Annotated in this window: 92 protein-coding genes, 2 tRNA genes and 3 pseudogenes (1 of these 97 running past the window's edge); 60 read left to right on the top strand and 37 right to left on the bottom strand. The window is 64.3% G+C overall.

All coding sequences use genetic code 11. The features are described from left to right. On the bottom strand, window positions 1–560 hold the 5' portion of the coding sequence (locus HGB41_RS18105) for a Tex family protein (RefSeq protein ID WP_171087029.1). Its footprint begins 1804 nt before the window's first position; the window shows 560 of its 2364 coding nt (coding positions 1–560); it begins with the start codon at window positions 558–560; its stop codon lies off the left edge, out of view. A 261-nt stretch (window positions 561–821) separates the two neighbouring features. Between HGB41_RS18105 and HGB41_RS18100 the strand changes: the two genes are divergently transcribed. Further along, a complete protein-coding gene (locus HGB41_RS18100) occupies window positions 822–3935 on the top strand; it encodes a DEAD/DEAH box helicase (RefSeq protein ID WP_171087027.1) in 3114 nt (1037 codons plus the stop codon). Window positions 3936–4136: 201 nt separating this feature from the next. Here HGB41_RS18100 and HGB41_RS18095 read toward each other — a convergent pair whose 3' ends face one another. Continuing rightward, window positions 4137–4385: a DUF3297 family protein gene (locus HGB41_RS18095; protein WP_171087024.1), complete on the bottom strand. Its 249-nt coding sequence runs from the start codon at window positions 4383–4385 to the stop codon at window positions 4137–4139. Between the two features lie 152 nt (window positions 4386–4537). Here HGB41_RS18095 and HGB41_RS18090 point away from each other — a divergent pair, with 152 nt between their 5' ends. The 29 genes from HGB41_RS18090 to tatC all read left to right on the top strand — a co-directional run bounded on the left by HGB41_RS18090 (window position 4538) and on the right by tatC (window position 31765). Continuing rightward, window positions 4538–5707: a PAS domain-containing sensor histidine kinase gene (locus HGB41_RS18090; RefSeq protein ID WP_229423107.1), complete on the top strand. Its 1170-nt coding sequence runs from the start codon at window positions 4538–4540 to the stop codon at window positions 5705–5707. 11 nt (window positions 5708–5718) lie between these two features. After that, window positions 5719–6399, top strand: a complete 681-nt coding sequence (locus tag HGB41_RS18085) for a response regulator transcription factor (protein WP_171087022.1) — start codon at window positions 5719–5721, stop codon at window positions 6397–6399. A gap of 283 nt (window positions 6400–6682) precedes the next feature. Continuing rightward, window positions 6683–7393, top strand: a complete 711-nt coding sequence (locus HGB41_RS18080; RefSeq protein WP_171087020.1) for a transposase — start codon at window positions 6683–6685, stop codon at window positions 7391–7393. Between the two features lie 322 nt (window positions 7394–7715). After that, window positions 7716–12431, top strand: a complete 4716-nt coding sequence (locus HGB41_RS18075; protein ID WP_171087018.1) for a glutamate synthase-related protein — start codon at window positions 7716–7718, stop codon at window positions 12429–12431. Window positions 12432–12572: 141 nt separating this feature from the next. Further along, window positions 12573–14036: a glutamate synthase subunit beta gene (locus HGB41_RS18070; RefSeq protein ID WP_171087015.1), complete on the top strand. Its 1464-nt coding sequence runs from the start codon at window positions 12573–12575 to the stop codon at window positions 14034–14036. 662 nt (window positions 14037–14698) lie between these two features. Further along, window positions 14699–15502 (top strand): ABC transporter ATP-binding protein, encoded by an 804-nt coding sequence (locus HGB41_RS18065; protein WP_171087014.1) that lies wholly within the window; start codon window positions 14699–14701, stop codon window positions 15500–15502. Further along, on the top strand, window positions 15499–16281 hold the full coding sequence (gene mlaE, locus HGB41_RS18060) for a lipid asymmetry maintenance ABC transporter permease subunit MlaE (protein WP_171087013.1): 783 nt from the start codon (window positions 15499–15501) through the stop codon (window positions 16279–16281). Before HGB41_RS18065 ends, mlaE begins: the two co-directional genes overlap by 4 nt. Window positions 16282–16313: 32 nt before the next feature. Next, window positions 16314–16787, top strand: a complete 474-nt coding sequence (mlaD, locus tag HGB41_RS18055) for an outer membrane lipid asymmetry maintenance protein MlaD (RefSeq protein WP_171087012.1) — start codon at window positions 16314–16316, stop codon at window positions 16785–16787. Next, window positions 16784–17632 carry an MlaA family lipoprotein gene (locus HGB41_RS18050; protein WP_229423105.1) on the top strand — a complete coding sequence of 283 codons (849 nt, stop codon included), beginning with the start codon at window positions 16784–16786 and terminating at the stop codon, window positions 17630–17632. The genes mlaD and HGB41_RS18050 overlap by 4 nt, the downstream gene beginning before the upstream one ends. 71 nt (window positions 17633–17703) lie before the next feature. Beyond that, window positions 17704–18336, top strand: a complete 633-nt coding sequence (locus HGB41_RS18045; RefSeq protein ID WP_171087011.1) for an MlaC/ttg2D family ABC transporter substrate-binding protein — start codon at window positions 17704–17706, stop codon at window positions 18334–18336. Window positions 18337–18353: 17 nt separating this feature from the next. After that, the gene (locus HGB41_RS18040; RefSeq protein ID WP_308788939.1) at window positions 18354–18611 is read left to right on the top strand and encodes an STAS domain-containing protein; all 258 of its coding nucleotides are present in this window, start codon (window positions 18354–18356) and stop codon (window positions 18609–18611) included. A 248-nt stretch (window positions 18612–18859) separates the two neighbouring features. After that, window positions 18860–19783: an ABC transporter ATP-binding protein gene (locus tag HGB41_RS18035; RefSeq protein ID WP_171087009.1), complete on the top strand. Its 924-nt coding sequence runs from the start codon at window positions 18860–18862 to the stop codon at window positions 19781–19783. Beyond that, window positions 19780–20547, top strand: coding sequence for an ABC transporter permease (locus tag HGB41_RS18030; protein ID WP_171087008.1), 768 nt, complete (start codon window positions 19780–19782; stop codon window positions 20545–20547). Before HGB41_RS18035 ends, HGB41_RS18030 begins: the two co-directional genes overlap by 4 nt. Before the next feature lie 39 nt (window positions 20548–20586). Continuing rightward, window positions 20587–20823, top strand: coding sequence for a BolA family protein (locus HGB41_RS18025; protein ID WP_171087007.1), 237 nt, complete (start codon window positions 20587–20589; stop codon window positions 20821–20823). A 2-nt stretch (window positions 20824–20825) separates the two neighbouring features. Continuing rightward, window positions 20826–22079 (top strand): UDP-N-acetylglucosamine 1-carboxyvinyltransferase, encoded by a 1254-nt coding sequence (gene murA, locus HGB41_RS18020; protein ID WP_171087006.1) that lies wholly within the window; start codon window positions 20826–20828, stop codon window positions 22077–22079. 9 nt (window positions 22080–22088) lie between these two features. Next, window positions 22089–22754, top strand: coding sequence for an ATP phosphoribosyltransferase (hisG, locus tag HGB41_RS18015; RefSeq protein ID WP_371868547.1), 666 nt, complete (start codon window positions 22089–22091; stop codon window positions 22752–22754). Between the two features lie 4 nt (window positions 22755–22758). Next, the gene (gene hisD / locus HGB41_RS18010) at window positions 22759–24078 is read left to right on the top strand and encodes a histidinol dehydrogenase (RefSeq protein WP_171087002.1); all 1320 of its coding nucleotides are present in this window, start codon (window positions 22759–22761) and stop codon (window positions 24076–24078) included. After that, on the top strand, window positions 24075–24905 hold the full coding sequence (locus HGB41_RS18005; protein ID WP_171087000.1) for a DNA-methyltransferase: 831 nt from the start codon (window positions 24075–24077) through the stop codon (window positions 24903–24905). Before hisD ends, HGB41_RS18005 begins: the two co-directional genes overlap by 4 nt. Continuing rightward, on the top strand, window positions 24902–26005 hold the full coding sequence (gene hisC / locus HGB41_RS18000) for a histidinol-phosphate transaminase (RefSeq protein ID WP_171086999.1): 1104 nt from the start codon (window positions 24902–24904) through the stop codon (window positions 26003–26005). The genes HGB41_RS18005 and hisC overlap by 4 nt, the downstream gene beginning before the upstream one ends. A 43-nt stretch (window positions 26006–26048) precedes the next feature. Further along, window positions 26049–26639: an imidazoleglycerol-phosphate dehydratase HisB gene (gene hisB, locus HGB41_RS17995; RefSeq protein WP_171086996.1), complete on the top strand. Its 591-nt coding sequence runs from the start codon at window positions 26049–26051 to the stop codon at window positions 26637–26639. 19 nt (window positions 26640–26658) lie between these two features. Then, on the top strand, window positions 26659–27300 hold the full coding sequence (gene hisH / locus HGB41_RS17990; RefSeq protein WP_171086995.1) for an imidazole glycerol phosphate synthase subunit HisH: 642 nt from the start codon (window positions 26659–26661) through the stop codon (window positions 27298–27300). Window positions 27301–27340: 40 nt separating this feature from the next. Next, window positions 27341–28117, top strand: coding sequence for a 1-(5-phosphoribosyl)-5-[(5-phosphoribosylamino)methylideneamino]imidazole-4-carboxamide isomerase (gene hisA, locus HGB41_RS17985; protein WP_171086993.1), 777 nt, complete (start codon window positions 27341–27343; stop codon window positions 28115–28117). 5 nt (window positions 28118–28122) lie between these two features. Beyond that, entirely contained in the window at window positions 28123–28884 is a 762-nt protein-coding gene (gene hisF, locus HGB41_RS17980; protein ID WP_171086991.1) for an imidazole glycerol phosphate synthase subunit HisF, read from the top strand. Continuing rightward, window positions 28881–29285, top strand: a complete 405-nt coding sequence (gene hisI, locus HGB41_RS17975; RefSeq protein WP_171086989.1) for a phosphoribosyl-AMP cyclohydrolase — start codon at window positions 28881–28883, stop codon at window positions 29283–29285. Before hisF ends, hisI begins: the two co-directional genes overlap by 4 nt. Then, window positions 29282–29623: a phosphoribosyl-ATP diphosphatase gene (locus tag HGB41_RS17970; protein WP_171086987.1), complete on the top strand. Its 342-nt coding sequence runs from the start codon at window positions 29282–29284 to the stop codon at window positions 29621–29623. The genes hisI and HGB41_RS17970 overlap by 4 nt, the downstream gene beginning before the upstream one ends. A 128-nt stretch (window positions 29624–29751) precedes the next feature. Beyond that, window positions 29752–30126, top strand: coding sequence for a histidine triad nucleotide-binding protein (locus tag HGB41_RS17965; protein ID WP_171086985.1), 375 nt, complete (start codon window positions 29752–29754; stop codon window positions 30124–30126). Between the two features lie 115 nt (window positions 30127–30241). Beyond that, window positions 30242–30493, top strand: coding sequence for a Sec-independent protein translocase subunit TatA (tatA, locus tag HGB41_RS17960; protein ID WP_171086982.1), 252 nt, complete (start codon window positions 30242–30244; stop codon window positions 30491–30493). A gap of 9 nt (window positions 30494–30502) precedes the next feature. Then, window positions 30503–31012: a Sec-independent protein translocase protein TatB gene (tatB, locus tag HGB41_RS17955; RefSeq protein WP_171086980.1), complete on the top strand. Its 510-nt coding sequence runs from the start codon at window positions 30503–30505 to the stop codon at window positions 31010–31012. Then, window positions 31013–31765: a twin-arginine translocase subunit TatC gene (tatC, locus tag HGB41_RS17950; protein ID WP_171086979.1), complete on the top strand. Its 753-nt coding sequence runs from the start codon at window positions 31013–31015 to the stop codon at window positions 31763–31765. It begins immediately after the preceding gene. 4 nt (window positions 31766–31769) lie between these two features. Here the strand turns inward: tatC and HGB41_RS17945 are convergent, their stop codons facing one another. The 6 genes from HGB41_RS17945 to HGB41_RS17920 all read right to left on the bottom strand — a co-directional run bounded on the left by HGB41_RS17945 (window position 31770) and on the right by HGB41_RS17920 (window position 42918). Continuing rightward, the gene (locus tag HGB41_RS17945; protein WP_443098469.1) at window positions 31770–31919 is read right to left on the bottom strand and encodes a DUF2256 domain-containing protein; all 150 of its coding nucleotides are present in this window, start codon (window positions 31917–31919) and stop codon (window positions 31770–31772) included. 65 nt (window positions 31920–31984) lie between these two features. Beyond that, window positions 31985–33721, bottom strand: a complete 1737-nt coding sequence (locus HGB41_RS17940) for an extracellular catalytic domain type 1 short-chain-length polyhydroxyalkanoate depolymerase (RefSeq protein ID WP_171086975.1) — start codon at window positions 33719–33721, stop codon at window positions 31985–31987. A gap of 340 nt (window positions 33722–34061) precedes the next feature. After that, entirely contained in the window at window positions 34062–35975 is a 1914-nt protein-coding gene (locus HGB41_RS17935; RefSeq protein ID WP_171086973.1) for a DUF885 domain-containing protein, read from the bottom strand. A gap of 149 nt (window positions 35976–36124) precedes the next feature. Beyond that, window positions 36125–36607, bottom strand: coding sequence for a hypothetical protein (locus HGB41_RS17930; RefSeq protein WP_171086971.1), 483 nt, complete (start codon window positions 36605–36607; stop codon window positions 36125–36127). A 303-nt stretch (window positions 36608–36910) separates the two neighbouring features. After that, window positions 36911–41014, bottom strand: a complete 4104-nt coding sequence (locus HGB41_RS17925; protein WP_171086969.1) for a DEAD/DEAH box helicase — start codon at window positions 41012–41014, stop codon at window positions 36911–36913. Beyond that, entirely contained in the window at window positions 41011–42918 is a 1908-nt protein-coding gene (locus HGB41_RS17920; RefSeq protein ID WP_171086967.1) for a S9 family peptidase, read from the bottom strand. Before HGB41_RS17920 ends, HGB41_RS17925 begins: the two co-directional genes overlap by 4 nt. A 90-nt stretch (window positions 42919–43008) precedes the next feature. Between HGB41_RS17920 and hemE the strand changes: the two genes are divergently transcribed. The 6 genes from hemE (at window position 43009) to HGB41_RS17890 (ending at window position 48859) form a co-directional block, all read left to right on the top strand. Next, window positions 43009–44091: a uroporphyrinogen decarboxylase gene (gene hemE / locus HGB41_RS17915; RefSeq protein WP_171086966.1), complete on the top strand. Its 1083-nt coding sequence runs from the start codon at window positions 43009–43011 to the stop codon at window positions 44089–44091. A 564-nt stretch (window positions 44092–44655) separates the two neighbouring features. Next, window positions 44656–46662: a primosomal protein N' gene (locus tag HGB41_RS17910; protein WP_171086965.1), complete on the top strand. Its 2007-nt coding sequence runs from the start codon at window positions 44656–44658 to the stop codon at window positions 46660–46662. Between the two features lie 90 nt (window positions 46663–46752). Continuing rightward, window positions 46753–47574, top strand: coding sequence for a hypothetical protein (locus HGB41_RS17905; protein ID WP_171086963.1), 822 nt, complete (start codon window positions 46753–46755; stop codon window positions 47572–47574). A 272-nt stretch (window positions 47575–47846) separates the two neighbouring features. Continuing rightward, a complete protein-coding gene (locus HGB41_RS17900; RefSeq protein ID WP_171086961.1) occupies window positions 47847–48092 on the top strand; it encodes a helix-turn-helix transcriptional regulator in 246 nt (81 codons plus the stop codon). After that, window positions 48089–48616, top strand: coding sequence for a hypothetical protein (locus HGB41_RS17895; protein ID WP_171086959.1), 528 nt, complete (start codon window positions 48089–48091; stop codon window positions 48614–48616). The genes HGB41_RS17900 and HGB41_RS17895 overlap by 4 nt, the downstream gene beginning before the upstream one ends. Window positions 48617–48655: 39 nt before the next feature. Continuing rightward, window positions 48656–48859: a hypothetical protein gene (locus HGB41_RS17890; protein ID WP_171086956.1), complete on the top strand. Its 204-nt coding sequence runs from the start codon at window positions 48656–48658 to the stop codon at window positions 48857–48859. A 14-nt stretch (window positions 48860–48873) separates the two neighbouring features. On the opposite strand, the gene HGB41_RS17885 is transcribed toward HGB41_RS17890, so the two are convergent. Further along, a complete protein-coding gene (locus HGB41_RS17885) occupies window positions 48874–49773 on the bottom strand; it encodes a pyridoxamine 5'-phosphate oxidase family protein (protein WP_171086955.1) in 900 nt (299 codons plus the stop codon). Between the two features lie 4 nt (window positions 49774–49777). Further along, a complete protein-coding gene (locus tag HGB41_RS17880; RefSeq protein WP_171086952.1) occupies window positions 49778–50386 on the bottom strand; it encodes a glutathione S-transferase family protein in 609 nt (202 codons plus the stop codon). 99 nt (window positions 50387–50485) lie between these two features. On the opposite strand from HGB41_RS17880, the gene HGB41_RS17875 reads away from it, so the two are divergent. Then, window positions 50486–51379, top strand: coding sequence for a LysR family transcriptional regulator (locus HGB41_RS17875; protein ID WP_171086949.1), 894 nt, complete (start codon window positions 50486–50488; stop codon window positions 51377–51379). A gap of 26 nt (window positions 51380–51405) precedes the next feature. On the opposite strand, the gene senA is transcribed toward HGB41_RS17875, so the two are convergent. The 5 genes from senA to HGB41_RS17850 all read right to left on the bottom strand — a co-directional run bounded on the left by senA (window position 51406) and on the right by HGB41_RS17850 (window position 59229). After that, window positions 51406–52614: a selenoneine synthase SenA gene (gene senA, locus HGB41_RS17870; protein WP_229423104.1), complete on the bottom strand. Its 1209-nt coding sequence runs from the start codon at window positions 52612–52614 to the stop codon at window positions 51406–51408. Beyond that, a complete protein-coding gene (locus HGB41_RS17865; protein ID WP_171086947.1) occupies window positions 52611–55319 on the bottom strand; it encodes a bifunctional acetate--CoA ligase family protein/GNAT family N-acetyltransferase in 2709 nt (902 codons plus the stop codon). The genes senA and HGB41_RS17865 overlap by 4 nt, the downstream gene beginning before the upstream one ends. A gap of 98 nt (window positions 55320–55417) precedes the next feature. Continuing rightward, the gene (locus tag HGB41_RS17860; protein WP_171086945.1) at window positions 55418–56923 is read right to left on the bottom strand and encodes a DASS family sodium-coupled anion symporter; all 1506 of its coding nucleotides are present in this window, start codon (window positions 56921–56923) and stop codon (window positions 55418–55420) included. Window positions 56924–57008: 85 nt separating this feature from the next. Further along, window positions 57009–58142, bottom strand: coding sequence for a sensor histidine kinase (locus HGB41_RS17855; protein ID WP_229423103.1), 1134 nt, complete (start codon window positions 58140–58142; stop codon window positions 57009–57011). Window positions 58143–58173: 31 nt separating this feature from the next. Beyond that, complete coding sequence (locus tag HGB41_RS17850; protein ID WP_171086937.1) at window positions 58174–59229, bottom strand: zinc-dependent alcohol dehydrogenase family protein; 1056 nt, start codon at window positions 59227–59229, stop codon at window positions 58174–58176. Between the two features lie 368 nt (window positions 59230–59597). On the opposite strand from HGB41_RS17850, the gene HGB41_RS17845 reads away from it, so the two are divergent. Beyond that, window positions 59598–61037, top strand: a complete 1440-nt coding sequence (locus HGB41_RS17845; RefSeq protein WP_171086935.1) for a dihydrolipoyl dehydrogenase — start codon at window positions 59598–59600, stop codon at window positions 61035–61037. A gap of 143 nt (window positions 61038–61180) precedes the next feature. On the opposite strand, the gene HGB41_RS17840 is transcribed toward HGB41_RS17845, so the two are convergent. From HGB41_RS17840 to modA, 3 genes are all read right to left on the bottom strand, one after another. Further along, a complete protein-coding gene (locus HGB41_RS17840; protein ID WP_171086933.1) occupies window positions 61181–61666 on the bottom strand; it encodes an SRPBCC family protein in 486 nt (161 codons plus the stop codon). 112 nt (window positions 61667–61778) lie between these two features. Then, a complete protein-coding gene (gene modB, locus HGB41_RS17835) occupies window positions 61779–62486 on the bottom strand; it encodes a molybdate ABC transporter permease subunit (protein ID WP_171086931.1) in 708 nt (235 codons plus the stop codon). Next, window positions 62479–63255 carry a molybdate ABC transporter substrate-binding protein gene (modA, locus tag HGB41_RS17830; RefSeq protein ID WP_171086923.1) on the bottom strand — a complete coding sequence of 259 codons (777 nt, stop codon included), beginning with the start codon at window positions 63253–63255 and terminating at the stop codon, window positions 62479–62481. Before modA ends, modB begins: the two co-directional genes overlap by 8 nt. A gap of 66 nt (window positions 63256–63321) precedes the next feature. Here modA and HGB41_RS17825 point away from each other — a divergent pair, with 66 nt between their 5' ends. The 3 genes from HGB41_RS17825 (at window position 63322) to HGB41_RS17815 (ending at window position 68049) form a co-directional block, all read left to right on the top strand. After that, a complete protein-coding gene (locus HGB41_RS17825; RefSeq protein WP_171086921.1) occupies window positions 63322–65382 on the top strand; it encodes a UvrD-helicase domain-containing protein in 2061 nt (686 codons plus the stop codon). Between the two features lie 161 nt (window positions 65383–65543). Further along, the gene (locus tag HGB41_RS17820; protein WP_171086919.1) at window positions 65544–67685 is read left to right on the top strand and encodes a DUF4214 domain-containing protein; all 2142 of its coding nucleotides are present in this window, start codon (window positions 65544–65546) and stop codon (window positions 67683–67685) included. Between the two features lie 160 nt (window positions 67686–67845). After that, on the top strand, window positions 67846–68049 hold the full coding sequence (locus HGB41_RS17815; protein ID WP_171086917.1) for a SlyX family protein: 204 nt from the start codon (window positions 67846–67848) through the stop codon (window positions 68047–68049). 121 nt (window positions 68050–68170) lie between these two features. On the opposite strand, the gene HGB41_RS17810 is transcribed toward HGB41_RS17815, so the two are convergent. Then, window positions 68171–69478 carry an FAD-dependent oxidoreductase gene (locus tag HGB41_RS17810; RefSeq protein WP_171086915.1) on the bottom strand — a complete coding sequence of 436 codons (1308 nt, stop codon included), beginning with the start codon at window positions 69476–69478 and terminating at the stop codon, window positions 68171–68173. Between the two features lie 219 nt (window positions 69479–69697). Here HGB41_RS17810 and HGB41_RS17805 point away from each other — a divergent pair, with 219 nt between their 5' ends. The 5 genes from HGB41_RS17805 (at window position 69698) to HGB41_RS17785 (ending at window position 77157) form a co-directional block, all read left to right on the top strand. Further along, on the top strand, window positions 69698–71836 hold the full coding sequence (locus tag HGB41_RS17805) for a M3 family metallopeptidase (RefSeq protein ID WP_171086913.1): 2139 nt from the start codon (window positions 69698–69700) through the stop codon (window positions 71834–71836). A gap of 83 nt (window positions 71837–71919) precedes the next feature. After that, entirely contained in the window at window positions 71920–74046 is a 2127-nt protein-coding gene (locus HGB41_RS17800; RefSeq protein WP_171086911.1) for a M3 family metallopeptidase, read from the top strand. Between the two features lie 205 nt (window positions 74047–74251). Beyond that, window positions 74252–74464, top strand: coding sequence for a VF530 family protein (locus HGB41_RS17795; protein WP_171086909.1), 213 nt, complete (start codon window positions 74252–74254; stop codon window positions 74462–74464). 10 nt (window positions 74465–74474) lie between these two features. Then, window positions 74475–74783 (top strand): DUF4404 family protein, encoded by a 309-nt coding sequence (locus HGB41_RS17790; RefSeq protein ID WP_171086907.1) that lies wholly within the window; start codon window positions 74475–74477, stop codon window positions 74781–74783. Window positions 74784–74874: 91 nt separating this feature from the next. Continuing rightward, window positions 74875–77157 (top strand): YgiQ family radical SAM protein, encoded by a 2283-nt coding sequence (locus HGB41_RS17785; RefSeq protein WP_171086905.1) that lies wholly within the window; start codon window positions 74875–74877, stop codon window positions 77155–77157. A gap of 155 nt (window positions 77158–77312) precedes the next feature. On the opposite strand, the gene HGB41_RS17780 is transcribed toward HGB41_RS17785, so the two are convergent. Further along, window positions 77313–78512, bottom strand: coding sequence for an AI-2E family transporter (locus HGB41_RS17780; protein WP_171086903.1), 1200 nt, complete (start codon window positions 78510–78512; stop codon window positions 77313–77315). Further along, window positions 78473–78958 (bottom strand): cyclic nucleotide-binding domain-containing protein, encoded by a 486-nt coding sequence (locus HGB41_RS17775; protein ID WP_371868546.1) that lies wholly within the window; start codon window positions 78956–78958, stop codon window positions 78473–78475. Before HGB41_RS17775 ends, HGB41_RS17780 begins: the two co-directional genes overlap by 40 nt. Window positions 78959–79204: 246 nt before the next feature. Between HGB41_RS17775 and HGB41_RS23765 the strand changes: the two genes are divergently transcribed. Then, window positions 79205–80362, top strand: coding sequence for a GGDEF domain-containing protein (locus HGB41_RS23765; RefSeq protein WP_171086901.1), 1158 nt, complete (start codon window positions 79205–79207; stop codon window positions 80360–80362). Between the two features lie 495 nt (window positions 80363–80857). Here HGB41_RS23765 and HGB41_RS17765 read toward each other — a convergent pair. Both HGB41_RS17765 and HGB41_RS17760 read right to left on the bottom strand, forming a co-directional pair. Next, window positions 80858–80934: transfer RNA gene (locus HGB41_RS17765), tRNA-Asp, on the bottom strand. Between the two features lie 44 nt (window positions 80935–80978). Then, window positions 80979–81054: transfer RNA gene (locus tag HGB41_RS17760), tRNA-Val, on the bottom strand. Window positions 81055–81241: 187 nt separating this feature from the next. On the opposite strand from HGB41_RS17760, the gene HGB41_RS17755 reads away from it, so the two are divergent. The 5 genes from HGB41_RS17755 (at window position 81242) to HGB41_RS17735 (ending at window position 89476) form a co-directional block, all read left to right on the top strand. After that, on the top strand, window positions 81242–82510 hold the full coding sequence (locus HGB41_RS17755) for a glycerate kinase type-2 family protein (protein ID WP_171086899.1): 1269 nt from the start codon (window positions 81242–81244) through the stop codon (window positions 82508–82510). Window positions 82511–82718: 208 nt separating this feature from the next. After that, window positions 82719–84938: a TonB-dependent receptor gene (locus HGB41_RS17750; protein WP_171086897.1), complete on the top strand. Its 2220-nt coding sequence runs from the start codon at window positions 82719–82721 to the stop codon at window positions 84936–84938. Window positions 84939–85315: 377 nt separating this feature from the next. Then, a complete protein-coding gene (locus HGB41_RS17745) occupies window positions 85316–87100 on the top strand; it encodes a S8 family peptidase (protein ID WP_171086895.1) in 1785 nt (594 codons plus the stop codon). Between the two features lie 291 nt (window positions 87101–87391). Next, entirely contained in the window at window positions 87392–88504 is a 1113-nt protein-coding gene (gene dinB / locus HGB41_RS17740) for a DNA polymerase IV (protein ID WP_171086894.1), read from the top strand. Between the two features lie 75 nt (window positions 88505–88579). Next, window positions 88580–89476: a recombination-associated protein RdgC gene (locus HGB41_RS17735; protein WP_171086886.1), complete on the top strand. Its 897-nt coding sequence runs from the start codon at window positions 88580–88582 to the stop codon at window positions 89474–89476. A 158-nt stretch (window positions 89477–89634) separates the two neighbouring features. On the opposite strand, the gene HGB41_RS17730 is transcribed toward HGB41_RS17735, so the two are convergent. Continuing rightward, complete coding sequence (locus HGB41_RS17730) at window positions 89635–90120, bottom strand: asparaginase domain-containing protein (RefSeq protein WP_171086884.1); 486 nt, start codon at window positions 90118–90120, stop codon at window positions 89635–89637. 136 nt (window positions 90121–90256) lie between these two features. Between HGB41_RS17730 and HGB41_RS17725 the strand changes: the two genes are divergently transcribed. Then, a complete protein-coding gene (locus HGB41_RS17725; RefSeq protein ID WP_171086882.1) occupies window positions 90257–91012 on the top strand; it encodes an L-asparaginase in 756 nt (251 codons plus the stop codon). A 228-nt stretch (window positions 91013–91240) separates the two neighbouring features. Here the strand turns inward: HGB41_RS17725 and HGB41_RS17720 are convergent, their stop codons facing one another. Then, a complete protein-coding gene (locus tag HGB41_RS17720) occupies window positions 91241–92233 on the bottom strand; it encodes a D-2-hydroxyacid dehydrogenase family protein (RefSeq protein ID WP_171086880.1) in 993 nt (330 codons plus the stop codon). Between the two features lie 336 nt (window positions 92234–92569). On the opposite strand from HGB41_RS17720, the gene HGB41_RS17715 reads away from it, so the two are divergent. Further along, window positions 92570–94423: a phosphoenolpyruvate carboxykinase (GTP) gene (locus tag HGB41_RS17715; RefSeq protein ID WP_171086879.1), complete on the top strand. Its 1854-nt coding sequence runs from the start codon at window positions 92570–92572 to the stop codon at window positions 94421–94423. Window positions 94424–94734: 311 nt separating this feature from the next. Here HGB41_RS17715 and uvrA read toward each other — a convergent pair whose 3' ends face one another. Then, window positions 94735–97602 carry an excinuclease ABC subunit UvrA gene (gene uvrA, locus HGB41_RS17710; protein WP_171086877.1) on the bottom strand — a complete coding sequence of 956 codons (2868 nt, stop codon included), beginning with the start codon at window positions 97600–97602 and terminating at the stop codon, window positions 94735–94737. Between the two features lie 349 nt (window positions 97603–97951). On the opposite strand from uvrA, the gene HGB41_RS17705 reads away from it, so the two are divergent. From HGB41_RS17705 to HGB41_RS17685, 5 genes and pseudogenes are all read left to right on the top strand, one after another. Continuing rightward, a complete protein-coding gene (locus tag HGB41_RS17705) occupies window positions 97952–98677 on the top strand; it encodes an LbetaH domain-containing protein (protein WP_171086875.1) in 726 nt (241 codons plus the stop codon). A 193-nt stretch (window positions 98678–98870) separates the two neighbouring features. Next, window positions 98871–99377 carry a single-stranded DNA-binding protein gene (gene ssb / locus HGB41_RS17700; protein ID WP_171086873.1) on the top strand — a complete coding sequence of 169 codons (507 nt, stop codon included), beginning with the start codon at window positions 98871–98873 and terminating at the stop codon, window positions 99375–99377. 528 nt (window positions 99378–99905) lie between these two features. Continuing rightward, window positions 99906–100360, top strand: a pseudogene (locus tag HGB41_RS17695) (reverse transcriptase domain-containing protein); the annotation flags it as partial. A 103-nt stretch (window positions 100361–100463) separates the two neighbouring features. Beyond that, a pseudogene (locus tag HGB41_RS23605) lies at window positions 100464–100922 on the top strand (IS5/IS1182 family transposase); the annotation flags it as partial. Window positions 100923–101438: 516 nt separating this feature from the next. Then, window positions 101439–103481 (top strand): TonB-dependent receptor, encoded by a 2043-nt coding sequence (locus HGB41_RS17685; protein ID WP_229423102.1) that lies wholly within the window; start codon window positions 101439–101441, stop codon window positions 103479–103481. Between the two features lie 48 nt (window positions 103482–103529). Here the strand turns inward: HGB41_RS17685 and HGB41_RS17680 are convergent, their stop codons facing one another. Beyond that, window positions 103530–104606: an ABC transporter ATP-binding protein gene (locus HGB41_RS17680; RefSeq protein ID WP_371868545.1), complete on the bottom strand. Its 1077-nt coding sequence runs from the start codon at window positions 104604–104606 to the stop codon at window positions 103530–103532. A 28-nt stretch (window positions 104607–104634) separates the two neighbouring features. On the opposite strand from HGB41_RS17680, the gene HGB41_RS17675 reads away from it, so the two are divergent. After that, window positions 104635–106275: an ABC transporter permease gene (locus HGB41_RS17675; protein WP_171086867.1), complete on the top strand. Its 1641-nt coding sequence runs from the start codon at window positions 104635–104637 to the stop codon at window positions 106273–106275. An 85-nt stretch (window positions 106276–106360) separates the two neighbouring features. Here HGB41_RS17675 and HGB41_RS17670 read toward each other — a convergent pair whose 3' ends face one another. From HGB41_RS17670 to HGB41_RS23255, 10 genes and pseudogenes are all read right to left on the bottom strand, one after another. Beyond that, window positions 106361–107377, bottom strand: coding sequence for an extracellular solute-binding protein (locus HGB41_RS17670; RefSeq protein ID WP_171086865.1), 1017 nt, complete (start codon window positions 107375–107377; stop codon window positions 106361–106363). A gap of 146 nt (window positions 107378–107523) precedes the next feature. After that, window positions 107524–107919 (bottom strand): annotated as a pseudogene (locus HGB41_RS23600) (transposase); the annotation flags it as partial. Window positions 107920–107970: 51 nt separating this feature from the next. Next, window positions 107971–108375: a monovalent cation/H(+) antiporter subunit G gene (gene mnhG, locus HGB41_RS17655; RefSeq protein WP_171086861.1), complete on the bottom strand. Its 405-nt coding sequence runs from the start codon at window positions 108373–108375 to the stop codon at window positions 107971–107973. Beyond that, window positions 108372–108650, bottom strand: a complete 279-nt coding sequence (locus HGB41_RS17650) for a K+/H+ antiporter subunit F (RefSeq protein ID WP_171086859.1) — start codon at window positions 108648–108650, stop codon at window positions 108372–108374. The genes mnhG and HGB41_RS17650 overlap by 4 nt, the downstream gene beginning before the upstream one ends. Next, a complete protein-coding gene (locus tag HGB41_RS17645; RefSeq protein ID WP_171086856.1) occupies window positions 108634–109152 on the bottom strand; it encodes a Na+/H+ antiporter subunit E in 519 nt (172 codons plus the stop codon). Before HGB41_RS17645 ends, HGB41_RS17650 begins: the two co-directional genes overlap by 17 nt. After that, window positions 109149–110774: a monovalent cation/H+ antiporter subunit D gene (locus HGB41_RS17640; protein WP_171086854.1), complete on the bottom strand. Its 1626-nt coding sequence runs from the start codon at window positions 110772–110774 to the stop codon at window positions 109149–109151. The genes HGB41_RS17645 and HGB41_RS17640 overlap by 4 nt, the downstream gene beginning before the upstream one ends. Continuing rightward, window positions 110771–111115, bottom strand: coding sequence for a Na+/H+ antiporter subunit C (locus HGB41_RS17635; protein WP_171086852.1), 345 nt, complete (start codon window positions 111113–111115; stop codon window positions 110771–110773). Before HGB41_RS17635 ends, HGB41_RS17640 begins: the two co-directional genes overlap by 4 nt. Further along, window positions 111116–114028 (bottom strand): monovalent cation/H+ antiporter subunit A, encoded by a 2913-nt coding sequence (locus tag HGB41_RS17630; protein ID WP_171086849.1) that lies wholly within the window; start codon window positions 114026–114028, stop codon window positions 111116–111118. 45 nt (window positions 114029–114073) lie between these two features. Continuing rightward, entirely contained in the window at window positions 114074–114961 is an 888-nt protein-coding gene (locus tag HGB41_RS17625) for a universal stress protein (protein WP_171086847.1), read from the bottom strand. Window positions 114962–115113: 152 nt separating this feature from the next. Beyond that, the coding region (locus HGB41_RS23255; protein ID WP_212761014.1) for a hypothetical protein at window positions 115114–115343 on the bottom strand (230 nt) is incomplete at its 5' end.

Here is a 115343-nt window from a genome sequence, read left to right as displayed (position 1 = left end):
GACTGCAGCAGCGCCGCGTCTTCGGCGAAGCGCTCCATCAGGATCTGGCGCGCGCCGTCGAGCGCCGCTTTCGCATCCGGCACGCCCGGGTTGGCGCCGCCGTCCGCATTGGTGAACGCTTCGCGCAGATAGCCGCCAGCCACGTCGTCCGGGTTCAGCATCGGGTCGCCGAGCAGGGCGTCGGCCAGCGGCGCCAGGCCCGCTTCGATCGCGATCTGGGCCTTGGTGCGGCGCTTCTGCTTATACGGCAGGTAGAGGTCTTCGAGACGGGTCTTGTCTTCGGCCAGCGCAATCGCTTGCAGCAGCTCCGGCGTCATCTTGTTCTGTTCGGTGATCGAGGCGACGATCGATGCGCGCCGGTCTTCGAGTTCGCGCAGGTAGCGCAGGCGTTCTTCCAGCAGGCGCAGCTGGATGTCGTCGAGTCCCCCGGTGGCTTCCTTGCGGTAGCGTGCGATGAAGGGGACGGTGGCGCCTTCGTCGAGCAGGGCGACGGCGGCGGCCACCTGGACCGGTTTGGCGGACAGTTCGAGGGCGAGGCGTTGTTCGATGGAGGGCAGCATGGTGCAAGGGCGCGTAAGTCGCGTGAATCAAAGGTCAAGCGAACAATCATACGCAAACCCGGCGGATACGCCAGTCTTGACAGCCGCATCCGATCATGCGAGAACAGTCGGCTGCGCACATCGCATCCGCATGCGAAAAATCTGCGCAGAATGGCGCGAATGAGTTTTTGTCCGCTACGTGCGATTCCGAACAAAACGGAAGTGCTCGTATGAAGGATAATGGTATTTATTGTCGTTTTTAATACGAACACACGAGACCCAATGCACACAGTCGATGATCACCGCGAGAACGCCGCCGACGCAGCACCAGTCGCCCGCGCTCCCGCACGCGCTCCTGCCCTGCCCGCGCCGGTGGTGAGCTGGCTGCAACGGGTCGAAGCGGCTGCGCATCCGCAGCCGAAACTCACCGACGAGATCGTCGATCCGAAAGCGGTGCAGTACAAATTCGTCTACGTGATGGCGCCCACCAGCGGCGGACGCCACGTCGCGATCTGCCTGTGCAAGGCGCGCCTGCGCCCGAACGGCGACGTCGCCGCGGCCAGCCCGGTGAGCGAAGTGTTCTCGCTGCTGTCGGCGCCGCCGAGCTATCTCGAAGGCGAAGACGTCGACCTGGTGCGCTTCTTTATCGCCATGCGCAGCGGGTCCGCACAGGGCACCAGCGCCACCGAACCGAAAGGTAAAGTGGGCGCGATCCTGCTGCAGATGCTGCTCGAGCAGGGCAAGCTGCTGTGGGCAAACTCGTGGTCCGACATGGCCGGTGGCCTGGTCTATCCGCTGCAGGCCGGCCCGCAGCGCCTGGCCAGCCTGGCCTGGCGCGACGAAGGCCGCGTCGCCAAGCTCGGATGGTCGGTCGAGCCGGCCAATGGCGCCACCCACAGCGCGGCCGACCAGATCGACTACATGCTGCCGACCGACCCGCCGTGGTATATCGACAACCTGTCGATCGGGCCGCTCGAACTCAATCGCGGCGGCATCGACATCTCGCTGGCCGAACTGCAGGCGCTGGTGGCGCAGGCCCCGACGCTCACCGGCACCGACAAGAAGCGCGTCTCGCAACTGCTGCTGGCGCATGGCCTGCAGGGCCTGATGCCGCTGCCGCAGCCGCTTACCCAGCGCCTGCGCAATGACGTGAAACCAATACCGCACCTGCTGCTCGATTCGGTGCAGATGGCCGATGGCGGCGCCGCGCGCTGGCAAGACTTCGCCGTGCTGGCCTACGACTACGACGGCCAACGCGTGTCCTTCGACCCGGCCCAGCGCGTGGTGCGCCAGATCGGCGACGTCACCGAGATCATCGAACGCGACCCGAAAGCCGAAGCCGCGGCGCTCAACAAATTGAACGAGACCGGCTTCCGCAAGCCGGTCATCGCGCCCTTCAACGCCATGGCCGGTGCCCTGGCGCTGGACAGCCAGGCGCACTGGCTGCGCTTTGCCGAAGCCGACCTCGATGCGCTGAGCGACGCCGGCTGGCATGTGCAGAAATCCGCCAAGTACCGCTACGACGTGGTGCCGGTCGAAGAGTGGTACGCCCACATCGACGAACCGCTCGAGGCGGGCAATGCCTGGTTCGAACTGGAGCTGGGCATCATCGTGGCGCGCCAGCGCGTGCCGCTGCTGCCGGTGCTGGTGCAGCTGATTCGCAGTGCCCCCGCCGACTTTGACCCGGCCGTGCTGGCCGCGCACTCGGAGGCCGACCAGATGCTGGCGACCTTGCCGGACGGCGTGCGCGTGGCGCTGCCGTGGGGCCGCCTGAAGCCCATCCTCGCCACGCTGGGCGAGCTGTATTTCAGTGACAAGATCAAGGGCCGTATCCGCCTGTCGACGCTCGATGCGGCGCGCCTCGAAGAACTGGCGCGCGGCCTCGAGCTGCACTGGAGCGGCGGCGAACGCCTGCGCGAGACCGGCCGCAAACTGAGCCAGTTCGGCGCGGTGAAAAAAGTCGAGCCGCCAAAAGGCCTGCAGGCCACGCTGCGCGACTACCAGCTCGACGGCCTGTCGTGGATGCAGTTCCTGCGCGAGTACGACCTTGGCGGCATCCTGGCCGATGACATGGGCCTTGGTAAAACCGTGCAGACGCTGGCCCACATCCTCATCGAAAAAGAAGCCGGCCGCCTCACCAGCCCGGCCCTGGTGATTGCGCCGACCAGCCTGATGGCCAACTGGTTCGACGAAGCCGCGCGCTTTGCCCCGAGCCTGAAGGTGCTGCTCCTGCAGGGCAAGGAGCGCATGGACCTGTTCGACCAGATCGACGGCGCCGACATCGTGCTGACCACCTACGCGCTGCTGCCGCGCGACGAGGAAAAGCTGCGCGAGCATCACTATCATCTGGTGATCCTGGACGAATCGCACTACATCAAGAACACCCGCTCCAAGGCGGCGCAGACGGCCGGCTCGCTCGATGCGCAGCACCGCCTGTGCCTCTCGGGCACGCCGCTCGAGAACCACCTGGGCGAGCTGTGGTCGCAGTTCCACTTCCTGCTGCCTGGCCTGCTGGGCGACGAGAAGACCTTCAACAGCCAGTTCCGCCACCCGATCGAGCGCCAGGACGACCCGGTGCGCCGCATGCTGCTGAACCGCCGCATCAAGCCTTTCCTGCTGCGCCGCACGAAAGACAACGTGGCCAAGGAACTGCCGCGGAAGACCGAGATGGTGCGCCGCATCGAGCTCTCGGGCCCTCAGCGCGACCTGTACGAAACCGTGCGCCTGGCGATGGACAAGAAGGTGCGCGAAGAGATCGACCGCAAGGGCGTGGCGCGCAGCCAGATCGTGATCCTCGAGGCGCTGCTCAAGCTGCGCCAGGTCTGCTGCGACCCGCGGCTGGTAAAGGCCATGCCGGCCAAGAAGAACACCGCCGCGATCTCGGCCAAGCTGACCGACCTGATGCAAATGGTCGAAGACCTGCTCGGCGAAGGCCGCAAGATTCTGGTGTTCTCGCAGTTCACCAGCATGCTGGCGCTGATCGAAGAAGAGCTGCAGCAGCGCGACATCCGCTACGCGCTGCTCACCGGCGAAACCCGCGATCGTTCGGCGCAGGTGGCGGCTTTCCAGCAGGGTGCGGTGCCGATCTTCCTGATCAGCCTGAAGGCCGGCGGCGTGGGCCTGAACCTGACCGCTGCCGACACCGTAATCCACTACGACCCGTGGTGGAACCCGGCAGCCGAGAACCAGGCCACCGACCGCGCCTGGCGCATCGGGCAGGACAAGCCGGTGTTCGTCTACAAGCTGATTGCCAAGGGCACGCTGGAAGAAAAGATCCAGCTGCTGCAGCAGAAGAAGTCGGAACTGGCCAATTCGATCCTGGCCGAAGGCGAATCGCAGAAGATGGCGCTGACGCAGGAAGACCTGCAGGCGATTTTCGCGCCGCTGGAAGAGTAAGGATACGTTCGCGTATTGTGGTTCGTAGCGTGGGCAGATTCTGCCCACGCGTGCCAATCACGCTTATTCAGCCTGCTTGGTTATTCACCTGCTACGTATCACCGCGTGGGCGTCGAAGCCGCCCACCCTACAGGTCAACGCCACGACAAAAAAGGGCTGCCGGTATCAACCGGCAGCCCTTTATGCGTTTGGCACTGCAGCTTACTTATAAAACGCTTCGACCTTGCCTTTCAGCTTGATCAGCATCGGCTTGCCCTTGCGGTCGAGCGTCTTGCCGGCGGCGACCTTGATCCAGCCTTCGCTAAGGCAGTACTCTTCCACGTCGGTGCGATCCTTGTCGTTGAAACGGATGCCGATGTCGTGCTGGAAGACGTCGCGGTTATGGAAAGGGCTGCTCGGGTCGATCGAGAGCCGGTCTGGGAGCGGGGGGAGGGTAGCGGTATCGTTCATAGAGGCGAATTATCTAACAACCGCGCGCGGCGTGGCGCATTTTTCGTTCATGCAGCTCGCATGTCCTCTTGGGCCTTCCTATACAAGTATGCAGAAGGAAGGATATACTGTCAGACAACCTTCATTGTTCCCCCGCTAACAGAAAGTGCCCGATGATCCGTAGCACCGATGTTGCCACCACTGCTGCCACTACTGCACCGGATCGCCCGGGACAATCCGCCGTCGGCATGCCTGTCCCCAGCGAGCAGTTCCGCACCATCGCCGAACTCGCGGGCGACATCGGCTTCAGCATCGACCTGCCTTCGCACACCGTCCGTTATGTCAGCCCCTCGTTCTCCGAGCTGCTCGGCTATCCGGCCGGCGCACTGCAGGCGGCCCTCGCCGGCAGCGGCGCGCACGCAGACCTCGGCGCCCTCGGCGCCTATCTCGCCTCCGGTGCGCACACGCCCGGGGCACGCAGCGTCCACGACGTCGAGGTATGCAATGCCGACGGCCATCCGGTCGGCCTGCAAGTGATCGCGACCGTGATGCGCAATGAAGACGGCAGCAGCGCGCTGGTGGGGCAGTTGCGCGACCTGACGCAGCAACGCGCCCATGTCGCCGACCAGCGCCGTTTCGCGAGCATGCTGAATCACGAATTCCGCACCCCGCTGGCCACCATCGACGGCGCGGTCCAGCGCCTCGAAGCGACCTCGCACGGCGCCGACGATCCGACCCGCCAGCGCTACCGCAAGATCGCAGTCGCGGCCGACCGCCTGATCGCCATGCTCGACGAATACCTGTCGCCGGACCGCATGGCCACCATCGGCAAGGTGCGGCAACCGAACACGATCGCGCCACGCGACCTGCTCGAAGTGGGTGCGAAGCAGGTGCGCGAGGCCGGACGTGAAGCGGCGCTCGATGCGAACGAGCTGCCGCCGGCATTGCGCGGCGAGCCCGAAGGGCTGCGGCTGGCATTGAAGGTCCTGGTCGACAACGCGCTGCTGTTCTCGCCGCCCGGCACCAGGGTGGCGCTGGGCGCGCGCCGCAGCGGTGGCGGGGTCGAATTCACGGTGCGCGACGAGGGCCCCGGCGTACCGGCGGACGAAGCGCCCCGGATCTTCGACAAGGGCTACCGCGGTCGCAACGCACAAGGCCTGCCGGGCAGCGGGCTTGGACTTTACATGGCACGCTCGATCGTCGACGTCCACGGCGGCATGCTGCGCCTGGGCGCCCACGACGGCGGCGCTGAATTCCGGCTATGGCTTCCGGCATTGGATAATGGCGGGCAACAACGACTTGCCTCATCCAGTGCCAGCAGTGATAATCGGACGGACGAATAACTGGCCCATCCATGACGCAGATACTGATTGTTGAAGACAATGGCGAATACGCAGACGACATGGCCGAGTTCCTGAGGGAGCTCGATCACGACGTCACGATCGCCAAGACCGCGAGCGAAATGTGGGCTGCCCTGACCCGTACCCCGGCAGCAGTGGTGGTGCTGGACCTGGGCTTGCCGGACGAGGATGGTTTCAATGTCATTCCCCGCATGCGCCAGCTGTATCCGGAAATCGGGCTGCTGGTGCTGACCGGCCGCGTCGCGTTCGACCACCGCATCCTCGGCCTGCGCCTGGGCGCCGACCACTACCTGACCAAGCCGATCAAGTTCCCCGAACTGGCCGCCCACATCGAAGCGCTGGACCGCCGCGTGCGCCCGGCCGACCCGGCGCCGGCGCCAAGCAAGTGGATGCTGCGCGTGAGCGCACGCCAGCTGGAGCTGGCCGGCAAGGTGATTGACCTGACCGAAAAGGAGTGCAACTTCCTGCACCTCCTGACCATCAACACCCGCCCGGTACCGCGCCACGTGATTGTCGCCGGCATGGGCGGCGAAGACCCGGACGCCAGCCGCCGCGTCGACATGCTGGTCTACCGCCTGCGCAAGAAAGCCCGCTCCGGCCTCGGCCAGGACCTCCCCCTGCGCAGCGCCTACGGCGAAGGCTACAGCCTCTCCGCCGGTTTCACCCTCGCCTGACCCACTCCAATCAGGGTCAGAGTTAAATTGTTGAGCAATTGCCCAAAAACTTACCCTTTTTAATGAGGGTCAGAGTGCAATTATTGGCCAATTGCTCGACAGATAATTGGGGTCAGAGTCGAATTGTTGAGCAATTGCCCTCGACGGGACGCCAAACGCGCATTCCTGGTCCATCGAGCCTAATGAGGGACAGAGTCAGGCCGTTTTCTCTCCGCCTTGCGATTAATTGGGGACAGAGTCAATTTTTCGGCTAGAATTGGCTGCTCGACCGTTGAGCATTCCCATGGCACGCCTTCCCCGACTCATCATTCCGAACCAGCCGCACCATGTCATCCAGCGCGGCAATGACCGGCAACTCATCTTCCGCGAAGAGGCGGATTACGGGCGTTTCCTCGCCTGGCTGAAGGAAGCCGCGCGTTTCTATCAGGTGGCGATCCATGCCTACGTGCTCATGCCGAATCACATCCACTTGCTGGCCACGCCATCCGACGGTGTCGGCCTGGCGTTGATGATGCAGAAGGTCGGCCGCTTCTACGTCCCCTGGTTCAACAACAAGTACGAACGCACCGGTGGCCTGTTCGAAGGGCGTTTCCGTACTTCGCTGATCGATACCGAACATTATTTCCTGGCCTGCAGCCGCTATATCGAGCTCAATCCCGTGCGTGCCAACCTGGTGCCGGGCCCGCTAGACTATCCGTGGTCGAGCTATGCCCACCACACCGGCGTGCGCACCGATGGCCTCGTCACCGACCACCTGCTGTACTGGGGCATGGGCAATACACCCTTCCAGCGCGAAGCGGCCTACACCGAGCTGGTGATGCAGGGTATCCCGCAGGACGAAGTCGATTTCGTCACAACTTCGGTGCTGAAGAACCAGCCGCTCGGTTCGGATGCCTTCAAGGGCGAACTCGAGCGCAAAACCAGGCGCCAGATCCTGCCGGCCAAGCGCGGGCGACCGTTCCGGGACCCGTTGCCGCCTTATCCGCAGGCGTAAACGCGGATGCATCGATCGACGGCACGGTTTTCCGTGCCGTTTTTTTATTTATTAGCCAGTTTCAAGGGTAGTTCCTGCCCCGGATGCACAAGCACCTTCCCTCCCAAACAGTAGGCCATCGCTAAGTCAGCCATAAAAATCAATGGGTTAGCGCATGCCGGGAAGACCAGGCACGCCTCGAATTGACTCTGTCCCCAATTAAAGCCCCTTGCGAAAAGTTGTCAAACAATTCGACTCTGACCCTAATTAATGTGGTTGCCGATTCTGCTGCATTGCACTATTCTCGATTTCAACCCCCTGAAAATGTTGTGGAGATTGCCTCATGATTGCCCAAGGTTTGTACGATCCCGCCAATGAGCACGATGCCTGCGGTGTCGGCTTCATTGCCCATATCAAGGGCAACAAGAGCCACTCGATCATCGAGCAAGGCCTGCTGATCCTGAAAAACCTCGACCACCGGGGTGCAGTCGGCGCCGATGCGCTGATGGGCGATGGCGCCGGTATCCTGATCCAGATTCCCGACCAGTACTTCCGCGACGAGATGGCCAGGCAGGGCGTCGAGCTGCCGCCGGTCGGCGAATACGGTGTCGGCATGGTCTTCCTGCCGAAAGAGCACGCCTCGCGCATCGCCTGCGAGCAGGAGATCGAACGTGCCGTGCGCATCGAAGGCCAGGTAGTCCTGGGCTGGCGCAACGTGCCGGTCGACGAGACCATGCCGATGTCGCCTTTCGTGAAAGCGAAAGAGCCGGTGATCCGCCAGATCTTCATCGGTCGCGGCCCGGACATCATGGTCACCGACGCGCTCGAACGTAAGCTCTACGTCATCCGCAAGTCGTCCGGCCACGCGATCCAGGCCCTGAAACTCCTGCACGGCAAGGAGTTCTTCGTGCCCTCGATGTCGGCCCGCACCATCGTGTATAAAGGCCTGCTGCTGGCCGACCAGGTGGGCGTCTACTACAAAGACCTGCAGGACCCACGCTGCATTTCGGCCTTAAGCCTCGTCCACCAGCGCTTCTCGACCAACACCTTCCCGGAATGGCCACTGGCCCACCCTTACCGCCTGATCGCCCACAACGGCGAGATCAACACGGTCAAGGGCAACTTCAACTGGACCCGCGCGCGCGAAGGCATGCTGAAATCGGCCGTACTGGGCGAAGACCTGGGCAAGCTCTTCCCCCTGATTTACGAAGGCCAGTCCGACACCGCCTGCTTCGACAATGCGCTCGAACTGCTGGTCATGGCCGGTTACCCGATCGCCCAGGCGATGATGATGATGATCCCGGAAGCCTGGGAAAACCACACGGCGATGGACGACAACCGCCGCGCCTTCTACGAATACCACGCGGCGATGATGGAACCATGGGACGGCCCGGCCGCAATGGCCTTCACCGACGGCCGCCACATCGGCGGCACCCTGGACCGCAACGGCCTGCGTCCGGCGCGCTATGTCATCACCGAGGACGACCTGGTGGTGATGGCCTCCGAGTCAGGCGTGCTGCCGATTCCCGAATCGCGCATCGTCAAGAAATGGCGCCTCCAGCCGGGCAAGATGTTCCTGATCGACCTCGAAGCCGGCCGCATCATCGACGACAAGGAACTCAAGGACACCTATTCCAACGCCAAGCCCTATAAAGCCTGGATCAAGTCGGTGCGCATCAAGCTCAATGAAATCAAGCTCTCGGAAAGCCAGCAGCTTCAACACCGCGCGAAGGATGCGCAAGGCGAGAAGACCACGATCCCGCTGCTGGATCGCCAGCAAGCTTTCGGCTACACCCAGGAAGACCTGAAATTCCTGATGGCGCCGATGGCCGTGCTGGGCGAGGAAGCCACCGGCTCGATGGGCAACGACTCGCCCCTCGCGGTGATGTCGAACAAGCTCAAACCTTTGTATAACTACTTTAAGCAATTGTTTGCGCAGGTGACCAACCCGCCGATCGACCCGATCCGCGAGAGCATGGTGATGTCGCTGGTCTCCTTCATCGGTCCCAAGCCGAACCTGCTGGATACGAACAACGTGAATCCGCCGATGCGCCTGGAAGTGTCGCAGCCGGTGCTCGGCTTCGACGACATGGCGCGGCTGCGCTCGATCAGCCAGCACACCGGCGGCAAGTTCAAGTCGTATGAGCTGGACATCTGCTATCCGGTCGCCTGGGGCAAGGAAGGCATCGAAGCCTGCCTCGCCTCGCTGTGCGCCGAAGCAGTGGATGCGGTGAAATCCGGCCACAACATCCTGATCGTTTCGGACCGCAACCTCTCCGAAGAACAGGTCGCGATCCCCGCGCTGCTCGCCACCTCGACCATCCACCAGCACCTGGTCGGGCGCGGCCTGCGCGCCTCCACCGGCCTGGTAGTGGAAACCGGTTCGGCGCGCGAAACCCACCATTTCGCCCTGCTGGCCGGCTATGGCGCCGAAGCCGTCCACCCTTACCTGGCGCTCGAGACGCTGGCGGAACTCGCACACAACCTGCCGCACGAGATGGACGTCGACAAGGCGATCACCAACTACACCAAGGCGATCGGCAAGGGCCTGCTGAAGGTGATGTCGAAGATGGGCATCTCCACCTATATGTCCTACTGCGGCGCGCAGATCTTCGAAGCGGTGGGCCTGAACAAGTCGCTGGTCGACAAATACTTCCGCGGCACCTCGTCGACGGTGGAGGGCATCGGCCTGTTCGAAGTGGCCGAGGAAGCGCTGCGCCTGCATACGCTGGCCTTCAGCGCCGACCCGGTGCTGGCCAACGCGCTCGATGCCGGCGGCGAATACGCCTTCCGCGTGCGCGGCGAAGACCACCTGTGGACGCCGGACGCCATCGCCAAGCTGCAGCATTCGACCCGCGCCAACAGCTTCAGCACCTACAAGGAATACGCGCAGCTGATCAACGACCAGACCCGCCGCCACCTGACCCTGCGCGGCCTGTTCGAATTCAGGATCGATCCATCGAAAGCGATTCCGCTGGAAGAAGTCGAACCGGCCAAGGAAATCGTCAAGCGCTTTGCCACCGGCGCGATGTCGCTCGGCTCGATCAGCACCGAAGCCCATGCCACGCTGGCGATTGCCATGAACCGCATCGGCGGCAAGAGCAATACCGGCGAGGGCGGCGAAGACCCGCGCCGCTACGCCAATGAATTCAAGGGCATCAAGATCAGCAAGGGCGAAACCCTGGCCTCGATTTTGGGGAGCGACCGCGTAGCGGCCGACATTCCGCTCGAAGATGGCGATTCGCTGCGCTCCAAGATCAAGCAGGTGGCCTCTGGCCGCTTCGGCGTCACCGCCGAATACCTGAACTCGGCCGACCAGATCCAGATCAAGATGGCGCAAGGGGCGAAACCGGGCGAGGGCGGGCAGCTGCCGGGCCATAAGGTGTCCGAATACATCGCGTCCCTGCGCTTCTCGGTGCCGGGCGTGGGCCTGATCTCGCCGCCGCCGCACCACGACATCTATTCGATCGAAGACCTGGCGCAGCTGATCCACGACCTGAAGAACGCCAATCCGGCGGCGTCGATTTCCGTAAAACTGGTGTCGGAAGTGGGCATCGGCACCGTCGCCGCCGGCGTCTCCAAGGCCAAGGCCGACCACGTGGTGGTGGCCGGCCACGACGGCGGCACCGGCGCCTCGCCGCTGTCCTCGGTCAAGCATGCCGGCACCCCATGGGAGCTGGGCCTGGCCGAGACCCAGCAGACGCTGGTGCTCAACGGCCTGCGCAGCCGCATCCGCGTGCAGGCCGATGGCCAGATGCGCACTGGCCGCGACGTCGTTGTGGCCGCGATGCTGGGCGCCGACGAAATCGGTTTCGCCACCGCGCCGCTGGTGGTCGAAGGCTGCATCATGATGCGTAAATGCCACCTGAACACCTGCCCGGTGGGCGTGGCCACGCAAGACCCGCTGCTGCGCGCGAAATTCCAGGGTAAACCAGAGCACGTGGTGAACTACTTCTTCTTCGTCGCCGAGGAAGCGCGCCAGATCATGGCGCAGCTGGGCATCCGCACCTATGACGAATTGATCGGCCGCGCCGACCTGCTCGACAAATCGAAGGCGGTTGGCCACTGGAAGGCGCAGGGCCTGGACTTCTCGAATATCTTCTACCAGCCGAAAGCCGATTCGCCACGTGCGCTGTTCCACACCGACACGCAGGACCACGGCCTGGAAAAGGCGCTGGACCACAAGCTGATCGCCCAGGCCAAGGCCGCGCTGGAAAAAGGCGAGCGGGTCTCGTTCATCTCGCCGGTGAAGAACGTCAACCGCACGGTGGGGGCGATGCTGTCGGGCGAAGTGGCCAAGCGCTACGGCCATGCCGGCCTGCCGGACGACACCATCCACATCCAGCTGCAGGGCACCGCGGGCCAGTCGGCCGCCGCCTTCCTGGCCGCCGGCATCACGATGGACCTGGTCGGCGAGGGCAACGATTACGTCGGCAAGGGCCTGTCGGGTGGCCGCATCATCGTGCGCCCGAACACCGAGTTCCGCGGCTGGGCGGTGGACAACATCATCGTCGGGAACACCGTGCTGTATGGCGCGATTTCCGGCGAAGCCTTCTTCAACGGCGTGGCGGGCGAACGCTTTGCGGTGCGTAACTCGGGCGCGGTGGCCGTCGTCGAAGGCTGCGGCGACCACGGTTGCGAATACATGACCGGCGGGACGGTGGTGGTGCTGGGCGAGACCGGCCGCAACTTCGCGGCGGGCATGTCGGGCGGCGTGGCTTTTGTCTACGACCCGAAGGGCGAGTTCGAGGGCCGCTGTAATACCGCGATGGTGAACCTGGAGCCGGTGCTGCCGACCCGCCAGCAGGGCGACCGCGCCGGCTGGCACAGCCAGACCCGCGAGGGCGAGCGCGAGTCCGATGAAACCATCCTGCGCCGCCTGATCGAACGCCACTTCAAGCACACGGGTTCGACCCGCGCGCGCAACCTGCTGGACGACTGGGGCAACAGCCGTACCAAGTTCGTCAAGGTCTTCCCGACCGAGTACAAGCGTGCGCTCGAGGAGATGCACAACTCGAGCATGGAAGAGGCGAACGACAAGATCGAGATGGCGGCGTAAGCGTCAGCAAGCAAACCGATAACGCAACTCATATCACTGCACTTTGAACCGTCATTCCCGCCAGTGGCGGGTATGACGAAGGTAGTGGTGGGAATGACGGAAGTGGCACAGCTGCCTCCCGAGGATAAAAGGAAAAACAACGTGGGTAAAATTACCGGCTTCATGGAATTCGAACGGCAGGAAGAGGGCCACCTCGAACCTGTGGACCGCGTCAGGAACTACAAGGAATTCGTGCTGACCCTGACCGATGGCCAGGCCAAGGTGCAGGGCGCGCGCTGCATGGATTGCGGCATCCCCTTCTGTAATACGGGGTGCCCGGTCAACAACCAGATCCCGGACTGGAACGACCTGGTCTACCACGGTAATTACCGTGCGGCCGTCGAGAACCTCCATTCGACCAACAACTTCCCTGAATTCACCGGCCGCATCTGCCCGGCGCCTTGCGAATCGGCCTGCACGCTCGGCATCAACGACGAGCCGGTCGGCATCAAGTCGATCGAGCGCAAGATTGCTGACGCCGGCTGGGAGCACGGCTGGATCGTGCCGCAGCCATCCGCTATCCGAACCGGCAAGAAGGTCGCCGTGGTCGGATCCGGCCCGGCCGGCCTGGCCGCGGCCCAGCAGCTGGCCCGCGTCGGCCACGACGTGACCGTGTTCGAGAAGAGCGACCGTTTAGGTGGCCTGCTGCGCTACGGGATCCCCGACTTCAAGATGGCGAAGGACCTGATCGACCGCCGGGTAGAGCAGATGAAGGCGGAGGGCGTGACCTTCCGCACCGGTGTCCTGATCGGCAAGGACTTCCCGGCCGCGGTCAGCAACATGGCGCGCGACACCATCTTCCCGGAAGACCTGGAAAAGGAATTCGACGCCGTGGTGCTGGCCGGCGGCGCCGAGCAGCCGCGCGACCTGCCGGTGCCGGGCCGCGAACTGAAAGGCGTGCATTACGCGATGGACTTCCTGCCACAGCAGAACCGCGTGAATGCCGGCGACAAGCTCAAGGACCAGCTCAAGGCGACCGGAAAGCACGTGGTCGTGATCGGTGGCGGCGACACCGGTTCGGACTGTGTCGGCACCTCGAATCGCCATGGCGCCGCGTCGGTGACCCAGTTCGAGCTGCTGCCACAGCCGCCCGAACAGGAAAACAAGCCGCTGGTCTGGCCCTACTGGCCAACCCGCCTGCGTACTTCGTCGTCCCACGAGGAAGGCTGCCAGCGCGACTGGGCGGTGGCGACCAAGCGCCTGGAGGGCAAGGGCGGCAAGGTGGAACGCCTGATCGCCTGCCGCGTCGAATGGAAGGACGGAAAAATGAGCGAAGTGCCCGATTCCGAATTCGAGCTCAAGGCTGACCTGGTGCTGCTGGCAATGGGTTTCGTGTCTCCGGTGCAGAACGTGCTGGACGCTTTCGGGGTGCAAAAGGATGCGCGCGGTAATGCGCGCGCTCCCACCGAGGGTGAACGCTCCTATTACACCTCGGCCCCGAAGGTGTTCGCAGCGGGCGACATGCGCCGTGGCCAGTCGCTGGTGGTGTGGGCGATCCGCGAAGGTCGCCAATGTGCACGCGCCGTCGATGAATTCCTGATGGGCAGTTCGGTACTGCCGCGCTAAGTTCCAGCAGCAAACGAAAAGGCGGCCTCGGCCTAATACCGATCACCTAAGAGCCGCCACTGACTCGTAGGTGGGCAATTCGTAATTCAGGGCATTGCCCTGAATTACCTTGCCCACGCGTTCAAATGACGGTGCTGCAGCCTGCGCGCCAGTTCATATTGCGACTATCGCCGCGCGGGCGTTCGTAATTCCGGCCATTGGCCGGAATTACCCCGCCCGCCCTACGGTTCTCACCAATTGACAGGCATAAGGCCTCTGCGCCTTTTCTTTTTCCCAGTCGCAAAGCTGTGGAAAATATCCAACACGTCCCGCTGTTGGCCAGCCCTCGACCTCTCTATGTGCGTGTGCGCACCACCACTTCCTGATGATTGTCCTTACGCTATGTCTTATTGCAGCGCATCATTCGCGCTGCATTTCGGCGGTGCAACGACTGCTTATTCGAGTGATTGCCCAAGGGAATTTGTTGATTAAATTCAACAAGTCGCAATGTTGCTCGACATGCATATCTCTATAAAAACAATGGCTTACAAACCAGAATATCTGACTCGCTGGTTATTTTTGTTGTAACAGTACGTCGAGGTAGCGGCCCAAAATGGGGCGCCTCAAGCGAGGCCTAAGCTTTCTGCACTACAATAACGGATTACCCAAATACAAAACACGCTGTGTCGAACCTAGTCGAAATCCGTGATCTGCACTTTGCCTACGGGGAGCGTTCCGTCCTGTCGAACCTCCGCATGGACTTCCCACGCGGTAAGCTGGTGGCCGTCATGGGCGGTTCCGGCTGCGGCAAGACCACGGTCCTGCGCCTGATCGGCGGCCAGATCCGTCCCCAGCGCGGCGAAGTGCGCGTGGGCGGCGAGGTCGTGCACAAGCTCGACACCGACGGCCTGTACCGCCTGCGCCGCCGCATGGGCATGCTGTTCCAGTTTGGCGCGCTGTTTACCGACCTGTCGGTGTTCGACAACGTCGCCTTCCCGCTGCGCGAGCATACCAATTTGCCGGAAGAACTGATCCGCGACCTGGTGCTCATGAAACTCAATGCCGTAGGCCTGCGCAATGCGCATCGCCTCAAGCCGGCCGAGATTTCGGGCGGCATGGCGCGCCGCGTCGCCGTGGCCCGCGCCATCGCGCTCGACCCGGAGCTGATCATGTACGACGAGCCCTTCGCCGGCCTCGACCCGATCTCGATGGGCGTCACCGCCAACCTGATCCGCAACCTGAACGACGCTCTCGGCTCGACATCGATCCTGGTATCGCATGATGTGAAAGAGTGTTTCGCGATCGCCGACTACGTTTACTTCATGTCCGCCGGCAAGATTGTCGCCGAAGGCACGCCGGCCGACCTGCGCGTGTCCGAAGATCCTTATGTCCAGCAATTCGTGAATGCCGCGCCAGACGGCCCGGTGCCCTTCCATTATCCTGGCAAGTCGCTCGCCGACGACCTGGGCCTGGGAGTGCGCAAATGATCAGCAACATCCTGGAAACCATCGGCCGCACCGTGCGCGAATCCATCGCCAGTGTCGGCTTTGCCACCCGCGCTTTCTTCAACTTGCTGGGTGTCTCGCCCGGCGCCTTCCGGCGCCCCTCCCTGATTTCCGAGCAGGTGCACTTCATCGGCAATTATTCGCTGGTGATCATCATCGTGTCCGGCCTGTTCGTCGGCATGGTGTTGGGCCTGCAGGGCTATTACACACTCCAGGCCTATGGCGCCGAGCAGGCGCTGGGCCAGGTGGTGGCGCTGGCGCTGGTGCGCGAGCTTGGGCCCGTCGTGACCGCATTGCTGTTCGCCGGCCGCGCCGGCACCTCGCTCACCGCGCAGATCGGCCTGATGAAGGCCGGTGAGCAATTGTCCGCCATGGAAATGATGGCGATTAACCCGGTCCAGCGCGTGCTGGCCCCGCGTTTCTGGGGTGGCGTCATTGCGATGCCGATCCTGGCCACCGTGTTCTCGGCAGTGGGCGTGTTTGGCGGCTACCTGGTCGGCGTCCAGCTGATCGGCGTGGACGAAGGCGCATTCTGGTCGCAGATGCAGGCCGGCGTCGATGTGCGCGCTGACGTACTGAACGGTGTGATCAAAAGCTTTATCTTCGGCGTGGCGGTCACCTTTACCGCGCTGTTCCAGGGTTACCAAACCAAGCCGACTCCGGAGGACGTGTCGCGCGCTACCACGCGCACCGTCGTCATCGCGTCGCTGATGGTCTGGGGCCTGGATTTCATCCTGACCGCCTTGATGTTCAATAAATAATCAAAGTAATCAAGTTCCATTAGGGTATTCGTATGCACCGCAAAACTATCGACGTCTGGGTTGGCCTGTTTGTCCTGCTGGGCTTGATCTCCCTCCTGTTCCTGGCCCTCAAGGTCGGAAACATGAGCACGCTTTCGTTCAAGAAGACCTATGCCGTGACCGGCAAGTTCGACAATATTGGCGGCCTCAAGCCGCAGGCGCCCGTGAAAAGCGCCGGCGTGGTGGTCGGCCGCGTGGGTGACATCACCTTCGACGACAAGACCTACCAGGCGCTTGTGCGCCTCGAAATGGAGCCAGGATATAAATTCCCTAAAGACAGTTCGTTGAAGATCCTGACCGCCGGCTTGCTGGGCGAGCAGTACATCGGCATCGAACCGGGTGGCGACACCAATAACCTGGTCAACGGCGACCGCATCAACCGTACCCAATCGGCAACGGTGCTGGAAGACTTGATCAATCAATTTATCTATAGCAAGGCCGCTGAAGGAAAGGAAGGTACTGAATGAAACACGTTCCAATCTTCACCCCTGGCCACATGCGCCTGGCCGCGGTGTGTGCCGCTGTCCTGATGCTGACCGGGTGCGCAACGCCGCAGAATCCGCAAGATCCGCTCGAGAAGTACAACCGCGCCGTCTTCACCTTCAACGATGCGGTTGACCGCACCGTCCTGAAGCCGACCGCCACCGCCTACAAGAAAACGGTGCCGAGCTTCGCGCAAACTGGTGTGAACAACTTCTTCGGCAACCTGTCCGACGCCTGGAGCGCAGTGAACAACCTGCTGCAGGGCAAGGGCCAAGCCGGCATGGGCGACGTCACCCGCGTCGCCGTGAACTCGACCTTTGGCATCCTGGGCCTGCTCGACATCGCCTCGGAAGCCGGTATCCCGAAGCATAACGAAGATTTCGGCCAGACCCTGGGCACCTGGGGCGTTCCAAGCGGCCCCTACTTGATGTTGCCGCTGTTGGGCCCATCTACGGTGCGTGACACCGCGGCACTGCCGGCCGACATGGCTGGCGACATCTGGGGCTACAAGGAACCGGTCAACTGGCGCAACATCGGCAAGGCCGTCAACATCGTCGACAAGCGCGCCACATTGCTGGACGCCTCGAACCTGCTGGAAGAAGCTGCCCTCGACCGTTACGAATTCATCCGCGACGGCTACATGCAGCGCCGCCAGAGCCAGGTGTATGACGGCAACGTGCCTCGCCAGCAAGACGAGGCCGACGCCACCGAGGCACCTGCAGCCGGTGCGCCGGCAGCCGGTGCTGTTCCGGCGAATGCCGCGACGACCGATGCGCCAGCGCCGAAGTCACAAGTGCTTACACAACCGGTGTCATCCGACAAGCAGTAAGACGAGTTAACGGGGTATCGCCCGCCGCCAGCCTTGCGCGGCGCGGCGCCCAACAACAAGGAAACCGACACATGAAACCAGTCATTCAACTGATCGCCGCCGCAACCGCTACTTTCGCTTTTGCCACCAGTGCCATCGCTGCCGAAGCACCGGACGTCCTGGTCAAGCGCATCAGCGCCGACGTCATCGAAACTGTTAAAGCCGACAAGGACATCCAGGGCGGCAACCGCGCCAAGATCATGGAACTCGTGAACTCCAAGATCCTGCCGCACGTCGATGCCGACAAGATGACCGCACAGGCGGCCGGCCGCTTCTGGCGCCAGGCCACCCCGGAACAGCAGAAGCAGCTGTCGCAGGAATTCAAGACCCTGCTGGTCTACACCTATTCGGGCGCGCTTACCCAGATCAAGAACGAGACCGTCGAATTCAAGCCGATGCGCGCTGAAGCCGGCGCCACCGACGTCGAAGTGCGTTCGCAGGTCAACGTCGCCCGCGGCGAACCGATCACGCTGAACTACCGCCTGGCCAACGGCCCACAGGGCTGGAAGATCTATGACATCAACGTGCTGGGCGCGTGGCTGGTCGAGACCTACAAGAGCACCTTTACCAGCGAGATCAACAAGGGCGGTATCGATGGCCTGATCAAGAAGCTGGCCGAGCGTAACCAGCAGCTGGCTGCCAAGCCGCTGAAAGCCCCGAAGTAATGGCCGAAGCAAACGCTATGCTCTCGCTCGATGCCCTGACCTTCGAGAGCGCCCGCGGCGCGCTGGAGCAGGGTTGCGCCGCGATCTCGGCCGGCGAGACCCAGTTCGACCTGGGCGGCGTCAGCGCCGCCGATTCGTCCGGCGTGGCGGTGCTGCTGGCCTGGCAGCGCCTGGCCAACAAGGCCGGGCAGCGCCTGACCTTCACCAACGTGCCGGAAAACGTGCAGAAGCTGGCCGCGCTGTATGGCGTGGACCAGCTGCTGCCGCAGTCGTAAACCGTAGGGTGGGCAGGTTTCCTGCCCACGCGGTCAACACGCGCGTTCGTATCGATATGCGTTCGTGGTCTGCAAGCGTGATTTGAACGCGCGGGGTGATTTGGTCCAGTGGACCAGATCACAAGCCGCCCACCCTACGAAACCCCTCCTGCAACAAATCCCCCACCGACCTCTAGTATTTGCAATTTCCCCTATAATGGGTCGTTTCCCTGCACGGTCCGGCGCCCCTCGCGCCATCCTCCACAAGAATGACAGCGATCCAGATTAACAGCGTCGAGAAAAGCTACAAGGGATTCAAGGCCCTGAAGGGCGTTTCCCTGGCGATCGAGGAAGGCGAGTTCTTCGGCCTCCTGGGCCCGAACGGCGCCGGCAAGACCACCCTGATTTCCACCATCGCGGGGCTGATCCGCCCCGACGTGGGCAGCGTCAAGATCCATGGCCACGACGTCGTCACCGACTTCCGCGAAGCGCGCAAGCGCCTTGGCGTGGTGCCGCAGGAACTGGTGTTCGATCCCTTCTTCACCGTGCGCGAAACCCTGCGCCTGCAGTCGGGCTATTACGGCATCAAGAACAACGACGCCTGGATCGACGAGGTGATGCACAACCTCGACCTGACCAACAAGGCCGACGTCAACATGCGCGCCCTGTCGGGCGGCATGAAGCGCCGCGTGCTGGTGGCCCAGGCGCTGGTGCACAAGCCGCCAGTGATCGTGCTGGATGAACCCACGGCAGGCGTCGACGTCGAGCTGCGCCAGACGCTGTGGAAGTTCATCGCGCGCCTGAACCGCGAAGGCCATACCGTCGTGCTGACTACCCACTACCTGGAAGAAGCGCAGGCCATGTGCCAGCGCGTGGCGATGCTGAAACTCGGGCAGGTGGTGGCGCTGGACACCATGTCGGCGCTGCTGCGCCGCGTGTCCGGCTCGCAGTTGGTGGTGCACTTGAGTAGCGGCGAGCTGCCGCAAGACCTGCGCCACCTGGTCGCGCACGACGAGCCTGACAACGGCAATAAGTACACGCTGCGCGTGAACCACGTGAACGAAGTCGAACCGATCCTGGCGCGCATTCGCACGAGCGGCGCGGTCGTCGACGACATGCAGCTGGAGCAGGCCGACCTGGAAGACATCTTCCTGCAAGTGGTGGGCGACAAGCAGCAGGGAGGCCCGCAATGAATTTGTTCTCGGTGGGTTTCCGCACCCTGTTTTATAAAGAATCGCTGCGCTTCTGGAAGGTTGCGACCCAGACCGTGGCCGCGCCGATCGTCACGGCCATGCTCTACCTGCTGATCTTTGGCCATGTGCTGGACGGCCGCGTCGAGATGTTAGAGAACGTCAGCTACACCGCCTTCCTGATCCCGGGCCTGGTGATGATGAGCGTGCTGCAGAACGCTTTCGCCAACTCGTCCTCGTCGCTGATCCAGTCCAAGCTCACCGGCAACCTGGTCTTCATCCTGCTGCCGCCGCTGTCGCATGCCGAAATCCTGTCGGCCTACGTGCTGGCCGCAGTGCTGCGCGGGGTCGTGGTAGGCGCCGGCGTGTTCATCATCACCGCCTGGTTCGCGCACCTGAGTTTCGTGGCGCCGCTGTGGATTATCCTGTTCGCCTTCCTCGGCGCCGCCATCCTGGGCACGATGGGCGTGATTGCCGGTATCTGGGCCGAGAAGTTCGACCAGCTGGCCGCGTTCCAGAACTTTTTGATCATGCCGGCCACCTTCCTCGCCGGCGTGTTCTATTCCATCCAAAAACTGCCGCCGTTCTGGCTGGCGGTCTCGCATTTCAACCCGTTCTTTTATATGATTGACGGGTTCCGCTATGGATTCTTCGGCAAGTCCGACGTCTCGCCCTGGATCAGCCTGGCCATCGTGTCGGTCTTCTTCGCGGTGTTGGCGGCCATTGCGGTCAATATGCTCAAACGTGGCTACAAGTTGCGCCACTAAGTGCGCCACTAGAGCTATCAAGAATTTACTGGAGTTACCGTGTCGACTACACCCGAACTGATCCACAGCTACATCAGCAATGGCCTCGATTGCACCCACCTGGAAGTCGACGGCGACGGCCAGCATTTCACGGCCGTGATCGTGTCGTCGGCCTTTGCCGGCAAGCGCCCGATCCAGCGCCACCAGCTGGTGTATGCAGTGCTCGGCGACCGCATGCGTGAAGAAATCCACGCGCTGTCGATGAAAACCCTCACCCCTGAAGAGTACCAAGGCTAATCATGGACAAACTGCAGATCAATGGCGGCAAGCGCCTGAATGGCGAGATCCCGGTGTCGGGCGCCAAGAACGCGGCGCTGCCCATCCTGTGCGCGGGCCTGCTCACTGCAGGGGACCTCGAACTGTCGAACGTGCCGCGCCTGCATGACGTGCGCACCATCCTGAAACTGCTCGAGCAGACCGGCCTGAAGGTCACCCAGGACGACGAGCGCGTCACGCTCAACGGCGCCAACATCACGTCGCTGGAAGCGCCGTATGAGCTGGTGAAGACCATGCGCGCTTCGATCCTGGTGCTCGGGCCGCTGCTGGCCCGCTTCGGCGAAGCCAAGGTGTCGCTGCCGGGCGGCTGCGCGATCGGTTCGCGTCCGGTCGACCAGCACATCAAGGGCCTGCGCCAGATGGGCGCCGAGATCACGATCGAAGGCGGCTATATCCATGCCAAAGCCCCGGGAAAGCTGAAGGGCGCGCGCATCCACACCGACATGATCACCGTCACCGGCACCGAGAACCTCCTGATGGCAGCGACCCTGGCCATTGGCGAGACCGTGCTCGAAAACGCTGCGCGCGAGCCGGAAGTCACCGACCTGGCCAACCTGCTGGTAGCGATGGGCGCGAAGATCGAGGGCATCGGCACCGACCGCCTGGTGATCCAGGGCGTCGAGGCGCTGCACGGCGCGCAGCACGCCGTGATCTCGGACCGCATCGAAGCCGCGACTTTCCTGTGCGCGGTAGCGGCCACCGGCGGCGACATCGTGCTGCTTAACACCCGCACCGACACTTTCGACGTGGCGCTCGACAAGCTGCGCGAAATCGGCCTGCAGATGACGGTGCAGGGCGACACCATCCGCGCCCGCATGGATGGGCGCCCGAACCCGGTGTCCTTCCGCACCACCGAATACCCGGGCTTCCCGACCGACATGCAGGCGCAGTTCATGGCCGTGAACACCATCGCGGCCGGTTCGAGCAAGGTCACCGAGACCATTTTTGAAAACCGCTTCATGCACGTGCAGGAGATGAACCGCTTAGGGGCGCAGATCTCCACCGAAGGCAATACCGCCAACATCCTCGGCGCCGACCGCCTGGTGGGCGCGCCCGTGATGGCGACCGACCTGCGCGCCTCGGCCTCGCTGGTGATCGCCGGCATGGCTGCCGAAGGCACGACCCTGATCGACCGCATCTATCACCTCGATCGCGGCTATGACCGCATGGAAGTGAAGCTGTCGGCGGTGGGTGCGGACATCGTGCGCCTCAAGTAAATGAGCAACATGACGACGAACAGCGCGCCCGGACTGATCCTGGCGCTCTCCAAGGGCCGCATCTTCGAGGACACCCTGCCGCTGCTGGCGGCGGCGGGCATCACCGTCCTTGAGAATCCGGAAACCTCGCGCAAGCTGATCCTGCCGACCAACGACCCGGGCGTGCGCGTGCTGATCGTGCGCGCCAGCGACGTGCCGACCTATGTCCAGCACGGCGCGGCCGATTTCGGTGTGGCCGGCAAGGACGTGCTGCTCGAGCATGGCGGCGAAGGCCTGTACCAGCCGATCGACCTGCGCATCGCCTGCTGCCGCATGTCGGTCGCGGTCAATGCCGGGTTCGACTACGAGACCGCGGTGCGCCAGGGCGCGCGCCTGCGCGTGGCGACCAAGTTCGTCAACACCGCGCGCGAACACTTCGCCAGCAAGGGCGTGCACGTCGACCTGATCAAGCTGTACGGCTCGATGGAACTGGCGCCGCTGGTCGGCCTGTCCGACGCCATCGTCGATGTGGTCTCCACCGGTGGCACCCTGCGTGCCAACAACCTGGTCGAAGTCGAGAAGATCATGGATATCTCATCGCGCCTGGTGGTCAACCAGGCCGCGCTCAAGCTCAAGCGCGAGCGCTTGCAACCGATTCTCGACGCGTTCCAACGGGCGTCCACTCAACAAGGCTGAACCCATGGCAGTACAGATCCGCAAGCTCGATTCTTCCGCACCCGATTTCAAGAAGACACTGGACGCGCTGCTGGCGTTCGAAGCCGAGACCGATGACGCGATCGAGTCAAGCGTCGCAAAAATCCTGGCGGAGGTAAAGAAGCGCGGCGATGCAGCCGTGCTTGAATATACGAACCGGTTCGACCGCATCCCAAACGGCGGCGCAGCCTCGATGGCTGCCTTCGACGTTGGCCAGGCCGAACTGGATGAAGCGCTGGCCGCCTTGCCGGAAGCCCAGCGCGCCGCGCTGCAAGTCGCCGCGGAACGCATCCGCGTCTTCCACGAGCGCCAGAAGCAGGAACTGAACGGGTTTACTTTTACCGAAGCTGACGGCACTGTGCTGGGCCAGCGCGTGACGCCGCTCGACCGCGTCGGCATCTACGTCCCGGGCGGCAAGGCAACCTATCCGTCGTCGGTGCTGATGAATGCCATTCCGGCCAAGGTGGCGGGCGTGCAGGAAATCGTCATGGTGGTGCCGACCCCGGATGGCCTGAAGAACCAGATGGTGCTGGCTGCCGCGGCGATTGCAGGTGTAGACCGCGTGATCACCATCGGCGGCGCCCAGGCCGTCGGCGCGCTGGCCTACGGCACCGAGACCATTCCTGCCGTCGACAAGATCGTCGGCCCGGGTAATGCCTACGTGGCCGCCGCGAAGCGCCGCGTGTTCGGCACGGTCGGCATCGACATGATCGCCGGCCCATCGGAAATCCTGGTGCTGTGCGACGGCACGACCGACCCGGACTGGGTGGCGATGGATCTGTTCTCGCAGGCCGAGCACGACGAACTGGCCCAGTCCATCCTGCTGTGTCCCGATGCGGACTACATTGCCCAGGTCGAAGCAAGCATCCACAAGCTGTTGCCGGGCATGACGCGCAGGGAGACCATCATCACGTCCCTGGGCGACCGTGGCGCACTGGTGAAGGTGCGCGATATGGAAGAGGCCTGCGAGATCGCCAACACCATCGCCGCCGAGCACCTCGAGATCTCGGCCGAAGAGCCCTTGAAATGGGCCGACCAGATCCGCCATGCCGGCGCGATGTTCCTCGGCCGCTTCTCGTCCGAATCGCTGGGCGACTATTGCTGCGGTCCGAACCACGTGCTGCCGACCTCGCGCACCGCGCGCTTCTCGTCGCCGCTGGGCGTGTACGATTTCCAGAAGCGCTCGTCGATCATCCAGGTCAGCGAAGCCGGCGCCCAGACACTCGGCAAGATCGCGGCCGAACTGGCCTATGGCGAAGGCTTGCAGGCGCACGCCCGCAGCGCCGAGCTGAGAATCAAGTCATGAGCGGCTGGGTCGACCAGGTGTTCTGCGAGGATGCGCTGCAAGGCATGGCGCGCATCCCGGACGGGTCCATCGACCTGATCCTGACCGACCCGCCCTACAACCTGGGCAAGGACTACGGCAACGCCTCCGACCAGCAAAGCGTCGAGGCCTACCTGGCCTGGACCGAGCAGTGGATCGATGCCGTCCTGCCCAAGCTCAAACCCAACGGCAGCCTGTATATCTTCCTGACCTGGCGCTTCGCGCCGGAGATCTTCGTCATGCTGAAAAAGCGCATGGCCATGATGAACGAGATCATCTGGGACCGCCGCGTGCCCTCGATGGGGGGCAGCGTGCGCAGTTTTTCGTCGGTGCACGACACCATCGGCTTCTTCGTCAACCGCAAGGACTATTACTTCGACCTGGACGCCGTGCGCATTCCCTACGACGCCGAGACCAAGAAGGCGCGTTCGCGCTCGATTTTCATCGGCGCCAAATGGCTGGAGGTGGGCTACAACCCGAAGGACGTGTGGAGCGTGTCGCGCCTGCACCGCGAGCATCCCGAGCGCGCTGACCACCCGACCCAGAAACCGGTCGAGATCATCGAGCGCATGGTGAAGGCGTCGTGCCCGGTGGGCGGCGTCGTGCTCGACCCCTTCATGGGTAGCGGCACCACGGCGATCGCCGCGCGCCAGGCCGGGCGCCATTTCACCGGCTTCGAACTGAACCCCGCTTATTGCGACATCATCCAGGAGCGCCTGGCCGCACCCGAGGTGCCGGTTGCAGGCAAGGCCGCCAAAAAACGCAGGAGCGCCGCGAAGAGCGCGCTCGCCGACGAGGAAACCGTATGACCGCAATCGACAAGCTGATCGAGAACACCATCCGTGACGACGTGCGCGCCATCGGCAGCTACCACGTGCCGGATGCGAGCGGCTACATCAAGCTCGACGCGATGGAGAACCCCTACGAGCTGCCCGAGGAACTGCGCGCGGAACTGGGCCAGCGCCTGGCCGACGCAGCGCTGAACCGTTATCCGATGGCCTCCTATGCCACGCTCAAGGCGAAGATCTGCAGCAGCCTGGGCGTGCCGGCGGGGTACGACGTTTTGCTGGGCAACGGCTCGGACGAGCTGATCTCGATCATGGCCACCGCCGTTGCCCGGCAAGGACGTGAAGCTGGACAGCGGCGCGCGGTCATCATGGCGCCGACCCCGGCCTTCATCATGTTCTCGCGCTCGGCCCAGTTCGCCGGCGCCGATTTCGTCGGCGTGCCGGTCAAAGCCGACTTTTCGCTCGATTTGCAAGCCATGCTGGCCGCCATCGAACAGCACCGGCCGTCGCTGGTCTTCCTGGCCTACCCGAACAACCCGACCGGCAACCTGTTCGATGCCGACGACATGGCAGCCATCATCCGCGCCCTGGGCGATACCGGCATCGCCGTGGTCGACGAGGCTTACCAGCCTTTCGCCCGCAAGAGCTTCATGGGCCGCCTGCCGGAATTCCCGAACCTGGTCGTGATGCGCACCTTGTCCAAGCTGGGCCTGGCCGGCATCCGCCTCGGTTACCTGTCGGGCGACCCGAAGTTGCTGGAGCAGTTCGAGAAGGTGCGCCCGCCGTATAACGTGAACGTGCTGACCCAGGTTGCCGCCGAGTTCGCGCTCGACCATCTCGACGTGCTCGACGCCCAGGCCGGCCTGCTCAACGACGAGCGCACCCGCCTTGCCGCTGAACTGGCGGCGCTGCCGGGAGTCGAAGTATTCCCGTCTGCCGCGAATTTCATCTCTCTGCGCGTGCCTGACGCGGACAAGACCTGTTCAGAACTGCGCGCCGGGAAGGTGCTGATCAAAAATTTGAGTAGAATGGACAAGTTGTTGGCCAACTGCATACGCGTCACGGTCAGCACACCGGAAGAAAACACCGCATTCTTGAACGCCCTGAAAGCGTCCCTATAAAAGCGGCTGCCTGCGCACAGGCAGCCTGGAAGAGCATCCAGCAATGACCCGCACCGCCGACATCACGCGCAACACCAACGAGACGCAGGTCCGCGTCTCGATCAATCTCGACGGCACCGGCCGCCAGAAGCTCAATACCGGCGTCCCTTTCCTCGACCACATGCTCGACCAGATCGCGCGCCACGGCATGTTCGACCTCGAAGTCGAAGCCGTTGGCGACCTGCACATCGACGCCCACCATACCGTGGAAGACACCGGCATCACGCTGGGCATGGCGGTGGCCAAGGCTGTGGGCGACAAGAAGGGCATGACCCGCTATGGCCACTCCTACGTGCCGCTGGACGAAGCACTGTCGCGCGTGGTGATCGATTTCTCGGGCCGCCCAGGCCTGGAGATGCATATCCCCTGGACGCGCGCCATGATCGGCAGCTTCGACGTCGACCTCACCGGTGAATTCTTCCGCGGCTTCGTGAACCACGCCGGCGTGACCCTGCACATCGACAACCTGCGCGGCGTGAATGCGCACCACCAGTGCGAAACCGTATTCAAGGCGTTTGGGCGCGCCCTGCGCATGGCCACCACGCTCGACGAACGCGCGGCCGGCATCATCCCGTCGACCAAAGGCAGCCTGTAACCGGGTCCACTGAGCCACCATGACGAACAAGATCGTAGTAGTCGACGGCCTCGGTAACCTGCGCTCGGTCGCGCAGGCGCTGCGCGCGGCTGCGCCGGAAGCCGACATCCTGGTCTCGAACCAGGCCGCCGATATCGACGCGGCCGACCGCATCGTGCTGCCGGGCCAGGGCGCGATGCGCGACTGCATGCGCAGCCTGCGCGAATCCGGCGCCGAAGAAGCCCTGCTGCGCGCGGTAAAAACGCGCCCGGTGATGGGCGTCTGCGTCGGCGAGCAGATGTTGTTCGACGCGAGCGAAGAAAATGAAGGCACGCCGGGCCTGGGCCTCCTTCCCGGCAAGGTGGTTCGATTCCAGCTGGACGGCAAGCTGCAGGCCGATGGCTCGCGCTTCAAGGTGCCGCAGATGGGCTGGAACCGCGTGCGCCAGACCCGTGCCCACCCGCTGTGGGACGGCGTCGAGGACGGCAGCTATTTCTATTTCGTGCACAGCTATTACGCTGCACCTGAAGAGGCGAACGACACCATTGGCGAAGCCGACTACGGCGGCATGTACGCCTGCGCCGTGGCACGCGACAACCTGGTGGCGACCCAGTTCCACCCCGAGAAAAGCGCAGCCGCCGGCCTGCGCCTGTACCGCAATTTCATCCACTGGAATCCGTGAGTCCACGGACACCTCAACCTCCAACCACCAGACAACGACCATGCTGCTGATCCCCGCCATCGACCTGAAAGACGGTCACTGCGTTCGCCTGAAACAGGGCGACATGGAACTCGCCACCGTGTTCTCCGAAGATCCCGCCGACATGGCGCTGCATTGGCTCAAGCAGGGAGCGCGCCGCCTGCACCTGGTCGACCTGAACGGCGCTTTCGCCGGCAAGCCGAAGAACGAAGGCGCGGTCAAGGCGATCCTGAAGGTCGTGCAGGAATACGCCGACGAGCATGGCATCGACGAGATCCCGGTCCAGCTGGGCGGCGGCATCCGCGACCTCGACACCATCGAGCGCTACCTGGACGACGGCATCAGCTACATCATCGTCGGCACCGCCGCAGTGAAGAACCCGGGCTTCCTGCACGACGCCTGCGGCGCCTTCCCGGGCCAGATCATCGTCGGCCTGGATGCGCGCGACGGCAAGGTCGCCACCGACGGCTGGAGCAAGATGTCGGGCCACGAAGTGATCGACCTGGCCAAGAAATTCGAAGGCTATGGCGTCGAATCGATCGTCTACACCGATATCGGCCGCGACGGCATGATGGGCGGCGTGAACATCGAAGCCACCGTCAAGCTGGCCCAGGCAGTGCGCATCCCGATCATCGCCTCGGGCGGCGTGCACGTCCTGGCCGACGTCGAAGCGCTGTGCGCGGTGCAGGACGAAGGCATCGAAGGGGTCATCTGCGGCCGTTCGATCTACGAAGGCACGCTCGACCTGGCATCGGCCCAGGAACGCGCCGACGTACTGACCGAGGGCGCCCAGGCCTAAGCTTTATGCTCGCAAAACGCATCATCCCCTGCCTGGACGTTACCGGTGGCCGCGTGGTCAAGGGCGTCAACTTCACCGAGCTGCGCGATGCCGGCGACCCGGTCGAGATCGCGCGCCGCTACGATGGCCAGGGCGCCGACGAACTCACCTTCCTCGACATCACTGCCTCGAGCGACGGCCGCGACCTGATCCTGCCGATCATCGAAGCCGTGGCCTCGACCGTGTTCATCCCGCTTACCGTCGGTGGCGGCGTGCGCAAGGTCGAAGACGTGCGCCGCCTGCTCAATGCCGGCGCCGACAAGGTGTCGATGAACACCTCGGCGGTCACCAACCCGCAGCTGGTGTTCGAGGCCTCGCAGAAGCACGGTTCGCAGTGCATCGTGGTGGCGATCGACGCCAAGCAGGTGGCACCCGGCAAATGGGAGGTGTTTACCCACGGTGGGCGCAATGCCACCGGGCTGGATGCGGTGGAGTGGGCGCGCAAGATGGAGTCTCTTGGCGCCGGCGAGCTGCTGCTCACCTCGATGGACCGCGACGGCACCAAGTCCGGTTTCGACCTGGGCCTGACGCGCGCCGTGTCGGATGCGGTGGGTATTTCCGTGATCGCCTCGGGCGGTGTCGGCGGCCTGCAAGACCTGGCCGACGGCATTTTGCAAGGCCACGCCGATGCGGTGCTGGCCGCCAGCATCTTCCACTACGGGCAGCACACGGTCGGCGAGGCGAAGCGCTACATGGCTGAACGCGGCATCCCGATGCGGCTGGAGTGAGCATGGCGCACAAATGGCTCAACAAGGTCCGCTGGGACGAGAACGGCCTGGTGCCGGTGATCGCGCAAGAAGCGGCGACCGGCGACATATTGATGTTCGCCTGGATGAACCGCGACGCGCTGGCCAAAACGGTGGAGCTGGGCGAAGCCGTCTACTGGAGCCGCTCGCGCAAGAAGCTGTGGCACAAGGGCGAAGAATCCGGCCACACCCAGCGGGTAGTAGAAATGCGCCTGGACTGCGACGAAGACGTGGTGCTGCTCAAGATCGAGCAGGTGGGCGGCATCGCCTGCCATACGGGACGCCATTCCTGCTTCTTCCAGAAATTCGACGGCGAAGACTGGCAGGCGGTTGACCCCGTGCTGCAGGATCCCGACACCATCTACGCGAAAAAACATCCATGAGCGACATTCTGGCCCGCGTCGCGGCCGTGATCGAATCGCGCAAGCCGGACAATGGCGGCGATCCTGCAACTTCCTATGTGGCCAAGCTGTTCAGCAAGGGCGACGACGCGATCCTGAAAAAGATCGGCGAGGAAGCCACCGAGACCGTGATGGCCGCCAAGGACGCGCGCGTCTCGGGCGACGCCGCCAAGGTGCTGTACGAGACCGCCGACCTGTGGTTCCACACGATGGTGCTGCTGTCCCAGTTCGGGCTCACGCCGCAACAGGTCATCGACGAGCTGGGGCGCCGCGAAGGCGTGTCCGGCATCGATGAAAAAGCCGCGCGCAAGGACGAGTAAGGCGCAGCCGGCGCGCCCGTACTTGCCAATATCGCATCTGATGTCATAATCGGTTTTTTACCCGTCACACCGGTGTCATGCGGCATCGATAGGATGCATGGGCTCGGCATTTTCATTCCGGAGACAAGATGGATAACTGCATTTTCTGCAAGATCGTCGCCAAGCAGATTCCGGCGAATATCGTCTACGAAGACGACGAGGTGCTGGCGTTCAAGGATATCAACCCGGCGGCCCCGGTGCACCTGCTGGTGATCCCGAAGCAGCACGTGGCCACCTTGTCGGATTGCACCGGCGAGCATGCGGCGGTGCTGGGCAAGATGCTGGCGCTGGCGCCGAAACTTGCAGAAGAGCATGGTGTCGCGGTCAAGACGGACGGCAACGGCGGACGCAGCGGTGGCTTCAAGACCCTGATCAATACCGGACCGGACGGCGGGCAGGAGGTCTATCACCTGCACCTGCACGTGTATGGCGGCAAGCGCCCATGGCGCGGCCTCGGTACATAAAAGCTGGCTAAGCCCTTACTAAGTTTTTAATGGGGGCAAGCTGCTCCCGCATGGCGTATACTGAAACATACGCTTTCCCGATTTACAGGCGCGTGCGCCTCGCTAGGAGATAAACATGGGTTCAATGAGTATTTGGCACTGGGTCATTGTGCTGGTCGTCGTGATGCTGATTTTCGGCACCAAGAAGATTGGCAGTATCGGTGGCGATCTCGGCAAGGCCGTGAAGGGCTTCAAGGATGGCGTGAAGGGCGAGGAAGACAAGGCGAATGCCGAGCCTGGCGCCACCACCACGACCACCACCACGACGCAACAGGTCGCCGACAAGTCGACCATCGATGTCGAAACCCGCGAAAAGACCCGTCATTAATCGCCGGGCATGATCGATCTCGGACTATCGAAAATCGCGATCATCGGCGTAGTCGCGCTGATCGTGATCGGCCCTGAAAAGCTGCCGAAGGTGGCGCGCATGGCCGGCACGCTGTATGGCCGCGCCCAGCGCTACCTGCACGACGTGAAATCCGAAGTCAGCCGCGAGATCGAACTCGACGAGCTGCGCAACCTGCACAAGGAAGTGCACGAGAGCGCGCAGTCGTTCAAGGACGACCTCCAGCACTCCGTTTCCAGCCAGGTCGACGAGGTCGAGGCGCTGTGGGACGGGCGCGAGGCGATGTCCGCGCATTCCGGTTCGTCGTCCTCGTCCTTCCTCAGCACAACGGATATCGAACGCAAGGCGCGCGATTTCCGCCGCAAGAAAGTGGTGCGCACATCAAGCGTGCCGGCCTGGTACAAGCACCGCAACGGCGGCAAGACCCATGTGCTGTCGGGCGCTGCGCGCGTGCGCAAGTTCCGCCCAGGTTCCAGCAAATCCAAGAGTTCGTTTTTCTAAATGACCGAAGAAGCCGCAGGCGAAGAAACTTTCATTTCCCACCTCGTCGAACTGCGTGACCGCCTGGTCAAGGCGTCGATCGGGATCGCGATCGCCTGCGCAGCGCTGTTCTTCTGGCCCGGCCCCTCGCAGGTTTACGACCTGCTGGCCGCGCCCATGGTCGCCTCGCTGCCGGCCGGCTCGACGATGATCGCCACCGGCGTGATCTCGCCCTTCCTGGTGCCGATGAAGGTGACGCTGCTGCTCGCCTTTATCATTGCGCTGCCCTGGGTGTTCTACCAGCTGTGGGCCTTCGTGGCGCCCGGCCTGTACGCGCATGAAAAGCGCCTGGTGCTGCCTTTGGTGATTTCGTCCTCGCTGCTGTTCATCGGCGGCGTGGCCTTCTGCTATTTCTTCGTGTTCGGCCGCGTGTTCCAGTTCATCGGCGAGTTCGCGCCGAAGTCGATCGCCGTGACGCCCGACATCGAGAACTACCTCGATTTCGTCATGTCGATGTGCCTGGCCTTCGGCGCCACCTTCGAGGTGCCGGTGGTGGTGGTGATCCTGGTGCGCATGGGGATCGTCAGCATCGCCAAGCTCAAGGAAATCCGCTCCTACGTGATCGTCGGCGCCTTCGTGATCGCCGCCATCGTCACGCCGCCGGACGTGGTCAGCCAGCTGGCGCTGGCCATCCCGATGTGCCTGCTCTACGAGCTGGGTATCCTGGTGGCGCCGCTGTTTGCCCGCATCACCCGCGCCCCGCAGGACGCCTGAACGTTCAATCCGGCGCTCCGTGCTTTCCGCCGCGGCGGCAGCGCTCGGAACAATACTTCACCTGGTCCCAGTCCCGCTCCCACTTTTTGCGCCACGTGAATGGCAGCAAACAGTGTGCGCAGGTCTTCACCGGCAGCTCGGATTTCTTGCGCATCTTCATGCAAACGAGTCTACAGGACCGGGTGCCTGGCCCGGTCCCGCGTCAACTCCCTTTGCGGGTCAAGGGCAGTTCCCAATCACGTAATACCCGCTTGAAGTCTGCGCCAGCGTCGAGGTGTAGAACGTGTTGTTCAAGCCCATGTTCTGGTTCGACCCGTTGGCCAGCGCATAGCCGCCGCTGTTGTGCGCGCGTCCGGCCGTCACGTGCGCGTAGTTGCTGGCGGTGGTGGCCGTGCACGTGAAGCCGGAGGTGGTCGATCCAACGACGCTGGCGGATTTCGCACTTTCCACGCCGCCGTTCCCGGTCGCCGTCACCTCGTAGGTATAGCTGGTGCCAGAGGCCAGGCCGCCATCCGTGTAGCCCATCCCCGCCAGCGCCGCGCCATTGACCTTGGCGCCGTTGCGGTAGACGTTATAGCCGACCGCGCCATTGGCCGCGTTCCAGGACAGCGCGATGCTGCTGGCCGTGCGCGCGCCGATCGCCAGCCCGCCCGGAGGCAGCAAGGCGGGTGCGCTGCCGACCAGGAATTGCGGGATGGCGCAGGCGTTTGAGGTCAGGCCGGTCGTGCTGTTGGTCGCCGTCACCGTGCCCGAGTAGTAGCCATCCGCGCGCGATGCGTAGGCCTTGCTGAAGCTCGCGCCGCTGCCGGCAGCAAGGTCATTCACCGGGCTCGGCCCATTGAGCACCACGCGGTAGCTGCTGATCGCGCCCGCCGCATCGGTCGCGGCGCCATTCACCGTCACGGTCGACCCGGACACGCTGGCGCTGCACGACGTCATCGCTGGGGGCGCGGACTGCGACACGCGCAGGTTGTTCTTGAACCAGAAGTCCATCACGAAGGAGGGGTAGTTGACCTTGGTGGCGTCCACGTAATTGCTGTTCTGGCCACCGCTGCCTGCCGGCCACGCATGGGCCATGCCGGTCACGACGATTTCCGAGGTGCGCAGCTTGCCGTTGGCGTCCGTGTAGGGCACGTTGCTGCCGCCGGTCGGCACCGTGGCGGTGGCGCCCTTGGTGAAGGTGCCGCCATACACCTGGCGCATCGCGGCCGCGTTCAGCGGGCCGTAGGCCTGCCCCACCACGTAATCATTGGTGCCCCAGATGACGCTCGCAACCTGGGTCTGGAACTGGCTGGCGTTAGTGCCTGCCCACGAGGTACAGGCGCTGGCCACGCTGCTGGAGGTCGTGCCCGAGGGGACTGAGGAGATCTGCGAGCTCGACACGGTCGGCGACGGGCCGGCATTGATGCCGACCCCGGCGAAGACATCGGGCGCCACGCAGCCCATCACCATGGTCTTCGAACCGCCGGACGAGAGGCCGGTGACATACACCTGCTTGGGGTCGATCGCATACTGCGGGTTGCTTACAAAACGGTTGATCAGGTCGAGCAGCACCGCGTTGTGCCCGTAGCTGCGGCTGCGGTTGGTGGCGGCCCAGTCCCAGCAATGCGCGCCGTACAGGTTGCCGGTGGCGTTCGGAGCGAGGATCACGGCGCCATACTGGTCGGCGGCCGCCTTCCAGTTGTAACCGGCGTCGCCCGTGCCGGCGATGACGTCGTTGGCCGCGGTCTGCGCGCAGCCGTGCAGCACCAGCACCAGGGCGCGCTTGCCGGCCAGCGTCGGCGTCGTCGCAGGCCAGTAGTAGTAGCCGGTGAGGGCGCCGCCGTTGGTGGTGTCGGTGGCCCAGGTCTGGTTTGCACTCCACGTGCCCGGTCCGGCCTGGAGTTGTGCGGATGCGGGCGCAGCGAGCGCGATGCAGGCCGCAGAAATTGCCGCCTGTTTGAAGAGGAATGCCATGGAAGTCTCCGTTCTGTTCTTTGCAAGCACTACAGGACCGGAAACGCCAGGCGCAAGAAGCCACGCCTGTCCATGACCGGCAATCGACGACACAACAAGGGAAAAATCGGCGAGCCGGCCCGGCACGCCCGGGACGCCTAGGACGACGGCGAAGGAAGGAAGGTCATGGGATTTGTCTCCGGCTTATGGTTATTGGCCTGCTTTGAAGCGAGGTCCACATCCATTCTATCCCCGAAGATATTGCGCACAAGCGAGCGTGGAAGCACGCTGCTTGTGCGCTTTTGCACAGCAAGGCTGCTGTGCAATATCAACACATTGTCACAGTCTCCTGTGTTGCAACTTATTGCATCAGTTCCGAAATCATCTTCACCGGCGCGTTGCCGTAGCCGAGGAACTGGTCGTGGAATTCCTTCAGGTCGAAGCGCTCTCCCAGCTGGCGCTTGCGGCGCTCGCGCAGTTCCATGATCTGCTCGTAGCCGCTGTAGTAGCTGGTCAGCTGCACCGAGGTCAGCGACACGCGGCGCCACTTCTCGTCGGCCTCCTGGCGGGTCTGGAAGGCCTGGCGCACCAGCAGGTCGATTGCCTCGGCCTGCCCCATGCCGAGCACGTGCACGCTGTAGTCGAGGATGGTGTTGGTCACGCTGCGCAGGTTCCACTTCGAATACATCAGCCACATCTCGGGTGCGTTGTCGCCGTAGCCGTTCTCGAGCATCATGCGCTCGCCGTACACGGCCCAGCCTTCGACCATCGCGCCGTTACCGAACAGCGACTTCACCAGCGAGGGCGAACGGTTGGCGTAGACCAGCTGCGCGTAGTGGCCGGGGATGGCTTCGTGGATGTTCAGGATCTGCAGGATCCACTCGTTGTACTCGCGCAGGCTGCTTTCGGCCTGCTGCGGCGTGAGGCTGTCGAGCGGGGTGACGTTGTAATAGGTCTTGTCTTTCGGGCGGTACGGGCCCGGCGCATCGATGCTGGCGCCAGCCACGCCGCGCTGGTACATCGGCGTCTCGCGCACTTCCAGCGGCTTGTCGGCGTCGAGCGTCAGCAGGTTGCGGTCCGTGACGAACTTGTGCAGCAGCGGGATCTGGCGGCGGATCTCGGGCAGGAAGTTCTCGCGCGCGACGTGGCGGCTGGAGAGCTTGTCGATCATCATGCCGATCTTCTGGAAGCGGTCGCGCGGCTTGTTCACGCCTGCCATGTAGCGCGGCCACAGTTCGTCCGAGATCGTGTCCATGCGGGCGAGCAGCTCTTCGCGCGTGGCCAGGGCTTTGCGGAAGGTCTGCTCGGCGCTGCTGGACGACTGGATCTCGAGCGCGAACTTCTGCTCGTACAGGTTTTTGCCGGCGCGGAAGGGGCGCGGCTTGATGGCCCCGGTCGTCATGCCCTTGTCCTGGGCAATCAGGAAGTCCACATAGCCCAGCAGCGCAGTGCCTGCACTGGCAACGCGCTGCGCGAAGATGGCTTTTTCCTGCGCATTCAGGATCGATTCCTGGGCCGCCTTGCCCAGGTCGGCCAGCACCGCGAGGGTGCCCGGCGCCTGCGCGATGGCGAGCTGGGTGTGCTCGCGGGTCGGGTTGACGATCGAGGCTTGCGCGGCCTGGTAGTAGGCCGGCACGTTGGTCAGGCGCTTGAGGATGGTGCGCAGGCGCTGCGGCTTGGCCGCATAGTCGGTATTCAGGATCAGGTCGAGCGGCTGGGCGATGTTGTGCATCGACGGGTTCCACTCGTACTCGCGCCAGGTGGTCAGCTGCCAGCGGTCTTTTTCCAGCTTGTTCACCAAGAGGGCCAGGTCGGTGCGCTGGCGCGGCGACAGCTGGCGCACGTCCAGCTTGCCGAACTTGTCGAGCCATTCATTGGCAAAGGCGAGCTTCCTGGCGCGGGTGGCGGCGTCGGGAATGGTCAGGTTGGCGGCCTGCTCGAACTTGCCGACATAGACGGCGCCTTCCGGATCGACGCGCCACAGCGCGGTCAGGTACTGCATGCTCATGGTGTCGAGGCGGCGGTCGAGGCGTTTTTCGAGCGGGTTGGCGACCGGCGCGGCGGCCACGGCGACCGGAGCCGCCACCGCCGCAACAGCTGCCGCTGCGGCAGCTTTCTTCACGGGCGCCTTTGGCTTGCGCTTGTCGGCCGCTTTCGACTTGACCACCTTGGTGGCTTTGGCCTTGCCCTTGGCGGGCTTGCTGGTCTTGGCACTGGCAGGCGCCAGCGCGAAACTCGCCAGCAGGACAGCCAGCGCGATTTTCGTTTTCATCATTCTGTTCGAACCTGTGCAAAATAAAAGGTCAGGCGTCCCGTGCGCGGCAAGCGCAACAGAACACTTCAAGGCGCAAGAAGATTAGCACCATTCAGGCCGCTTGCGGACGGCTGAAACATTCCGACACGTAGTGCGTGTTTACTCGACGCTTATTCGAATTCGCCGCTGCGGATCATTTCCTGATGCACGGCGTTGACCGTCTCCACGGCCTGGCGTCCGCGCGCGATGTTGTGCAGCACGATCTCGCTGCCCTTCGTGAAGCGGTGGCCGATGCGCACGGTGTAGGAACGGGTGGCCCAGCTCACGAAACCGTTGACGTAGGTGGCGTCGTCCATGTCGCGCCATTTCACGCCGCTGACGCCCTTCTTCCAGGGCAGGACGCCCGAATGCACCCACACGCCGACATCGTCGTAATAGAGCTGCACGCTGCGCACCAGCAGGAAGCGGTAGGCCACCAGCAGCGCCGAGACAGCCAGTACGCCCGCCGCGGCGATCTCGTTCCACATGAAGGCCAGCGGCAGCGCGCCGGCGAACAGCACCACGGCCAGCGCCACCACGCCCGCATACGCCAGCCAGGATTTGACGCCGATGACATGGGCTTGCGCCGCCGTTGCCGCTTTGTCCAGTTCCATGCGTGTTATCTCTACTGTAAAAAGCGGCATGATCACATGGAATGCGTGGCTGCGCCAGCATGGGGTTCGTAGCGTGGGCGGGTCCTCCCGCCCACGCGGTGATCGCTGACGGCTTCGATATCGTACCGGATGATCTCGCTGCTAACTGTCACCGCTCGGGGAAAGACCTCGGCTCGTAGGGTGGGCAGATTCTGCCCACGCGGTGATAGTTATTGGCTCCGCTTTCGTGCCGGATGAACTTGCTGCCAACTATCACCGCGTGGGGTCATTCGGGCCAGTGGCCCGAATGACGAGCCGCCCACCCTACGAACCCAGCCCCTGCTTTAGCATCGCCAGCATGTCTCCCGGCGACAGGCGCGCCGCCATGTCGGTCCCTTCCAGCAGGCTGTCGGCCAGGCCGCGCTTGCGGTGGTGCAGGTCGACGATGCCTTCCTCGATGGTGCCGCGCGCCACCAGCCGGTAGATCGTGACCGGCCGCAGCTGGCCCATGCGGTGGGCGCGGTCCGAGGCCTGGTCTTCCACCGCCGGGTTCCACCACGGGTCCATGTGGATCACGTAGTCGGCCGCGGTCAGGTTGATGCCGACGCCGCCCGCCTTCAGGCTGATGAGGAACAGTTCGCCCTCACCGGCCTGGAAGGCATCCACGCGGCGCTTGCGTTCCTGCATCGAGGTGGCGCCGTCGAGGTATTGGTAGGGGATGTTTTTCCCGTCCAGGTATTTGCGGATCAGGCTCAGGTGATCGACGAACTGGCTGAACACCAGCGCCTTGTGCTTGTTCTCCAGCAGGCCGTCGACCAGGCGCGCAAAGGCCACCAGCTTGCTGCTGACGATACCGGCGCCGGGCGCCACCAGCTCCGGATTGCAGCAGGCGCGCCGCAGCCGCATCATCTCGGCCAGGATCTCGATCGATTTCTGGTTATCGGGGGCTTCGAGCGAGGCCAGCTTGTCGAGCGCCTGCCGCCGCAGCGACTCGTACAGCGCGCTCTCGTCCTGGTTCAGTTCGACCGGCAGCACGATCTCGGTGCGCGGCGGCAGCTCGCTCAAGACTTGCGCCTTGGTGCGGCGCAGGATGAAGGGCTGCGTCAGCCGGCGCAGGCGCATGCGCGCACCGGCTTCGGCGCGCTTGTCCTGTGCCTTCTCGATCGGCCCGGCAAAGCGCAACTGGAACTGGTCGGCGCTGCCCAGCAGGCCCGGGTTGATGAACCTGAACAGGTTCCACAATTCGCCCAGGTGGTTTTCCAGCGGCGTGCCGGTGGCCGCCATGCGGAAGTCGCCCTGCAGCGCCATTACGGCCTGCGAGCGCTTGGTATGCATGTTCTTGATCGCCTGCGCTTCGTCGAGCACGATGCTGTGCCACGGGCGCTTGGCGAACAGGGCCGCTTCCAGCTGCAGCAGGCCGTAGCTCACCACGACCACGTCGAAGGGGCCGGCATCCGCCACCGTCGCGGCGCGGTCGCCCGGCCCGAACAGTTTGAGATTGAGCGTCGGCGCAAAGCGCTCGGCTTCAGAGATCCAGTTCAGGCAGACCGAGGTCGGCGCCACCACCAGCGCCGGGCCGGTGGGTGCGCGCATCAGGAGCAGGGCCAGCGCCTGCAGCGTCTTGCCCAGGCCCATGTCGTCGGCCAGGCAGGCGCCGACGCCCCAGTGGGCCAGGCGTCCCAGCCACTCGAAGCCTTCGCGCTGGTAGTCGCGCAGCTCGGCCTGCAGGGTCGACGGCAGTGCCGGCGTGAAGGCTTCGCTGGCGGCCATGCGTTCGAGATGCTTGCGCCATTCCTCGTCGCCCGCCATGCTGCCGGCATCCCGGGCCAGCTCGGCCAGCGAGAAGCTGGCCAGCGGATGCATGCGCAGTTCGTCGCCGTGCATGCTGCCGTAATCGGCGAGTTCCATCAGGCGGCGGTGCAGTTCGTCGCTCAGGGCCAGGTATTCGTTGTCGCCCAGCGCCACGAAGCGGCTCTTTTCTTCGCGCAGCTTCTCGAGCAAGGAACCGAGGCTCATCACGCGGCCCTCGTCGATGACGACCTCGCCGCTGGCCGCGAACCAGTCCTTGTCGCGCCGCACCTGCACGCGCACCGATTTCGCATTGGCGCGTTTCGCCACGCGGAATTTCTCGCCCTCCGGCCAGGCCACCACCACCTTCGATGGGTCGAGCTCGCGCAGCTCTTCCACGAATTCCAGGCATTGCAGGGGCTGGCCCAGCAGCCATTCGCCGTGGTCCAGCTCCCCGTGTTCGAGCGCGTGGCAGGCGCCGACCAGCTGGCGCTCGGCTTCGCGCTCGGCATTCAGGTCCCGTTTCGCCTCGGTGCGCACGCCGTCGACGTCGCCGATCACGTTGTCCGCGCCGGTGCCGGGAGGGTAATAGGCGCCGCTTCCAGGCAGCGGGCGCACCAGGATCTGCATGCGCATGCCCTGTTGATAAGGGCGCAGGTGCAGGTGCAGGCGCGGGTCGGCCGCCACCTGTTCGATGTCGCCCGGGCTGGCGCCGATGTCCGACTGCACGGTGACGATGGACGAGATCGCGCTGATCGCGCGCAGTACGCGGCGCTCGGCTTCCACCGGCACTTCCAGGCCGGCGCCGACGATGGCGGCGATGCGGCGGTGTTCATCGAGGATGCGCACCAGGCGCAGCCGGGTTGGCGTCTCGCGGGTGACGATCACCTCGCCGTCCTGGTCTCCGGGAGAGGGTTGCAGGGTAATCACCACCTTGCCGCCGCGCGACTTCACCAGGAGCTCCGGCTCGCCCGGCAGCAGTTCCACCCGCGTGCCGGGCGAATCCATCCAGAACAGCAGCGGGTGGCCGACCAGCGAGGCCAGGGCTTTGTCGAGTTCGAATTCGAAGCGGATGCCGGTGCTGCCGTAGTAGCGGCGTCCGCCGATGGACGCCACCGCGGCCACATCCTGCGCGGTGAGGAAGTCGATCGCCGCGGCGTCTTCGGCCAGGCGCTTCAGGCCAACGGCGCGCCCGCGGCTCCAGCCGCCCTGGGCGTCGCGCTTTTGCTCGCGCGGTTCCAGCTCCTGCACGCCCATGTTTTCGTCGTAGCGGATCATCCAGACCAGGCGCGATTCGCGCACCACTTCCGTATTCAGCGCCGGCTGCAGGTTAATCAGGGCATTGAGCTGGCGCTCCCACGGTTCCTCGCGCTCGAACCAATGCGTGAGGTCGGTGAAGCGGTGCTTGCGCCGCAATTCGCTCGCATATGCCTCCTGGCCGACGAAACCGAGCTGGCCGAGCAGCGCCGCCAGCTGCGCCGACAGCAAATCGAAACCGGCGCGCTCGGATTGCTCCAGCATGTCTTCGATGTCCTGGCGCTTGCTAGTGAGCTGCGGCAGGCCGAGCCAGTGGTGCATCAGCGCGCGGAAGGTAAACGGTTCGAGCGCCATCTCCCAGCTGCGCGAGGCCAGCACTTCCGCATCGACGGTGCCGCGCCGGATCTCTTGCAGCATGCTGAGCTGGAAGACCACGGCGGTTTCCGGCCGCTGCACCGCGCGGGTGGCGATGTCGAGCCAGGTGTCGGCCAGTTTTAAATGGGCAGGCTGGTTGCTGCGCAGGAGGGCGGCCAGGTAAAGGTGGGCGCCGATGCCCTCGAAGATGGCCTTGCGCTTGCCGGTCTCGCGGCGCAGCCCCTTGAGCGCCGCTTCGATGCCGGGCAAGGCGATGTCGACGTCGTCACGCAGCAGCGCAATCACGTTGCGCAAGAACAGGCCGGCCGCGTCGTCGACATCCGCAAGCAGGGTCGACGCGTCATCGAGGCGTCCGCACAGGATCAAATGCTCGCCCAGCGCGATGCGCAGCGCAACCGACGGCTCCGCCTGCGCTTCGGCGGCGGCGCGGATGGCGGGCGCCATCGCAGGCTCGCGCTGGGTGTGCTGCACCAGCACCGCCAGTACGCCGTCGACCAGCGAAGGATGGATGTGTTCCAGGATGGCCGGGTCGAAGGGCCGGGCGCAGACTTCGACCAGCGGGTGCAGGTAGGACGCTTCATGGCAGCGCAGGCAGGCGGCCAGCAGCGGCGTGACGACGGCCGGGCCTTCGCGCCTGAGCAGTGCGATGCGCAGCAGCGCCAGGCCCTGGCGGTAGCTGCGCAGCATCGGCGTACCCTGCCAGTCGCGCCGCAGCGGGGTCACGTGTTCATAGGCAGCTTGCACGGTGGGGAACAGGCCGGTGTCCAATGCCTTCGCCAGCGCTGGCCAGGTCGCGGCGGGTGCGATCATGAAGCCGCGCCCCGCCACGTCGGTCACCAGCCCGGCCGCGCGCAGCCGCTCCAGCTCGGCCGCCCATTGTTCGGGGGGCAGCGCCAGGCCGACGGCCATCAGGTGTTCGAGGATGCGCTGGCGGCCCATCGGCTCGCCGGCCAGCGCCAGCAAGGCCAGGATCGCCTGCTCGCCGAAGTCGTATTCGCCCAGGGTCATGCCGGCAGGTTCTCGATGTCCACCGCGGGCAGGCCGGCAGGAACAGGCAGGCCGAATACGCGCAGGTAGAACACCAGTTCCGCTTCCAGCGTACGCACCACACTCTCGGCCTTGCGGAAGCCGTGGCCTTCGCCCTCCAGCGTGATATAGGCTACCGGCAGCTTGCGTGCACGCAGCGCCTCGACCATCGTCTCGGACTGCTGCGGCGGCACCACCATGTCGTCCAGGCCCTGGAAGAAGATCATCGGCCGGTCCAGCTTGTCGGTGTGGTGGATAGGCGAGCGCTCGCGGTAGACGCTGTCGGCACGTTCCGGCGGGGCGATCAAATACTGGTTGTAATGCGATTCGAACTTGTGCGAGTCGGCGTCGAGCCCGGCCAGGTCGGACACGCCGTAATAGCAGGCGCCGGCCTTGAACAGGTCGTGGAAGGCGAGGGCGGACAAGGTGGTCAGCCCGCCGGCGCTGCTGCCGCGCACCAGCAGGCGCTCCGGATCGGCCAGGCCCTGTTCGCTCAGGTAGCGCGCACCGGCCACGCAGTCTTCGACGTCGACCACGCCCCACTGGCCCTTGAGCAGGTCGCGGTAGGCGCGCCCAAAACCCGTGCTGCCGCCATAGTTCACGTCGAGCACGGCGAAGCCGCGGCTGGTCCAGAACTGGGTCGACAATTTGAGGGTGCTGGTGGCCATGCCGGTCGGGCCGCCGTGGCCGATGACGATCAGCGGCGGCAGCTCGCCCGCCAGCGGTGCGAAATCGGCATTCGTCGGCGGGTAGTGGAAGGCGTAGGCGGTGCGGCCGTTCGCGCTCGGGTAGTTGATGCTGCGCGGGACCGAGAGATCGCCGGCGGGCGGTAGCATATTGATGGATCGTGCCGGCACCTCATGGGTTCCCGCATCCAGGTCGATGCGCGCCAGCTCGGGCGCGACCGTCGGCGCGCCGCCCAGCAGGGCGACGGCCTCGCTGTTCACGCGCAGCTCGCGGATTTCCTCGTAAGGCGTGGCTATTTCAGTGAGTTCGCCGCCGCGCAGGCGCGCCAGCTTGCTGACGCCATCCTCGATATAGGCGCAGACGATTTCGTCTTCCGAACGGAAGCCGTACAGCGAACCGCCGAAGTTCCAGTGCGGCCCGCCGAATTCCGCCGCGCGCGGGCACAGCGCGTGTACGACGCCATGGTCGTAGCGGTACAGATTCCACCAGCCGCTGCGATCGGACACGAAGTGGAGCAGGCCGCCGGGCGACCATTCGGGCTGGCAGATCGATTCCTGCGGCCCGCCCGCCACCAGCCGTCCGTTCGCCAGGCTGCCGTTGTCCAGGATATCGGCCAGCCACAGCTCGGTGCCTTCCCACGGCATGCGCGGGTGGTCCCAGCACAGCCAGGCCAGGTGGCGGCCGTCCGGCGAAATGCGCGGCGCGGCATAGAAATCGTTACCGTCCACGAGTACGGTTTCAAGGCCGTCGGCACCGATGGCGGCGATCGTGTTGACGGGATAGTGGCCGCCCGCGGAATGGTCTTCGCGCACCGTCACCAGTCGCCCGCGCCCCGCATCCACCACGAAGTCGGCATAGCGGTGGGCGTTATCGAGCGTGAGCGCGCCCGGCTCGCCGCCCGGCTGCACGCGGTACAGGCGGCCATCTGCATGGTTGGAGAACCAGGCCACGCCACCGGCGACGGCATAGGCGCCGCCGCCATATTCATGCACCTTGCTGCGCACGTTGAAGGGGGCCGGCGTCAGTTCGCCAGCGCTGCTTACCAGCGTCGAGCGCCCCGCCTCGCTGGCCCGGCCTTCCAGCCAGTACAGGCTGGCGCCGTCGAGCGTCAAGGAAGCCAGCGGGGTGGCGCCGGCGGCAACGACGGCGGCGCTGATCGGGGACGTCCACGTGCCGCAGGGTGCTTGCTGTTTGGTCATGACGGGTTCCTTCAAAGACTGGAATGGCATTATAAGTGGGGGCCCGGGGATGCGATAATAGGCGTTTCCTTCTGTCCTTCATTGCCAGCCATGCCACAATTTGCCCCGCTCCAGAACGACACCTTCCTGCGTGCGCTGCTGCGCCAGCCGACCGATTACACCCCGGTGTGGCTGATGCGCCAGGCGGGCCGCTACCTGCCGGAATACCGCGCCACGCGCGAACGCGCCGGCTCGTTCCTGGGGCTGGCGAAGAATCCGGACTATGCCACCGAAGTCACCCTGCAGCCGCTCGACCGCTTCCCGCTGGACGCGTCGATCCTGTTCTCGGACATCCTGACGGTGCCGGATGCGATGGGCCTGGGCCTGTATTTCGCCGACGGCGAAGGCCCGAAGTTCGAGCGTCCGCTGCGCAGCGAAGAAGCGGTGCGCGCTTTGGCAGTACCGGATATGGCGTCGCTCGACTATGTCTTCAAGGCCGTGACCCAGATCCGCACCGCGATCAATGGCCGCGTGCCGCTGATCGGCTTCTCGGGCAGCCCGTGGACGCTGGCCTGCTACATGGTCGAAGGCGCCGGCTCGCGCGAGTTCCATACCGTCAAGAAGATGATGTACGCGCGGCCCGACCTGATGCACCACATCCTGGACACCAATGCGCGCGCCGTGGCGCAGTACCTGAACGCCCAGATCGATGCCGGCGCCCAGGCGGTGATGATCTTCGACTCCTGGGGCGGCGCGCTCGCCGACGGCGCTTACCAGGAGTTCTCGCTGAACTACATGCGCCAGATCCTGGGCCAGCTGAAGCGCGAGAAAGACGGCGTCCGCATCCCGGCGATCGTGTTCACCAAGGGCGGCGGCCTGTGGCTGGACGAAATGGCCGACATCGGCGCCGATGCGCTGGGCCTGGACTGGACCGTGAACCTGGGCCGCGCGCGCGCGCTGGTCGGCGACCGCGTCGCCCTCCAGGGCAACCTCGACCCGGCCATCCTGTTCGCGCCGCCGGAGCAGATCCGCGCCGAAGTCGAGCGCAGCCTGAGCGCCTACGGAACCCCATCGACAGGACATGGCCACGTGTTCAACCTCGGCCACGGCATTTCGCAGTTCACGCCGCCGGAATCGGTGACGGCGATGGTCGACGCTGTCCACAGCTTCAGCCGCAAGCAGCGGACTGCCTGAGATTCATCCTTGTTGCGGCGACGACAGGGTTTTGCGGACCTGCCATTGCCGCAGCAAAATCACACTTGTTCACAAGTTCGTAAAACATCAAATTTATTCCTGTGGACATCTTTGCGAAAGAAATAAAATCGTAAGTGGTTGATTAATAAGCATATTTTACTTAAAGAACTGTGGATTTACACAGTAACAGTCAAGCTCCCCCAGTGAAATGTCCCAGCTTTACGCGCCTTGTTCACAAAGTTATCAACAGGCGCGCATGAGTTTGGCGAAAAGCCGTTCGTTTACGGGGACTTAGCCCAACTCTTCAAGTAAGGTGTGAAGAGTGTGGTGCAACGCAGCGAGTTTTCCCTGTCAGCTATGCAGTTATGCACAGCAAGCCGATTCCAGATGGACTTGTTAACAGGGATAACTCAATATTTTCAAGCCATTGAATTCATTGAGAATTTTTGTATTTCTCTTGTGAATCCCGGACCCTGAGTTGATCTAACGTAAACCTCCAGCGGGGTCAAGTACCGCACTATTCACAAAGTTTTCCACAGCTTGCAGGCATAAAGAAGGTTGGATTTGGCACACTGTTTCCTTGAAGTCGCGCTCGATACGCCGCTCAACAGCTGCTTCGACTACCGCTGGCCTTGCCAGCCGGGCGACGAGCCCCTGGTAGGCCAGCTGGTGCTGGTGCCATTCGCGCGGCGCGAGGTGGTTGGCCTGGTCGTGGCGGTCAAGGAACACTCCGAGGTTCCGCCGGACAAGCTCAAGGATGCACTGGCCGTGCGCAGCCAGCTCTCGCCGCTGTCCGCACGCTGGATCGCGCTGGCCCGTTTCGCCGCCGACTATTACCAGCGGCCGCTGGGCGAGGTGGCGCTGCCCGGGTTGCCGAAGAACCTGCGCGTACCCAAGACCGTGGCGCTCGATCGCGCGCTGAAGAAACTGGCCAAGGACGAGACGCCGCACGACCCTACCCCTTCCGGCATGCCGGCGCTGAATCCGGCGCAGCAGGCGGCGGCCGATGCCATCGGCGGGGCGGTGGGCTTTACGCCGATCCTGCTGTACGGCGTGACCGGCAGCGGCAAGACCGAGGTCTACCTGCAGGCCTGCGCCCAGGTGCTGGCGCGCGATGCGCAGGCCCAGATCCTGATCCTGGTCCCCGAAATCAACCTGACCCCGCAGCTGGAAGGGAATATCCGTGCGCGCTTCCCGGGCGTGATGCTGGCAACCCTGCACAGCAGCCTGTCCGAGGGCGAGCGCACGCTGCACTGGATGGCCGCGCACGCGGGCAAGGCGCGCATCGTGCTCGGCACGCGCCTGGCGATCCTGTCCTCGCTGCCGCATCTGAAGCTGATCGTCATCGACGAAGAGCACGACCCCTCGTACAAGCAGCAGGAAGGCCTGCGCTATTCGGCGCGCGACCTGGCGGTCTGGCGCGCGCACCAGCTGGCGATCCCGATCGTGCTGGGCTCGGCCACGCCCTCGCTCGAGAGCTGGCACCACGCCGCTACCGGGCGCTACCGCAAGCTGGAGCTGCGCGAGCGCGCCGTACGCGACGCCGTGCTGCCGACCGTGAAGCTGGTCGACCTGGAGCGAGACCGCCCGAAAGACGGCTTGAGCGGCGCGCTGCTGGCCGCCCTGCGCCAGCGGCTGGACCGCGGCGAACAGTCGCTGCTGTTCCTGAACCGGCGCGGCTATGCCCCGGTGATCACCTGCGAGGCCTGCGGCTGGATCAGCAACTGCACCCGCTGCACCTCGTTCATGGTGCTGCACAAGCCCGAACACCGGCTGCGCTGCCACCACTGCAGCCTGGAGCTGCGCATCCCGCGCAACTGCCCGACCTGCGGCAACGTCGACCTGCAGCCGCTCGGGCGCGGCACCCAGCGCGTGGAGGAGGGCTTGCAGGCGATGTTCCCGGAAGCGCGCATCCTGCGCATCGACGCCGATTCCACCCGCCTGAAGGGCAGCGCCCAGGCGGCCTTCGACACCGTGCACCGGGGCGAAGTGGATATTTTGATCGGCACCCAGATGGTCGCCAAGGGCCACGATTTCAAAAAGCTGACCCTGGTGGGGATCCTGAACCCGGATACCGCGCTGTTCTCGCAGGATTACCGCGCCAGTGAGCGCCTGTTCGCCCAGCTGATGCAGGTGGCGGGACGCGCCGGGCGCGCCGGGGCGGCCTCCGAGGTGCTGGTGCAGACGCGCTATGCCAGCCATCCGCTGTATGGCGCCGTCGTGCGCCACGACTACGACCGCTTCGCCGGCAGCCTGCTGGAAGAACGCCGCCAGGCCGGGCTGCCGCCTTACATGTACCAGGCGCTGCTGCGCGCCGAGGCGCCCGAGCTGGCCACCGCCATCGCCTTCCTGGAGGCGGCGCGCGACAGTTATCCGCATGAAGCCATCATGATCAACGACCCGATCCCGATGACGATGACCCGCGTGCACAACGTCGACCGCGCCCAGCTGCTGGTGGAGTCGAGTTCGCGCCCGGCGCTGCAGGCATTCCTGCGCGAGTGGATCGACATTTTGCGCGCCATGAAGTCGCGCGTGCGCTGGTCCCTGGAAGTCGATCCGCTCGATATCTGATATCCCCGCATGTGTGGCGATCGGTGAGAATTCACGCCTCCCGGTTCTGCTAGAGTCCTGTCCTTGATTCGAGCATTCCGAAAGGCCGCCATGCGCGCATCCATTACCGCTACCTTGCTGCTTGCCCTGATGGCGGCAGCGCCCACGGCATCTGCCGGTACCTACGCCGGCGCCATGGCGGTCGACGCCGTCCGCAACAGCATTGCCGCGCGCGACTGCGTCACTGCCGTCAAGCGGCTGAAAAGCGGCCTGGAAAACGAGTATCCCGAAATGGCCCTGCTGGCCGGGTCGATGTACGAGAACGGCATCTGCGTCAAGCGCGACTGGTCGCGCGCGGTGACTTTCTACGTGCAGGCGCACGACGCGGGTGAAAAGGACGGCTCCGCGCGCCTGGTCGCCGGTTATGCCGATCCGGCCAATGGTCCGGACGTGGCTGCAGCGCTGTGGTGGGCCTGGAAGAATCCCGGGGCCCTGCCAGCCTATTGCGGGGTGTCGACGGAGGCGCTGGCGGATCCCGACCGCTTTGTCGCCGAGTTGAATGCCTGGCCCAAGGACCGGCTGGCGGCCTGCAACTACATCGTCGGCGTACTCGCGACCATCGCGGCCGAAGTGAAGTACCCGGAACTGGCATCCAGCCATGGCATCGGCGGCGACGTCACGCTGCGCTTTTTAGTCGGCGTGCCGCGCATCGAGCTGCAGCGCGGCCAGTCGCACGAGTATGAACTGGTCGGCTGGGTCAGCTCCGACACGCTGCGCGACCGCAAGACGCGCAAGATGGGCGACGGCTTCGAGGCCGCGCTGAGCAGCGTGGCCAACCGCGCGCTGGCGCGTTATCCGCATCCGGGGGGGATTCCGGCCGATACGCTGGTCCAGGTGCAGTTCAGTTTCGGGATCAGCCACGTGGTGCGCTGAGCACTGCCGCCGGCCGTCTCCAAATAACGAAAGCGTCCAATGTATTCACAACCGTCCGCATTCCTGGTGTTCCTCTTGCTGCTGGCTGCCGTGTCGACGGCTGCAAAGGACCGCCGTATCAAAATCGGCTTCCTGGTCGCGACGATTGTGTGTGCAGTGATTGGTGGGAGCGGGATGCTGGGGTGAATCCCCTCGCATTGCTTTACTGCGATTGACGTGTACATCGATCTGTTGTGTAATCACAATAAATCGTACAGGAATCGAATAGTCTTATGGTTTTACACAATAGGATCGCGCTGTTCCGTGCGGAGCGTGGAATCTCGCGACGGGATCTCGCTGAAGCAGTCGGTGTCAACAACCAGACCATCGGGTACCTGGAGCGCGGAGACTACAAGCCCAGCCTGGAGCTGGCGATGAAGATCGCCCAGCACTTCGGTGTCAGCGTCGAGATGCTGTTTTCTTTCCAGCGCTTCGAGCCGATCGCCATGACCTTGAAACGAGCAGGAGAAGATGAATGAGCGCGACAGGCAAAACGGCACTGCAGAGGATGGATACGTTGGTCCGGTGGACCGATGCATCGGAGATGGTCACGCGCGATATGTCCAGTGACGCCGATGCGCGGCGGCGGTACCGGCCGATGCGCTGGTTGCCGCTGCTGCCGATGGCATGCGGAGTGGGACTGGTCTCCTCGGCGATCGCTTTCCCGGTAGCGCAGGCAGTGTATGCCGTTGCCGGCCCGATTGTGGCGACGATGGCGGCGGTTTCCCTCAATGGTCCCTTGGGTAAACCATCCATGGATGACGACGAACGGGAAGCCGCGTTGCGCAAGGATGCATTCCTGTTCTGCCTGGCCGTACTGGCTTTGTTGAACATGGTCGGTGGACCAGCGTTGATGGTCATGGCAGCGCTGCAGGGATGGGAGATGGAGCGACTGCTTGGCATCGCGTTTGCGCTTGTTATCGGCAACCTGACGTGGTTCGGTAGTCTTCCCACGCTCTATGCCAGCTGGAAGTCGCCGACGCTCTCCGTCTTTGAAGAATAATCCAGGCCCCTGCTTTTAATGAACGAAAGGTGTACCGCCATGTGGACCAGATTGAGCGCTTACTTCGCTGCGTCGAACCGGACGTTCGCGTGTTCGTTTCCAGCCGCCGTCGTGGGTGCCGCCGCCTTGTACTACCTGTCGGCTTCCTGGTTCTGGCTGGTGCCGGCAGTGACTGCCGTGATCGAGGCAATGGCGAAAATAGTCGAAATCTGGCATCGCAAACCTACAGCCTTGACCGAGTGAGTGCGGTAACGCCCCTATCCCTCAGCCTGCAGCTCCTCCAGGCCAAACCCGCCACGCCTGAGCCACCCGCGCACGATCGTGAACGTCCACGCACGTTCGGCCAGCGCATCGTCGCCTGCGCCACGCGCATCCCATGCCACTTCCGCGACCCCCTGCAGCTGCAGCATGTCGCCCGATGAGAAATCCACCATCACCAGCGCGGCCCGCGGCTCCAGCAGCAGGTTGCCCAGCGTGTTGAAGTAGCGGTTCCCCGGATAGTCCGGCACGGTCAGCACGTTTCCCTTCGCGCGCAGGAAGCCGGCCGCGCCGCCGCGGTGCGAGATATCGAGGCCGCGTACCGCGCGTCCGGGCGCAGCGCCGCTGGAGGTGGCGACGAACATCGTTTTGCAGCCTGCGATCATGGACACCGCCGCTTGCGGCAGGTCTGCCCCGAATGCTTCCACCGGCCCGGGTTCCCGCTCCACGCGCGCCAGCCGGCGTACGTGGATGTATTTGGGGCAGTTACCGAAGGATTGATGCACACGCACCGACAGTCCTTGCCCGTCCACCTGCGCGACGACGCCGTTGGCCCGATTGCGGCGCCGGGTGGCCAGGTCGATGCCGAGCAGGCCGATCTCTCTACCTGAGGCCAGGCAGGCACGCGCCGCATCGCCGGCGCCGGGCAGGGCGGCGACATGCAGTGTTCCCGGGGCGGGGCTGGAGACGAAGCCCGGATCGCCGTGCAGGAGCGTGGCGAGCGGCCATCCGGTGTCGTCCGGCACGGCGACGCACAGGAAGGGCAGCAGGGGGAAGAAGCTGCGGTGCTGGTCGGGCATCTGCGAGCGGATCGGGGCGCCGGCCGGGCCGCCGCCGGCCAGGTGCTGGGCACGCTGCTCGCCGGCGTGGAAGGGGGAGGGGAGGCGATGGTCGCTCATGGGATCACTCCGCGGGCATGGGCACGAAATGCGGCAAGGCCTGGATGCGGGCGATCCAGGCGCGCACCTGGGGATAAGGTTCCAGCGCGATCCCGCCTTCGGGCGCATGCGCGACATAGGCGTAGCAGGCGATATCGGCCAGCGTCGGGCGCTCGCCCGCGAGAAAGGCGCGTCGCTCCAGGGTGGCGTCCATGAAGCCCAGCGCCTTGTCCGCCAGCTTGCGCATCAGCGCCGGCGGCATGCCGGTATCGTAGAAGCGGGCCGAGATGCGCGCCTTGGCCGGACCGAAGGCGATCTCGCCCGCCGCCAGCGACAGCCAGCGCTGCACCTCCGCGGCGCCTATCGGGTCGTCGGGCAGCCAGCCGGTGCCGGGCGCGTAGCGGCGGGCCAGGTAGACCAGGATCGCATTGCTGTCCCCCAGTACGAGCTCGCCGTCCTGCAGGACCGGAATCTGGCCGAGTGGATTGAGGCGCAGGAAATCCGCGCCCTGCCGCACATCCGCCGGTGCATCGATGCGCTGGTAAGGCAGCTGCAGCAGGTGCAGGAACAGTTCGACCCGGTGGGTATGGCCGGACAGTGCGGTGCCGTGCAGGATCAGGGAAGGAGAAGTCATGGCCGCATGCAGGAAAGTGATAGAGGCTCCAGCGTAGACCTGCCGGCATCCTTGCGGAATACCGCATAATGACAATTCATTCTTTCACTTGGCGAAACAATGGACCGTCTGGACGAACTGCAGGTCTTCCTGGCCATCCTCGACGCCGGCAGCCTGGCTGCAGCATCGCGCAAGCTGCGGCGCTCGCCCTCGGCCGTCACGCGCATCCTGTCGGCGCTCGAAGAGCGCATGGGCGTGCGCCTGTTCGAGCGCAGTACGCGCCGGCTCACCGCGACCAATGAAGGCCTGGGCCTGGCGGGGCAGGCGCGGCGCCTGCTGGCGGACTACGACAGCGCGATGCGCGAACACCAGCAAGCGCCGCCGCGCGGCCTGCTGCGCGTCACGGCGCCGATGGTCTTCGGCCGGCGCCACATGACGCCGGTGGTCACGCGCTTCCTTACGCGCTATCCGGAAGTCCAGGTCGACCTGGTCCTTGCCGACCGCAACATGGACCTGATCGAGAACGGCATCGACCTCGCCCTGCGCATCGGCGCGCTGGACGATTCGGGACTGGTCGCACGCAAGCTCGGCGTGGTGCGGCGCATGACGGTGGCCAGCCCGGCCTACCTGGCGCACCGCGGCGAACCTGCGGGACCGGAAGCGCTGGCACAGCACGAGCTGATCCTGACGACGACCGTGCGCGGACTGCCCGAATGGCGCTACCAGGACGGCACGCGCGAACACGTGGTCCGCTTCACCCCGCGCCTGCAGCTCAACGATGTCGAAGCGGTGCTGCATGCGGCGTGCGAGGGCTTCGGGATTGCCAAGGCACTGTCCTACCAGGTCGCGCCCGACCTGGCATCGGGCGCTCTCGTGCGCCTGCTGGGCGATTACGAGCAGGAGCCGCTCCCGGTCCACCTGGTGTTCCCGAGCGCGCGCCTCATGACGGCGCGCCAGCGCGCTTTCGTCGATTTCGCCGTGGAAGAGTTCGGGCAGCTGCAGCTGCTTGCCTGAAGGGCCAGTCGAGCAACCCTGCCAGCCTACAAGGCGCAGGTACGAAACCCGGAGAAGATATCGTCACGCCCGGGTGTGTAGAAGTTGCGGAAATGCGGGGAGCGCAGCCGCATCGGCGTGGCGAACGAGGCCCCACGCAAGACCTGGCGGCTCCCGAAATACGGCGCCGAATACTCCAGGTAGCGGTCCGGGGCGAACCCCGCGTAAGGATGGAAGGGCGAGGCTGTCCATTCCCACAGCTCGCCCCAGCGAAAGCCAGGCTGGCCGGAACCCGCTGCGCATTCCCACTCCTCTTCGGTCGGCAGGCGCCGTCCGGCCCAGCTGCAATATGCCTGCGCCTCGTACAGGCTCACATGGCGTACTGGTTCGGCAGGGTCCAGCGTGGCCGCGCTGCCGAAGCAATTGGTGCGCCACGCATCGCCTGCTGCTTCCCGCTGCCAGTAGCGCGGCGCCACGCGCTGCTCCAGCGCCAGCCATGCGCGCCCGGCATCGCTCCAGTATACGGGGCACTGGTAGCCGCCATCGCGCATGAACGCCAGGTAGGCGCTATTGGACACCAGGCCGGCGTCGATCGCGAACGGGGCCACGCGGCAAGGCGCTGCCTGCTTTTCGTTGTCGAACACAAAGCCGCGCGACTGGTCGCCGCCGCGCAGGAAGTCGCCGGCGCAGGCAATCTCGGCGCAGGCCGGCGCCACCCCTACGTTTGCGGCCATGGCGGCGATAGCAGCAGGCGCCGCCGCGCCCAGGGTCTGCAAGGTGTACAGCAGGGCTTCCCCATGCATGTCCTCGTGCGCCAGCACCAGGCGAAACGGGTAGAGCGCCGCGTCCTCATCGGGTGTATGCGCGAGCCGGTCGCGGACCTGGTCCAGCACCTCGCCGCAATATTCCTTGATCGCCACCGGATCGGGCAGCGCTAGCGCCCAGCGCGTGCCGTGGGCCACGGTGTTCGAATCGAACCAGTCGTCGGCGCGCGCCTGCAGCGAAGGCTTGACGGCGTCGCCCGGCTTGCTGCTGAGCGCTTCGCGCAGGACGAACCATTCCGCGAACCAGGCGATATGTCCCAGCTCCCACAACGGCAGGTTCAGGATGGGCAGGTGCGGCACCTGCGCCGCCTCGCCGTAGCCGGCTGCGGCGAGGGCGTCGAACAAGGCCAGCGTATGCCGGCGCGCGTCCTGCAAGGCGAGGTCCAGCTCGCGCGGGCCCAGGTGGCGGAAGGATGAATGGTCGTCGGTCATGCACCCATTGTAGGTCTTCCTGGCGCCGCCAGTTCGAGGCGCAGCCGCACTGTCTGATCCTTGGCCATCCGCTCGACCTCGAAATGCAGCTTACGCGCCAGCGCGATCATCGCGGTATTTTGCGACAGGGCGTTGCCGGAGATCTGAGCCGTGCCACGCATGCGGCAATAGGCGATCAGCTTGCTCATCAGCATTTCGCCAAGGCCCAGCGCTTTCAGGTCGGAGCGGACGATGAGCATGAACTCGCCGTCCAGGTTGTCCGGATCGGCGACCACGCGCGCCATCCCCAGCGTTTCCGGCTTGCCTTCCAGGTCCGGGCGGGTGGCGATGAAGGTCATTTCACGGTCATAGTCGATTTGCGTAAAGCGGCTGAGCTGGGATGGCTGCAGTTCGCGCACCCGCACGAACAGGGGATAGTGAATATCGTCCGCTGTAAGCGCGTTGAAGAAAGCGATATGCGCGACGCCGTCTTCAGGCCGGACCGGCCGCAGCACAAGCTGCTGGCCGTGCCAGTCGACGCTGTCTTCCAGTTCGTGTGGATAGGGAAGAATGGCCAGCCGGTCCAGGGGATGCGCACCAGCCTCCACCGGGGCAAGGCGCAGGCGCGCGTCCAGGGCCACGACGCCGTCGCCGTCGGCCAGCAGGGGATTGATGTCGAGTTCCGCGATTTCCGGCATATCGATGACCAGCTGCGCGACCTGCACCAGGGTGCGGCAAATGGCGTCGACATCCGCCGGGGGGCTGTTGCGGTAGCCGGCAAGCAGTTTCGATACCCGCGTACGCGACACCATGTCGCGCGCCAGCACCATGTTGAGCGGGGGCAGGCCGACCGCGTGGTCGTCCATGACTTCGACGGCGATGCCGCCCTGGCCGAACAGGATGACCGGACCGAAGACAGGATCGGTGCTCATTCCGATGATCACTTCGCTTGCCTGCGGACGCCGGGCCATCTGCTGGACGGAAAATCCCTGCAGGCGGGCCTGCGGCTGCAGCGCCGACAGGCGCCTGTGCATTGCCTGGGCGGCCATGCCGACCGCCTCTGGCGTCTCCAGGTCGAGGATGACGCCGCCGACATCGGATTTATGGTTGATATCCGGGGACAGGATTTTGACGGCCACCGGAAACCCGATCTGCTGCGCATCGAGCACGGCTTGTTCCACGGTACGGGCGATGCGCGTTTTCACCACCGGGATGCCATAGGCTGCGAGCACCTGCTTGGCTTCGGGTTCGGACAGCATCTCGCGTCCTTCCGCCAGCGCGGCATCGATCACGGTGCGCGCGGCCGAGCGCTGCGGAATCGGATCGCCGGACGCCGAGGGCGGCACCTGCATCAGCAGGTCCTGGTTGCGCCTGAAGTGAACGATCTGAAGGAAGGCTTCCACTGCCTGCTCCGGCGTGTCGAAGGTCGGGATCCCCGCATCGGAGAAGATGCGTCTGGCTGGCGCCACGGTGTCGCCGCCCAGCCAGCAGGCGAGGATGTTGCGTGACGCCGCACGTACCAGTGGGGCAAGCGCCTCGGCGATCTCGGCGCTCGAAACGATCGCCGTCGGCGCGTGGACGAACAGGATCGCGTCCGAGCCCTCGTCCCGCAGCAGGGCCTGGAAGGCGTCGACGTAGCGGCTCACCGGCGCATCGCCGATGATGTCGACCGGATTGGCATGCGACCAGGCCGCAGGCAGGGCGGCATCGAGCCGGGCCAGGGTGGCCGGGGACAGCACTGCCAGGGTGCCGCCTCCGCAGACCAGCGCATCTGTGGCCATTACCCCGGGACCCCCGCCGTTGGTCAGGATCGCCAGGCGTTCGCCACCAAGCGGGCGCGCCCGGGACAGCGTTTCCACGGCGGCGAACAGGTCTTCGGTCGACAGGACGCGCAGCATGCCGGCGCGGCGGATGGCGGCATCGTAGACGGCGTCGGATCCGGCCAGGGCGCCGGTGTGCGAGGCGGCGGCCCTGGCCCCCTCGGGAACGCGGCCCGATTTCAGGATCAGGGTTGGCTTGCTGCGCGCGGCCGCGCGGGCGGCGGACATGAACTTGCGCGCATGCTTCAGGTCTTCCATATACACCAGGATGGCGCTGGTATTCGGATCGGTCGCCAAATAATCGAGCACGTCGCCGAAATCGATGTCGGCACTGTCGCCGAGCGAAATGAACTTGGAAAACCCGATCCCGCGCGACTTCGCCCAGTCCAGGATGCCGGTTACCAGCGCACCCGATTGCGACACGAACGCGAGGTGTCCCGGCAAGGCGCCGGTATGGGCAAAACTGGCATTGAGCCCAATGCCGGGCACGAGCAGGCCGACACAGTTGGGCCCAAGCAGGCGCAGCAGGTAAGGCCTGGCTGCGTCCAGCGCCGCCTGTTTCAGGCTCACGCTGGTGCCGTCCAGGAGCGCGCCCATGCCCGCACTCAGTATGATCGCGGCGCGTGTCCCGGCCGCTCCCAGCTCGGCGACGATACCCGGCACGGTCGCCGCAGGCGTGCAGATGATCGCAAGCTCAGGCACTTCCGGTAAATCGGCGATGGATGGGTAGGCGGTTTGTCCGCACAGGCTGTCGTGTTTCGGGTTGACCGGATAGACCTTCCCCATGAAGCCGCCCCCGGCCAGGTTGTGCAGTACGGTCGCACCGACACTGTGCGGCCGGTTCGACGCACCGACGACCGCGACCGACCGGGGCGCAAACAGGTGTTCCAGGTTCCTGACACTCATGACTTTCCTTTAGGTAGAAGACGGCAAGGTCACCCAGGCGCAGCAAAATGGGCTGGGAGGGCCAGTGCACGCGGATGCGCGCGGGCGGTAAGACGGCGTCACCAGTAGCCAAGCAGTTTCCACCAGGCGCCGCCGACGAGGGCGAAGATCGCCAGCTCTACCACGCACATGACGAAGCCGACTCGCCACCACAAGCCCATCGTCACATAGCCGCTCCCGAAAATGATCGGCGAGGTGCCGGTGGCGTAATGCGTCAGCGTCATCATGATCGACGAGCCGGCGGTCATCATCAGCAGGAAGGGCGCCAGGTAGGCGCCCGGCAGCAACTGCGCACCGACCAGCAGGAAGGCCAGCATCATGGCGCTGATGTGGGCGGTGGTGCTGGCGAACAGGTAGTGCGAGAAAACGAAGGCCAGCAGCAGGACGGCGCCGGCGCCCATCCACCCCATCCCGCTGGCGACAATGGCATCGTTCATGGCGAGCGAACCCCAGGCAACGACGCCCAGCTTGTTCAACTGCTCGGCCAGCATGACAAGCGCGCCAAACCAGATCAGGGTGTCCCATGCACTTTTTTCCGACAATACGTCATCCCAGTCGAGCGTGCCGGTGATGACCAGCACGAACAAGCCGACGAAGGCGACTACGGTCGGATCGAGGGTGAACGCCGGGCCGAACAGCGCTGCAGGCAGGTTCGCCCACAGCACCAGCAGCAAGCCGAAGGTGCCCAGCATGACTTTTTCTTTCGGCGCCAGCGGACCCATGCGCTTCAGTTCGCCCCGCGCGTAGACGACCGCATCGGGCGTGGCCTTGAGCAGCGGGGGCGCGAGCAGGTAAATCACCAGCGGCATCACCAGCAGGCAAGCCAGCCCGGGCAGCACCATGCACAGCGCCCAGGTGGTCCAGCTCAGTTGCAGGTCCTGGCCGCTGGCCCTCGCGACGAAGTCGACCACCAGCGGGTTGGGCGCGGTGGCGGTCAGGAACATGGCCGAGGTGATCGGGTTGGCGTGGTAGTTCACCAGTGCCAGGTAGGTGCCGACCTTGGCTTGCGTGCCATCCGCCGGGTCGGACTGGAAGGCATTGGCGATCGACTTCATGATCGGATGGACGATGCCGCCGCCACGTGCGGTGTTACTGGGCGTGAATGGCGCCAGGATGAGTTCGCATATCGCCAGGCCATAGCCGATGCCGATCGTGCGCTTTCCCAGCATGGCAATGAACATCAGGCCGATACGGCCGCCCAGGCCTGTTTTCTTCAGCCCGCGTGAAATCAGGATGGCGACCACGATCAGCCAGATCAGGGGACTGGAAAAACTGCCCAGTGCATCGGCCATCGCCCCTTTCGACGAGGTCGAGGTCACTTGCGACAGGGCCACGATGACGATCGCCATCATGGCCATGACGCCGATCGGCATGACCTTCAGGATGATCGCGACAATCGTGGTGAGGAAAATCGCGACCAGGGTCCATGCCTTGGGATCCAGCCCGGCCGGACAGGGTGCCAGGAGCAGGGCTGCCAGGACGGCGCTGGTGATCAGGGCTGGAACCGGGCGAAACGGTACGGATCGGCTGAAATAGCCGAGCGCAGCACCTAGCTTGGATAGCATGCGCGCCCTTTGCAACCGGAGAATGAAGGCGAGCGTGGGTGCACCGGCCTGGACAGGCCCGGTCGAGCCTTACCGGCGCGCCTGCTCAAGGCGCGACGCGGCGCGGAAGGCTGATCGTAAAGGCGCAACCGATGCCCGGGAAATTCTCGACCGTGATCTCGCCGTCGTCGGCGGCAAGGCTCTGGCGGGCGATCGACAGGCCCAGGCCGAGGCCGGACCGGTCATCGCCCCGCTGTGTAAAGGGAGAAAAAAGTTTCTCGGCATCGCCCACCGGCAAGCCACCACAATGGTCCTTCACCGTGATCAGCACCCGGTCGCCAAGGGCATACGCACTGAGGGTGACACTGGTCTGCGCGCAGGTGAATTTGAAGGCGTTGTTCAATATGTTGGCCAGCGCGGCCAGCAGCTGGTAGCGATGGCCTGCGATCCCCAGCGCCGGGTCGACCGGCAGCACCACCAGTTCACAGTTGCGCGACTCGGCATCCAGTTGCGCCGACTCGCGCGCTTCGTCGATGAACGACGCCAGGGAGAACACCTTGGCCGCACCTTGCTCTGCCCCCTTGATGCGCACTTCGTCGAGCGAGGTGGTGATCAGGCGCTTCATCGCTTCATGGCTGCGCTTGAGTACCGCGCCCGTCGCTCCCTTCACTGGCAGCGAACCGGCCTCCATGGCGGTCACCGCCATGGTCGCGACATTCAGCGAATTGCGCAGTTCATGCATCAGGAATCCAAGTCGCTCGTTCAGGTCCGCCGACTGTTGCTCGGCGAGGGTCGCATCGCGCTGGAAGCTGAACTCGGTCACCGCGTCCGCGATCGCGTTGTCCAGGCACCGGTTGAGGGTGCGGAATTCGTCGATGGTGAAGGGGGCGTCGCGCTCGACTGCCAGGTCGGTGATGGCCTGGCACAGGTCGCCGTAATCGTGCACTACCTGGTCCACTGTATAGCCCAGCGCAAGCAGGGCCGTGCCGTGGGCGGCGGCGCTGACGCCCATTTCCGACAGGGTCGCGTTGTCGCCGCCGGACGCGCCCGAGATAGCCAGGCCAGCGCCGGCCCCCTCGACCTGCTCGGCTTCCAAGGTCCTGGTCAGCTGGCTGAGGAACATCGGGATGCCGTTGCGCAGCTGCGTGGCCGTGGCATGCCGCTTGGGGCGTTTGGCTACTTTCGCCACGCAGCGGTCGATCAGGTCATCGGCATTGTTTGCCAAAAAGTCGTGCATCATGGGCGGGCCTCCGGGGCAGATGGGGAGCGGGTCATGTAGTGGTGGGCGGCTCGAACTCGATGATTACTTTCAGCGCCCCGGTGTCGGCGGCACGGCCAAAGGTGTCATACGCATCGAGCACCTGGTCGAACCCGAAGCGGTGGGTCACCAGGCGGCCTGGCTCGATCTTCTTCGCGCCGACGGTTTTCAGCAGCATCGGGGTGGAATACGTGTCGACCAGGCCGGTGGTGATGGCGATGTTTTTCGACCACAGGCGTTCCAGGTGTAGTTCGACCACCTGGCCGTGGACACCGATATTGGCGACGATGCCGCCGGGCGCCACGATGTCCTGGCACAGCAGGAAGGTCGCCGGTACGCCGACGGCTTCGATGGCGGTATCGACGCCTTTGCCGCCGGTCAGCTCGAGCACGCGCTGCACGATATCGTCCGCGGCGCTGTCGAGCGCATGGCTGGCGCCAAAGCGGGTGGCAACCTCCAGCCGGTTCTGGTCGAGGTCGATGGCGACGATCATTGCTGGCGAATACAGCTGCGCCGTCAGCAACGCCGCCAGGCCGATCGGCCCGCATCCGACGATGGCGACCGTTGAGCCAGGCTCCACCTTGCCGCTCAGGACTCCGCACTCGAAGCCGGTCGGCAGGATATCGCTCAGCATGACCATGGCCTCCTCGTCCGCGCCCGGCGGAAGCGGATACAGGCTCGTTTCCGCGTGAGGGGTACGCACGAATTCGGCCTGGGTGCCGTTGATCGTATGCCCCAGGATCCAGCCCCCGGTCGCGCAATGGGAAAACATGCCACGTCGGCAGTATTCGCATTTTCCGCAGCTGGAAATACACGAGATCAGGACGCGGTCGCCGGCCTTGAGCGTCGTGACGGCGCTGCCGGTTTCCTCGATGATGCCGATGCCTTCGTGTCCCAGCGTCGTTCCGGCGATGCATTCAGGAACGTCTCCACGCAGGATATGCAGGTCGGTGCCGCAGATCGTCGTCTTGAGCATGCGTACGATGGCGTCGCCGGCATCCTGCAAGACCGGACGCGCGCGATCTTCGCAGGCGATGCTGCCGGGACCGCGGAAGACGAGCGCTTTCATGCTGCCTTCCCTGGCAGGGTCGGTGGTGGCGTAGCCGGGCTTGCTGGATGATGCATTCTCATAACGTGCCTCTTGAGGTGTTAGTCGCTGGCAGGCGCAGTCGGGATGCGTAGGGAGAAAAGCAGGGCAGGGCGCGGCGCGCTGGAAGCACGATCGTGAAACAGGCGCGCCAGGAACCCCTGGCCGGCAAAGGGGTATTGACAGACCACGATGCGCCTATTCCCGGTTCGGGTCAACCAGCGTTTCAAACTAACCGAGGAGAAGCCGGGCCAAAGGGTTGCGGGGGTGGCGGCTTGCGTACCGCCCCGGTTCCAACAGTCCTTCCGGAAATCGCGTATTGTTCCGTCATGAATCCGTCGGAGAAAACGATGAACGAACTGAACGTGGACGTCGCCGTCATCGGCACCGGCACCGCCGGCATGACGGCCTATCGCGCTGCCAAGGCACACGGCGCGCGCGCCGTGGTGATCGAAAGCAGCCACTACGGCACCACCTGCGCGCGGGTCGGCTGCATGCCGAGCAAGCTCCTGATCGCAGCGGCCGAGGCGGCGCATGCGATGCAGCATTCCGCGCCCTTCGGCGTGCATGCGGGCGAAGTCCGCATCGACGGCCCGGCCGTGATGGAACGGGTGCGGCGCGAGCGTGACCGTTTTGTCGGCTTCGTGCTGGAAGGCGTCGACGCCATGCCGGATGAAGACAAGCTGCGCGGCCATGCGCGCTTCACCGGTCCGCATACGCTGGTCGTCGGCGACCATACCGTGATCACCGCAGCCCGCATCGTGATCGCCACCGGCTCCACGCCGCTGCGCCTGCCGGCACTGGAAAACGTCGGCCCCGGCATCGTCACCAGCGACGACGTGTTTTACTGGGACGACCTGCCGAAGTCGGTGGCCGTGATCGGCACCGGCGTGATCGGGCTGGAACTGGGCCAGGCCCTGGGCCGGCTCGGCGTGCGCGTGAAATTCTATGCGCGCGGCGGCAGCATCGCCCACATCACCGACCCCGAGGTGCTGCGCGAAGCCGGCCGGGTGCTGAACGAAGAACTCGATATGCAGTTCCAGTCGAAGGTGGTGCGCGCCGTTCAAGAGGGTGACGAGGTGGCGCTGACCGTCAGCGACGCGCTGGGCAAGGAAAACACCGAACGTTTCCAGTTCGTGCTGATGGCGGCCGGGCGCACGCCGAACGTGCATGATATCGGCCTCGAAGAAACCGGCATCGAGCGCGGCAAGGATGGCATTCCGCTGTTCGACGCACGCACCATGCAGTGCGGGAGCAGCCATATCTTCATCGCCGGCGACGCCAATAACGAGCGCCCGCTGCTGCACGACGCGGCCGACCACGGCAAGATCGCCGGCGACAACGCGGGCCGCTATCCGGACGTGCGTCCCGGCCTGCGCCGCACGCCGATCGCGGTGGCTTTTACCGAGCCGAACATCGCCACGCTCGGAGCGAACTATCGCAGCCTGTGCGAGGGCGGCAAGCGCAAGTTCGCTGTGGGGGAGGTGTCGTTCGCGAACCAGGGCCGCAGCCGCGTGATGTTGCAGAACAAGGGGATGCTGCGGGTGTATGCGGAATACGGCTCGCGCCGTTTCCTGGGCGCCGAGATGATTGCGCCGCGCGCCGAACACCTGGCGCACACGCTGTCATGGGCCTGCCAGATGCGCATGACGGTGGACCAGATGCTGGAGATGCCGTTTTATCACCCGGTGATCGAGGAGGGCGTGCGCACGGCGTTGCGCGATCTGGCGCACTGCCTGACGAAGGGTGAGAGCGAGATCAATGCGTCGGATAGCGAACCGGGGACGTAACGCGACAAATTTCCCGTAGGGTGGGCGGGTCTCCCGCCCGCGCGTTCAATCGTCGGTAATGTTGCCCGCGCGGCTATTCCATTGCTGGTTGAACGCGCGGGGTGATCTGGTCCAGGGGACCAGATCACGAGCCGCCCACCCTACTAGTTCAGGTAACTCGCATCCAGCTTGCCTTCGCTGGCCAGCTGCCGCAGGATCCGCACCGTATCGATATCCGCCTCCTGGTACGCCGAGCGCTTGAAATCGTCATACATCTTGTTGGCTTCGTCGGTGTGCTCGCCCTGGCCGTCGTCGTAGGTAAAGCGCACCAGCAGCATGGCATTGGTCGGCGTCTCGATGGCCATCGTCAGGCTCGATGCCGCGATCTCGCCTTGGGCCGGCACTTCGAAGCGCACTTCCTGCAGGGGCGTCATGTGCACGACGTCGTCGATCACCAGGTCGCCGTAGCGCAGGCGGCGCGCGAAGCTGCCGCTGGCGCGCTCGCCGATCTGGCATTCGTCCAGGTGCGGCACGAACAGCTTGGGCGATTCCGCGCGCAGCACCAGGCCGCGCCAGAGCTGCTCGACGGTAAGGGTATCGACCAGCGGGTTGAGCGGATCGTTGATCTGGATGAGATGTTCAAATTTCATGGTGCGGGTGTCCAAAAAGCGCCGGCGCTCATGCGCCGCAAGGGCGAGATGGTACCCGATTGCAGGCCCGGGCGTCGCGCCGGTGCGGGTTATTGCCGGGAAATTGCCGGGCTCAGTTACCCAGCAGCGAAGCATGCTGCTTGCGCTGGAAGAAGGCGATCGCCGCCAGGATCACGAACGAAATCAAGAGCAGCACCAGGGCATAGGCATGCGCCGCCTCGTAGTTGAGCTTTTGCGCCTCGTCGTAGAGCGCGATCGAGGCGACCCGGGTCTGGCCCGGGATGTTCCCGCCTAACATCAGCACCACGCCGAACTCGCCCATCGTGTGGGCGAAGCTGAGCGACAGGCCGGTAAAGATGCCGTTGCGCGACAGCGGCAGCACCACCGAAAAGAAGGCCTGGCGCCGGGTCAGGCCCAGCGCCAGCGCCGACTGCACCAGGTCGCGGCTCACATTCCGGAAGGCCGACTGGATCGGCTGCACCGCGAACGGCAGGCTGTAGATGACCGAGCCGGCCACCAGGCCAGCGAACGAGAAGGGCAGCGGATGCCCGAACACCGACATCCAGGCCGCGCCGAGCGGACGCTGCGGCGCCATCAGCATCAGCAGGTAGAAACCGATCACGGTCGGCGGCAGCACGATCGGCAGGCTGACCAGGGTCTCGATGAACAGGACCCCGCGCATGCGGCTGGTGTTGAGCCAGTTGGCAAGCGGGATGGCGATTGCCAGCAGCACCAGCGAGGTCACCAGCGACAGGCGCAGCGTCAGCGCCAGCGCCGACCACAGCTCCGGGGCGAAGGCGAAGCTCCCCAACTCAGTCATTCGAGACAGCTGGCAGGCCGAAGCCCTGGCGTTCGAGGATGGCGCGTGCGGCGGGCGAGCCGAGGAAGCGTACGAAGCGCCCCGCCAGCGGTTCCTTCATCCCGACAGCGGTGACGATGGCGCCCTGTTCGATCGGAGGGACCCCGGTGTCGCTGATCAGGTAGTAGCGGCCCACGCCCGCCATCTTCGGCGAACGCACGGTGGCCAGCGACACGATGCCCAGCTGGGCATTACCGGTCTGGACGAACTGCGCTGCCTGCGCGATGTTCTCGCCGATCACGAGGCGCGGCTGCACGGCTTCCCACAACTTGTCGCGCACCAGGACGGCTTTCGCGGCGCGGCCATAAGGCGCGGTGTCCGGGTTGCCGATGGCGATGCGCGTGACGCGCGGGTCGCGCAGCAAGGCCAATCCCTGGTTCACGTCGAAACGGCTGTCCGTGGTCCACAGCACGATGCGGCCCACGGCATACGGACGTAGGGTGGCGCCGTCGGCGGCCCCCGCCTTGGCGAGCTGGGTCGGGTACATCATATCGGCTGACAGAAAGACGTGGAAGGGCGCGCCGTTCCGGATCTGGGCAAAGAAGTTGCCGGAAGCGCCAGTGGAGACCTTCACCTCGGCGCCGGGAGTTTCCTTGCGGAAGGCCGCCGCCAGCTCGTCGATGCAATACGCCAGGTCGCTGGCCGCGGCCACCAGCAGCGGCGCCGCGGTGGCCAGGCTGGCCGGCAGCGCGAGCAGTGTTGCAAACAGGATGACGAGGAATTTTTTCATGAAGCCATTTTAGCGCGGCGGCCAACTCATCGTTACAATACCCGGCCATCCTGCAGAAACTTTCCCATGTCCAACGCACCAAAATTCGGCCTCAACGGACCGCAAAGCGAAGCCGTGCTCTATCTGGACGGCCCGTGCCTGGTGCTGGCGGGGGCCGGTTCGGGGAAAACGCGCGTCATTACGCAAAAAATCGCGTACATGATCGAAGACCGCGGCTACGATCCGCGCACAATCGCCGCCCTGACCTTTACCAACAAAGCGGCGCTCGAAATGCAGGAGCGAATCGCCAAGCTGCTCAAGCAGCCGAAGCAGGCCAAGCAGCTCACGGTATCGACCTTCCACTCGCTGGGCGTCAAGATCTTGCGCCAGGAGGCGGCCGGCGTCGGCCTGAAGGACAAGTTCTCGATCATGGACAGCGACGACTGCTACACCATCGTCTCCGACCTGGCGCTCACCACCGACAAGCAGGAAATCCGCCGCATCCAGAATGCGATCTCGCTGTGGAAGAACGGCCTGGTGGATCCGGAAGACGCTATTCAAGCGGCGAAAGACGAGGACGAAGCCATGTCCGCGCGCGTCTACCGCAGCTACCTGGCGACCCTGCAGGCCTACCAGGCGGTGGACTTCGACGACCTGATCCGCCTGCCGGTGGAGCTGTTCCGCAATAACGAGTCGATCCGCGACCGCTGGCAGCGCCGCCTGCGCTATTTGCTGATGGACGAATACCAGGACACCAATACCTGCCAGTACGAGCTGGTGAAGCTATTGGTGACGGGCATCGGCAAGAAGCCGATGTTCACCGCCGTCGGCGACGACGACCAGGCGATCTACGCCTGGCGCGGCGCGTCCGTCGAAAACCTGAAAACCCTGCAGACCGACTTCCCTGACCTGCGCGTGATCAAACTCGAGCAGAACTACCGCTCGACCACCCGCATCCTGCAGGCGGCCAATGCGGTCATCGGCAATAACCCGAAGCTGTTCGAGAAATCGCTGTGGTCCGAGCACGGACTGGGCGAGCCGATCGAGGTGCTGGGCATGCAGAGCGACGAGCAGGAAGCCGAGCAGGTGGCGATCATGATCTCGGCCGACCATTTCCAGCGCAAGAACCACTGGGCCGATTACGCGATTTTGTACCGCGGCAACCACCAGGCGCGCGTCATCGAGCAGTCGCTGCGCAAGGAGCGCATCCCGTACACGATGTCGGGCGGCCAGAGCTTCTTCGACAAGGCCGAAATCAAGGACGTCATCGCCTACCTGCGCCTGATCGCCAACCAGAACGACGACCCGGCCTTCATCCGCGCCGTCACCACCCCCAAGCGTGGGGTCGGCATGGCCACGCTGGAAGTGCTCGGCGAATTCTCCAAGCAGTGGAACTGCTCGCTGTTCGACGCAGCCCAGAAAGGCGGCCTGGAGGCCAAGCTGCCGGACCGCCAGCTGTTGCCGCTGCGCGGGTTCTGCCATTTCATGAACGGCCTGGAAGACCGCGCCACGCGGCCGGGCCCGTCGGGCAGCGGCGACAATGCCGCCGAGGTGCTCGACGACATGATGAAAGAGATCAATTACGAGCACTACCTGTACGAAAATTTCGACGACCGCGCGGCCCAGGCCAAGTGGCAGAACGTGCTCGAGTTCACCAACTGGCTAAAGGAACGCGGCCGGGGCGGGCGCGAGCGCGACGGCGAAGAGAAAAACCTGCTCGAGCTGACCCAGATGGTGGCCCTGATGTCGATGCTCGAGGGCCAGGACGACGAGCAGGACGCCGTGCGCATGTCGACCCTGCACGCCTCGAAAGGGCTGGAATACCCGCACGTCTTCCTGGTCGGCGTGGAAGAAGGCATCCTGCCGCACAAGGGCGACCCGGATGCGCCGGTGGAAATCATCGCCGCGCGCATCCAGGAAGAGCGGCGCCTGATGTACGTCGGCATCACCCGAGCCCAGCGCACCCTGCGCCTGACCTGGTGCAAGAAACGCAAGCGCGCCGGCGAGCTGGTGCATTGCGAGCCTTCGCGCTTCATCAAGGAGATGGCGCTCGACGTCGGCGACGCACCGCCGAAGGAAACTGAAGTCATTACGCCAAAGGAAAGGCTGGCCAGCCTGAAAGCCTTGCTGGCGATGCCTAAATTGTAAGCATCTGTTACTGCTACGACCAATACGTTGCGCAGAAGCCTTGATGCGCTGGCAAGACCTGCGCACGATTGAAATTCCCATTTGACTTAGCTTGTCCCAGAGGAAATACTTCTGGTGCGAACGTACTCAGCAGTAATTCCTGATAGATTTCAAAGGCTTGTATGGCAACCGTAGCAGAACTGGAAAATGTCGCCCTGTCGGGGTACAACTATATCGACGCACTGCTCGACCAGGGGCCGAACTGGAATTTCATCACGGGCCTGCCGGCGAACACCCTGTATTACACCTTCTCGATCACGTCCGGCAATGAAGCCGGCAGGAGCGGGCAGGAAGCGTTCACGCTGGCGCAGCAGAACAGCGTGCGCAATGCATTCAACGACCTGCAGGCGCTGACCGGTATCGAGTTCGTCGAAACCTCGGATGGGAATGCGGCGCAGATCCACCTGTGCAACGTCGACATCCAGGCCAGCAACACGGTTGGCCTGTGCAGCTGGAAGGGCGGCTATTCGTATAACCAGTCGACCAACGAAGTCACCAAGTACGATGCCGACGCCTGGGTCTACCTCGACAATGCCGAATGGCGCATGCGCAACCGCGACCTGACGCCGGGCTCCGAGGGCTACGAAACCCTGCTGCACGAACTGGGCCATGCGCTGGGCCTGAAGCACCCGTTCGAAGGCGACATTGTTTTGCCGGCTGAGGTGGACAATGCAGGTAATACCATCATGACTTATACCACCCACGCGACCAACCACGCCGAGTTCAGCCAGTACGACGTGGCCGCGCTGAATTGGATCTATGGCGGCGACGGACTGGGCGGCTTGCTTGGCCTGAACACCCCCACCGATGCCGTTTACCTTACCGGTACCAGCAGCGCCGAGACGCTGACTGGCACCGCTTCGAATGACACCCTGCAGGGCAATGGAGGAAATGACGTGATTAATGGCGGAAACGGCAACGACACTGCGGTCTTTACTGGCGCACGCAACACCTACACCATCACCGGCAACACCAATGGGAGCCTTACCGTCGCCAGCGCGGCGGAAGGGGTCGACACCCTGCTGTCGATCGAGCAGCTGCGCTTTGCGGACATGACCGTCGAACGTGCGGCCGTGATGGCAACCGATGCGACCCCGCCGGCGGCGCCGAACTTCGCCGTCACCAAGAACGCGAACGGCTACACCACCGGCAGCACGCCGCTCATCACCGGCGTTGCCGAAGCCAATTCCACGGTGAAGATCTACCTTGGCCAGACCGTCATCGCCACCACCACGGCCGGCGCGAACGGCGTGTTCCGGGTGGTCGGCAACGCACTGGCGGACGGCACCAACTACAACGTCTACGCGACTGCAACCGATAGCGCGGGCAACGTCTCCAGTTTCAGCCCGCTCCAGAGCTTCAATGTCGACGGCAAGGCGCCGGTCGCCCCGACCAATGCCTTCACCCTGGACCAGGGCGGCAACAAGCCTGTCTTCAACGGTACCGGTGAAGCCGGCACCAGCATCGTGCTGGTCCACGTCGGCAAAGCCATCGAAATCGGCCGCGCCACGGTGGGCGGCGACGGCAAGTGGAGCATCGATTCCACCCCGCTGCCGAACGGCAGCTATGTGGTCGGTGCCTCGTCGGTCGACATCGCCGACAACGTCACCAGCGCCACGACCCGTATGAATTTCACCGTCGCGAGCAGCGCCAACCAGACCGGCGGTGCAGGTAACGACAAGTTCACCGTCGGCGCAGGCGACAACGCCATCGACGGCAGCGCCGGCATCGATACCGCGGTCTACGCGGGCAGCAGCGCCAACTACACGGTCGCACGCGGCATCTGGGGCTATAACGTCACCGCCAAATCCGGTACCGACGGCAAGGACGCGCTTATCGACGTCGAGCGCCTCCAGTTCAACGACGGTTTCAAGGCGATCGACGTCGACGGCATCGCCGGCCAGGTCTACCGCCTGTACGAGGCTGTCTATGGCCGTCCGTCGGACAAGACCGGCATGGGCTACTGGATGGACCGCATGGAGAAGGGCACCACCCTGCTGCAGGTGGCAAAGGAGTTCATTACCGGCCAGCCGGAATTCATCCAGCAATATGGCGCGAACCCGAGCAACGGCGACTTCCTCAACAAGCTGTACATGAACATCCTCGACCGCGCACCGGATGCCGCCGGTTACGACTACTGGGTCGGCCGCATCGTCAACAGCAGCCGCGAGCAGATCCTGATGGAATTCAGCGAGGGCTTCGAGAACCAGGCACAGGTGATCGGCACCATCAGCACCGGCATCGACTACACGCCTTGGGGTTAAGAGCGCCTGACGATTCCCCCGATAGCCGCGTTGCATCGTCTCGCCGTACCAGCGTACTGGCTTCGACGATGCGTCGGGTGGCCGCATCCCCTGCCCCCGGGTTTTTGTCAGACGCTCTAGCGAGGCTGGCATAATGCCGGCTTTCCGCCGGAGTTGACTTATGAGCCAGGAAGACCGTTTCGTCGACATCGAGATCAAGGTCGCGCACCAGGAAGACCTGGTCGAGACCCTGAACCAGACCATCTACCAGCAAGGCCGCCGCATCGACAAGCTCGAAGCCATGGTGGCCGCGCTGGCGGACCATGTCCGCAACCTGCAGACCAGCCGCCAGGGGCCGGTCAACGAACGCCCCCCGCATTACTGACCGTCGCATACGCCGATATGTGCGGCGGGCTACTAATCGTCGCATATACCGATAGGGTGGGTGGGCGTAATTGCGGGCATTGCCCGAAATTACCTGCCCACGCGTTCAACCAGTGCCGGCGTCACTGCACATCAGCAGTATTCCGTATTAACGATTGACCCAACCGCTTGCCAAGGCACAGCAGCGTCAAGGTCGGCGGCAACCCCCACGCCCCCGGAATCACCGACGCATCGCACACGTACACCCCCGGCGCCGCGCGCAAATCGCTGTCGACACTCCCCCCAATCGGCACGCTGCCGCCCGGATGCGCGGCAAAATGATGGGTGGCGAACACCCGGCGCGCACCGGCCTGCTGCAGGATCGCGCGCGCCATCACGATGCCCTTCGCCAGCCGCGCCCGGTCCCCCGGCGTGAGCCGCTTGTCCACCCAGCGCGGACCCACCGCACCACCCACCTCGTCGCGGATCTTCACCATGATGCTCAGCGTGTGCCGGTGCGCGCCAAGCCGGTCGATGCGGCCTGCCTGCAGCGCGAACGCCTGGAACATCGGGCGTGGCAGCGTCAGGTCGGCCAGGGTGATGCCGTCTTCGTGGAAGCTGGCGCCGGCCGCCATCGGCACTTCGGCGCCGCCAATGTCCTCGCCCATATCGCCGATGCTGCCCATCACCGCTACTACCGGATCGCTGAAGAAAGGCGCAAGGCGCGGCCCCAGGCCTGAGGCATGCAGCAGGCGCGGGCTGCCGATACCGCCGCCGGCCAGCACCACCAGCGGCGCATGGGCGACCTGCACCGACCCGGCGCGCAGCAGCTCGACCCCGGCGGCGCGGCCGTCTTCCATCAGCACCCGCAGCACCCGGCTGCGATCGAGCAGCACGGCGCCGTGGCCGCAGGCTTCGTCGACGAAGTCGCGCGCGCTCCATTTGGCGCCATAAGGGCAGCCGTACACGCAGCGCCAGCAGCCGCTGCGGCAGGCTTGTGGCCGGATCATCTTGTCGAGTTTTTGCCAGTCGAAGCCGGCGCCGCGTGCGGCCCCCATGATGCGCGCTGCCATTGGGCCGACCAGGCTGTCCGGCAGCGGCGCCAGCGGCAGTTCGGCGCGCAGCGCATCGAGCGCCGGCGCCAGGTCGATGCCGTGGGCCGCGAACAGCGGCAGCGGCGGCGCGGCGGCGGTGGCGAAGTTCAGCGCAGAGCTGCCGCCCAGGGCCGTTCCGGACACCAGCAGCGAAGCGTCGCGGTGCAGCCAGGCGCCCTTGCCCGGCAGCGCCATCGTCGCCATCTGGCCGAGCGTACCCTTCAAAGGCGCGGCGCTGCCCTGCTCGAGGATAAGCACGCGCGCGCCTGCACGCGCCAGTTCGCGCGCGGTGCTGGCGCCGCCGGGACCGGTGCCGACGACGATCGCGTCATAGGGTCGTTCGATGAGGGAATCCATGGCGGAAGAAGTAGGTAGGTGGCGATGCTAACACGGCATCCGGAACGGTCTCCGGCAGGGCCTGTGAGGGCAGCTGCGGACGTCAATACAGAGCGTAATTACATGCAACACACATACGCTGTTTGTTGTGACGATATGCGTATAAGCCTGCTATGATCTTCGCGCAACGGCTGTCGAGCACGTCCGGCAGCTCCCTCCCAAGAGTCCGTGAAAGATCTCATGAACCGACCAACTTTGCTCATCGTTGCCGCCAGCCTCGCGCTCGCGCTCGCGCACGCAGGCGCATTTGCTGCAGCCGCCGCCCCTTCGCTCGACGCCTCCAACCCCTTCGCCCAGCCAAGCAGCCTGCCGCTGCACTATCCGGCCTTCGACAAGATCAAGGACGAGCACTTCCTGCCTGCGTACGCGGCCGGCATGGCAGAGCACCTGCGCGAGATCGACGCGATCGCGGCTAGCCGCTCGGCGCCTACTTTCGAGAACACCATCGTCGCGATGGAGCGCGCCGGCGAGATGCTCTCGCGCGTAGCCGCGACCTTCTCGAACCTGCAGACCGCGAACACCAACGACAGGCTCGATGCGGTGGACCGCGAGATGTCGCCGAAACTGGCTGCGCACAACGACACGATCTACCTGAACCCCTCGCTGTTCAGGCGTGTCAAGACCCTGCACGACAAGCGCGCCACGCTCGGCCTGGATGCGGAATCGAAGCACCTGCTCGAGCGCGTGTACAAGGAATTCGTGCGCGCGGGCGCCAACTTATCAAGCGCCAACAAGGACAAGCTCAAGAAGTACAACGGCGAGATCGCGTCGCTGCAGTCCGATTTCTCGCAGCGCGTGCTGAAGGAAGCCAATGCCTCGGCGCTGATCGTCGATTCGCGCGCGGAGCTGGCCGGCTTCTCGGATGCCGAGATCAATACCGCCGCGCTTGAGGCGGAAAAGCGCGGCCTGAAGGGCAAGTACGCGATCGCCATCGTCAATACCAGCAGCCAGCCGCCGCTGGCCACATTGACCAACCGCAGCACCCGCGAGCGCCTGATGGCCGCGTCGCTCAACCGCGGCAGCCGTGGCGGCGAGTTCGACACCCGCCCGCTGGTGCTGCGCCTGGCCAAGCTGCGCGCCGAGCGCGCCGTGCTGCTGGGTTACCCGAACTATGCGGCCTATTCGCAGGAACTGGAAACCGCCAAGAACCCGGCCGCCGTCAACAAGCTGCTGGCCGAACTGGCCAAGCCGGCCGTGAACAACGCGCGCAAGGAAGCGCTTGAAATCCAGAAGGTGATCGACGCCGAAAAAGGAAGCTTCCAGGTTGCCAGCCATGACTGGCCGATCTACCAGGACAAGGTGCGCGCCGCGAAGTACAACTTCGACGAAAACCAGCTGCGCCCTTACTTCGAACTGAACCGCGTGCTGGTGGACGGCGTGTTCTTCGCCGCCACCAAGGAATACGGCATCACCTTCAAGGAACGCAAGGACCTGCCGGTGTATGACCCGGACGTGCGCGTGTTCGACGTGTTCGACCACGACGGCACGCAGCTCGCAATCTTCCTGTTCGACCCCTACGCCCGGGGCAACAAGCAGGGCGGCGCCTGGATGAACGAATACGTGTCGCAGTCCCACCTGCTGGGCAAGAAGCCGGTGGTCGGCAACCACCAGAACATCCCGAAACCGCCCGCCGGCCAGCCGACGCTCTTGACCTACGACGAAGTGCGCACGATGTTCCACGAGTTCGGCCATGCGCTGCACGGCATGTTCTCGAACGTGAAATACCCGCATTTCTCGGGCACCAGCGTGCCGCGCGACTTCGTCGAATACCCGTCGCAGGTCAACGAGATGTGGGCGATCTGGCCTGAAGTGCTGAGCAATTACGCGAAACACCACCAGACCGGCGCGCCGATGCCGAAGGAACTGCTGGACAAGGTGGTGGCGTCGAAGAAGTTCAACCAGGGCTACATGACGACCGAATATCTGGCCGCTTCGCTGATCGACCAGCGCTGGCACCAGCTCAAGCCGTCGCAGGTCCCGACGGACGTGCTGTCCTTTGAAGCCAAGGCGCTCAAGGAGGCCGGCGTCGACTTCGCACCGGTGCCGCCGCGCTACCGCACCACGTATTTCTCGCACTCGATGAACGGCGGCTATTCGGCCGGCTACTACGCCTACCTGTGGAGCGAAAAGCTCGACGCCGATACGGTGCAGTGGTTCATGCAGAACGGCGGCCTGTCGCGCAAGAACGGCGACCACTTCCGCAAGACGCTGCTGTCGCGCGGCGGCACGGCCGATGCGATGGACCTGTTCCGCAGCTTCCGCGGCCGCGATCCGGTCATCGAGCCGCTGCTGGAACGCCGCGGCCTGACCGGTAATTAATCCCTGCGCCGCTTCCTCCCGCCGCCACGAGCAGCGGGAGGGGGCGGCGTGTTGCTCTCACTACCCACACATAACGAGACACCATGAACCGTCCACATATCCTGCTGGTCGCCGCCGCCAGCGTCGCCGCCAACCTGGCCTACGCTGCGCCTGCTTCGATGCTCGAAGCCTCGAACCCGTTCGCCAAGCAGAGCACCCTGCCGTTCCAGTACCCGGCCTTCGACAAGATCAAGAACGAGCACTTCGCCCCGGCCTACGCCGAAGGCATGCGCCAGCAGGCTGCCGAAATCGAAAAAATCGCCAACAACAAGGCCGCACCTGGTTTTGAGAACACCATCGTCGCGATGGAGCGTTCGGGCCAGCTGCTCAACCGCGTCGGCATCGTGTTTGGCACGCTCAACGGTTCGTACACCAACCCGGCCCTGCAGGCGCTCGACAAGGAACTGGCGCCGCAGCTGTCGGCCCACAGCGACGCCATCCGCCTGAACCCGAAGCTGTACGCACGCGTGAAGGCGCTGTACGACAAGCGCACCAAGCTGGGCCTGGACGCGGAATCGCAATACCTGGTCGAGCGCTACCACACCGATTTCGTGCGCGCCGGCGCCAAGCTGTCCGATGCCGACAAGCAGAAGCTGAAGGCGATGAACGGCGAGCTGGCCGCGCTCTCCACCCAGTTCGCCCAGAACGTGCTGAAGGAAGCCAACGCCTCGGCGCTGGTCGTGGACACCCGCGCCGAGCTGGCCGGCATGTCGGACAAGCAGATCGACGCCGCCGCTGCAGAAGCGGACAAGCGCGGCCTGAAGGGAAAATTCGCGATCCCGGTGGTGAACACCACCCAGCAGGCCGGCCTGTCGGTGTTGACCAACCGCGCCACCCGCGAAAAGCTGCTGGCGGCCTCGCTGGCGCGCGGCTCGCGCGGCGGTGAATTCGACAACCGCGAGGTCGTGCTCAAGCTGGCCAAGCTGCGCGCCGAACGCGCGGTGCTGCTGGGCTACCCGAACCACGCCGCCTACAACCTCGAAGACCAGACCGCCAAGAATACCGGCGCCGTCAACAGCCTGCTGGCCGAATTCGCCAAGCCGGCCGTGAACAACGCGCGCAAGGAAGCGGCCGAGATCCAGAAGGCGATCGATGCCGACAAGGGTGGTTTCCAGGCCGCCGCCCACGACTGGGCCTTCTACAGCGACAAGGTGCGCGCCGCCAAGTACGCCTTCGACGCCGGCCAGCTGCGCCCGTACTTCGAGCTGAACCGCGTGCTGGTGGATGGCGTGTTCTTCGCCGCCACCAAGGAATTCGGCATCACCTTCAAGGAACGCAAGGACCTGCCGGGCTATGTCGAGGACGTGCGCATGTTCGACGTGTTCGACCACAACGGCAAGCAGCTCGCAATCTTCACCTTCGACCCGTACGCGCGCGCCAACAAGCGCGGCGGCGCCTGGGCCAACGCCCTGGTCGCGCAGAGCAAGCTGATGTCTACCCGCCCGGTCATCGCCAACAACCTCAACATCGCCAAGCCGGCCGCCGGCGAACCGACGCTCTTGACGTACGACGAAGTGCGCACCACCTTCCACGAGTTCGGCCACGCGCTGCACGGCATGTTCTCGGACGTGAAATACCCGCGCTTCTCGGGCTCGCGCGTGCCGCGCGACTACGTCGAGTTCCCGTCGCAGGTGAACGAGATGTGGATGGCCTATCCGGAAGTGCTGGCCAACTACGCGAAGCACTACCAGACCGGCGCGCCGATGCCGAAGGAACTGCTGGACAAGGTACAGGCTTCGCAGCAGTTCAACGAAGGCTTCCGCACCACCGAGTACCTGGCCGCGTCGCTGCTGGACCAGGCCTGGCACCAGCTGTCGCCGAACCAGATCCCGACGGACGTCCTGGCTTTCGAGGCTGACGCGCTGAAGAAAGCCGGCGTGGACTTCGCGATGGTGCCGCCGCGCTACCGCACCAACTACTTCTCGCACACCTTCTCGGGCGGCTATTCGGCCGGCTACTACGGCTACCTGTGGGCCGAGAAGCTGGACGCGGACACTGTCAACTGGTTCAAGGAAAACGGTGGCCTGACCCGCAAGAACGGCGACCACTTCCGCAAGACCCTGCTGTCGCGCGGCGGCACGCTCGATGCGATGCAGATGTACCGCAACTTCAGCGGGCGTGATGCGCAGGTGCAGCCGCTGCTGGAGCGCCGGGGTCTCACCGGTAACTGATGCTTCAACCGGTTGTGGTGACGCAACCGGTACGTATCACCGCGTGGGCGGGAGACCCGCCCGCCCTACGAGCCGCCGATGATCGTAGGGCGGGCAAGTTTCTTGCCCACGCGTTCAGCCAGCTTTTGAACGGCCGCATTCTCAGCATTCCCCCGATCCGGTGTATAACTGCACCTGACTCCATTTTCAAAACAAGCCCCAAACGATGAGTGTTCAATCCCTCGAAGGTATTACTTTAGAATCGGTGTTAACCCGCCTCGTCGAGCACTATGGCTGGGAAAAACTCGGCCGCCGGATCGACATTAACTGTTTCCAGAAAGACCCGAGCATCAAGTCGAGCCTGAAGTTTTTGCGCCGCACCCCCTGGGCGCGCGAGCAGGTCGAGGCGCTGTACCTCGAGACCCGCTTCACCAACTAGCGAGAACCCCATGCTGAACGAGAACGCCAACGAGAACGCCAACGACAGCGATGCAAACCTGAAAATGCGGCTCAAGGGCCTGCACCGCCAGCTGCAGGAGACCGGCGACGTCGATCCCGAGCTGGAAACCCTGCTGCGCCAGCTCGACGGCGACATCGACAAGGTGCTCGAGCGCCGCGCCGAGCAGGAACTCGACAACAATACCTATGGCCTGTCCTCGCGGACCCAGGAACTGGCGGCCCGCTTCAACGCGCGCCATCCAAACGTCTCGAGTGGCCTGCGCGAGCTCGGCAATATCCTGTCAAACATGGGTATTTGACTAGGCAACTCTGCCACAAGTCATTGATAAGTAAGCCATTTTTCGGGCCTGGCAACGACCCGTGAGGGGTTTTCCGGTACAATACCGGCCAATGAACTCCCCAGCAAACCTTTTCGCGAGCGTCGCCAAGCGCTCCAGCCGCGGACCTGCCGCGCCCTTCCTCCCGATGACCCGCGCAGAAATGAACGCGCTCGGGTGGGATTCGTGCGACATCATCTTGATCACCGGCGACGCCTACATCGACCACCCGAGCTTCGGGATGGCGCTGGTGGGCCGCCTGCTGGAAGCGCAGGGTTACCGCGTCGGCATCATCAGCCAGCCGGACTGGACTTCGGTCGAGCCTTTCCGCGCGCTCGGCAAGCCGAACCTGTACTGGGGCGTCACCGCCGGCAACATGGACTCGATGGTCAACCGCTATACGGCCGACCGCAAGATCCGTTCCGACGACGCCTATACCCCGAACGCCGAACCCAATAAACGCCCGGACCGCGCGGTCACCGTGTACTGCCAGCGCGCGCGCGAAGCCTTCCCAGGCGTGCCGGTGATTGCCGGCAGTATCGAAGCCTCGCTGCGCCGCATCGCCCACTACGACTACTGGTCGGACAAGGTGCGCCGCTCGGTGCTGTTCGAATCGAAGGCCGACCTGCTGATCTTCGGTAACGCCGAGCGCGCGCTGGTGGATGTCACCCGCCGCCTCGCGGCCGGCGAGAACATCAAGGAAATCCGCGACCTGCGCGGCACCGCCTTCCTGGTGCCGCAGGGCTGGCTGCCGGACGCCGAATGGAGCGTGCACAACTCGACCCGCGTCGACGTGCCGGGCCGCGTCGATGTGCACCCGAACCCGTACGCGATGGCGCAAGAGGATACGAAAGCCTGCGCCACCGAGAACGCCCAGCCGGAGCAGGTCGTCAAACCGGTCATCATCATGACGCGCGAAGAACGCCAGGCCGCCGCCCGCGAAAAAGCGCGGAAGACCGTGGTGCGCCTGCCGAGTTTCGATACCGTCAGCGTCGACCCGGTGATGTATGCGCACGCCTCGCGCGTCTTCCACCTCGAATCGAACCCGGGCAATGCGCGCGCGCTGGTACAGGCGCATGGTGACCGCGACGTCTGGCTGAACGCGCCGCCGCTGCCGCTCGCCATGGACGAGATGGACAACGTCTACGACCTGCCGTATTCGCGCGCCCCGCACCCGAGCTATGGCAAGGCCCATATCCCGGCCTGGGAAATGATCCGCTATTCGGTCAACATCATGCGCGGGTGTTTTGGGGGCTGCACCTTCTGCTCGATCACCGAGCACGAAGGCCGCATCATCCAGAGCCGCTCGGAGCCGTCGATCCTGCGCGAGATCGAACTGATTCGCGACACCACCAAGAACTTCGCCGGGACGATCACCGACCTGGGTGGCCCGACCGCCAACATGTATCGCCTGGCCTGCAAGGAAAAGACGATCGAGGAATCGTGCCGCCGCCTGTCCTGCGTCTACCCGACCATCTGCAGCAACCTCGGCACCGACCACAGCAAACTGATCTCGCTGTACCGTAAGGCGCGCGCGATCCCCGGCATCAAGAAGATCCTGATCGGTTCCGGCCTGCGCTACGACCTGGCGGTGCGCTCGCCCGAGTATGTGAAAGAGCTGGTGACCCACCACGTGGGTGGCCTCTTGAAAATCGCGCCGGAGCATACCGAGTCCGGCACGCTCTCGAAGATGATGAAGCCGGGTATCGGCGCCTACGACGAGTTCAAGCGCCTGTTCGACAAGTATTCGCTCGAGGCGGGCAAGAAGCAGTACCTGATCCCCTACTTCATCGCGGCCCACCCGGGTTCGACCGACGAGGACATGCTGAACCTGGCGCTGTGGCTGAAGAAGAACAACTTCAAGCTCGACCAGGTGCAGACCTTCACGCCGACGCCGATGGCGATGGCGACCACCATGTACCACTCGCGCAAGAACCCGCTGGCCAAGGTCACCGAAGACTCGGAAGTGGTCGAGACCGCGAAGAGCGGCAAGACCCGCAAGCTGCACAAGGCTTTCCTGCGCTACTACGATCCGGAGAACTGGCCGATCATCCGCGAAGCGCTGCGCCGCATGGGCCGCGGTGACCTGATCGGCAATGGCGAGCGCCACCTGATTCCGGCGACCGACGATGGCGCCTCTAACGGGATGCGCGAAGAACGCCGTCCGCCGGGCGGTGTGCCGAAAGGCCGCACGATCGAGGTGGCGCCCAAGCGTGCCCCGCGCGGCAATGACGGCCGCGTTGCCGGCCGCGGCGCCCCATCAAGCACGCCCTTCATGGCGCCGCCGTCCAAGGTGAAGCCGTCGATCCTGTCGACCATCAAGGCCAAGCCCAAGGCGAGCGGAAGCAAGCGTTGAGTAAATGAAAACCGGAGCTGAGGCTCCGGTTTTGCATTGGTAGGGTGGGCGGGTCTCCCGCCCGCGCGTTCAAGTGGCGGTTGAGTAATCGCTCCGTAACTGTTCAAGCCTTCGTTGAACGCGTGGGCAAGAACTTGCCCACCCTACGATATTCGTCAGAGCCCCGCGTTCGGCGTGGGCGCCCCACGCCTTTCACGCGCGATATCCAGGTCGACGCTGGCTTGCCTCGTGCGCAGCGCGCGCGCATAGCGGTGCCGCGCGCGCAGGCGCGGGTTGGTCACCAAGCGCCCTGTGGTCTCGCCGATCACCATCACCACGCCCAGCAGCGGCAGCACCAGCATCAGTCCCACCACACCGGCCAGCGCGCCGCCGGCGAAGATCATCAGCACCGTCACCAGCGGATGCACGCGCAGGCTGCGGCCCAGGGTCAGCGGCATGAACACGAAGTCATCTAACAGGCGCACCAGCACGAACACGCCGATGGCGCCGTAGGCGATGAAGGGATTGTCCGGTGCATCGGTCGAGGCCACGATCACCACCAGCACGCAGCCGGCCACCGAGCCCACGAAGGGCACCCAGGCCAGCACCGCCGAGATCAGGCCGAGCAGCAGGGGCGAGGACACGCCGATGGCCCACAGGCCCAGCGCCAGCACCGCCGTGTCGAGGAAGGTGAGCTTGATCAGGCCTTCGAAGTAGCGGCGCGCGGTCTGGTCGACTTCGTGCAGCAAATTCAGCGCGCGTTCAAAGTAGGCGTTCGGCACCGCGCGCGCCAGGAATTTCTTGAAGCGCAAGCCGTCGCGCAGGAAGAAGAAAGTCAGGAAGGGCACCAGCAGCAGGGAGGGGATCCAGGTCGCCACGCCGACCACGATCTCGCCCAGATGCTTTTCGGCGAAGTTGTCGGTAAAGCTGCGGAAGGCCGTGTTCACGAGCGAGGTCAGGTGCATCTCGGCCAGCAGCGGGAACTTCGCTTCGAGCAGGGCCATCGTGTTGCGCACGAAGGCGACGCCGCCATCGAGGTAGAGGCCGATGGTCTTTTCCCACGAATCTTCTTCCGGCCCGCGGCTCCACGAGAAGGCCGCGGTCATGGCCAGCGTGAAGAAGGCAAAAAACACCAGGCACACGATGAGCGCGGCGGTGTTGCGGCTGAAACCGGCGCGCACCAGGCGCTGCATCGGTCCCAGTAAAATGTAGTGCAGCACCGCACCGAAGATGAAGGGCAGGGCCAGCCACAGCACCTGCTGGACGACCAGCACCAGCAAGCAGGTTACCGCAATGATCCCGGTCCAGACGACCGGCCCGGCGCGCTCGCCGCCGTTCACAGCGCTTCCAGCTGGGGACGTCCGGTGCCCATCCATTCGCGCAGGCGCAGGCCAATGTGGCGCGCCAGCGCCAGCGAAATCTTGTAGCCGATGACGGCGTCGGTTTCCAGCAGCCCAAGAAAGTCGTCACGGAAGAACACGGCCATCTCGCAGGGCTCCAGGGCACGCGCCTGGGCGTTGCGCGGCGAGTTGTCGAGCAGGGCGAGGTCGCCGAAGAAACCGCCCGGATCGAGCTCGGCAACCACCTGGCTGGTGCCGGCATGGGTCTTGGTGATCACCACCCTGCCGCTCATGAGCAGGTACAGGGCCTGGCCTTCCTCGCCTTCGTCGAACACGATTTCGTCGGTCAGGTAGCGGCGCTCGTGGAGCAGGCCGTCGACGATCTTCAGCTCCAGCGGCGTTAATGCCGAAAACAGCGCCGAATTCTTGAGGCGGTGCAGGCGCGGCGACATCTTGGGCGGCTTGAGGAAACCGAAAATCACGAGTGCTCCATCATGGTGCGTTGATATGTTGTCGGATGATTATCGCCTAAGCCCTGCTGCTGTGCATCAAAAAGCTGCTGTGTGCGAGTGCAGCCCAGGCAGATTGTTGCACTTTACGCAGTTGTCCCGCTGTTCGTTCAATTGTGTTAACGGGGATATTGAAAAGAGTGTAATATAATTCCCCAAGGCAATATGTATTGCTAATATAGTATCTTTGCGGCGCGGATGCCGCACAAGGAACGGTCAGTGATCGACATCCCTTCATTCCTGTTGGCGCTTGGCATCGGCAATATCGCCTTTGCGGTGCTGATGGCCGGCTATACCCATGGCGGCAGGCCGCATCCCGGCTTGCGCCTGTGGATGTGGGCGCGCTTCGGCATCGGCGTCTGCCAGTTGCTGGGCTGGTCGCGGCCCTACCTCAGTGTACCCGCCCTGAACGGACTCGAGGGCGCCGGTTGGGTGCTGGCGGTCTCGCTCGAAGTCGCGGCCTACTGCGTGTTTTTCGGTTTCGAACGCTGGCAGCGCGTGCTGTTGCCAGTATCGGCGCTGGCGCTGGCCGTGGTGCTGGCTGCCGGCAGCGCCGGTGCGCCGGTGCCCTACCTGACTGCGCTGGTCGCTGCCATGGTGTCGCTGTTCGCGGCCGCGATGGCCTGGATCCTGCTGCGTCCGCGCCGCCACGGCATTTCGCTGCTGCAGCGGATCATCGGCGTCAACGACGGCCTGTTCGCGGTGGCGGTGGCGCTGTGGGCCGCCAGTAGCTTGAGCGGCGACGTGTCGGCGGGACAGCGCGCGGCCCAGGAAGGCGCCTACCTGGCTGGCTACCTGCTGATGATCGTCAACGGCTTTGGCTTCCTGTTGCTGTGCAAGCAGAAGGATGACGCCGAGATGGCGCGCCTTGCGACCACCGACAGCCTCACCGGCCTGCCCAACCGCCACGCCTTCCTCGAACGTGCCGAAGCGGCGCGGCTGGCGGCACTGCGCATGCGCCAGCCGCTGGCGCTGGTGATGATCGACATCGACCACTTCAAGCAGATCAACGACCGTTTCGGCCACGCGACCGGGGACGAAGCGCTGGCCGTGTTCGCACGGGTTGCGAAGGGTGTGCTGCGTGGTCATGAAACCTTGGGGCGGCTCGGTGGCGAGGAGTTTGCCGCGGTGTTGCCGGGGACGGATTTGTTCGGGGCGCGGCAGGCCGCGGAACGCCTGCGGCTGGCGGTGCGGGAGGCAACGGTGATCACCAGCGGTGCGGCGTATACGATGACGGTAAGTATCGGGATGGTGGTGCTGGATCCGAACGAGGCGCTGGGGGCGGCGCTGGCGAGGGCGGATCATGCGCTGTATGCGGCCAAGAGCGGGGGGCGGGATCGGGTGGAGACGGGGATCCCGCAGCAGCGGTGTGCGTAGGGTGGGCGGCTTCGCCGCCCACCCTTCAAAAGCGCTGACCAGTTACACCGTAGGGTGGGCAGATTCTGCCCACGCGTTCAAATCACGGCAATGCTGCCCGTGCGGCTGCTCATCCCCTAACTATCACCGCGTGGGCGGGAGACCCGCCCACCCTACAAAAACGCTGATGAGTTACACCGTAGGGTGGGCAGATTCTGCCCACGCGTTCAAATCACGGTGATTCTGCCCGTGCGGCTGCTCATCCCCTAACTTTCACCGCGTGGGCGGGAGACCCGCCCACCCTACAAAAACGCTGAATAGAAAAGCAAAAGGGTCCGACAAGTCGGACCCTTTTGCTTTTAAGGTGGCGAAGCGGACGGGACTCGCCCACATGCTGCGGGCCGCGGATTCCCTTGCAAGGGAATCCCTTCGAGCCCCAAACCGTGCTTCCCGCAGGGGAAGCACTCTTGCGCGGAAAAGAAAAAAGGATCCCGAAGGATCCTTTTTTCTTGTAGCTGGCGGAGCGGACGGGACTCGAACCCGCGACCCCCGGCGTGACAGGCCGGTATTCTAACCAACTGAACTACCGCTCCGTTTAATCTGATCGGCACTTCGATCAACCATCTGAATGAATCCTTGGTGGGCGCTGAGAGGCTCGAACTCCCGACCTAATCCGTGTAAGGGATCCGCTCTACCAACTGAGCTAAGCGCCCGTGACTCTTTCAGAGGTTTTCTACTTGACGCTTGTCATTGCGTCCGAAGAGGCCCGAATTATAGAGGCTGCAATTCGGGGTGTGCAAGAGTTTTTCGAAAAAAATTCAAAAGCCGGCGGATTGATTTTTTTACCAGACGGCGAATTTGTGTAAAGATCATGCTTGCCCTTGCCTGGAGAGCCTGCCCATGACCGGTCCGCATCCGTTATTGAACCGCCTGTTCGACGCCGCGATGAAGGCGGCCGATCCCTATGACCTGGTCGCGCCGCACCTGCCGCCTCCGCCGAAGGGCCGCACCGTGGTGCTGGGCGCCGGCAAGGCGGCGGCGCGCATGGCCGAGGCGGTCGAGCGTCACTGGCAGGGGCCGCTCGAAGGGCTGGTGGTGACGCGCTATGGCCATGGCGCGCCGACCCGCCAGGTCGAGGTGATCGAAGCCGGCCACCCGGTGCCGGATACTGCCGGAGAAGACGCCGCTCGCCGCATGCTGGCGCTGGCCGAAAGCCTGGGGCCGGACGACCTCGTGCTCTGCCTGGTGTCCGGCGGCGGCTCGGCGCTGATGTCGCTGCCGGCGCCCGGCATCAGCTTCGAGGAGAAGCGCGCCCTGAACGAGGCGTTGCTGCGCTGCGGCGCGCCGATCGGCGAAATGAATTGCGTGCGGCGCCACCTCTCCAGCATCAAGGGCGGGCGGCTGGCGCTGGCCTGCTATCCGGCGCGCGTGGTGACGCTGGTGGTGTCGGACGTGCCGGGCGACGACCCGGCCGTGGTCGCTTCCGGACCGACCGTGCCCGACGGCAGCAGCGGCGATGCCGCACTTGCCATCCTCGACAAGTACGGCATTGCCGCGTCAAGCGCGGTGCGTGCGCTGCTGGCCAATCCGCAAGCCACACTCCGCGCGGACGACCTGCGGCTGGCGCACAACGAAACCCACGTCATCGTCACCGCCCAGCAAGCGCTCGAGGCCGCGGCCGAGGCCGCGCGCGCGGCCGGCTACACGCCGCTGATCCTGTCCTCGAGTATGGAAGGCGAAGCGCGCGACGTCGCACTGGTGCACGCCAGCATTGCGCGCCAGGTCGTCGCGCATGGGCAGCCGTTGCAGGCGCCCTGCGTCATCCTGTCCGGCGGCGAAACCAGCGTCACCGTGCGGGGGCGCGGGCGGGGAGGGCGCAATGCCGAATTCCTGCTGGCGCTGGCGGTGGCGCTCGACGGCTTGCCCGGCGTGCATGCGATTGCAGTGGACACCGATGGCATCGACGGCACCGAGGACAATGCCGGCGCCTGGCTGGCGCCCGGCACGCTGGCGCTGGCCCGCTCGAAGGGCCTGGATGCGCGCGTGCGCCTGCTCGACAACGACGGCTATGGCTTCTTCGGCGCGCTCGGCCAGCTGGTGGTCACCGGCCCCACCCGCACCAACGTAAACGACCTGCGCGCCATCGTCATCGAGACGGATGTGTTGTAACGGTGTTGAAAAAACCTCAACCTGACGCGATTTGCTTGCATTGGCAAACATCCATCACCGACAATACCGCCTTTATCAAGTCGGCAAGCTGAAGACATCGCCAAGATGCGCGGCCGAGGGCGGGACATATCCGCTTGCGCCCCTTGAAAGGGCGTCGATTAGAAGAACGGGGACATCGGTTCTTTCATCAATCGTTAGGAAACACTCCATGATCAAGATGTCCAAGATGCACAAGCGCGTCCTTGGCGCCCACGGCGCAGCGCTGGCCCTGGTTGCCGCAACGATGCCGGTTCAGGCCCAGACGGTCTCGTCGAACCAGGCCCTCGAGCTGCAAACCGTCACCGTGACGGCCCAGCGCCGCACTGAAAACATCCGCGAAGTTCCGGTGTCCGTCACCGCGCTCAAGGGCGAAAAACTCGACGTGCTGGTCTCCGGCGGCGAAGACATCCGCCTGCTGGCCGGCAAGGTGCCGAGCCTGAACGTCGAATCCTCGAATGGCCGTACCTTCCCGCGCTTCTACATCCGCGGCTACGGCAATACCGATTTCAATACCTTCGCCTCGCAGCCGGTCTCGCTGGTGTATGACGACGTGGTGCAGGAAAACCCGATCCTCAAGGGCTTCCCGATCTTCGACCTGGCCAGCGTCGAAGTGCTGCGCGGCCCGCAGGGCACCCTGTTCGGCCGCAACACCCCGGCCGGCGTGGTCAAGTTCGAATCCGAGCGTCCGAAGCTGGGCAAGGTCGAGGGCTATTACAACCTGTCGGCGGCGACCCATTACACGATGAACGCCGACGGCGCCGTGAACGTGCCGCTGTCGGACAAGTGGGCCATGCGCGTGTCGGCCACCGGCCAGCACCGCGACGACCACATCGACAATTTCGGCGACGTGGCAATGACCCAGAAGCGTGGCCAGCTCGACGGCTACAATGAGAACGCCCAGCGCGTCCAGGTGCTGTTCAGCCCGGACAACAGCTTCAACGCACTGTTCAACGCCCACCAGCGCAACACCAAGGGCAGCGCCCGCCTGTTCCGCGCGAACCTGATGCAACGCGGCAGCAACAAGATCGCCCCGGGCTATGAGCTCGACAAGATCGTCACCAATGCCGAGAACTTCCAGCGCCTGAACAGCAACGGCGCCAACCTGCGCCTGAGCTGGGACCTGGAAGACTTCCGTGTGTTCTCGATCACCGGCTACGAGCACGTCAGCGACTACTTCAGCCGCGGCGACATCGACGGCGGCACCCCGACTGGTCCGGGCTTCATCCCGTTCCAGGTCCAGACCGGCGGCTATATCTCCGACCTCGACCAGTACAGCCAGGAATTCCGCGTCGAATCGAAGAACACCGGCCCGCTGAACTGGCAGGCAGGCGTGTACTTCTTCGACGAAGACGCAACCGGCGGCAGCGACAACTTCAACGATGCCGGCGCCCGCACCTCGCGCCTGGTCAGCAACCAGCAGAACGAAGCCTGGGCCGCGTTCGCCTCGCTGAACTACACGATCAACCCGGCCTGGACGGTCCGCGGCGGCGTGCGCTACACCCGGGACGAGAAGCAGTTCCGCACCATCACCGCGCAGAACGTCGTGCAGATCGGCCCGGGCTCGGTGGCTACCGACCAGGACAAGATCAACTGGGACCTGTCGGCGACCTACAAGCTGAACAACGACGTCAACGTGTACGGCCGTGTCGCCACTGGCTTCCGCGCCCCGAGTATCGCGGCTGCGTCGGCATCGGTGCCGATCACCGTCGCCGATTCGGAAACCATCACCTCGGTGGAACTGGGCGTGAAGGCCGACCTGTTCGAGCGCCGCGCACGCACCTCGTTCTCGATCTATGACTACACCGTCAAGGACCAGCAGCTGACCGTGGTCGGCGGCAATTCGAACGTCAACCGCCTGATCAATGCCGACAAGACCAAGGGCAAGGGCGCCGAGTTCGACTTCGAAGCGGCAGTCACGACCGCCCTGCGCGTGAGCGCCGGCGCCAGCTACAACTACACGCAGATCCGCGACGGCAGCCTGTCGGTGAACCGCTGCGCACAGTGCACCGTGCTCGATCCAGTCAATGCGGCTGGCCGCGTCGTCATCGACGGCAATGCGTTGCCGCAGGCGCCGCGCTGGTCGGTCAATGCAACCGCCCGCTATGGCGTGCCGTTCCGCGACGGCGAACTGTACTTCTTCACCGACTGGTCGTACCGCAGCAAGATCAATTTCTTCCTGTACGAATCGACCGAGTTCACCGGTGCGCCGCTGACCGAAGGCGGCCTGCGCCTGGGGTACATCTTTGGCGGCGGCAAGTATGAAGTGGCAGCCTTCGGCCGTAACGTGCTCGACCAGCGCCGCGTCACCGGCGGGATCGACTTCAACAACCTGACCGGCTTTACCAATGAGCCGCGCCAATGGGGCATGCAGTTCAAGGGCAACTTCTGAACGTACGAGCGCCCGCAATTCCCCTATGACCCAGGGGTTTGCCAGACGCTCTGGTGTATTGACAAAGAAGGCCGCGCAATGCGCGGCCTTTTTCTATGGGCAACACCTTTTCTAGAGTGTCAACACAAGTGTGGAATACGTTATTCGACGTTTTTAACGTTTCGCCGAAGAAAAAATGTTTCTGCAGTATCAGATCTGTCCAGTGTTGTTATTACGCTGAAATTGTATCGAATTGTCACGCACTGTCTCTTCCTTTCGCGATACGCTGGTTTTCGCCGCACTCAGACGGCACCGGAAACGCCGCAAGGCACCGGTTACACAACGACACAGGCGAGGCTCATTTCGCTTGACGGAAAACTATACAAAAAGGAAGAAACATGAAGCAATCGCATTCGATTCATCCTGCAATGTTGAAGATGTGTGCCGCAGTTTCGCTCGCCCTCGCCGCCTCCGTGGCCGGCGCGGCCGAGCAGAAGTTCATCCTGGAGACAGACCGTATCATCGTGAAGTACAAGGATGCCGCCCCTCAAGGCAAGGGCGCAGCCAAGAAGCTTGCCCTGGGCGCCGACCGCAAGGCCAAGCTCGACCGAGCCGGCCAGGAATTCGGCATGCTGGTCAGCGAAAGCCACGACATCGCCACCGGCGCCAAAGTGTTCAAGCTCAACGGCCGCAAGGGTTTGAAGGAAGTAGAAAAGCTGGCCGCCGAAATGATGGCGCGCGATTCGACCATCGAATACGCCGAGCCTGACCGCATCATGACCCACATGGCGACGGCGAACGACCCGATGTATGCCCAGCAGTGGCACTACACCGACTCGGTCGGCGGCCTGCGCCTTCCGACCGCCTGGGACAAGTCCACCGGCACTGGCGTCATCGTGGCCGTGATCGATACCGGCTCGCGCCCGCACGCCGACCTGAGCGGCCAGCAGCTGGCCGGCTATGACTTCATCAGCACCGCTGCCATCGGCAATGACGGCAACGGCCGCGACAGCGACCCGACCGATCCGGGCGACTGGGTTGCAGCTGGTGAGTGCGGTACGGGTTCCCCGGCATCGGGCTCGAGCTGGCATGGTACCCACGTGGCCGGCACCGTTGCCGCCAAGACCAACAACAGCCTGGGCGTGGCCGGCGTGGCGTACAACGCCAAGATCGTGCCGGTGCGCGTGCTCGGCAAGTGCGGCGGCTACACCTCGGACATCGCCGACGCGATCACCTGGTCGTCGGGCGGCACCGTGTCGGGGGCCCCGGCCAACGCCAATCCGGCCAAGGTCCTGAACATGTCGCTGGGCGGTACCGGCGCCTGCGATGCAACTACCCAGACTGCCATCAACGGCGCCCGCTCGCGCGGCTCGGTAGTGGTGGTAGCAGCTGGTAACGACAACATGAACGTCAGCAACGCCAGCCCGGCGAACTGCTCGGGCGTCATTGCCGTGGCAGCAACCGGCAAGACCGGCGGCCGTGCGTCGTACTCCAACTACGGCACCCTGGTCGACGTCGCAGCGCCAGGCGGCGATGGCAGCTTCAGCGTCATCTCGACCCTGAACGCCGGCACCAGCACCCCGGGCGCCGACAACTACGCAGGCTACCAGGGCACCTCGATGGCGACCCCACACGTGGCCGGCGTGGCGGCACTGATGTTCGCTGCCAAGCCTACGCTCACCCCGGACAACATCGAAAGCATGCTGAAGTCGAGCGCACGCGCCTTCCCGGCGACCTGCTCGGGTTGCGGCACCGGTATCGTGGACGCAACCGCGGCCGTCAATGCTGCGCTGGGCACGACCCCGCCTCCAGGCCCAACCATCGCTGAAGTCGAGTCGAATAACACGACCGGTACCGCCAGCATGATCACGACCTCGGGCACCACCGTGAACGGCACCATGGCCAGCTCGTCCGACACCGATTACTTCCGTGTCGACCTGCCAGCCGGCAAGACGCTGAGCTCGGTCCTGACCCCAGGCCTGAGCACCGCCGACTACGACCTGTTCGTGTACAACAGCGCAGGCACGCTGCTGGGCAAGAGCGAAAACGGCGCCGGCGCCGTCGACAGCTACAGCTCGGCCAACACCGGCAGCACTACCGCCACCCGCTACGTCCGCGTGGTGTACTACAGCGGCGGCACCGGTGCGACCAACGGCAAGTACACGCTGAAAATGACCTGGTAATCGTTTCGATAAGGACGATACGGCGCGGCTCCGCTGCGCCGTCTTCATCCGGAAACGCGCGGCTTGCCGCGCGTTCTTTTTTTGCGGTTAGGATTGTTGCGCTCAATTTTGCCGCGAACCGTAGGGTGGGCAAGTTCCTTGCCCACGCGTTCAACAACATGGTGAGATGACGCGAATTGGCTATTCCAGCAGTGGTTGAACGCGCGGCCGGCGGAGCCGCCCACCCTACGTATTGCGTAAACTCCACATTCAACGGATACTGTATGCAATTACAGTAGTCGACCCTGACGTGTGAACGCCCCGCTCCGTAAAATCATCCACTGCGATTGCGACTGTTTCTACGCCTCGGTCGAGATGCGCGACGATCCATCGCTGCGCGGGCGTCCGCTGGCGGTCGGCGGCCGGCCCGACCAGCGCGGGGTGATCGCCACCTGCAACTACGAGGCGCGCCGCTTCGGCATCCATTCGGCGATGGCGACGGCCCAGGCCATGAAGCTGTGCCCGCACCTGGTAGTGATCCCGCCGGCAATGGACAAATACCGCCTTGCCTCCACCCAGATCATGGACATCTACCGCGACTACACCGAGCTGGTCGAGCCGCTGTCGCTCGATGAAGCCTACTTGGACGTGAGCAATGCCACCCAGTGCAAGGGCAGCGCCACCCTGATCGCGCAGGAAATCCGGCAGCGCATATTCGAGACCGTCGGCATCACGGCCTCGGCCGGCGTGGCGCCAAACAAGTTCGTGGCCAAGATCGCCAGCGACTGGAACAAGCCGGACGGCCTCTTCCTGGTGCGCCCGGAGGAGGTGGATGCCTTCGTCGCGGCACTGCCGGTGAAGAAGCTGCATGGCGTGGGCAAGGTCACGGCCGACAAGATGCACCGGCTCGGCCTGCAGACCTGCGCCGACATGCGCAGCTGGAGCATGGAGCGGCTGCAAGAGCACTTCGGCAGTTTCGGCGCCCGTTTATATGACTTGTGCCGCGGTATCGACGTGCGCGAAGTGAATACCTCGCGCGAACGCAAGTCGATCAGCACCGAAGAAACCTATACGCCCGACGTGCCTGACCTGGCCGCCTGCCTGAAGCTGCTGCCGGAATTGCACGAGCACCTGCTGGGCCGGATCAAGCGCAACAAGGCGGAAAAATTCATCAACAAGCTGTTCGTGAAGATCAAGTTCTCGGACTTCCAGCAGACGACGGTGGAGTGTGTTGGCTATGCGCCACATATCCCGACCTATGCGCGCCTGATGGAAACCGGCTGGGCCCGCGCAAGCCGCCCGGTGCGCCTGCTGGGCGTCGGCGTGCGCCTGGGCGACACCGAGACGGTCGAGCAATTGCGGCTGTTCGATGACGCGGCCCCGGCCGCGATCGCCAGCATTGTTGACGGCTCGTCAACAGAATAATTCTCGTACTCGTTGCCGGCAACGGCAGCGTAGAATGTCGTTCCCTTGAAATACTGAAACAATCGGATAACAGCTATGTGGTTCAAGAATCTCCAGATTTATCGCCTGCCCGCTCCGTGGGCATTCACCCCAGAACAGATGGAAGAAGCGCTCCAGTCGCAGGCGTTTTCTCCTGCGAGCAGCAATGAATTGCTGCGCCAGGGCTGGGATTCGCCGCGCGCCAACGGCAAGCTGGTGCACGTCGTCAACAAGCAGATGCTGATGATGCTCGGTACCGAGAAGAAGCTGCTGCCGTCGTCGGTCATCAACCAGGTTGCGAAGGCCAAGGCCGCCGAGATGGAAGAGCAGCAGGGCTTCCCGCCGGGTAAGAAGGCGATGAAGGAACTGAAGGAGCGCGTCGCCGACGAGCTGCTGCCGCGCGCCTTCTCGATCCGCAGCAATGTCTGGGTCTGGATCGACCCGGTCAACGGCTGGCTGGTGGTCGATGCCGCCAGCCCGTCGAAGGCGGACGACGTCATCAAGCTGCTGCTCAAGGCAGTCGACCGCATGCCGCTCGAATCGCTGCGCGTGCAGCGTTCGCCGGTGGCCGTGATGACCGGCTGGCTGGAAGCGGACGAAGCGCCATACGGCTTCACGATCGACCAGGACACCGAACTGCGCGCCACCGGCGAAAGCCGCGCGGCAGTGCGCTACGTGAAGCACACGCTGGAACCGGACGACATCCGCCGCCACATCGCCGCCGGCAAGCAGTGCACCCGCCTGGCCATGACCTGGACCGACCGCATCAGCTTCGTGCTGACCGAATCGATGGCGATCAAGGGCATCAAGCCGCTCGACGTTATTAAAGAAGGCGAAGCCGTGACCTATAGCGATGATGAGCGTTTCGATAACGACATCATGCTGATGACGGGTGAGCTGGCCAAGCTGATGGCGGATGTGGTCGAGGCGCTGGGCGGCGAAGCCAAGGCCTGATCAGATAGCGGCGCCCTTGCAGTCAATCCGGCGCTAACTATCACCGCGTGGGCAAGAAACTTGCCCACCCTACGGGTTTGTAGGGTGGGCGGGTCTCCCGCCCGCGCGTTCAAACCGTGCGTGTTTTGACGCGCAATCTCACTGCGCCCCCTACTACTCTACAACTGCTGGAACACGCCTTCGGCGCGGTTCTTGGTAACGTTATCCCACGGGAAAACCTGGCCATTCATCGCCACATACACCCCGGCCGGCAAGACCTGCGCGACACCGCAAGCCAGCCCCAGGTTGAACAGCGCATCCGAATTCGCGATCTCGTAAGGAATCATGGCGCCGGTCAGCACGATGGTCTGGCCGAGCCCCGCAGCGCCGAGCACGGCGGCGGTTTCGCGCATGGTGTCGGTGCCGTGGATGATGACGATGGCTTTTTCTGGCGCCGCCTGGCAGGAGGCCAGCACGCGCTGGCGGTCCGGGTCCTGCATGTCGAGCGAGTCGAGCAGCGGCAGCACGTCGAGCGCGACCGGAATCGTCATGCGTGAGCGGGCGATGACTGCCGGCAAGTGGCTCTCGGCAAAGCCGAGCACGCCATTGAGTTCGTTATAGTGTTTGTCGAAAGTGCCGCCGGTGGCGATGATGCGCAAGGTCATGTTGATTTGTCCACGTGCTGAAAAAAGGTGGGTAATGATAGCCGCAAACCGTGGTGTATCTGTATGTGACTGCGCTAGAATCAGTCGGATTGGTTGAGTACACTACTCTCTTCATTTCCTCTTTTCAGTAGATTCCATGAAAGCCGTCGCACCGGGCACCGTCATCTTCCACCGCCATCGCGGCTATGGCGTGATCACCCACGTCAACCTGCTGACCGGCTGGATTTCGGCGCGTTTCGGCAGCGAAGCGCGCGCCCTCGACCTGAACCTGTCGAGCGACGAAGTGCAGCACGCCGACGGCGAGCCGATCCTGTTCCGCCGCGCCCCGCCGGACCGCATGCCGCACGCGCGCCTGATGGACATGGTGCGCGCGCTGCACAAGGCCGGCTACCAGAAGCTCTACCTGTACTCGTGGCCCAAGCCCTCGGGGCTGCACTGGCGCTGGCATTTGTTCACCGGCCCGCGCAACTGGATGCAGCGTACCTGGCGCGAAGGCTGGTACGGCTCGGGCGCCGAGTACAACAACAATCCGGTGATGGGCTGGGGCGATTTGCCGGGCGCGACGACGGACGAGCTGATCCATGCGCTGGCAAAATTCGACCCGCAAGGCCTGGCGCAGGCGCTGGGACGCGACGAAGATCACACGGCCTGGTTCGCGCAGGTGTGCGATGTGCTGCTGCCGGGGTATATGTACAGCCTGAACATGGAGCGGCCCGCGGGCGGCGGGCTGGTCGAAGCGCCGCCGGTGCCGGTGGTGCCGGTAAGGGCCGGGCTGCAGCCGTATGCGGGGCCGGCGATCGGCTGGCCGCCGGGCTGGGCCGGTTTGTGGACGGGCAGGCATGTGATGCCGGAGCCGAAGGTGAGTTTTACGGGGGAGCCGGAGTTGCGCTGATTGGCTCGCTGCGCTCGCGTGCAGCTACTAACTTTTCGCAAAAATTAGGTTCCGGCCTTCGCCGGAAGTCGTAGGCGCCAGTGGCGCGTACGACGGTTTTGAGGATAGCGGGGCAAGGTGACTGCATCATTTTTATAGTCGCTTAAAGACCGTCGTCCCGGCGAAGGCGGGAATGATGCCACTGGCATCACTCCCCCCAAGTTCGTCGCATCATCCCTAGCGCTCCTTTCACCGCTTCCCCACCGCCTCCGGATTCAAAATATTATCCGGCTGCCCCTGTGCAAACCGCACGACGTTCTCGAACGCCGTCTGGAAATAAATCTCGTAGCTGTCCTGCTCCACATACCCCAGGTGCGGCGTTGCCAGCACGGTCGGAATGCGCAGCAGCGGCGAATCCGCCCGCAGCGGCTCGCTGGCGAATACGTCCAGCGCCGCGCTGCCCGGCCGGCCTGAGCGCAAAGCCTGTTCCAGCGCCCCTTCTTCGACCAGTTCCGCCCGGCTCGTGTTGACGAACAAGGCATCCGGCTTCATGCGCGCCAGGTCTTCCGGCTTGACGATCCCGCGGGTCGCTTCGCCCAGCCGCAAATGCAGGCTCAAGACGTCCGCCTGTGCAAACAAGGCCTCGCGCGATGCAGCTGCGTCGAAGCCATCGAGCACGGCGGCCTGCCGGCTCGCTTCGCTTCCCCACACCAGTACCCGCATCCCGAAGGCGCGCGCATAGCCGGCAACCAGCTGCCCGATCTTGCCGTAACCCCAGATCGCAAGCGTACGTCCGCGCAGCGACCGGCCCAGGCCGTTGAGCACCGGGTTGGTCGACGCGGTCTGCCACAGGCCGTCCTTCAGGTTGTTCGCATAGGGCACGATCTTGCGGCTGGCCGCCATGATCAGCGCCCAGGTCAGCTCGGACGGCGCCACCGGCGAGCCGATTCCCTCCGCGATGGCGATGCCGTGTTCGCTTGCGGCAGCGACGTCGATATGGCCGCTGACCTTACCGGTCTGCGAAATCAGCTTCAGGTTCGGCAGCCTTGCCAGCAGCGCAGCAGGGAAGGCGGTGCGTTCGCGGATCAGCACCAGCGCATCGTAGGGCGCCAGCCGGAGCGCCAGTTGCCCCAGCCCGCGGGTCGGGTGCGTGAACACTTTGACCTCGTGCCCGTCGAGAAGCCGGAAGCATGCCAAGCCGCGCACGGCGTCCTGGTAATCGTCGAGAACAGCTATTCGCATGAGTGTTTCTTCCGTTTAATGTTTGTCGCGTAGCGAAATAACAGGTTCTAAAAAGATGGGGAATAGCCTACTACATTAGTCGGTCATTATCTGCTACTTTTTTGTAGTAGGAGGCCATGAATCCCGGTTTTAGGGGTGTACAATCGGCCAATTAATTGAGGGCTGACACGCTCGTGTCGGCCCAGCAGCACAGTTCCCGGCCTTCCTTGGAGACCGTCGACACGACCGCCGTAAACGCCGCGCTCCGCTGGAGCGACATGCCACCAGGGCACGGCCAGACGGGCGCACCGAGCGTGCCGGGACAGACAGTATTCTTAATTGGCATTGGAGGTATCTATGAACCAGCCCGTGATGGGCGGCGTCGCCGCTTTGAACGTTCCAGCTTACATCAAGCACCAGCAGCTTATCAATTGGGTGGCCGATATTGCCGCCCTGACCAAGCCTGACAGCATCTACTGGTGCGACGGTTCCGAAGAAGAGTACGACCGCCTGTGCGCCCAAATGGTCGACGCCGGCACCATGAAGAAGCTGAACCCGGCAAAGCGCCCGAACTCCTACCTGGCCTGGTCCGACCCAACCGACGTCGCCCGCGTCGAAGACCGCACTTATATCTGCGCCGCCACCAAGGAGCAGGCCGGCCCGACCAATAACTGGATGGACCCGGCCGAGATGCGCCGCACCCTGAACGGCCTGTTCGACGGCTGCATGGCTGGCCGCACGCTGTACGTGGTGCCGTTCTCGATGGGCCCGCTGGGTTCGCCGATCGCCCACATCGGCGTCGAGCTGTCCGATTCGCCTTATGTCGCGGTCAACATGCGCATCATGACGCGCATGGGCAAGGCCGTATACGACGTGCTCGGTACCGATGGTGCATTCGTGCCCTGCGTGCACACCGTCGGCATGCCGCTGTCTGCCGGCCAGCAAGACGTGCCATGGCCGTGCAATGCCACCAAATACATCGTCCACTATCCGGAAAGCCGCGAGATCTGGTCCTTCGGTTCGGGCTATGGCGGCAATGCGCTGCTGGGCAAGAAGTGCTTTGCGCTGCGCATCGCTTCGAACATGGGCTACCAGGAAGCGCAAGCCGGCGGCACCGGCTGGCTGGCCGAGCACATGCTGATCCTGGGCGTCGAATCGCCAAAAGGCGACAAGAAATACATCGCGGCCGCTTTCCCTTCGGCCTGCGGCAAGACCAATTTCGCCATGCTGATCCCGCCTGCCGCGTTTGACGGCTGGAAGGTCACGACCATCGGCGACGACATCGCCTGGATCAAGCCGGGCCCGGATGGCCAGCTGGTCGCGATCAACCCGGAAGCCGGCTATTTCGGCGTGGCCCCGGGCACCAACGACAAGACCAACCCGAACTGCATGGCCTCGCTACGCGAGAACGTCATCTTCACCAACGTGGCGCTGACCGACGATGGCGATGTGTGGTGGGAAGGCATGACCAAGGAGCTGCCTGCGCACCTGGTCGACTGGCAGGGCAAGGACTGGACCCCGGCGCTTGGTACCAAGGCGGCCCACCCGAACGCGCGCTTCACCGTCGCCGCGACCCAGAACCCGGTTATCGACCAGGCCTGGGACGACCCGGCCGGCGTGCCGATCTCGGCCTTCATCTTTGGCGGCCGCCGCTCGACCACCGTGCCGCTGGTGACCGAAGCCAACAACTGGGTCGAAGGCGTCTACATGGCCGCCACCATGGGTTCGGAAACCACCGCCGCCGCCGCCGGCCAGATGGGCATCGTACGCCGCGATCCGTTCGCGATGCTGCCTTTCATCGGCTACAACATGAGCGACTACTTCCAGCACTGGCTCGACATGGGCAAGAAAGTGCAGGCCGCCCAGCCGAAGATCTTCTGCGTTAACTGGTTCCGCACCGACGACAAGGGCAGCTTCGTGTGGCCCGGCTACGGCGACAACATGCGCGTGCTGAAGTGGATCCTCGACCGCGCCGACGACAGCGTCCCGGCCGGCAACGCCCACCTGTTCGGCAGCTCGCCGTCGTACGGTGACCTGAACTGGGAAGGCATCGATTTCACCGAAGCGCAGTTCGAGCAGATCACCTCGATCGACAAGGACGCCTGGGTTGAAGAGCTGAAGCTGCACAGCGAGCTGTTCGACAAGCTGGCCTACCGCCTGCCGCAGGAACTGGTGGAGACCAAGGCCAGGCTGGAGAAGCAGCTGGGCTGATGGATGCCGCCTGATGGCGGCATAGAAAAATAGAAGAAGGGGCGGTGCCTGATGGCGCTGCCCCTTTTTTATTTGGTACCACCACCTTCAAAACCGTCATTCCCCCCACTGGGGGCAATGACTTCCGGCGTAGGCCGGAACCTGATTTTTTGGGCCTATCACTGACGGGTGAAGCAAGTGGAGCGCGACGAACTTGGGTTCCGGCCGGAATCCAATTTCTATGCAAACCGCAAACGTTTAACGCAGTAAGTACGCAACGAACTCGGATCCCGGCCTGCGCCGGGACGACGGTCTTGGGGCTACCGATTCAATTAAACGGTATCAGCCGCCTTCACCTTCAACAACGGCTTCAAATACTTCCCCGTCGCGCTGGCCTTGTTCTTTGCCACATCCTCCGGCGTGCCGCTTGCCACGATCAGGCCACCCCCGGCGCCGCCTTCCGGCCCCAGGTCGACCACCCAGTCCGCCGTCTTGATGACGTCCAGGTTGTGCTCGATGATGGCGAGCGTATTGCCCTGGTCGCGCAGGCGGTGGATGACTTTGAGCAGCAGGTCGATATCGGCGAAGTGCAGGCCGGTGGTCGGCTCGTCCAGGATGTACAGCGTACGCCCGGTATCGCGCTTGGACAGTTCCAGCGACAGTTTCACGCGCTGCGCCTCGCCGCCCGACAGCGTGGTCGCGCTCTGGCCCAGCTTGATGTAGCCGAGGCCCACGTCGAGCAGGGTCTGCAGCTTGCGTGCGATCACCGGCACCGGCTTGAAGAACTCGTGCGCGTCTTCCACCGTCATGTCCAGCACTTCGGTGATGCTCTTGCCCTTGTAGTGCACCTCGAGCGTTTCGCGGTTGTAGCGCTTGCCGTGGCAGACGTCGCAAGGCACGTAGACGTCCGGCAGGAAGTGCATCTCGACCTTGATCACGCCATCGCCCTGGCAGGCTTCGCAGCGGCCGCCCTTGACGTTGAACGAGAAGCGGCCCGCCGAATAACCACGTTCCTTGGCAGTCGGCACTGTCGCGAACAGGTCGCGGATCGGCGTGAACAGGCCGGTGTAGGTCGCCGGGTTCGAACGCGGGGTGCGGCCGATCGGCGCCTGGTCGACCGAGATCACCTTGTCGAAGTGTTCCAGGCCGTGGATCGCTTCGTGCTCGGCCGGCTCGGTCTGCGAACCATACAGGTGGCGCGACAGCGCCGGGTAGAGCGTGTCGTTGATCAGGGTCGACTTGCCCGAACCCGAGACCCCGCTGATGCAGGTCATCAGGCCGACCGGCAGCGTGAGCGTCACGTTCTTGAGGTTGTTGCCCTTGGCGCCGGTGATCACCAGCTGGCGCGCCGGATCCATCTTGGTGCGCTTCTTCGGCACGGCGATCTTGCGGCGGCCGTCCAGGTACTGGGCGGTGATCGAGTGCTCGTTCTTCATGATCTGCTCGAGCGTGCCCTCGGCGATGATCTGCCCACCGTGCACGCCCGCGCCCGGACCCATGTCGACGATGTAGTCGGCGGTACGGATCGCGTCTTCGTCGTGCTCGACCACCAGCACGCTGTTGCCGATGTCGCGCAGGTGCTTCAGGGTGCCGATCAGGCGGTCGTTGTCGCGCTGGTGCAGGCCGATCGAGGGTTCGTCGAGCACGTACATCACGCCGGTCAGGCCCGAGCCGATCTGCGAGGCCAGGCGGATGCGCTGGGCCTCGCCGCCGGACAGGGTATCGGCGCTGCGGTCGAGCGACAGGTAATCGAGGCCGACGTTGTTCAGGAACTTCAGGCGCGCGATGATTTCCTTGATCACGCGCTCGGCGATCTCTTTCTTGGCGCCGACGAGTTCCAGCGTCTCGAAGAAGGCCAGCGTATCGCGCAGCGGCTTGTCGGACACTTCATAGATCGCGCGCTGCTGCTCGCCCTGGCCAATCTTGACGAAACGCGCTTCGGTGCGCAGGCGCGCTCCTTCGCAGGACGGGCACTTCTTTTCGTTGATGAACTTGGCCAGTTCTTCCTTGACCGCCATCGAATCGGTCTCGCGGTAGCGCCGCTGCAGGTTGTTGACCACGCCTTCGAAGGTATGCTCGCGGATCACGGTGCGGCCACGCTCGTTGACGTAGCTGAACGGGATCGAGGTCTTGCCCGAACCGAACAGCACCGCGTCCTGCGCGGTCGACGGCAGCGTGTCGAAGGGCTTGTCGAGGTCGAACTCGTAGTGCGATGCCAGGTTCTGCAGCATCTGGTAATAAAACTGGTTACGGCGGTCCCAGCCCTTCACGGCGCCGGAGGCGAGCGACAGGTGCGGGAAGGCCACGATCCGCTTCGGATCGAAGAATTCGATATGGCCGAGGCCGTCGCATTCCTGGCAGGCGCCCATCGGGTTGTTGAACGAGAACAGGCGCGGTTCCAGCTCCTGCAGCGAGTAGCCGCAGACATTACAGGCGAACTTGTTCGAGAAGACCGTTTCGTTCTCGGTCTCCATTTCATAAGCCACGGCGCGGCCGTCGGCCAGGCGCAGTGCGGTCTCGAAGCTTTCGGCCAGGCGCTGCTTGATCTCCGAATTCACTTTCACGCGGTCGATGACGACGTCGATGGTGTGCTTCTCGGTTTTCTTCAGCTTCGGCAGCTCGTCGATCTCGTAGATCTTGGCCGGGTTGACGCCGCTGGCGACGCGGAAGCGCACGAAGCCCTGGGCCTGCATCGCCTGGAACAGGTCGGTGTGCTCGCCCTTGCGGTTGGCCACGGTCGGCGCCAGGATCATCAGCTTGGTCCCTTCCGGCATCGCCAGCACGGCATCGACCATCTGGGAGACGGTCTGGGCGGCGAGGGGCTGGTGCGGGTGCTGCGGGCAATAAGGCGTGCCGACGCGCGCATACAGCAGGCGCAGGTAGTCGTGGATCTCGGTGACTGTGCCGACGGTCGAACGCGGATTGTGCGAAGTCGCTTTCTGCTCGATCGAGATCGCCGGCGACAGGCCCTCGATCAGGTCGACGTCGGGCTTTTCCATCAGCTGCAGGAACTGGCGCGCATAGGCTGACAGCGATTCGACATAGCGGCGCTGGCCTTCGGCGTACAAGGTGTCGAAGGCAAGCGAAGACTTGCCGGAACCGGACAGGCCGGTAATGACGATCAGCTTGTTACGCGGAAGGTTGAGATTGATGTTCTTCAGGTTGTGCGTACGAGCACCGCGGATACGAATTTCTTCCATTAGGTTTTTGGAGGCTTTCAATAAGTTTGCGGGGCCGGCGCACAAGAAACTGTCGCGGTGAGCGGGCCAATCAGGGGGGAACCCATTAGTGTAGCGCGTTTTTAGAAAGGCTGTACATGCATCCAGCACTTTTGTGCCGCCAGGATACTTCTGGTGGGGTCGATGAGGGTATCTGATGTGTCTGGCTGCCAGTTCAATAGTTCACTCGGCAATAATCGCATCTTTTTTTCGGTACAGTGCAAGTCGACGCCCTCCCTGGGCAGGTAGGCAGGCATCTCGATAGTAAAATATTGGTTTTGGGCAAATATTTCGCCACTACAGACTGTAGTGCTCACATCGAAAGCACCTTATGCAAATCCAGACTGAAGACGACTTCAACGGGGTCCAGGAAAACCATCCCTGGGCCGGGCAATTCACGGTGATGGGCTATGCCAGCGGCGGCATGAGCATGATCCCGCACGATTTTTTCCGCGACTGGCTCGACCAGGAAGCACAGCATGGCCATTTCTACATCGGCCGCTGCTCGAGCTTCGGCGTCGGCTCGCTCGTCAAATACGATGCCGGGCAGCAGGGCCTGGCGGTGGGACGCTTCGTGGCCGGCGGCCTGCGCCTGCGCTTCCTGCTCAACGGCCAGCATGAGAGCCGGACGATCTCGACCTACATGTTTTCGATCGCCGGCATGGGGCTGCGCAACGCGCCGCCGCCGCAGTATGCGGATTCGGTGATCAAGAACGACGTGTGGATCGGCGACGAAGCCATGATGCTCGGCGGCGGCATCATCGAAAACGGCTGCATCATCGGCGCCCGCTCGCTGCTGCCTCCCAACTTCCGCTCCGAACCTTATGGCATCTATGCCGGTTCACCGGCCAAGCTGATCCGTTATCGCTTCCCTGAAGCCGTGCGCGCGGCCTTGCTGGACCTTGCCTGGTGGGATATGCCGCTGGCCTGGATTCGCGACAATAACGCCATGTTCCTCGAAGACATGACAGCCGACGAAGGCCAGGCCCTGGCCACCATCGCCAGGCTCAAGGCCAGCCGCCTCGACTACGAAGCGCAGCACGGCCCGCAGTCCTGAACTTGACATTGATCGCAGCCTGGGCGGGCACCAATCAGCCCGCATCGGGTCTGAATTCGTGTGCTGGTGCAGCACGAAAAAGCACTTTCGGTTCCTGCTCAACGGCCCCATAATAGTGAGCTGAACTACCTCGTTCCCTGACGCTTAGAAGCACGCAGAGTCAGGGCTCTACAAAATCAATTGGAGTAACAAAATGGCATCAGTTAACAAGGTCATCATCGTCGGCAACCTCGGCCGCGACCCGGAAATCCGCTACATGCCAAGTGGCGACGCGATCGCCAACATCGCGGTGGCAACCTCGTACAAGTCGAAAGACAAGAATACTGGCGAGCAGAAAGAGCTGACCGAGTGGCACCGCATTTCCTTCTTCGGCCGTCTGGCTGAAATCGTCGGCCAGTACCTGAAAAAGGGCTCGTCGGTCTATGTCGAAGGCCGCCTGCAGACCCGCAAGTACACCGACAAGGACGGCATCGAGCGCTACGCGACCGACGTCATCGCCGAGAACATGCAAATGCTGGGCGGTCGCCAGGGCATGGGCGGCAACGACATGGGTGGCGGCATGGATGACGGCGGCGGCTACGAGCCACAGCAGCAACAGCAGCGCCCTGCGCCACGCCAGGCGCCTCCGGCACCGGCAGCGCGTCCGCAGCCGAAACCGGCGCCGAACTTCTCGGATATGGATGACGACATTCCGTTCTAGGCCCTATCTCGTTGCGTTCTTGTTGATAAGGCCCGCGTTCCCTTGAGGACGCGGGCCTTTTTCATGTGCGCCCAGTTTGGGCGCACTCTTGCGGGTGCAAGTCCCGCCGCGAGCTGAGCACAGTGAGCGAAGCGAAGCACAACTGCATGAGGGCGACCGAATGTGGAGAGCCATCGCATGCGATGGCGTACGGAGCGAAACTGCGAGCCGATGAACAAGAATCGGATACAAGGCGCTGCCGAGCAGGACGAGCGGGCATCAGACCGCGAAGTTCTTGTGGTCAAGGCGAAGTGGCGTAATCCGGCGGTTGTGCAGTGAAGGAGTGCGTTCTTACCCAATGGGGAGATCTCGCCTTGTGCTTGAAAGGGCGACGGAAAAAAAATCCGGAGCGAGAAGTCAGCAGAGGCCGTAGTAGCCGTCGGCATGGTCGGAGAGACGAAGAGCCGGTGGCGAAGGACCGAACGAGTAGGAGTGTCGAACAACTTGTCGATGAATCGTGTACGGCATCAGATGCCCGCATCGGCGGGGCAGCAACTGATGAAAGACACGTACCGGCCCATGCCGGTGCGGCGCGTCGGCATTCCGAAGCCGGATGGAAGCGAACGTGAACTGGGGATACCCACCGTGACCGACCGTCTGATTCAGCAGGCACTATTGCAGGTGCTGCAACCGCTGATCGATCCCACCTTCAGTGAACACAGCCACGGGTTCCTGCCCGGCCGCCGTGCGCGCGATGCTGTGCTCGCAGCACAGCAGCACAGCAGCACAGCAGCACAGCAGCACAGCAGCACAGCAGCACAGCAGCACAGCAGTACGTGCAGGAAGGCTACCGCACCGTGGTCGATGTCGATCTGTCGAAGTTCTTTGATCGGGTCAACCACGACATCCTGATCGACCGTTTAAGGAAGCGCGTGAACGACGCTGGAATCATCCGGCTGGTACGCGCCTACCTGAACGCGGGCATCATGGATGGCGGACTGCTGGTCCATCAGGCTACTGTGTACCTGGCTGGGTACCGCAAGCGTGGCCGAGCCGCTAACACGATTCATGCGGTGTGCATGACATGAGCGTTGCTGTATAGAGAGCATCGACCGCGACCAATTGTCCGGCATGGCCAAGAAGGCGCGTGCTGCCATCGGCACCACGGCACTGACAGCAATTGCCGACCGCGGCTACTTCAAGGGCGAAGAAATCCTGGCCTGTCATGAGGCCAGCATCTGCACTTTGGTGCCACCCACGAAAACCTCCGGGGCCAAAGCCGGCGGCCGGTTCGACAAGGCCGACTTTATTTATGACCCGTCAAAGAACGAGTATCGTTGCCCGGCGGGCGAGTCCCTGATATGGCGTTTCGCGAGCGTCGAAAAAGGCATGACGAACCACCGCTACTGGAGCTCGAACTGCAAGGGCTGCCTACTCACGGACAAATGTACGCCGGGCGCGCAGCGGCGAGTGACCCGATGGGAGCACCTGGACGTGCTCGACGGCATGCTGGCACGTCTTGAACAGGCGCCAGACGCCATGCGAATCCGACGTTGGCGCGTACAAATCGGCCGCCAGTCCTTCATTTTGCGTTTTTACACAGGCTGGGCCAATAGCGGACCTGGATCGCAGTCAGAATTAGCGCAAACTGTGTACACCCGCACGCAGAAAAATCGAATTCCTTTCTCGTTCCGGCCCACGTACTTGTTCGGCAAACGCATGGGCGTGAGCATCAACGGGATAGGCACGACGCTTGACGCGGCCGAAGTAAATGGCCTGCTGTACCGGTCTCAAGACTGGGTCGCCCGGTGGAACCGGGCCCAGCGTCCCCTCAACGACCTGCAGTAAATGTTCCTGGGCTAAGCCGGTTAGGCTGTACTCCGCATTGCCAGCATAGCGCCTAGCGGCATCACGACCTCCACACGGTCCCATTATTGACCACAAAATCTTTCTTGCAGATAAGGAGCTGCCGTAATAATATTGGGAATTATTCTCATTCTCATTCCCATTAACATTCTGATGACGATCATAAGTTCTTCACCATTCTCCCGTCCGACTCCCATCGCCCTTGCCGTGGCAGGTATGCTGCTGAGCTGCGCAGCCCTTGCCAACGACGACCAGCCTGCCCCGGTTTCGGTGGTTGAAGTGCTTGGCTCAGCCGACCGTGGCTATGCCGAAAAAACTACCTTCAGCGTGATGAAGACCGATACGTTGCTGCGCGACTCGCCGCAGTCGGTGACGGTGATCACGCGCCGATTGATGGACGACCAGGCCATGCAGAGCATTGCCGACGCCATCCGCTACGTGCCGGGCATCGTCACGGCCCAGGGAGAAGGCAACCGCGACGCAGCCGTGTTCCGCGGCAATAGCTCGACCGGCGATTTCTTTATCGACGGCATGCGCGACGACGTGCAGTACTACCGCGATTTCTACAACATCGAAAGCCTCGAGGCCATCAAGGGCGCCAATGCGATGATCTTCGGCCGCGGCGGTTCGGGTGGCGTGATCAACCGCGTCAGCAAGCAGGCGCGCTGGGTACCCGTGGCCGATGTCAACCTCTCCGTCGGCTCGTATGGCCACAAGCGCGCCGCCGTCGATGTCGGCGGGACAGTGAACCCGGACATGGCAGTGCGCGTCAATGCCATGGCCGAGCGGTCGGACAGCTACCGCGGTGGCGTCACGCTCGAACGCAAGGGCATCAATCCGACCATGAGCCTGCGCGCCGGCAGGAATACCCGCATCAGCCTCGGCTACGAGCACTTCCGCGACGACCGCATCGCCGACCGCGGCGTGCCCTCGTTTAACGGACGTCCATTCGACAGCGACGTGTCGACTTTCTTTGGCAATGCCGAGCTGAGCCCGACCGGTGTGCGCGTGGATGCCTTCTCGGCCTACGTCGAACACGATGCCGGCAATGGCTTCATGCTGCGCAACCGTACCCGTGTCGCCAAGTACGACAAGTATTACCAGAACGTGTATGCCAACAGCGCCGTCAACACAACCACCGGCCGTCTTGCCGTGGGCGCCTATCTCGACACGACCGAACGCAACAACCTGTTCAACCAGACCGACCTGAGCTACGCGCTGGCGACCGGCAGCATCACCCACAAGATCGCCGCCGGCGTCGAGCTCGGCCGCCAGGAAACCGATAACGCGCGCCGTACCGGTGCTTTTGCAGCCCCCGCGAGTGTTCTCGCCAGTAACCCAATCTATACCGGCGGCGTCAGCTTCCCGACGGCGACGACCAGCAACTACAGCGAGGCCAAGGTCGCGTCCGTCTACCTGCAGGACCAGATCATCTTCTCGCCCCAGTGGCAGGCAGTGGCGGGCTTGCGCTACGACCGCTTCAGCGTCGACTTCAGCAATCGCCTTGCCACCAGCAATGGCCAGTTCGCGGTAACCGATACGCCGGTCTCCCCACGTTTCGGCCTGATCTACAAACCGGTGGAAGCGATGTCGGTATATGCCAGCTATAGCCGCGCCTACCTGCCGCGCGCCGGCGATCAGCTTACCTCGCTTACCGCAAGCAACCGTGCTTTCGATCCCGAGAAATTTGACAATGTCGAACTCGGCGTGAAGTGGGATGTGACCCCGCTGCTGGCCGCCAGCGCCGCCGTCTATCAGCTCGACCGAAGCAACGTCGTCGTGCCGGGCGCGGTGGCCGGTACCAGCATCCTGGTCGATGGCCAGCGCAGCAGGGGCGTCGAACTGGATCTGACGGGACGCGTGACCCAAGCACTCAGCGTCATGGGCGGCTACGCTTACCAGGACGCGGTGCTGACCGCCGACCAGTCGGCCACCGTGCGCTCCGGCGCCAAGCTGGCGATGGTACCGAAGCACACGTTCTCCCTGTGGAGCCGCTACGACTTCAGCGCACCGCTGGCTGCGGCCCTGGGCGTGGTGTATCGCGACAGCCTGTACACCTCGACCTCGAACACGGTGATGCTGCCGTCGTTCACCCGCGTCGATGGCGCCGTCTTCTACCGTCTAAGCAAGCAATACCGCTTGCAGCTGAACGTGGAAAACCTGTTCGACAAGAAGTATTGGGCATCGGCCCACAACGACAACAACATCATGCCGGGCGCGCCGCGCAGCGTGAAACTGTCGCTGTTCGCCAGCTTCTAAACCTGTCGTGAGGTCCTGCCGCCGGCCTCGCTTGGGGGCCGGCGTCGATCAGGCGGGGAAGGCGACCACGTGGTCGACGTCGAGGCGGATGCCGATCCGTTCGCCCGGCGCGTGGTCGTGGTGGCTCGGGACCAGCGACAGCACTTCCTGACCGCTGCCGAGCTTGAGCGTATAAAGAAATTCGGCGCCGCGAAACGCCTTTGCCACCACCTCGGCTGTCAAGGGGCTGGCGTCGTCGTGCACGACGTCGTCCGGGCGCAGCAGGACGGTGACAGCGTCTCCAGGCTGCCACGCTGGCGCGCTGCCTGCCGCAGCGTTGCGCAGCGCGCCCAGCTCGATGGCGATGGCGCCGCCCGCCAATACCTGGCCGGGAACGAAGGCGCCCTGGCCGATGAAATCCGCCACGAAGCGGTTGGCCGGCCGGTGATACAGGTTATACGGGGTGTCCCACTGCTGGATGCGGCCCCCGTGCATGACGCCCACCTGGTCGGCCATCGCAAACGCTTCGTGCTGGTCGTGTGTGACCATGACCGCGGTCGTGCCCTCGGCGCGCAGGATGGCGCCTACTTCAGCCGCCAGGCGTTCGCGCAGATCCACGTCGAGGCTGGAAAACGGTTCGTCCAGCAGCAGAAGGCGCGGCCGCGGGCCCAAGGCCCGCGCCAGGGCGACACGCTGCTGCTGGCCGCCGGAGAGCTCGTGCGGATACCTGCCGGCCTGGCTCGGCAGTCCGACCAGTTCCAGCAAGGCGTGCACACGGGCCTTGCGCTCGGCGGAGGGCAGGGCCTGCAAGCCGAAGGCGATATTCGCCGCCACGCTCAGGTGCGGAAAGAGCGAATAATTCTGGAAAACCATGCCGATGCGCCGGCGCTCGGGCGGCACGTGGGTGGACATCGCGCTGACCACTTCTTCGCCCACCCGGATGGTACCGGCATCGGGGCGCTCGAATCCGGCAATGCAGCGGAGCACGGTGGTCTTGCCGCAGCCGGACGGTCCGAGCAGGCAGCCGATCGTGCCGGGCGCCAGGTCGAGCGACAAGCCGTCGACGACAAGGTGGCCGCCGTAAGCATGAGAAAGCTGCTGCAGTTCAAGAAGCGCCATGGTGGTCCGGGGGAGTAAAGGACCCATTATAATTCCTTTATTTCCTTAGGTTATCGTGGCGAAATCGGCGTTCAACCCCCTGCAAGCGGCGGCACTGGTGGTCGCGGTCTTGATAGCGGTGCCCTTGCTGACCGTGGTGGCGTCGCTGCTGCCCGGCGCCGGCGGCGCGACCTGGACCCACCTGGCCGACACCGTGCTCGCTTCGTATATCCTCAGCACTCTCTACCTGTGCGCGGTCGTCGGCACCGGCACGATTGTCATCGGGACTGGTGCCGCCTGGCTGGTCACGATGCACGACTTTCCCGGGCGGCGCCTGTTCGAGTGGGCGCTGGTGCTGCCGCTGGCGGTGCCGACCTACGTGATGGCCTACACCTACACCGACCTGCTGCAGTTCGTCGGGCCGGTCCAGACCTGGCTACGCGCCACGTTTGCGCTCACGCCAGGCAGTTACTGGTTTCCCGACATACGCACCCTCGGCGGCGCGGCCGTGATCTTCACCTTCGTGCTGTATCCGTATGTGTACCTGCTGGCGCGCGCGACCTTCCTGGAGCGGGCGGGCGGCATGCTCGATGTCGGACGGTCGCTGGGACTGGGCCCATGGCGGCGCTTCTTCACGATCGCCGTACCGCTGGCGCGTCCGGCCATTGCCGCCGGCGCCGCGCTGGCCCTGATGGAAACCCTGGCCGACTATGGCGCGGTTTCGTATTTCGGCGTTCAAACCTTCACGACAGGCATCTACCGTGCGTGGTTTTCCCTGGGCGACCGCGAGGCGGCGGCGCAGCTGGCGGCCGCCTTATTGGGCTTCGTGGCGCTGCTGCTCCTGATCGAGCAAATCAGCCGCGCCCGCGCCCGCTTCGACGTCGCCGGCGCTCGCCAGGCCAGCCATCCGGGCGACCGCCTGACGGGCCTGCGCGCTGTAGCGGCCGTCGTGTTCTGCAGCGTTCCGCTTGGCGCCGGCTTCCTGCTGCCCGCTGCGGTCTTGCTGCACATGGCAATCACCAGCGGCGACGCCCAGTTCGGCGAACGCTTCCTTGTGCTTGCCCGGAACAGCTTCGTGCTGGCCGCGCTGGCGGCGGTCCTGGCGGTGGCGATCGCGGTGCTGCTGGCGTATGCGGCGCGCACCGCGCGCGGCAACCTGCACCGCAACGTGAACCGCTTGGCCGGGCTTGGCTACGCGCTGTCGGGCACGGTGATCTCGGTGGGCGTGCTGCTGCCGGTGACGAAGCTCGATACCTGGCTGGCCTCGGCCTGGATGCAGCTGACGGGCACCAATCCGGGCCTGCTGCTGACCGGCGGCATCGCAGCACTGGTGTACGCCTACCTGGTACGTTTCCTGGCCGTCTCGCTGCAGACGGTGGAGGCGGGCCTGGGCAAGATCACCACGTCGATGGACGACGCCGCGCGTTCGCTCGGCCACGGCGCGCCGGCCATGCTCTGGCGCATCCACATCCCCATGCTGCGGGGCAGCCTGCTGACGGGCGGCCTGCTGGTGTTCGTGGAAGTCATGAAGGAATTGCCGGCAACCCTGGTCATGCGGCCCTTTAATTTCGATACCCTGGCTACCCAGGCCTATGTGCTGGCCTCGGACGAACGCCTGACCGAAGCCTCGACGGCGGCGCTGGCGATCGTCGCCGTCGGCGTGCTGCCGCTGATGGTGCTGACCCGCGGGATCGCGCGCAGCCGCCCCGGCCGCTAAGCGGCGCAGCGCTTGAAACGAACAATGCCGTCCGGTGCGAACCGGACGGCATTGTCGACGTGCTGCCAGTCTGTGAAAAAGCAGATCAGCGCCAGCCGGCGCGGTCGTAGATCTTCTGGACTTCGGCTTGTTTCGCGGCCAGGGCGCCAACTTTCACGGTATCGGCCTTGAAGTTGCCCATTGCGGCCAGACCGGGATTGCTGGTCTTGACGCTGGCGACGACCGGCCACTCGTTATTTCCGTCAGCAAAATAAACCTGTGCCTGGTTCGATGCCAAGTATTCCAGGAACTTGACCGCGGACTCTTTGTTCGGCGCGGTCTTGAGCATGCCACCGCCGGAAATGTTCATGTGGGCGCCCGTGGTCTTCTGGTTCGGCCAGATGACCGTCACATTTTCCATGACCCTTTTGTCTTCCGGCTTGTCCGAGCGCAGCATGCGCGCGACATAGTAGGAGTTTGCCAGCGCAACTCCGCACTCGCCGGCAGCAACGGCCTTGATCTGGTCGGTGTCGCCGCCCTTCGGCGCGCGCGCAAAGTTCTCCACCAGGCCCTTGGCCCAGGCCTGCGTCTTTTGTTCGCCGTGGTGATTGAGGATGGCGGCGCCGAGCGACAGGTTATACGGATGGGCGCCGGAACGTACACACACCTGGCTCTTGAGCTTCGGATTGGCGAGGCTCTCGTAGGTCTGGACATCGGCCGCGTTCACGCGCGTCTTGTTGGCGACAATCACGCGCGCGCGCTGCGAGAACGAGAACCAGGTGTCGGTGCGCAGATGCGCTGGGATACGCTGCGTCAGCACTGCCGATTTAACCGGTGCGAACAGGCCCATTTCCTCGGCCTTGCCCAGCCTGGCCGCATCGACCGTCAGGAAGACGTCGGCCGGGCTATAGGCGCCCTCGTTGCGCAGGCGCTCGAGCAGCTCGTTTTCACCCGCTTCGATGCGATTGATCTTGATTCCGGTCTGCTTCGTGAAATCCGTGTACAGCGCTTCATCGGTCTGGTAATGGCGCGCGGAATACAGGTTCAGTACTTTGTCCTGGCTAGTGGCAGGCAAGGCCACCAGCGAGAGCAAGGCAAGGGCTGCGATTTTGTTCGGGCTCACGGTCTTCCTGTAGTTACTTAAAACTGCAGGGTAACAAAACGAACCGGGAGATGCAAATGACACTCATTTACCTCTTCGTTGAAAAAACCAGATTCCGATAAACTGAACACCGCAAGCAGGGCTTGCAGCGTCAGAAAACGGGCATACGCCGGGATTGCTGCCAGCATCTTCTCAATGCCCAGAATCGCCATCAAGCGCCTGAAGTTATAGGCTCAGGAAGTGCGTCGCTCCCATCCACGCCTTGATTGTCGCGTACGGATGCTCGACAGTCGAACGTCGGATTCGCATGGCGTCTCGCGCCTGTTCAAGACGTGCCTGCATGTCGTCGAGCACGTCCTGATGTTCCCAGCGGGTCACGCGCCGCCGCGCGCCCGGCGTGCACTTATCCTTGAGTGTGCAGGCTTTGCAGTTCGAGCTTCAGTAGCGGTGTTCGTCATGCCTTTTTCGACGCTTGCGGAACGCTGTATCCGGGACTCGCCTGCCGGGCAGCGATACTCGTTCTTTGACGGGTGATAAATGAAATCGGCCTTATCGAATCGACCGTCGGTCAGTTGAGCTCCGCTTTTTCATGGGTCGGCGCCCGCCAGGCATGGTCAGTCAGGGCGGCCGCCCTGCGGGCTGTCCGCCGTCCCATCGATAATGCTATACACATCCCCCGCCGTCGCCCCCGCCTCATGCCTGCGTGCCCTTAGATCGCGGTACACCGCCGCGCGCATGATCGTCATCGCCACCACCGGCGCCGTCATCAAGAGGAACACCGAGATGATGATCTCGTGGATCACCAGCCGCGACTGCGCCACCGTGAAATACACCATCGATGCCAGCAGCAGGCAGCCGGCGCCCAGCGTCACGGTGATGGCCGGCCCGTGGATGCGTTGATAAAAGGTGCGCAGGCGCAGCAGGCCGAGGGCGCCGATCAGGATGATGGTCGCGCCCAGCACCAGCAGCAGCGCCACCGGCAGGGCCGCCCAGCCGGGAATATGCTCGATGCCCGTCATTCGATGATCTCCCCGCGCATTAAAAACTTCGCCATCGCGACCGTCGACACGAAGCCCACCAGCGCGATCAGGATCGCCACCTCGAAATAGACCTGGGTGCCGAAGCGGATACCCAACACGATGGCCAGCAGCATGCCGCACATCCAGAGCGTGTCCAGCGCCAGTACCCGGTCGTGGGCCGAGGGGCCAATCAACAGGCGCACCGCGCAGAGGGCCATCGCCGCCAGCACGCACACCATCGCGTAGCCGATTGAAAACTCAAGCAGGGTTTCCATTGCCGTTCTCCGATTCAAAGATATCGATCAGGGGCCGCTCGTAGCGCGTCTTGATCGTGTCGACCCACCACCCTTCGTCGTGCAGGTCGAACACGTGCAAGGCCAGCTCGTGCCGCTCCGGGAAGATCTCCACCCAGACGGTACCGGGCGTCATGTTGATCAGGCAGGACAGCATCGCCAGGCCGTAGGGATCGCGCATGGTGAGCGGCACGCGGATGAACTGCGAGTTGACGGTGCGATGGTCCCTGAACAGGATGATGTGGCAGACGTTGAAGCAGGAGCGGACGATCTCCACCAGCGCGAACCCCATCAGGCGCATAAAGGTCAGCGGGGCGCGCAGGCGCGGGTAGCCGAGCGGCTGCAGCCTGCGCGCTAGCTGCGGCACGGCGATCCCCAGCAGCACGCCGAACAACAGGTTGGCCGGATCGAGCGCCTGGTTCAGCAGCAGCCACAGGGCGCACAGTGCCAGCGACACGATGGGGAAAGGAATCCACGGGCTCATGGCGCCTCCCCGGGGTGCGCCGGGCCGGGCACCGGCGGCGTGCCCAATACCCGGTCGATATACAGGGCGGGCCGGTGCATGCCGGCGCTGGCGCGTCCGAGATAGTCGTACAAAGGCTGGGCCTGCACCGTGAGCAGCACCGAGACGACCAGCAGCGCTGCCACCGGCATCACCTCCGCCGTATGCAGGCGCGGCGGGCCGACCGTGTCGGTGGTCCAGAAGGTGCGCACGCCGAAGCGCATCAGCGACACGATGGCGACCAGGCCGGAGGCGAACACCAGCGCCATCAGGGTCCAGCCGCTGCCGGCGATCGCCGGTGCGCCCGGTTCCGGGTTGAGCAGGGCGTGGAACATGCCGAACTTGGCGACGAAGCCCGACAACGGCGGCAGGCCGGCAATGGTCAGTGCGCAGGCTGCGAAGGCCAGCGACAGGAAGGCCATGGTGGCGGGCACGCCCTTGCCCTTCGGTTCGGCCGGGGTGTCTTCGACCGCATAGGCTTCGGCGGTCAGCGCCAGCAGCGCCGCGGCCGGCGTGCGGATGCGGTCGACGAGTTCGATCAGCAGCACGAAGGCGGCCAGGGCGACGGTCGAGGCGAAGAAATAATAGAGGCCGGCGGTGACGAGCGAGGCCTGGCCATAGCCGATCACGGCCAGCAGCGTGCCGGACGAGACGATCGCCGCATAGCCGGCCAGGCGGCCGGCGGTATCGGTGGCCAGCATGCCGGCCGCGCCGAACACGATGGTCGCCATGCCGCCCCACAGCAGCGCCTCATAACCATAGCGCGCCATCTCGCCGGCGCCTTCCGGGAAGACCAGCAGCCAGATGCGCAGCACGACATATGCGCCGACCTTGGTCATGAGGACCAGCATGGCTGCCACGGGCGGCGAGGCGGCCGCATAGGTAGTGGGCAGCCAGAAGCCCAGCGGCCACATGGCGCCCTTGGCCAGGAAGGCCAGCGCCAGCACCGCTACCCCGGTTTTCAGCAAGCCGATATCGCCGGTGGCCAGCGCGCCGATCCGTCCCGCCATGTCGGCCATGTTCAGGGTGCCGGTGGTGGCGTAGATGAGCGCGACGCCGACCAGGAAGAACAGGGCGGCCACCAGGTTCACGGCGATGTACTGCAGGCTGGCGCGCAGGCGCTCCACGTTATACCCGTGCAGCACCAGGCCATAGGACGCGGCCAGCATCACCTCGAAGAACACGAACAGGTTGAACAGGTCGTGGGTCAGGAAGGCGCCATTAATCCCCATCAGCAGGAACTGGAACAGCGAATGGAAATGCACGCCGATGCGGCTCCAGCGCGGCTGCGCGTAGTGCAGGGCGCCCAGGGCCAGCATCGCGGTCAGCACCAGCATGGCGGCGGACAGGCGGTCGGCCACCAGCGCGATGCCGAAGGGCGCGGCCCAGTTGGCGGCGAAATACACGCCGATGCCGTCCGGCCAGCTGCCGTCGGCGAGCGCCGCCAGTCCCAGGGCGTTGGCCAGCAGCGCCACCGCGGAGCCATAGGACAGCGCGAACTTCAGGCGGTGGCGGCCCTGCTTGATCGTCGCCAGCAGCCCGCCGCACAGCAGCGGCAGCAGGACCGGGACGATCACCAGGTGCAGGGTCGAGTCAAGAGTCATTCTTCCGGCTCCTCGCCGTCGACGTGGTCGGTGCCGGTCAGGCCGCGCGCGCCGATCATCACGACCAGGTAGAGCGCGGTGGTGGCGAAGCCGATGACGATTGCCGTCAGCACCAGCGCCTGCGGCACCGGGTCGGCCAGCGCCGAAGGGTCAGGCACGGTGCCTGCCGGCGTGAGCGGGGGCCGGTCCACCGTTAGCCGCCCCATGGCGAAGATGAACAGGTTGACCGCATACGACATCAGCATCAGCCCGATCAGCACCTGGAAGCTGCGCGGGCGCAGCACCAGCCAGATGCCCGAGCCGAACACGATGCCGATGGCGAGCGCGATGACGGTTTCCATTTACCGGATTTCCTTGGTGGGAGGGATGGCCGCGAGCGCGGCGCTGCGGCTGCTGCCGTGCGGCGTGCGGCGGCTGCGCAGCGACTGGTGGGCCAGCGCCACCAAAATGAGCATGGTGGTGCCGACTACCACGAAGAACACGCCGAGGTCGAACACGAAGGCCGAGGGCAGGTGCATGCTGCCCAACAGCGGCAGCGTGACGTGGGCAGTGTGGCTGGTCAGGAAGGGGTAGCCGAACAGCCAGGCGCCCAGGCCGGTGGCGCAGGCGCACACCAGGCCCCAGCCGATCCACTGGTGCGGGCGCAGGCGCAGGTGCGATTCGACCCAGTCGGTGCCGGCCACCATGTACTGCACGATGAGGGCGGTGGCGAAGATCAGGCCGGCGACGAAGCCGCCGCCCGGCAGGTTATGGCCACGCATGAAGAAGTACACGGCGATCACGCCCATCACGGGCAGCAAGAAGCGCAGGTAGACCGCCTGGATCATCAGGTAGCCGTCGCGCGCCTGCTGGGCGGGCTTCTGGGTGATGGCCGGGTCGACGTCGCTGGCCTGCTGCAGCGGGATGGAGATGCTCTCGGGCGCCGGGCGGAAGCGCCGCAGCAGCGCATACACCGTGAGCGCCACCGCCGACAGCACCGTGATTTCGCCCATGGTGTCGAAGCCGCGGAAGTCGATCAGCAGCACGTTGACGACGTTCGCGCCACCGCCCTCGGACAGCGCGCGCAGCACGAAGAAGTCGCGGATGCTCGGCACCGCCGGCTGCTTGATCACCGCATAGCTCACGGCCGCCAACGCCAGCCCGCCCGCTACCGCCACCAGCGCATCGCGCCCCCGGCGCAGGCGGGTGCCGCGCGGCGCATGCCCGCCCAGGTGGGCAGGCATGAAGCGCGGCGGCAGCCAGCGCAGGCCGAGCAGGATCAGCACCGTGGTCACGGTTTCCACCATCAGCTGGGTCAGGGCCAGGTCGGGCGCCGACAGCCACAGGAAGGTGATGCTGGTGGCCAGCCCGGTGGCGCCGACCAGCGCCAGCGCCGCCAGCCGGTGGTATTTGGCTTTCCAGGCCGCGGCCACCGCGCAGCCGGCGCCGATCAGCCACAGCAGCGCGAACAGCGGGTCAACGTTCTCGAAGGCCGGCAGCGGCCAGGGCCCCAGGGGCTGGGCCAGCAGCAGCGGCACCGCCACGAAGGCGCTCAATAGCACCAGCAACTGCGGCTGCAGCTGGCGAGTGCCCGCCACGCGGATCAGCCAGGCGGCGCCCTGCGACAGCCCGAGCAGGGTGCTTTCGTACAGCTGCGCGCCTTTCAGGCGGTGCAGCAAGGGCACACGGTCGCGCTGGGCCAGTTCGAAGCGGTAGCGCAGCAGCAGGTAGCAGGCCACGCCGCCTCCCAGCGCCACCAGGCTCATGACGAGGGGCAGGTTGAAACCATGCCAGATCGCCAGGTCGTAGGCGGGCATGGTGGGGCCCAGCACCGAACTTGCGGCCACTGCAAGCACGTCGCCCACCACGCGCTCTGGCATCACGCCGACAGCGATGCACAGCAGCACCAGGCATTCGATCGGCACCCGCATCCAGCGCGCCGGCTCGTGCGGCTCTTCCGGCAGGTCATGCGCCAGCGGCCCGAAGAACACGCTGATGAAGCGCAGCGAATACACGACGCTGAACAGGCCCATCAGCACTGCGACCACCGACATCCACCAGTTCTCGGTGCCGCCCACGATCATGGTCTCGGCAAAGAACATCTCCTTCGACAGGAAGCCGTTCATCAGCGGCACCCCGGCCATGGCGGCGCTGGCGACAATCGCCAGTGCCGCGGTGTGCGGCATGGCGCGCTTGAGGCCGCGCAGCATGCGCATGTCGCGCGTGCCGGATTCGTGGTCGACGATGCCCACCGCCATGAACAGCGACGCCTTGAACACGGCGTGGTTCATGGTGTGGAAGATGGCGGCCACTACCGAGAGCGGCGTGCCGATGCTCAGCAAGACCGTGATCAGGCCCAGGTGGCTGATGGTCGAATACGCCAGCAGGCCCTTCATGTCGTACTGGAAGATAGCGAAGAAGGAGCCCAGCAGCAGGGTGCAGACCCCGGCCGAGCCCAGGATCCAGAACCATTCTTCGGTTCCGGCCAGGGCCGGCCACAGGCGGATCAGGAGGAAGATGCCGGCCTTGACCATCGTGGCCGAGTGCAGGTAGGCCGACACGGGCGTGGGCGCGGCCATCGCGTGCGGCAGCCAGAAGTGGAAAGGGAATTGCGCGCTCTTGGTCAGGGCGCCCAGCAACACCAGCACCAGCGCAGGGACGTACCAGTCGTGGGCCCGGATCAGGTTGCCGGATCCCAGCACGGCTTCCAGCTCGTAGCTGCCGGCGATATGCCCGAGCAGCAGCACGCCGGCCAGCAGGCACAGGCCGCCGATGGTGGTCACCGTAAATGCCATGCGGGCGCCGCGCCGCGCATCGTTGCGCTCCTGCCAGTAGCCGATCAGCAGGAAAGAGGTAACGCTGGTCAGCTCCCAGAACACCACCAGCTGGATCAGGTTCCCCGACAACACCACCCCGAGCATCGAGCCCATGAAGGCCATGATGTAGGCATAGAAGCGCGGCACCGGGTCGCGCCGCGACATGTAGTAGCGCGCATACAGCAGCACCAGCAGGCCGATGCCGAGCACCATGACGCTGAACACCCAGGCCAGGCCGTCCATGCGCAGGACGATGTCGAGCCCGAACGACGGCAGCCAGGCGTAGTGCTCCAGCGGCACGCCGCCTTCAGCGATGCCCCCGAAGCGGGAGATGGCAAGCACCAGGGCCACCAGGGTGGCGATGCCGGCGACGGCTGCGGGGCGGTCGCGCGAATTGCCCGGCATGCAGGCCGCAACCAGGGCCGCGGCAAAGGGGAGCAGGAGCAGCAACAGGAGCATCGCGTTCAGCTCCGGTGCGGAGAGTAGCGGGGAGGCGCGGGGCCGTCAGCCATCGTCGCCGCTTTCCGCTGCGCGCACCAGCAGGGTATCGCAGGGCAGGTGCTCGAGCAGGTCGTCGTTGCGGCTGCCCATGAACACGCGCGCCACCGCCGACAGCCGGTGCACGCCGAGCACCACCAGCTGGATCGCGCCTTCGACCACGTGACGGGTGATGGCCTCGGTCACCAGGCCGCGGCCGACGACGATGTCGATGCGCCCGCGCACATCGGCGGGCAGGGCGCAGCCGTCGAGGAAGCGTTCGTTCCCGGCCTGGGCTTCCTGCAGGGCGGCGGCCGAGGCCTCGAGCGGCGCATAGGCGCTGCCCTCGAGGGCGTGGAACAGGGTGATGCGGCGGCCGGGGAGCAGGCGCAGGGCCGTGCCGAGCGCCTCGCGCGCCGTTTCGGAAAAGTCGTTCGCCACCAGGATGCGGGCATAGCTGCCGCGGGTGCGCTGGCGCACCACCAGCAGCGGGTGATCCAGGCCCTGGGCCAGGCGCCCGGCGGTGGAACCGAGGATGAGTTCCTGGAAGGTTTCGTTGCGCGAGGCGCCGATGACGACCAGCGCTTCGCTCAATGCCGCCGCAGCGCCGAGGATGCCGTCGGTGACATCGCCCGGCACGACCTGCAGCATCGGGACCATGCCGGTGCCCGCGAATTCCTCGGCCAGCTCGGCGCGCGCGGCCAGCTCGAAGGCGTGCACGGCGTCGGTGCCTTCGAGCCAGGACGAGACTTCTTCGGGCGTGGCGGGACCTTCGCGCACCGTCAGGACGGTGAGATCGGCCTGCCATTCGAGGGCAAGCTGCCTGGCGCGGTCGAGTGGACGGTCGCAACAGGCGCACAGGTCGGTCGCCAGCAGCAGGCGGCGGGGCAGGAGAGCAGGGGTACTGTCGTTCACGCAAACCTCCATGCTGGAACGAGTGGCAAATACGTCCACTTTACTGTTTTTGCATGGATTGCAGCAACGCGTTACGCCAGGCATGTCTTAATGCCAGTCAATTAGTGAGAACCGTAGGGTGGGTGGCTTGTAACCCGGGCCACTGGCCCCGGTTACCCCACGCGGTGATAGTTGCAATACGAGCCGGCGCACGGGCTGCAGTACCGTAGTTTGAACGCGTGGGCAAGGTAATTCAGGGCAATGCCCTGAATTACGAATTGCCCACCCTGTAAGGGCAAAGTAGAAATGTCCGGTTTGGGCAAAGTAGAAATGTCTGCTTTTGCGATGTAGTTCATGCTGTCGACTCCGAAAAGTTTGGGGTCCAGCGTGAGCGAAACCGGGA

Source organism: Telluria aromaticivorans (assembly GCF_013003915.1).
Classification (GTDB): domain Bacteria; phylum Pseudomonadota; class Gammaproteobacteria; order Burkholderiales; family Burkholderiaceae_D; genus Telluria; species Telluria aromaticivorans.
This window is presented reverse-complemented; position numbering and strand designations above follow the sequence as displayed.

What these genes read in the sequence shown, in the direction of transcription:
- HGB41_RS18100 (WP_171087027.1), top strand. Translation starts at nt 822, where the DNA reads ATGCACACAGTCGATGATCACCGCGAGAACGCCGCCGACGCAGCACCA.
- HGB41_RS18095 (WP_171087024.1), bottom strand. Translation starts at nt 4,385, where the DNA reads ATGAACGATACCGCTACCCTCCCCCCGCTCCCAGACCGGCTCTCGATC.
- HGB41_RS18090 (WP_229423107.1), top strand. Translation starts at nt 4,538, where the DNA reads ATGATCCGTAGCACCGATGTTGCCACCACTGCTGCCACTACTGCACCG.
- HGB41_RS18085 (WP_171087022.1), top strand. Translation starts at nt 5,719, where the DNA reads ATGACGCAGATACTGATTGTTGAAGACAATGGCGAATACGCAGACGAC.
- HGB41_RS18080 (WP_171087020.1), top strand. Translation starts at nt 6,683, where the DNA reads ATGGCACGCCTTCCCCGACTCATCATTCCGAACCAGCCGCACCATGTC.
- HGB41_RS18075 (WP_171087018.1), top strand. Translation starts at nt 7,716, where the DNA reads ATGATTGCCCAAGGTTTGTACGATCCCGCCAATGAGCACGATGCCTGC.
- mlaE (WP_171087013.1), top strand. Translation starts at nt 15,499, where the DNA reads ATGATCAGCAACATCCTGGAAACCATCGGCCGCACCGTGCGCGAATCC.
- mlaD (WP_171087012.1), top strand. Translation starts at nt 16,314, where the DNA reads ATGCACCGCAAAACTATCGACGTCTGGGTTGGCCTGTTTGTCCTGCTG.
- HGB41_RS18050 (WP_229423105.1), top strand. Translation starts at nt 16,784, where the DNA reads ATGAAACACGTTCCAATCTTCACCCCTGGCCACATGCGCCTGGCCGCG.
- HGB41_RS18045 (WP_171087011.1), top strand. Translation starts at nt 17,704, where the DNA reads ATGAAACCAGTCATTCAACTGATCGCCGCCGCAACCGCTACTTTCGCT.
- HGB41_RS18040 (WP_308788939.1), top strand. Translation starts at nt 18,354, where the DNA reads ATGCTCTCGCTCGATGCCCTGACCTTCGAGAGCGCCCGCGGCGCGCTG.
- HGB41_RS18035 (WP_171087009.1), top strand. Translation starts at nt 18,860, where the DNA reads ATGACAGCGATCCAGATTAACAGCGTCGAGAAAAGCTACAAGGGATTC.
- HGB41_RS18030 (WP_171087008.1), top strand. Translation starts at nt 19,780, where the DNA reads ATGAATTTGTTCTCGGTGGGTTTCCGCACCCTGTTTTATAAAGAATCG.
- murA (WP_171087006.1), top strand. Translation starts at nt 20,826, where the DNA reads ATGGACAAACTGCAGATCAATGGCGGCAAGCGCCTGAATGGCGAGATC.
- hisG (WP_371868547.1), top strand. Translation starts at nt 22,089, where the DNA reads ATGACGACGAACAGCGCGCCCGGACTGATCCTGGCGCTCTCCAAGGGC.
- hisD (WP_171087002.1), top strand. Translation starts at nt 22,759, where the DNA reads ATGGCAGTACAGATCCGCAAGCTCGATTCTTCCGCACCCGATTTCAAG.
- HGB41_RS18005 (WP_171087000.1), top strand. Translation starts at nt 24,075, where the DNA reads ATGAGCGGCTGGGTCGACCAGGTGTTCTGCGAGGATGCGCTGCAAGGC.
- hisC (WP_171086999.1), top strand. Translation starts at nt 24,902, where the DNA reads ATGACCGCAATCGACAAGCTGATCGAGAACACCATCCGTGACGACGTG.
- hisB (WP_171086996.1), top strand. Translation starts at nt 26,049, where the DNA reads ATGACCCGCACCGCCGACATCACGCGCAACACCAACGAGACGCAGGTC.
- hisH (WP_171086995.1), top strand. Translation starts at nt 26,659, where the DNA reads ATGACGAACAAGATCGTAGTAGTCGACGGCCTCGGTAACCTGCGCTCG.
- hisA (WP_171086993.1), top strand. Translation starts at nt 27,341, where the DNA reads ATGCTGCTGATCCCCGCCATCGACCTGAAAGACGGTCACTGCGTTCGC.
- hisF (WP_171086991.1), top strand. Translation starts at nt 28,123, where the DNA reads ATGCTCGCAAAACGCATCATCCCCTGCCTGGACGTTACCGGTGGCCGC.
- HGB41_RS17970 (WP_171086987.1), top strand. Translation starts at nt 29,282, where the DNA reads ATGAGCGACATTCTGGCCCGCGTCGCGGCCGTGATCGAATCGCGCAAG.
- HGB41_RS17965 (WP_171086985.1), top strand. Translation starts at nt 29,752, where the DNA reads ATGGATAACTGCATTTTCTGCAAGATCGTCGCCAAGCAGATTCCGGCG.
- tatA (WP_171086982.1), top strand. Translation starts at nt 30,242, where the DNA reads ATGGGTTCAATGAGTATTTGGCACTGGGTCATTGTGCTGGTCGTCGTG.
- tatB (WP_171086980.1), top strand. Translation starts at nt 30,503, where the DNA reads ATGATCGATCTCGGACTATCGAAAATCGCGATCATCGGCGTAGTCGCG.
- tatC (WP_171086979.1), top strand. Translation starts at nt 31,013, where the DNA reads ATGACCGAAGAAGCCGCAGGCGAAGAAACTTTCATTTCCCACCTCGTC.
- HGB41_RS17945 (WP_443098469.1), bottom strand. Translation starts at nt 31,919, where the DNA reads ATGCGCAAGAAATCCGAGCTGCCGGTGAAGACCTGCGCACACTGTTTG.
- HGB41_RS17940 (WP_171086975.1), bottom strand. Translation starts at nt 33,721, where the DNA reads ATGGCATTCCTCTTCAAACAGGCGGCAATTTCTGCGGCCTGCATCGCG.
- HGB41_RS17935 (WP_171086973.1), bottom strand. Translation starts at nt 35,975, where the DNA reads ATGATGAAAACGAAAATCGCGCTGGCTGTCCTGCTGGCGAGTTTCGCG.
- HGB41_RS17930 (WP_171086971.1), bottom strand. Translation starts at nt 36,607, where the DNA reads ATGGAACTGGACAAAGCGGCAACGGCGGCGCAAGCCCATGTCATCGGC.
- HGB41_RS17925 (WP_171086969.1), bottom strand. Translation starts at nt 41,014, where the DNA reads ATGACCCTGGGCGAATACGACTTCGGCGAGCAGGCGATCCTGGCCTTG.
- HGB41_RS17920 (WP_171086967.1), bottom strand. Translation starts at nt 42,918, where the DNA reads ATGACCAAACAGCAAGCACCCTGCGGCACGTGGACGTCCCCGATCAGC.
- hemE (WP_171086966.1), top strand. Translation starts at nt 43,009, where the DNA reads ATGCCACAATTTGCCCCGCTCCAGAACGACACCTTCCTGCGTGCGCTG.
- HGB41_RS17905 (WP_171086963.1), top strand. Translation starts at nt 46,753, where the DNA reads ATGCGCGCATCCATTACCGCTACCTTGCTGCTTGCCCTGATGGCGGCA.
- HGB41_RS17900 (WP_171086961.1), top strand. Translation starts at nt 47,847, where the DNA reads ATGGTTTTACACAATAGGATCGCGCTGTTCCGTGCGGAGCGTGGAATC.
- HGB41_RS17895 (WP_171086959.1), top strand. Translation starts at nt 48,089, where the DNA reads ATGAGCGCGACAGGCAAAACGGCACTGCAGAGGATGGATACGTTGGTC.
- HGB41_RS17890 (WP_171086956.1), top strand. Translation starts at nt 48,656, where the DNA reads ATGTGGACCAGATTGAGCGCTTACTTCGCTGCGTCGAACCGGACGTTC.
- HGB41_RS17885 (WP_171086955.1), bottom strand. Translation starts at nt 49,773, where the DNA reads ATGAGCGACCATCGCCTCCCCTCCCCCTTCCACGCCGGCGAGCAGCGT.
- HGB41_RS17880 (WP_171086952.1), bottom strand. Translation starts at nt 50,386, where the DNA reads ATGACTTCTCCTTCCCTGATCCTGCACGGCACCGCACTGTCCGGCCAT.
- HGB41_RS17875 (WP_171086949.1), top strand. Translation starts at nt 50,486, where the DNA reads ATGGACCGTCTGGACGAACTGCAGGTCTTCCTGGCCATCCTCGACGCC.
- senA (WP_229423104.1), bottom strand. Translation starts at nt 52,614, where the DNA reads ATGACCGACGACCATTCATCCTTCCGCCACCTGGGCCCGCGCGAGCTG.
- HGB41_RS17865 (WP_171086947.1), bottom strand. Translation starts at nt 55,319, where the DNA reads ATGAGTGTCAGGAACCTGGAACACCTGTTTGCGCCCCGGTCGGTCGCG.
- HGB41_RS17860 (WP_171086945.1), bottom strand. Translation starts at nt 56,923, where the DNA reads ATGCTATCCAAGCTAGGTGCTGCGCTCGGCTATTTCAGCCGATCCGTA.
- HGB41_RS17855 (WP_229423103.1), bottom strand. Translation starts at nt 58,142, where the DNA reads ATGATGCACGACTTTTTGGCAAACAATGCCGATGACCTGATCGACCGC.
- HGB41_RS17850 (WP_171086937.1), bottom strand. Translation starts at nt 59,229, where the DNA reads ATGAAAGCGCTCGTCTTCCGCGGTCCCGGCAGCATCGCCTGCGAAGAT.
- HGB41_RS17845 (WP_171086935.1), top strand. Translation starts at nt 59,598, where the DNA reads ATGAACGAACTGAACGTGGACGTCGCCGTCATCGGCACCGGCACCGCC.
- HGB41_RS17840 (WP_171086933.1), bottom strand. Translation starts at nt 61,666, where the DNA reads ATGAAATTTGAACATCTCATCCAGATCAACGATCCGCTCAACCCGCTG.
- modB (WP_171086931.1), bottom strand. Translation starts at nt 62,486, where the DNA reads ATGACTGAGTTGGGGAGCTTCGCCTTCGCCCCGGAGCTGTGGTCGGCG.
- modA (WP_171086923.1), bottom strand. Translation starts at nt 63,255, where the DNA reads ATGAAAAAATTCCTCGTCATCCTGTTTGCAACACTGCTCGCGCTGCCG.
- HGB41_RS17825 (WP_171086921.1), top strand. Translation starts at nt 63,322, where the DNA reads ATGTCCAACGCACCAAAATTCGGCCTCAACGGACCGCAAAGCGAAGCC.
- HGB41_RS17820 (WP_171086919.1), top strand. Translation starts at nt 65,544, where the DNA reads ATGGCAACCGTAGCAGAACTGGAAAATGTCGCCCTGTCGGGGTACAAC.
- HGB41_RS17815 (WP_171086917.1), top strand. Translation starts at nt 67,846, where the DNA reads ATGAGCCAGGAAGACCGTTTCGTCGACATCGAGATCAAGGTCGCGCAC.
- HGB41_RS17810 (WP_171086915.1), bottom strand. Translation starts at nt 69,478, where the DNA reads ATGGATTCCCTCATCGAACGACCCTATGACGCGATCGTCGTCGGCACC.
- HGB41_RS17805 (WP_171086913.1), top strand. Translation starts at nt 69,698, where the DNA reads ATGAACCGACCAACTTTGCTCATCGTTGCCGCCAGCCTCGCGCTCGCG.
- HGB41_RS17800 (WP_171086911.1), top strand. Translation starts at nt 71,920, where the DNA reads ATGAACCGTCCACATATCCTGCTGGTCGCCGCCGCCAGCGTCGCCGCC.
- HGB41_RS17795 (WP_171086909.1), top strand. Translation starts at nt 74,252, where the DNA reads ATGAGTGTTCAATCCCTCGAAGGTATTACTTTAGAATCGGTGTTAACC.
- HGB41_RS17790 (WP_171086907.1), top strand. Translation starts at nt 74,475, where the DNA reads ATGCTGAACGAGAACGCCAACGAGAACGCCAACGACAGCGATGCAAAC.
- HGB41_RS17785 (WP_171086905.1), top strand. Translation starts at nt 74,875, where the DNA reads ATGAACTCCCCAGCAAACCTTTTCGCGAGCGTCGCCAAGCGCTCCAGC.
- HGB41_RS17780 (WP_171086903.1), bottom strand. Translation starts at nt 78,512, where the DNA reads ATGGATGGGCACCGGACGTCCCCAGCTGGAAGCGCTGTGAACGGCGGC.
- HGB41_RS17755 (WP_171086899.1), top strand. Translation starts at nt 81,242, where the DNA reads ATGACCGGTCCGCATCCGTTATTGAACCGCCTGTTCGACGCCGCGATG.
- HGB41_RS17750 (WP_171086897.1), top strand. Translation starts at nt 82,719, where the DNA reads ATGATCAAGATGTCCAAGATGCACAAGCGCGTCCTTGGCGCCCACGGC.
- HGB41_RS17745 (WP_171086895.1), top strand. Translation starts at nt 85,316, where the DNA reads ATGAAGCAATCGCATTCGATTCATCCTGCAATGTTGAAGATGTGTGCC.
- HGB41_RS17735 (WP_171086886.1), top strand. Translation starts at nt 88,580, where the DNA reads ATGTGGTTCAAGAATCTCCAGATTTATCGCCTGCCCGCTCCGTGGGCA.
- HGB41_RS17730 (WP_171086884.1), bottom strand. Translation starts at nt 90,120, where the DNA reads ATGACCTTGCGCATCATCGCCACCGGCGGCACTTTCGACAAACACTAT.
- HGB41_RS17725 (WP_171086882.1), top strand. Translation starts at nt 90,257, where the DNA reads ATGAAAGCCGTCGCACCGGGCACCGTCATCTTCCACCGCCATCGCGGC.
- HGB41_RS17720 (WP_171086880.1), bottom strand. Translation starts at nt 92,233, where the DNA reads ATGCGAATAGCTGTTCTCGACGATTACCAGGACGCCGTGCGCGGCTTG.
- HGB41_RS17715 (WP_171086879.1), top strand. Translation starts at nt 92,570, where the DNA reads ATGAACCAGCCCGTGATGGGCGGCGTCGCCGCTTTGAACGTTCCAGCT.
- uvrA (WP_171086877.1), bottom strand. Translation starts at nt 97,602, where the DNA reads ATGGAAGAAATTCGTATCCGCGGTGCTCGTACGCACAACCTGAAGAAC.
- HGB41_RS17705 (WP_171086875.1), top strand. Translation starts at nt 97,952, where the DNA reads ATGCAAATCCAGACTGAAGACGACTTCAACGGGGTCCAGGAAAACCAT.
- ssb (WP_171086873.1), top strand. Translation starts at nt 98,871, where the DNA reads ATGGCATCAGTTAACAAGGTCATCATCGTCGGCAACCTCGGCCGCGAC.
- HGB41_RS17685 (WP_229423102.1), top strand. Translation starts at nt 101,439, where the DNA reads ATGCTGCTGAGCTGCGCAGCCCTTGCCAACGACGACCAGCCTGCCCCG.
- HGB41_RS17680 (WP_371868545.1), bottom strand. Translation starts at nt 104,606, where the DNA reads ATGGGTCCTTTACTCCCCCGGACCACCATGGCGCTTCTTGAACTGCAG.
- mnhG (WP_171086861.1), bottom strand. Translation starts at nt 108,375, where the DNA reads ATGACGGGCATCGAGCATATTCCCGGCTGGGCGGCCCTGCCGGTGGCG.
- HGB41_RS17650 (WP_171086859.1), bottom strand. Translation starts at nt 108,650, where the DNA reads ATGGAAACCCTGCTTGAGTTTTCAATCGGCTACGCGATGGTGTGCGTG.
- HGB41_RS17645 (WP_171086856.1), bottom strand. Translation starts at nt 109,152, where the DNA reads ATGAGCCCGTGGATTCCTTTCCCCATCGTGTCGCTGGCACTGTGCGCC.
- HGB41_RS17640 (WP_171086854.1), bottom strand. Translation starts at nt 110,774, where the DNA reads ATGACTCTTGACTCGACCCTGCACCTGGTGATCGTCCCGGTCCTGCTG.
- HGB41_RS17635 (WP_171086852.1), bottom strand. Translation starts at nt 111,115, where the DNA reads ATGGAAACCGTCATCGCGCTCGCCATCGGCATCGTGTTCGGCTCGGGC.
- HGB41_RS17630 (WP_171086849.1), bottom strand. Translation starts at nt 114,028, where the DNA reads ATGCTCCTGTTGCTGCTCCTGCTCCCCTTTGCCGCGGCCCTGGTTGCG.